The sequence below is a fragment of the Cognatundibacterium curvum genome (assembly GCF_014284235.1).
Taxonomy (GTDB): domain Bacteria; phylum Pseudomonadota; class Gammaproteobacteria; order Burkholderiales; family Burkholderiaceae_D; genus Undibacterium; species Undibacterium curvum.
Genome location: NZ_JACOGD010000008.1, coordinates 173,015 through 271,801 on the forward strand (window position 1 = coordinate 173,015; position 98,787 = coordinate 271,801).

At 51.8% G+C, this 98,787-nt stretch carries 80 protein-coding genes, 1 tRNA gene and 1 riboswitch (1 of these 82 running past the window's edge); of the genes, 41 read left to right on the forward strand and 40 right to left on the reverse strand.

What is annotated here, in order from left to right; translation table 11 throughout:
• Positions 1–1,842 carry the 5' portion of an NHL domain-containing protein gene (locus H8K43_RS19210; RefSeq protein WP_186904696.1) on the reverse strand. 519 nt of this gene lie to the left of the window's left edge, so the window shows 1,842 of its 2,361 coding nt (coding positions 1–1,842); its start codon is at positions 1,840–1,842; its stop codon lies beyond the left edge, outside the window.
• A 285-nt stretch (positions 1,843–2,127) separates the two neighbouring features.
• On the opposite strand from H8K43_RS19210, the gene H8K43_RS15665 reads away from it, so the two are divergent.
• On the forward strand, positions 2,128–3,351 hold the full coding sequence (locus tag H8K43_RS15665) for a GGDEF domain-containing protein (protein WP_186904697.1): 1,224 nt from the start codon (positions 2,128–2,130) through the stop codon (positions 3,349–3,351).
• A gap of 129 nt (positions 3,352–3,480) precedes the next feature.
• Here H8K43_RS15665 and H8K43_RS15670 read toward each other — a convergent pair whose 3' ends face one another.
• Positions 3,481–3,612, reverse strand: coding sequence for a DUF3149 domain-containing protein (locus H8K43_RS15670; protein WP_222611070.1), 132 nt, complete (start codon positions 3,610–3,612; stop codon positions 3,481–3,483).
• A gap of 511 nt (positions 3,613–4,123) precedes the next feature.
• Between H8K43_RS15670 and H8K43_RS15675 the strand changes: the two genes are divergently transcribed.
• On the forward strand, positions 4,124–5,275 hold the full coding sequence (locus H8K43_RS15675) for a GNAT family N-acetyltransferase (protein WP_186904699.1): 1,152 nt from the start codon (positions 4,124–4,126) through the stop codon (positions 5,273–5,275).
• Here the strand turns inward: H8K43_RS15675 and H8K43_RS15680 are convergent.
• From H8K43_RS15680 to H8K43_RS15745, 14 genes are all read right to left on the reverse strand, one after another.
• On the reverse strand, positions 5,249–6,109 hold the full coding sequence (locus H8K43_RS15680; RefSeq protein WP_186904700.1) for a methionyl-tRNA formyltransferase: 861 nt from the start codon (positions 6,107–6,109) through the stop codon (positions 5,249–5,251). The genes H8K43_RS15675 and H8K43_RS15680 overlap by 27 nt on opposite strands.
• Before the next feature lie 40 nt (positions 6,110–6,149).
• Complete coding sequence (gene pssA, locus H8K43_RS15685) at positions 6,150–7,508, reverse strand: CDP-diacylglycerol--serine O-phosphatidyltransferase (RefSeq protein WP_186904701.1); 1,359 nt, start codon at positions 7,506–7,508, stop codon at positions 6,150–6,152.
• 93 nt (positions 7,509–7,601) lie between these two features.
• Entirely contained in the window at positions 7,602–8,207 is a 606-nt protein-coding gene (locus H8K43_RS15690) for a class I SAM-dependent methyltransferase (RefSeq protein ID WP_186904702.1), read from the reverse strand.
• Between the two features lie 26 nt (positions 8,208–8,233).
• Positions 8,234–9,799 (reverse strand): ubiquinone biosynthesis regulatory protein kinase UbiB, encoded by a 1,566-nt coding sequence (gene ubiB / locus H8K43_RS15695; RefSeq protein WP_186904703.1) that lies wholly within the window; start codon positions 9,797–9,799, stop codon positions 8,234–8,236.
• Positions 9,796–10,368, reverse strand: coding sequence for a ubiquinone biosynthesis accessory factor UbiJ (locus tag H8K43_RS15700; protein WP_186904704.1), 573 nt, complete (start codon positions 10,366–10,368; stop codon positions 9,796–9,798). Before H8K43_RS15700 ends, ubiB begins: the two co-directional genes overlap by 4 nt.
• 242 nt (positions 10,369–10,610) lie before the next feature.
• Positions 10,611–11,540, reverse strand: coding sequence for a Tim44 domain-containing protein (locus tag H8K43_RS15705; protein WP_186904705.1), 930 nt, complete (start codon positions 11,538–11,540; stop codon positions 10,611–10,613).
• A 20-nt stretch (positions 11,541–11,560) separates the two neighbouring features.
• Positions 11,561–12,295: a bifunctional demethylmenaquinone methyltransferase/2-methoxy-6-polyprenyl-1,4-benzoquinol methylase UbiE gene (gene ubiE, locus H8K43_RS15710; protein ID WP_186880416.1), complete on the reverse strand. Its 735-nt coding sequence runs from the start codon at positions 12,293–12,295 to the stop codon at positions 11,561–11,563.
• Positions 12,296–12,414: 119 nt separating this feature from the next.
• Positions 12,415–13,008 (reverse strand): TonB family protein, encoded by a 594-nt coding sequence (locus H8K43_RS15715; RefSeq protein WP_186904706.1) that lies wholly within the window; start codon positions 13,006–13,008, stop codon positions 12,415–12,417.
• Complete coding sequence (locus tag H8K43_RS15720; protein ID WP_186904707.1) at positions 12,992–13,408, reverse strand: gamma-butyrobetaine hydroxylase family protein; 417 nt, start codon at positions 13,406–13,408, stop codon at positions 12,992–12,994. Before H8K43_RS15720 ends, H8K43_RS15715 begins: the two co-directional genes overlap by 17 nt.
• A gap of 5 nt (positions 13,409–13,413) precedes the next feature.
• Positions 13,414–13,866, reverse strand: coding sequence for an HIT family protein (locus H8K43_RS15725; protein ID WP_186904774.1), 453 nt, complete (start codon positions 13,864–13,866; stop codon positions 13,414–13,416).
• Positions 13,866–17,843: a DUF3683 domain-containing protein gene (locus H8K43_RS15730; protein WP_186904708.1), complete on the reverse strand. Its 3,978-nt coding sequence runs from the start codon at positions 17,841–17,843 to the stop codon at positions 13,866–13,868. The genes H8K43_RS15725 and H8K43_RS15730 overlap by 1 nt, the downstream gene beginning before the upstream one ends.
• 393 nt (positions 17,844–18,236) lie before the next feature.
• Positions 18,237–18,677 (reverse strand): BLUF domain-containing protein, encoded by a 441-nt coding sequence (locus tag H8K43_RS15735; RefSeq protein WP_186904709.1) that lies wholly within the window; start codon positions 18,675–18,677, stop codon positions 18,237–18,239.
• A gap of 698 nt (positions 18,678–19,375) precedes the next feature.
• The gene (locus H8K43_RS15740) at positions 19,376–20,668 is read right to left on the reverse strand and encodes a haloacid dehalogenase-like hydrolase (RefSeq protein WP_186904710.1); all 1,293 of its coding nucleotides are present in this window, start codon (positions 20,666–20,668) and stop codon (positions 19,376–19,378) included.
• Between the two features lie 178 nt (positions 20,669–20,846).
• Positions 20,847–21,335, reverse strand: a complete 489-nt coding sequence (locus H8K43_RS15745) for a YqaA family protein (RefSeq protein ID WP_186904711.1) — start codon at positions 21,333–21,335, stop codon at positions 20,847–20,849.
• A 165-nt stretch (positions 21,336–21,500) separates the two neighbouring features.
• Here H8K43_RS15745 and ilvA point away from each other — a divergent pair, with 165 nt between their 5' ends.
• The 7 genes from ilvA to rapZ all read left to right on the forward strand — a co-directional run bounded on the left by ilvA (position 21,501) and on the right by rapZ (position 30,027).
• Positions 21,501–23,036, forward strand: coding sequence for a threonine ammonia-lyase, biosynthetic (gene ilvA / locus H8K43_RS15750; protein ID WP_186904712.1), 1,536 nt, complete (start codon positions 21,501–21,503; stop codon positions 23,034–23,036).
• A 48-nt stretch (positions 23,037–23,084) separates the two neighbouring features.
• Positions 23,085–23,933, forward strand: a complete 849-nt coding sequence (gene queF / locus H8K43_RS15755; RefSeq protein WP_186904713.1) for an NADPH-dependent 7-cyano-7-deazaguanine reductase QueF — start codon at positions 23,085–23,087, stop codon at positions 23,931–23,933.
• 53 nt (positions 23,934–23,986) lie between these two features.
• Positions 23,987–24,565, forward strand: coding sequence for a hypothetical protein (locus H8K43_RS15760; RefSeq protein WP_222611063.1), 579 nt, complete (start codon positions 23,987–23,989; stop codon positions 24,563–24,565).
• Positions 24,566–24,808: 243 nt separating this feature from the next.
• Entirely contained in the window at positions 24,809–27,517 is a 2,709-nt protein-coding gene (locus H8K43_RS15765) for a sensor domain-containing phosphodiesterase (protein WP_186904714.1), read from the forward strand.
• Between the two features lie 191 nt (positions 27,518–27,708).
• The gene (locus tag H8K43_RS15770; protein WP_186904715.1) at positions 27,709–28,182 is read left to right on the forward strand and encodes a PTS sugar transporter subunit IIA; all 474 of its coding nucleotides are present in this window, start codon (positions 27,709–27,711) and stop codon (positions 28,180–28,182) included.
• 37 nt (positions 28,183–28,219) lie between these two features.
• Positions 28,220–29,161 (forward strand): HPr(Ser) kinase/phosphatase, encoded by a 942-nt coding sequence (hprK, locus tag H8K43_RS15775; protein ID WP_162020671.1) that lies wholly within the window; start codon positions 28,220–28,222, stop codon positions 29,159–29,161.
• A 2-nt stretch (positions 29,162–29,163) separates the two neighbouring features.
• On the forward strand, positions 29,164–30,027 hold the full coding sequence (gene rapZ, locus H8K43_RS15780; RefSeq protein ID WP_186904716.1) for an RNase adapter RapZ: 864 nt from the start codon (positions 29,164–29,166) through the stop codon (positions 30,025–30,027).
• A gap of 106 nt (positions 30,028–30,133) precedes the next feature.
• On the opposite strand, the gene H8K43_RS15785 is transcribed toward rapZ, so the two are convergent.
• The 6 genes from H8K43_RS15785 to mutM all read right to left on the reverse strand — a co-directional run bounded on the left by H8K43_RS15785 (position 30,134) and on the right by mutM (position 37,768).
• Complete coding sequence (locus H8K43_RS15785; protein ID WP_186904717.1) at positions 30,134–31,297, reverse strand: ABC transporter permease; 1,164 nt, start codon at positions 31,295–31,297, stop codon at positions 30,134–30,136.
• Positions 31,294–32,127: an ABC transporter ATP-binding protein gene (locus tag H8K43_RS15790; RefSeq protein WP_186904718.1), complete on the reverse strand. Its 834-nt coding sequence runs from the start codon at positions 32,125–32,127 to the stop codon at positions 31,294–31,296. The genes H8K43_RS15785 and H8K43_RS15790 overlap by 4 nt, the downstream gene beginning before the upstream one ends.
• Positions 32,124–33,557: an alpha/beta fold hydrolase gene (locus H8K43_RS15795; RefSeq protein WP_186904719.1), complete on the reverse strand. Its 1,434-nt coding sequence runs from the start codon at positions 33,555–33,557 to the stop codon at positions 32,124–32,126. Before H8K43_RS15795 ends, H8K43_RS15790 begins: the two co-directional genes overlap by 4 nt.
• A 151-nt stretch (positions 33,558–33,708) precedes the next feature.
• Complete coding sequence (gene mutY, locus H8K43_RS15800) at positions 33,709–34,878, reverse strand: A/G-specific adenine glycosylase (protein WP_186904720.1); 1,170 nt, start codon at positions 34,876–34,878, stop codon at positions 33,709–33,711.
• A gap of 8 nt (positions 34,879–34,886) precedes the next feature.
• The gene (locus tag H8K43_RS15805; protein ID WP_186904721.1) at positions 34,887–36,824 is read right to left on the reverse strand and encodes a dynamin family protein; all 1,938 of its coding nucleotides are present in this window, start codon (positions 36,822–36,824) and stop codon (positions 34,887–34,889) included.
• A gap of 122 nt (positions 36,825–36,946) precedes the next feature.
• Positions 36,947–37,768: a bifunctional DNA-formamidopyrimidine glycosylase/DNA-(apurinic or apyrimidinic site) lyase gene (gene mutM, locus H8K43_RS15810; RefSeq protein ID WP_186904722.1), complete on the reverse strand. Its 822-nt coding sequence runs from the start codon at positions 37,766–37,768 to the stop codon at positions 36,947–36,949.
• Positions 37,769–38,041: 273 nt separating this feature from the next.
• Here mutM and H8K43_RS15815 point away from each other — a divergent pair, with 273 nt between their 5' ends.
• The 7 genes from H8K43_RS15815 (at position 38,042) to ggt (ending at position 45,318) form a co-directional block, all read left to right on the forward strand.
• Positions 38,042–39,889 (forward strand): tetratricopeptide repeat protein, encoded by a 1,848-nt coding sequence (locus tag H8K43_RS15815; RefSeq protein WP_186904723.1) that lies wholly within the window; start codon positions 38,042–38,044, stop codon positions 39,887–39,889.
• A 95-nt stretch (positions 39,890–39,984) separates the two neighbouring features.
• A complete protein-coding gene (gene lolB / locus H8K43_RS15820; protein ID WP_186904724.1) occupies positions 39,985–40,584 on the forward strand; it encodes a lipoprotein insertase outer membrane protein LolB in 600 nt (199 codons plus the stop codon).
• A complete protein-coding gene (gene ispE, locus H8K43_RS15825) occupies positions 40,581–41,432 on the forward strand; it encodes a 4-(cytidine 5'-diphospho)-2-C-methyl-D-erythritol kinase (protein ID WP_186904725.1) in 852 nt (283 codons plus the stop codon). The genes lolB and ispE overlap by 4 nt, the downstream gene beginning before the upstream one ends.
• A gap of 68 nt (positions 41,433–41,500) precedes the next feature.
• Positions 41,501–41,577: transfer RNA gene (locus tag H8K43_RS15830), tRNA-Gln, on the forward strand.
• Between the two features lie 127 nt (positions 41,578–41,704).
• Positions 41,705–42,667, forward strand: a complete 963-nt coding sequence (locus tag H8K43_RS15835) for a ribose-phosphate pyrophosphokinase (protein ID WP_162020661.1) — start codon at positions 41,705–41,707, stop codon at positions 42,665–42,667.
• Between the two features lie 122 nt (positions 42,668–42,789).
• Complete coding sequence (locus tag H8K43_RS15840; RefSeq protein ID WP_186904726.1) at positions 42,790–43,377, forward strand: 50S ribosomal protein L25/general stress protein Ctc; 588 nt, start codon at positions 42,790–42,792, stop codon at positions 43,375–43,377.
• Positions 43,378–43,569: 192 nt separating this feature from the next.
• Positions 43,570–45,318, forward strand: a complete 1,749-nt coding sequence (ggt, locus tag H8K43_RS15845) for a gamma-glutamyltransferase (RefSeq protein WP_186904727.1) — start codon at positions 43,570–43,572, stop codon at positions 45,316–45,318.
• Between the two features lie 53 nt (positions 45,319–45,371).
• Here ggt and H8K43_RS15850 read toward each other — a convergent pair whose 3' ends face one another.
• Together H8K43_RS15850 and H8K43_RS15855 are read right to left on the reverse strand one after the other, a co-directional pair.
• Complete coding sequence (locus tag H8K43_RS15850; RefSeq protein WP_186904728.1) at positions 45,372–47,927, reverse strand: TonB-dependent receptor; 2,556 nt, start codon at positions 47,925–47,927, stop codon at positions 45,372–45,374.
• 541 nt (positions 47,928–48,468) lie between these two features.
• Positions 48,469–49,047: a 5-formyltetrahydrofolate cyclo-ligase gene (locus H8K43_RS15855; RefSeq protein ID WP_186904729.1), complete on the reverse strand. Its 579-nt coding sequence runs from the start codon at positions 49,045–49,047 to the stop codon at positions 48,469–48,471.
• A 32-nt stretch (positions 49,048–49,079) separates the two neighbouring features.
• Between H8K43_RS15855 and H8K43_RS15860 the strand changes: the two genes are divergently transcribed.
• The 4 genes from H8K43_RS15860 (at position 49,080) to H8K43_RS15875 (ending at position 53,937) form a co-directional block, all read left to right on the forward strand.
• The gene (locus tag H8K43_RS15860; protein WP_186904730.1) at positions 49,080–51,065 is read left to right on the forward strand and encodes a lytic transglycosylase domain-containing protein; all 1,986 of its coding nucleotides are present in this window, start codon (positions 49,080–49,082) and stop codon (positions 51,063–51,065) included.
• Positions 51,052–51,771, forward strand: a complete 720-nt coding sequence (locus H8K43_RS15865) for a glutathione S-transferase family protein (protein ID WP_186904776.1) — start codon at positions 51,052–51,054, stop codon at positions 51,769–51,771. Before H8K43_RS15860 ends, H8K43_RS15865 begins: the two co-directional genes overlap by 14 nt.
• Entirely contained in the window at positions 51,771–53,024 is a 1,254-nt protein-coding gene (locus H8K43_RS15870) for a multifunctional CCA addition/repair protein (RefSeq protein WP_186904731.1), read from the forward strand. Before H8K43_RS15865 ends, H8K43_RS15870 begins: the two co-directional genes overlap by 1 nt.
• 247 nt (positions 53,025–53,271) lie before the next feature.
• A complete protein-coding gene (locus tag H8K43_RS15875) occupies positions 53,272–53,937 on the forward strand; it encodes a GNAT family N-acetyltransferase (RefSeq protein ID WP_186904732.1) in 666 nt (221 codons plus the stop codon).
• A 15-nt stretch (positions 53,938–53,952) separates the two neighbouring features.
• Here the strand turns inward: H8K43_RS15875 and lhpI are convergent, their stop codons facing one another.
• Together lhpI and H8K43_RS15885 are read right to left on the reverse strand one after the other, a co-directional pair.
• A complete protein-coding gene (gene lhpI, locus H8K43_RS15880; RefSeq protein WP_186904733.1) occupies positions 53,953–54,912 on the reverse strand; it encodes a bifunctional Delta(1)-pyrroline-2-carboxylate/Delta(1)-piperideine-2-carboxylate reductase in 960 nt (319 codons plus the stop codon).
• A gap of 53 nt (positions 54,913–54,965) precedes the next feature.
• Positions 54,966–55,463: an Lrp/AsnC family transcriptional regulator gene (locus tag H8K43_RS15885; RefSeq protein ID WP_162020653.1), complete on the reverse strand. Its 498-nt coding sequence runs from the start codon at positions 55,461–55,463 to the stop codon at positions 54,966–54,968.
• Between the two features lie 240 nt (positions 55,464–55,703).
• On the opposite strand from H8K43_RS15885, the gene hppD reads away from it, so the two are divergent.
• A complete protein-coding gene (gene hppD, locus H8K43_RS15890) occupies positions 55,704–56,819 on the forward strand; it encodes a 4-hydroxyphenylpyruvate dioxygenase (protein ID WP_186904734.1) in 1,116 nt (371 codons plus the stop codon).
• A 203-nt stretch (positions 56,820–57,022) separates the two neighbouring features.
• Positions 57,023–57,913, forward strand: coding sequence for a phenylalanine 4-monooxygenase (phhA, locus tag H8K43_RS15895; protein ID WP_186904735.1), 891 nt, complete (start codon positions 57,023–57,025; stop codon positions 57,911–57,913).
• 86 nt (positions 57,914–57,999) lie between these two features.
• On the opposite strand, the gene H8K43_RS15900 is transcribed toward phhA, so the two are convergent.
• Positions 58,000–58,842 (reverse strand): DUF2087 domain-containing protein, encoded by an 843-nt coding sequence (locus H8K43_RS15900; protein WP_186904736.1) that lies wholly within the window; start codon positions 58,840–58,842, stop codon positions 58,000–58,002.
• Between the two features lie 272 nt (positions 58,843–59,114).
• The gene (locus H8K43_RS15905) at positions 59,115–59,957 is read right to left on the reverse strand and encodes a hypothetical protein (protein WP_186904737.1); all 843 of its coding nucleotides are present in this window, start codon (positions 59,955–59,957) and stop codon (positions 59,115–59,117) included.
• Positions 59,958–60,217: 260 nt separating this feature from the next.
• Here H8K43_RS15905 and H8K43_RS15910 point away from each other — a divergent pair, with 260 nt between their 5' ends.
• The gene (locus tag H8K43_RS15910) at positions 60,218–62,413 is read left to right on the forward strand and encodes an AAA family ATPase (protein WP_186904738.1); all 2,196 of its coding nucleotides are present in this window, start codon (positions 60,218–60,220) and stop codon (positions 62,411–62,413) included.
• Positions 62,413–63,294 (forward strand): hypothetical protein, encoded by an 882-nt coding sequence (locus H8K43_RS15915; RefSeq protein WP_186904739.1) that lies wholly within the window; start codon positions 62,413–62,415, stop codon positions 63,292–63,294. The genes H8K43_RS15910 and H8K43_RS15915 overlap by 1 nt, the downstream gene beginning before the upstream one ends.
• A gap of 135 nt (positions 63,295–63,429) precedes the next feature.
• Here the strand turns inward: H8K43_RS15915 and H8K43_RS15920 are convergent, their stop codons facing one another.
• Complete coding sequence (locus H8K43_RS15920) at positions 63,430–64,296, reverse strand: LpxL/LpxP family acyltransferase (protein WP_186904740.1); 867 nt, start codon at positions 64,294–64,296, stop codon at positions 63,430–63,432.
• Positions 64,293–65,150 (reverse strand): lysophospholipid acyltransferase family protein, encoded by an 858-nt coding sequence (locus tag H8K43_RS15925; protein WP_186904741.1) that lies wholly within the window; start codon positions 65,148–65,150, stop codon positions 64,293–64,295. The genes H8K43_RS15920 and H8K43_RS15925 overlap by 4 nt, the downstream gene beginning before the upstream one ends.
• Before the next feature lie 221 nt (positions 65,151–65,371).
• Between H8K43_RS15925 and metK the strand changes: the two genes are divergently transcribed.
• The 4 genes from metK (at position 65,372) to H8K43_RS15945 (ending at position 71,657) form a co-directional block, all read left to right on the forward strand.
• Entirely contained in the window at positions 65,372–66,553 is a 1,182-nt protein-coding gene (metK, locus tag H8K43_RS15930; protein WP_162020637.1) for a methionine adenosyltransferase, read from the forward strand.
• Positions 66,554–66,598: 45 nt separating this feature from the next.
• Entirely contained in the window at positions 66,599–67,522 is a 924-nt protein-coding gene (locus H8K43_RS15935; RefSeq protein ID WP_230404018.1) for a M14 family murein peptide amidase A, read from the forward strand.
• 619 nt (positions 67,523–68,141) lie between these two features.
• Entirely contained in the window at positions 68,142–69,983 is a 1,842-nt protein-coding gene (locus H8K43_RS15940; protein WP_230404021.1) for a M4 family metallopeptidase, read from the forward strand.
• 99 nt (positions 69,984–70,082) lie between these two features.
• Positions 70,083–71,657 (forward strand): M28 family metallopeptidase, encoded by a 1,575-nt coding sequence (locus H8K43_RS15945; RefSeq protein WP_186904742.1) that lies wholly within the window; start codon positions 70,083–70,085, stop codon positions 71,655–71,657.
• Positions 71,658–71,789: 132 nt separating this feature from the next.
• Here H8K43_RS15945 and H8K43_RS15950 read toward each other — a convergent pair whose 3' ends face one another.
• Entirely contained in the window at positions 71,790–72,530 is a 741-nt protein-coding gene (locus tag H8K43_RS15950; RefSeq protein WP_186904743.1) for a DUF481 domain-containing protein, read from the reverse strand.
• A 374-nt stretch (positions 72,531–72,904) separates the two neighbouring features.
• On the opposite strand from H8K43_RS15950, the gene H8K43_RS15955 reads away from it, so the two are divergent.
• From H8K43_RS15955 to H8K43_RS15970, 4 genes are all read left to right on the forward strand, one after another.
• Positions 72,905–75,016, forward strand: coding sequence for a prolyl oligopeptidase family serine peptidase (locus H8K43_RS15955; RefSeq protein ID WP_186904744.1), 2,112 nt, complete (start codon positions 72,905–72,907; stop codon positions 75,014–75,016).
• A gap of 229 nt (positions 75,017–75,245) precedes the next feature.
• On the forward strand, positions 75,246–76,997 hold the full coding sequence (locus H8K43_RS15960; RefSeq protein WP_186904745.1) for an ABC transporter ATP-binding protein: 1,752 nt from the start codon (positions 75,246–75,248) through the stop codon (positions 76,995–76,997).
• Positions 76,987–78,753: an ABC transporter ATP-binding protein gene (locus H8K43_RS15965; protein ID WP_230404030.1), complete on the forward strand. Its 1,767-nt coding sequence runs from the start codon at positions 76,987–76,989 to the stop codon at positions 78,751–78,753. Before H8K43_RS15960 ends, H8K43_RS15965 begins: the two co-directional genes overlap by 11 nt.
• A 6-nt stretch (positions 78,754–78,759) precedes the next feature.
• Positions 78,760–81,027, forward strand: coding sequence for a penicillin-binding protein 1A (locus H8K43_RS15970; RefSeq protein ID WP_186904746.1), 2,268 nt, complete (start codon positions 78,760–78,762; stop codon positions 81,025–81,027).
• Between the two features lie 186 nt (positions 81,028–81,213).
• Here H8K43_RS15970 and metC read toward each other — a convergent pair whose 3' ends face one another.
• Positions 81,214–82,428 carry a cystathionine beta-lyase gene (gene metC / locus H8K43_RS15975; RefSeq protein WP_186904747.1) on the reverse strand — a complete coding sequence of 405 codons (1,215 nt, stop codon included), beginning with the start codon at positions 82,426–82,428 and terminating at the stop codon, positions 81,214–81,216.
• 147 nt (positions 82,429–82,575) lie between these two features.
• Between metC and H8K43_RS15980 the strand changes: the two genes are divergently transcribed.
• Positions 82,576–83,058, forward strand: a complete 483-nt coding sequence (locus tag H8K43_RS15980; RefSeq protein ID WP_186904748.1) for an Lrp/AsnC family transcriptional regulator — start codon at positions 82,576–82,578, stop codon at positions 83,056–83,058.
• An 11-nt stretch (positions 83,059–83,069) separates the two neighbouring features.
• Here H8K43_RS15980 and H8K43_RS15985 read toward each other — a convergent pair whose 3' ends face one another.
• From H8K43_RS15985 to H8K43_RS16020, 8 genes are all read right to left on the reverse strand, one after another.
• Positions 83,070–83,855 carry an oxygen-binding di-iron domain-containing protein gene (locus H8K43_RS15985; protein WP_186904749.1) on the reverse strand — a complete coding sequence of 262 codons (786 nt, stop codon included), beginning with the start codon at positions 83,853–83,855 and terminating at the stop codon, positions 83,070–83,072.
• A 171-nt stretch (positions 83,856–84,026) separates the two neighbouring features.
• Entirely contained in the window at positions 84,027–85,187 is a 1,161-nt protein-coding gene (locus tag H8K43_RS15990) for a porin (protein ID WP_186904750.1), read from the reverse strand.
• A 35-nt stretch (positions 85,188–85,222) separates the two neighbouring features.
• Positions 85,223–85,633 carry a type 2 periplasmic-binding domain-containing protein gene (locus H8K43_RS15995; RefSeq protein WP_186904751.1) on the reverse strand — a complete coding sequence of 137 codons (411 nt, stop codon included), beginning with the start codon at positions 85,631–85,633 and terminating at the stop codon, positions 85,223–85,225.
• A gap of 283 nt (positions 85,634–85,916) precedes the next feature.
• On the reverse strand, positions 85,917–86,744 hold the full coding sequence (metF, locus tag H8K43_RS16000; protein WP_186904752.1) for a methylenetetrahydrofolate reductase [NAD(P)H]: 828 nt from the start codon (positions 86,742–86,744) through the stop codon (positions 85,917–85,919).
• Positions 86,741–87,085: a phage holin family protein gene (locus H8K43_RS16005; RefSeq protein WP_162020622.1), complete on the reverse strand. Its 345-nt coding sequence runs from the start codon at positions 87,083–87,085 to the stop codon at positions 86,741–86,743. The genes metF and H8K43_RS16005 overlap by 4 nt, the downstream gene beginning before the upstream one ends.
• A 61-nt stretch (positions 87,086–87,146) precedes the next feature.
• A complete protein-coding gene (gene ahcY, locus H8K43_RS16010; protein WP_186904753.1) occupies positions 87,147–88,556 on the reverse strand; it encodes an adenosylhomocysteinase in 1,410 nt (469 codons plus the stop codon).
• A gap of 39 nt (positions 88,557–88,595) precedes the next feature.
• Positions 88,596–88,740, reverse strand: a riboswitch (S-adenosyl-L-homocysteine riboswitch).
• Positions 88,741–88,944: 204 nt separating this feature from the next.
• Positions 88,945–89,487: an adenine phosphoribosyltransferase gene (locus H8K43_RS16015; RefSeq protein WP_162020620.1), complete on the reverse strand. Its 543-nt coding sequence runs from the start codon at positions 89,485–89,487 to the stop codon at positions 88,945–88,947.
• A 34-nt stretch (positions 89,488–89,521) separates the two neighbouring features.
• Positions 89,522–91,504, reverse strand: a complete 1,983-nt coding sequence (locus H8K43_RS16020; protein WP_186904754.1) for a monovalent cation:proton antiporter family protein — start codon at positions 91,502–91,504, stop codon at positions 89,522–89,524.
• Positions 91,505–91,802: 298 nt separating this feature from the next.
• Here H8K43_RS16020 and H8K43_RS16025 point away from each other — a divergent pair, with 298 nt between their 5' ends.
• From H8K43_RS16025 to H8K43_RS16060, 8 genes are all read left to right on the forward strand, one after another.
• A complete protein-coding gene (locus H8K43_RS16025) occupies positions 91,803–92,765 on the forward strand; it encodes a KpsF/GutQ family sugar-phosphate isomerase (protein ID WP_222611065.1) in 963 nt (320 codons plus the stop codon).
• Positions 92,765–93,289: a KdsC family phosphatase gene (locus tag H8K43_RS16030; RefSeq protein ID WP_186904756.1), complete on the forward strand. Its 525-nt coding sequence runs from the start codon at positions 92,765–92,767 to the stop codon at positions 93,287–93,289. Before H8K43_RS16025 ends, H8K43_RS16030 begins: the two co-directional genes overlap by 1 nt.
• Positions 93,286–93,945: an LPS export ABC transporter periplasmic protein LptC gene (gene lptC / locus H8K43_RS16035; RefSeq protein WP_186904757.1), complete on the forward strand. Its 660-nt coding sequence runs from the start codon at positions 93,286–93,288 to the stop codon at positions 93,943–93,945. The genes H8K43_RS16030 and lptC overlap by 4 nt, the downstream gene beginning before the upstream one ends.
• Before the next feature lie 4 nt (positions 93,946–93,949).
• Positions 93,950–94,522 carry a lipopolysaccharide transport periplasmic protein LptA gene (gene lptA, locus H8K43_RS16040; RefSeq protein ID WP_186904758.1) on the forward strand — a complete coding sequence of 191 codons (573 nt, stop codon included), beginning with the start codon at positions 93,950–93,952 and terminating at the stop codon, positions 94,520–94,522.
• Position 94,523: 1 nt separating this feature from the next.
• Complete coding sequence (gene lptB / locus H8K43_RS16045; RefSeq protein WP_186904759.1) at positions 94,524–95,276, forward strand: LPS export ABC transporter ATP-binding protein; 753 nt, start codon at positions 94,524–94,526, stop codon at positions 95,274–95,276.
• An 11-nt stretch (positions 95,277–95,287) separates the two neighbouring features.
• Complete coding sequence (locus H8K43_RS16050; protein ID WP_186904760.1) at positions 95,288–96,760, forward strand: RNA polymerase factor sigma-54; 1,473 nt, start codon at positions 95,288–95,290, stop codon at positions 96,758–96,760.
• 120 nt (positions 96,761–96,880) lie between these two features.
• Positions 96,881–97,225 (forward strand): ribosome hibernation-promoting factor, HPF/YfiA family, encoded by a 345-nt coding sequence (gene hpf / locus H8K43_RS16055; protein ID WP_162020613.1) that lies wholly within the window; start codon positions 96,881–96,883, stop codon positions 97,223–97,225.
• Between the two features lie 135 nt (positions 97,226–97,360).
• Complete coding sequence (locus tag H8K43_RS16060) at positions 97,361–98,464, forward strand: enoyl-CoA hydratase/isomerase family protein (RefSeq protein WP_186904761.1); 1,104 nt, start codon at positions 97,361–97,363, stop codon at positions 98,462–98,464.
• Positions 98,465–98,787: the final 323 nt, after the last annotated feature.

Here is a 98,787-nt window from a genome sequence, read left to right on the forward strand (position 1 = left end):
ATCCGGTCCAATTTTTCGAATCGCATCCTGTTGGCCGACATAAATGCTGCCACTCTTATCCTGAATAACACTCGACGGAAAAGTAAAACTAGCGACAGTAGTGCTGCCATTTTCATTACCTTGCAGAGTCGGCACACCCGCCAGCGTAGTCACTTTTTGATTGGCATCTACTTTACGAATCAGATTATTCGAACTATCAGCGACAAGCACCGAGCCCTCGGCATTCACATAGAGACCTTTGGGTTGATTGAATTTTGCACTTCCCCCCATACCATCCGCAAACGCACCGACAACATTACCACCTGCGACGACCTGAACATTTCCGTTCTTGTCCAATTTATAGATGGCATTAAAATAAGAATCGGACATGAAGATATTACCCGTTGCATCTAATGCCAAACCGTATAAGTAAGAAAATCTGGCCTCCGTCGCTAAGCCAGATCTAAACCCGCTATATGGACTCCCGGAGAAGGTTGTCACAACTCCCGCTGCAGTAATTTTTCTGACTGTCGCATTATAGAATTCAGTCAGATACAAATTATTTTCAGCATCAACCGCTAAACCATTCACATCACTAAACTTTGCAATTGAAAGCGATCCATCCTGGTAGCTGGTCATACTTTCAGCCGATATCAAAGGTATGGATATCAACACAGATAAGTTCATCGCTGCATCAATGGAAAACACTTTGTTTTCCGATGCGCTGGCGATATAGATACGTCCCTTACTATCTACAGTCAAGTCGGTATAGTCCAAGCCCGACATGCCCTTTCCACGCAATTTAAGTAAGGGCTGCACCTGTACATTATTGTCAGTTATCTGCAATTTCACCAAACCACCAAAAACGCTTTCCAAACCATAGATGTCGCCATTACGGCCATCCATAGCCATTGCTACGATATTGAACTGAGTTTTCATGTTCAACAGTTCAACAGCGCCATTTTTGATTCTGTACGTTGATATTGGTGGTACGTAGAAATTGATATAACTATCATCCAAAACCGCATCGGAAAATATAACGCTGCCATCCTTAGTAACGACCAGGCTAGCGATGCGGTTAAAACGCTCGTTACTATTTGGCTTATTGGGCCCAGCTATCGTTGAGACCACTCCATCTGGCGTTATTTTCTTGATGGTGGTATCACTTTCGTCAATCGCATATAAGGTCTCATCCGCCGTAATCACAAGATGGCCTAGACTACCAAAACGCGCATCGCTTCCGGTACCGTCCTTAGGTGTTCCAGCGAAGATGGAGCCAGCCAAGGTGGAGACTGAGCCATCTGGACTTATTTTGCGGATGACCGATCCATCGTTGACAACATACAGATTACCTTTGGAACTCACTACTGCACTGCCTGGACGATATTGCTTCGAAATACTTACCGGACCATCCACCATGCGCCCGTAGTCACCCGCCAACAGGGCAACACCGGCTGCGCGTTGTACCGTCAGGCTCACAGATTTACTGATCTGACCAGCGCTGGCAGTAATAGTCACTGGCGTATCAGCCAGTACGGTACCGGCCAGCGGCGGTATGTATTTCACCTGCGTGCCGCTGGTGCTATCCAGACTGCCGATACCAGCAGGTGAGATACTCCAGGTCACTGCGCTTGTGCTACCTGTAATCTGGGCACTCAACTGCACGCTGCCATCACCCGCTGCGACCGTGCTCACGCTGGAACTGACTGTGACGCTTGGCGTTTGCGTACCGCCATTCGTATTACCATCTGATCCACTGGCACTGCTCCCGCCGCCCCCGCCGCCACATGCACTCAAGCTAAGCGACAATGCAAACATCGCGGCCAGCGTCCAATTCTTCTTCTGTAAATGCTGCTTCCCCACAACTACACCTTTGTTTTTATTGAAAGAGTAAAAAAGTATAACTGATTAGCTTTTTAATCATGTTGAGTCATACATCAAATAACTGAAAAACAACTGCCTGAAACATGCATACAGTTGAGGAGATGATTCAGATTTTGACGTCAAGCGGAGCTTTAGCTTAAATTACATTTGTGCGCGCATTGACTACTTCGGTCATCACAATCCGCAACTACACTTTGTTTTTTGGAATTTCCATGCTGCATTTTTTGATATGATGCGTGCATTCAAATTTCACCTTGCACAGACATGTCCCCGGAACTCGTACACACCATGGTGCTAATGGCCACTGCAATGGCTGCGGGTAATGGTCTGGTCTTGTTTTCGGCTTACCGTAGCTTTCCTAAAGATGTACAGGGACTAGGTTACTGGTGTTTGGGTGCTGCAGTTTCCGTATTGATCGGCCCCAGCTATGGCTTGGTCTATGTATTACCGCAGGCATGGGCGCTGATCATTGCCAACTGCATGGTGTTCGTCAGCACCATCGCAATTGTGGCTGGCACGACGCGCTTTTTCAGGCGCGCTATCAACTGGCCAGTCTTACTGAGTTTTTCCGGATCAGCTTACCTGCTTTTGCTCTGGTTTTTGCTGGTGCATGACAATTTTCCGCTAAGGGTGGTGATTGCCGCTTTTTTCCTGTGTACCATGTATGTGGCGCAGGTATTTTTGATACTGCGGCATGGCGACCGCCATTTTTCTTCATACTTTCTGGTCGCGCTGCTACTCATACAGACGCTGGCAATTCTGAATAATGCCTGCCACATATACCAACAGCAAGAAACGCCGTTTGATATTTTCCATGGCGGATTCGCCCATCAATTCTACTTGTACAGCAATACCTTCATGTCCCTGTTAATAGGCGTCGGTATTATGCTCATGAGTACCCATGAATTGCAGAAATGCCTGGTGCAGCGTGCATTAACGGATCCGTTAACCGAGGCGTTAAACCGGCGCGGCTTTGATATCGCCTATCAACAAAAAAATGCAGCCGCAGCCTCGCTTCAAATGCGGCTGAGTGCGCTGGTGATAGACATAGACCACTTTAAAGCGATCAATGACCAGTATGGTCACGGTATGGGTGACCTGGTATTGGTAGATATCGTCAGAACGATACGTGATCATCTGAAGCCAGATGATGTGCTGGCACGCTTCGGCGGGGAAGAGTTTGTTGTGTTGTCTGCAGTCAGTTCTATTGATACTGCGGTGGCACTGGCAAATGCAATTCAGCGCCAATTAGCACAACAAACAGCACAGCAAACCCAGCCCGACCTGCCCGCCTATACGATCAGCATAGGGATCGCTCTGCAGAAGGATGACGGCCATGCTGAAGCCTTAATCCACGCGGCTGACCGTGCCTTGTATCAGGCGAAAAAGAAGGGCAGAAACAGGGTATGTGTCGAAGGACAAAAGGAATTCGATCCCGTGCTGAGCGATGATGCAAAGTACCAGCAAGCTGCACACAACCCGCTGTAAAAGCGGAGGTGACAGAAACTGAAGATCGCCGGCAAATGCAACTTGCTGTCTGAGGCCAAGGTAATGTACTCAAAAAAACAGGAGGCGATTGCGCCCCCTGCCTGGATATTACCCGCAATATCGCTCTGCTTACTTGTTAGCCCGCATTTCTTCCTGGACGTGCCTCTTAAACATATTGAAGAAAAACACCCCCATGAACAGCACAAAAAGTATCACGCCCAGGCTCATCAGACCATAATCAGTAGAAAACAAATCTAACATCAGTTTCATCGCTCACCTCGGTAAATAGTGGAGTAAACAATCCTGGCAATCTGGGCCTGTCAAATCACCTTTTCGCAAAGACGGGAATAAAGCTTGCATGCCGGATCACTGTGAGTATGCGGTGTCAGCCCTGACTAGCCTTGATGCTGCTCAACGCAGCTGAGTAAATTGAGTATTTCTCTGTGCACTATATTGCATCAACCCGGCATTGGTCTGACAGCGACAGTCGGTTCACAGACAGCGCCTTCACCTTTATGCCTACACTACATACCAGTCAGACTTCAGTTTGGAAAATCTATCCTCACTACCTGGTTTTACACCCTGTTCAGCGTGCCTGCTCATGCAATAGCGAACAGACCAGTTCAGAACTTTACTCAATTAATTACGCTGAAATTAGTTGCCTGAAACAAAAAACCATGGCATAAGCTAAGTCCTTGTAACGCAGTGTAGCAAGTAAGTTTCCAAATAAACATACATCAAATCCGTTGTTTGCTTGAATGAATCCGTCCGCATGAGCCATTTACAGAAAAAGATAATCCGATCCGAAGCTGACTTCGATGCGCTGGCAGATGCCTGGCGCAAACTGGAGGCTCAGGTGGCAGATTTGCTACCGTTTCAGACCTATGACTGGAACCGGGTCTGGTGGACTCATTTCGCTCAGAGGTCCGGCTGGCGTAAAGATGAATTGCTGATTTGCGCGCTGTTTTCCGGCCAGGATCTGGTCGCCGTGCTGCCACTTACCAATATCCATATCGGCACCCATTATTTTTATCTCTACCGTTATGTGCGTCCCTTTGGCGCAGATCCAAATCTGACCGAACTGCGCCTGCCGCTAAGCCTGCCGCAATATCGCGAACGGGTGTTGCGGTGTTGGGAAGAAATTTCCAGTGAAGAGCTATTCGGACTGACGGAATTTCAATTGGTACAGGACGCAGAGTCAGCACAACACTTCCTGCAAAATAATCATGCATTACATCCGCTGAGCAGCCGCCCCATCCCTAACTTTATCCTGCATCTGGGGACGGACTGGGATAGTTTTAAATCTCAGTTAAAGCGCAATATCAAGGAATCGCTGCGGCGCTGCTATAACTCGCTGAAACGCGATCAGCTGGAACCGGAATTCTGTGTGCTGCAAGGGCGTGAACAAATCCTGCCGCTGTTACCGCTGTTTTACCAATTGCATGGCATGCGCGCAGCAGCCAGTGACACCATACAGCATCCCGACTATTTCGCCGCGCCGCGTCATCAGGCACTGCTGCAAGGCTTGCTCAACAGTCCGTTTTCGGAACGCTGCCTGTTACTGGCCTTGAAACTGAACGGCAAGATAGTCGCGCTCAGACTGGCCTTTCGCATGGAGCAGCAAGTCTATCTGTATTATTCGGGCTATGATCTGAACTACGGCCAGTACAGTGTGATGACCACCCTGGTCGCGGAGACCATACAATGGGCTATCCGTTGCGGCATCCCGGCCATCAATTTATCTGTCGGCGAGGATGTATCGAAAACCCGTTGGGGACCGGAACAAGTCGATTATCTGGAATTTCATTGCGTGAAGAACAGCCCTTGGCGCCGGCTGGTAGCAGAACAAATCTACAGGCTGAAACAATGGCGTAAAACAAGGCAAAACAAGCTGACACTACAAAGCATGGGCATTGCGGGTTAAACCCTGGTCCGGCAGATAGCGCCAGTCCTGTAAAGCCAGATAGCCATCAGCACAAGCCAGTACCAGCGTATTCCCTGCGTGATGTACCAGGCTGCCAGCGAGCAGATTATGGTCACCGGGCCAGGCACTGGCTTGCAGCACCTGGATTTTTTGTCCCTGAAAACGGGTATAACAGCCGAGCTCGCCAAAAGCGCGTAACTGACGCCGGATATGCGCGACGCTGCTACTGCAATCCAGCGTCTGCTCTTCCATACTGAACATGGGCCAGTATTCGCCCTCATCCTGAATTTGCGCATCACGCCATAACTGGCTGAATCTGGCCACAACCCTGGTCGCCAGCACTTGATTGGCAATCTGTATTTTCAGGTGCAGGGTTTCATGCGTATCGTACTCATCGAGTGCAAACCTTTCAGCGTCCAGCACTGCGCCAGTGTCATAGCCCGCATCGATACGGTGGCAGCTCACCGCCCACGAACGATGTCCGCGCAGGATGGCCTGAATCAGCGGATACGGACCGCGTCCGACCGGCAGCGGCGAAGGATGGAAATTCACGGCATACGGCAGATAAGCCCGCCAGTCGGGAATTTTATAGTTGTAGCTGGCGACGATCAGAACCTCACATCCAGTATCTGCCAGGCTCTGCAAATCGGCAGTCTGTATACGATTCAATTGCAACGGAATACTCTGCAAGGCCGCCAATGCAGTCAGTTGTTGATTACTGCCCGAGACCTCCGTGGCTAACTGGCTAAACACTTTGAGCAAAGTCCAGCCTGCGGCTTGCAGACTTTCCAGTACGCCGATATTTCTGTCACAGCCAACAAATGCAAAACGCATCGCTTACTCCTGTTCAGCGCATATCTGGCAAGGTGCAAGCCTATAACACCCGGTAAGCCAGGCGATCCAGCCTTACCGTACTCAGACGTCCAAGTAATTTACTCACATCCGCCGGATAATCACGGATTTTTTCGAGTTGCTGATAATCGTGAATCTGGCTGGTATGCTGCAAAATGCTGTTCAGTTCCTGTTGCAGCTGTGGCTGCAATTCATGCTGAGGATCGTGGATCAGCAAGGCATTTTCCAAATCCAGCCGGAAGGCGCGTGGATTCAGGTTATTGCCGGTCATCAGCGCATAATCCTCGTCTATCCACATGCCCTTGAGATGATAGCTATTCGTCCCCTCACGCCACAGATGCAGACGCAGGCGCTCTGCCTGGATATCTTTCTGATGCGACTTGGCAAAGCGCCGTAAATTGGCCTCGTACAGATACGGCAATGCGGAAATCACTTTGAAGGGTTCTTCCGGCGGTATATAAAAATCGTTCGCGGTTTTATCACCGACGATCACATCCACTTTCACGCCACGTTTTAAGGCGCGGTTGATTTCACGGGTAATCGCAACTGGAAAATTGAAATACGGGGTACAGATACAAATGCTTTGCTGGCTATTAGCGATCAACTGGCAGATCACGCGGTTTAAGGGATTGTTTTTCCCCACGCCGACTAAGGGCGTCACCGACAATTGCTGCGCATGCCGCTCCAGCCCGGATGGAAAATGATAGCGTGCTTTTTTGAGACTGGCACGAAAGCTGCGGATTTCCGGACGTATCTGTTTAGTCGCAGGATAGCCTGCTTTATCCAGTCTGTGTACAGCTGAAGCGGATAGCAAATGCTGACGGATAAAGTCCACCATGGAATTCGCGAGCACGGCATTCTGTATCAGCAAATAGCGGTCATGCCGATATTTATCAAACTGATGCAGGTAGACATTGTTCAGGCTGGCACCACTGTAGATGACCAGATCATCAATCACAAAGCCCTTGAGATGCAGCACACCAAACAATTCGCTGGTCTGCACCGGGATGCCATAGACCGGCACCTGGGTCGCGCTGTGACTGCTGATGCGCTGATACCAGGCGGCGTTACCGGCACTGACACCCGTCTGTTTTTTTTCACCGATTAAACCACGCTGCGCGCGGTGCCAGTCCACCATCACGGCGATATCCAATGCCGGACGCGCAGCTTTGGCAGCATGTAGCGCCGCCAGTATTTCCGCTCCGGCTTCGTCATTCTGCAGATACAGACTGCACAGGTAAATCCGGTTTTTTGCATGCGCAATCTGCTGCAGCAATTCCTGCTTATAGGCAGCAGCACTCAGCAAAGTCCGGACTTTGCCCGCATCCAGTGCTATCGCTGGCAACTGATCTAAGTTTGAACGTGGTCGTAGAAATCGCATCGGGAAGTGTGGCTGATAAAAACAGAAAGATAGTAGCACTACCTGCGCTGGCTTCCTAGCAAGCGCTGCCCGCTAAGCATCAACAAAACTCACTTATATCCGGCGCCAGACTTGCCAGCGCTCTTTACCACCGAATACCTCCAGTGCATCGAGCGAAGCCTGATCCAGCTCTAACTGAAAATAAGGCGACATCATTTGCATCAGGCTGTCGGCATGCGTCAAAAATGGCGGCCCTTTGGGTGAGTGCAGTGGGTTCTCATCGAGGTAAAAATAACCCGCCAGCGTGGCGCCGGCCGGCAATAGCTCTGCCCAGCGCTGAACGATGCGTGGCCGGAATTCAGGTGGCAATGCGCAAAAAAAAGCACGCTCGTAGATCAATGCCAATGGCTGAGCGGGCGTAAATTCAAAAAAATCTGCCTGCGTCACCAGCTTTGCCCACGGGCCAAGCACTTGCTGCGCACTGTGTACCGCAGCCGCAGAAAAATCAATGGCCTCTACCTGCCAGCCTTGCTGCGCCAGGAATCCTGCTTCATACGCATTGCCGCAGCCGGGTATCAGCACGCTGCCAGCCTCACTTTGCGCGATGAATTGCCGGAATTGCTGAGGCACAGCGCCTTTGTCCCAGGGTGTGAATTGCTGCTCAAAGCGCTCATCCCAGAAGGCTGGCTGGCGCGCATCACGTTGCAGAAAGTTTGACATAGTGGCAGCGTCCCTGACTGAGAGGTTCAGGCCAAAAAGTACCAGTGGTAGAGCAATTGTGCGGCGATCACACCCGCCAGCAAGCCTCCGGCAAAATAAATGATAGTACGCAGCAGGGTATTGGTTGCCCTTTGTTCTGCCAGCAAAGCAGCCAGCATCTGATGATCCTGATTACCCTCTGCCATCCGGCTCAGGGCCTGATGCGCGAGACGTGGCAATTGCGGGAAGATATGGCTGTAGCGTGGCGCCTCGTCTTTGAGTTTATCGAGCAGCCCACGCCAGCCTACCTGTTCACTCATCCAGCGCTCCAGATACGGCTTGGCGGTTTTCCATAAATCCAGATCCGGATCGAGCTGACGTCCTAAGCCTTCAATGTTCAGCAGCGTCTTTTGCAGCAGTACCAGTTGCGGCTGCACTTCCACATTGAAACGGCGCGAAGTCTGGAACAGGCGCAACAGCACCTGACCAAATGAAATATCTTTCAGCGGACGGTCGAAAATAGGTTCACAACAGGCGCGCACCGCGGCTTCCAGCTCATCAACACGGGTCTCTTTCGGCGCCCAGCCAGATTCGATGTGGGCTTGTGCCACACGTTTGTAATCACGCTGGAAAAAAGCCAGGAAATTCTGTGACAGATAATCTTTATCAAAGTCATTGAGGGTGCCAACGATGCCGAAATCCAGCGCGATATAGCGTCCAAAGGTCGCCGGATCGGTCGATACCAGGATATTCCCTGGATGCATATCCGCATGAAAAAAACCATCGCGGAAAATCTGAGTGAAAAAGATGGTCACGCCATCTCTGGACAATTTGCTGAGATCGACACCGGCTTCACGCAAACGCTCAATCTGGGAAATCGGTATGCCCTTCATGCGCTCCATCACGATCACTGATGAAGAACAGTAATCCCAATGCATTTCGGGCACCAGCAATAAATCGGAATCCATGAAATTGCGACGCAGCTGGCTACCGTTTGCCGCCTCGCGCATCAGATCCAGTTCGTCGTGCAGGTATTTATCGAACTCTGCGACTACCTCTCTGGCCTTGAGGCGCTTGCCATCGGCCCACAAGGCCTCCAGCCAGCTGGCGGCGACCTGCATCAAGGCTACATCTTTATCGATGGTGTCTTTCATCCCCGGACGCAGCACTTTGACCGCGACTTCACGGCCGTCTTTGAGGGTAGCGAAATGCACCTGCGCGATAGAGGCAGACGCGACCGGTATGCGTTCAAAACTGCCGAACAAGGTATCCGGATGGGCGCCCAGTGATTTCTGTATCTGTGCTATTGCCAGATCAGGATCGAAGGAAGGAACGCGATCCTGCAGCTTCGCGAGTTCTTCGGCGATATCCGGTGGCATCAGATCACGCCGGGTGGATAAGACCTGGCCGAACTTCACAAAAATAGGACCCAGATCTTCTAAGGCTTTACGCAGGCGTTCGCCACGTGGCGCCGACAAATCACGCCAAAACAAAGCCGTCTTCAGCAGCTTAAGCAAACCTGGCACTTGCAAGCCGCTGAGCGCGATTTCATCTATGCCATAACGCAGCGTGACACGGATAATTTTAAACAGACGGACAAACTTCAAAATCATGAACGCAACCTTTCCAGTCTTTCGATGCGCTTCATGAGACGCTCGACATCGTCACGGGTTTGTTGAACTTGCTGAGCCAGCTGGCGGGTCAGCTGCGGGCGTACCAGTACGGGTTTTTCTTCGGTGAGATATTCCGCAAGGTTGTGCTGCAGTCGCTGATGTGCCTGCTGTACGTTTGCTATCAAGGATTTACTGCCTGCGACCAGATGGACGGCGGGAATGTCGCCGATCACACGGCTCAGATCGGCCTCAGCATCCCAGCGCAGATGTTCACTGAGTCGGGAAATGGTATTCGCCAGATCAGCATCCCCTTCAATTTTCACATAAGAGAAAGCACGTTCGCGGTTTTGCAGTATCAGCGGCACATCGCTGGCCTGTATCCGTATCGTGACATCAGCCAGCGCATCCGGCGCTACTGCTTCCAGATAGCCATCGACCGCTATCCTCAGGCGGATTTGCAGCATTTGGGTATCAATACAGGCGACCTTACCGGCGTGCGGCAATAACTGCTGCAAAGCCCAGTCTTCGCGTGCTAACAAGTGATTAATAAAGGGAGCAACGGAGATCATAACAGTCCCGGTGGCAGGCTTAATATCCGATATAAGCGGATCTACTCTGCCAGGTATCAATAAAAAAACCGCCCGACAAATGACGGGCGGTCTCCAGTTTAACAGTTTCCGGGCAGGCAGGTCCTGGATCTGTATCAGCTAAGCCCAACTTATTGCTATCAACTTATTGCTATCAACTGATTGCGATCAACTGATTGACAGCGCTTAGCTATGACCTGTCTGCACTACTGCTAAGTGACAGATCAGACTTGCTGTATCCCTGCCAGTACCCAGCCGCCCTGACCATTTGCAGGTTTAGACAGATTCCAGACTTCGGCGAAAGGCTCGGTCGGCGCATTCGCCGCTTCTTTGATCATGCCGGTGAACTTCACGCTGGCCATGTAATCATTGCCTACCTGTTCAATACCCAGCAAATCGGCATCGATGCTGACCACGTCGGTCACATTCGCACTGGCACCACGTTCCTGCAATTGCAATTTCAATTCAGCGAACATTTCACCGGTGGTGAATTCACGCAGATCATTGACATCTGCCTTATCCCAGGCCGCTTGCAAGCGGATGAAATAAGACTTGGAGCTACGCAGGAAACCAGGCACATCGAAATCAGCCGGAATCGTCCAGGAACCCGCATTCGGATCAACTGCAGTCTGGGTCTGGGCTGACTGATAAGCCTGATGATCAGGCTGAGACTGAGGCTGAGACTGACTGAAGCTCTGCGCCTGTGGCACACCGGCATACGCTGGCTGACTGAAGGCGTTCGCCGGTGCCGCTTTATTGCCACGGAACAGACGGAACAGGAAGAAAATCAGGAAACCGATGGCCGCGAACGTCAGCAGCGAACCCAGCATACTGGCGACTGCACCACCCAGACCAAAGTGGGACAACACACCGGCCAGTAAGGCGCCACCGATCAGACCGCCAACGATACCTTTCCATGGAGTCGCTGGTTTAGGCGGCACAGCAGGTGCGGGCGCAGCAGCTGGCGCACCTGGCTTAGCCTGATTGGCCGCATTACCCGGATTCGCAGGTGCAGCCGGCGTCGCCTGGCGCGACACATTTTGTGACTGGCGTCCGGAAGACCCACCGCCGCCCAGGCGTTTAGCATCAGCATCCGTCACCGTCATTGCTAAGGTGCTGGCGACCATGACCATGGCGAGTAAAAATTTCTTCATTGCTGTGACTCCTTCACTTCTTAAAGTTTGATACCGGTGTGTAATGCGGCCACACCTGCCGTCAAATTGAAATACTGTACTTTTTCCAGACCGACCGCTTCCATCATGCCTTTCAGCGTTTCCTGATCCGGATGCATACGGATAGATTCCGCCAAATAACGGTAACTGTCTGCATCACCCGCGATTTTCTGTCCCATCCAAGGCAGTATCTTGAATGAATACAGGTCATACGGTTTTTGCAGCACTTCAGGCACCTTAGAGAATTCCAGCACCAGCAATTTACCGCCCGGTTTTAACACCCTGCGCATTTCTGCCAGCGCCTGCTCTTTGTGCGTCATATTACGCAAACCGAAAGCAACCGTGACGCGGTCAAAATAATTATCCTGGAAAGGTAATTTCTCTGCATCGCACAGTAAAGTGGGGGTGATCAGTCCTTTATTCAAGAGGCGGTCGCGTCCTACACGTAACATCGACTCATTAATATCGGTATGCCAGACTTCGCCAGTCTTGCCCGCCTGCTTCACAAATTCTTTGGTCAGGTCACCGGTACCACCGGCGATATCCAACACTTTGAAGCCGGGACGCACGCCGGCCTGGGCGATGGTGAAGATTTTCCAGATGCGGTGCAAGCCACCAGACATCACGTCATTCATGATGTCGTATTTGGCCGCCACAGAATGGAAAACTTCCGCAACCTTATGTACTTTTTGATTTTCTTCGACTGTGGTGTAACCGAAATGGGTGGTATTGCTCATAATTTCTGACTCCTTTGCGATGCCGCATTATAGGGGAAGTGCCCGCAAACGGCATGGATTTTGGTCATCTCAACATGTATCCGGGGCACTGGCCGCAGCCCGAGGCGCTGCACAGCAGCCTACTCTGCGCGCTGAGGTAAGGCGATACTGCGTACCTGGAAACGCCCATCATCGTTGAACAGCCAGGTTTCAGATAGCTCCAGTCTGGCGCCACGAATTAATTTAGCTGGCGGTTTGGCAAACGGTGCAGCCTGACGCAGGCTTTGCATGGCGCGCTGTTCAGCGTAACGATCGCCGTTACCGCGTAACAGTTCCACCCGGTTCAGACTGCCATCGGCATTGATCACATAGCGCAACACGATCACGGCGCGCAGCAAAGGCTGAGGCTGCTCCTGATACACATAAGAAGGGAAACTGGCATAGACGCGCTGTGCCACTTCGCGCTTGTATGCATCTATGCTGGCGGCCTGCGATGGCGCCGGTGGTGGCAGTGATTTCCCTGCTAACTCTGCGGGTGATGCGCTGCCGTTGCCAGTTGCAGCGATAGGACTGGCAGTGCCAGGCACAGAGCCACTGCGACCAGATGGCGCTTCAGTAATGCTGCTGCAAGCGCTCATCAGCAGCAAACCTGCCGCACTGACACTGGCTGTGCGGCCATGGCGCTGCACTTGCCGCTGTCCGGCCTGTAACAGCCGCTTAGTGAGCGCTGCCACAGGAACGTCCTGCACTGATCATGGGCGCATCGCGGCCAGTCTCACCCGGATGCCCTGCTGCCTGCAGCTTTTGCAGATAGTCTTGCCACAGCTGGCTCTGATTTTCGCCTAACCAGTATAAATACTCCCAGGTGAAAATCCCTGAGCTGTGTTCGTCAGAGAATAAGGGGCGCACCGCATAATTCCCAACCGGTTCTATGCCCACCAGACTGACTTCACGCTTACCGGTTTGCAGGGTTTCCTGCCCCACGCCGTGACCACGTACTTCCGCTGAAGGTGAATACACGCGCATCAGCTCAAACGGCAGTACAAAGCTGCGACCATCGTCGAAGCTGATTTCCAGGACGCGCGACTGGGTACGCGCATTGAGTGAAGTAGGTTGTGGTTTAGCTGTACTCATCGTTGTTATATGCTGGATAAGCGCTGTTGTATGGCGCGGATCAATTGTGGCAGGCGTTCACGTCTGGCACTCAGAATTTCTTCTGCTGGGCCGCTGGTCTGTGCTGCGGCCCAGACCGGATTCGGAAAATGAGTGTCATCCAGATAGCGCGGTATCACATGCCAGTGCAAATGCGGCACCATATTACCAAAACTGGCCAGATTGATCTTATGCGGCTGCAGCACTTCACGCTGTGCCGCTTCCACCTGCCACACCACCTGCATGATTTCCTGCCGTTCCGCCTCAGACAAATCGGTCATTTCTTTGACGTGCTGATTCCAGATCACGCGGCAAAAGCCTGGATAATTCACATCATCCACCAAAATCACACGCCAGTTAGCGCTGCTTACAATAAGCTGCGCCTGAGTAGCCGCACATAATTCACAGCCGGGCACGGCTTCATGCTGAACAGACTGCATCACACCAATACCCTTTCAATTCCGCCGTTATTCGCTTTTTCCACATACTCGGGCAACCAGTTCTCACCCAGTATATGTTTCGCCATTTCGACCACGATGTAATCTGCCTCAGTGCCGCTGTCGTCGTTATAGCGCGACAGGCCTTGCATACAGGATGGGCAGGAGGTAAGAATTTTCACATCACCGCTGAAGCCATCCGCGCGCAGCTTATCGGCACCGCGCTGCATTTCACCTTCTTTGCGGAAGCGTATCTGAGTAGATATGTCAGGACGGCTGACTGCCAGCGTGCCAGACTCACCGCAGCAGCGTTCGTTTTTCTCTATCTTCTGCGTACCATTGGCAGCTGGAATCAGCGCGTTCACTGTCTTCAGCGGGTCCTGTAACTTCATCGGCGTATGGCAGGGATCGTGATACATGTAACGGGTGCCGGTCACGCCTTCCAGACGTACATTTTTCTCCATCAGATATTCATGGATATCGATAATGCGGCAACCCGGGAAAATTTTATCAAACTCATAGGTCGCGAGCTGGTCATAGCAAGTACCGCAAGACACCACCACCGTTTTGATATCCAGATAATTGAGCGTATTCGCCATGCGATGAAACAGCACGCGGTTATCCGTCATCATTTTCTCTGCCTTATCAAACTGGCCGTTACCACGTTGCGGATAGCCGCAGCACAGATAGCCAGGTGGCAGCACCGTCTGCACACCGACATTCCACAACATCGCCTGCGTCGCCAGACCTACCTGTGAGAACAGACGTTCCGAGCCACAGCCGGGGAAGTAAAACACGGCTTCGGTATCAGCATTGGTGGTGTGCGGATTACGGATAATCGGCACCACTTTATCATCCTCAATATCAAGCAAAGCGCGCGCAGTTTTCTTAGGCAGATTGCCCGGCATTTTTTTATTGATGAAGTGGATGACCTGCTCTTTGACCGGTGCGCGGCCTACCGTTGCGGGTGGCGCCTTAGTCTGCTTTTTCACCACTTTCTTCAGTAAATCATGACCGAAGCGCTGCGCTTTATAGCCCAGCCCTACCATGACCTGACGGGTCGCATTAATCGTGGCCGGGTCAGTCGCATTCAGGAAGAACATCGCAGCCGAGGTACCCGGATTGAATTTTTTTTGTCCCATTTTGCGCAGCAAATTGCGCATATTCATGGATACATCACCAAAGTCGATATCCACCGGGCAGGGGTTCACGCATTTGTGGCAGACCGTGCAGTGATCGGCCACATCCGAGAATTCATCCCAGTGTTTGATCGAGATGCCACGCCGGGTCTGCTCTTCATACAGGAAGGCTTCGACCAGCAAGGAAGTCGCGAGAATTTTGTTGCGCGGCGAATACAGCAGATTCGCGCGCGGCACATGGGTGGCACACACCGGTTTGCATTTACCGCAGCGCAGGCAATCCTTGACGCTGTTGGCGATCGCACCGATATCGCTTTGCTGCATGATCAGCGATTCATGGCCCATCAGACCGAAAGAAGGCGTATATGCATTGCGTAAATCTGCGGCGAACTCGGGCAGATTCAGCAGCTTGCCTTTATTGAAGCGGCCTTCAGGATCGATTCTTTGTTTGTAGCTGCGGAAGTCAGAGATTTCTTCTTCAGTCAGAAATTCCAGCTTGGTGATACCGATACCGTGCTCGCCTGAAATCACGCCATTGAGCGAACGTGCCAGCACCATGATGCGCGCTACCGCATGATGCGCCACCTGCAGCATCGCATAGTCATCCGAGTTCACCGGCAAATTGGTATGCACATTGCCGTCACCCGCATGCATATGCAAAGCGACAAACACACGGCTGCGCAGCACTTTTTTATGCAACGCGACGCACTCATCGAGTATCAGGCGGAATGCAGCGCCGTTAAAAATCTGACGTAAAGGACTGCGTAATTCGTTTTTCCAGGACACGCGTATGGTTCTGTCCTGCACCAGCGAAAACACAGTCGCATCAGGCTGGCGTTGCAGCCTCTCTTCAACATTAGCGGCCAGTTTTTCCAGGCCCAGTTGCAGTAATTCGGACTGCGCTTCACGCAAAGGCTTATCCAGTTGCTGTAATAAATAAGACCAGCGCGCCTGGGTCGCATCGAGTAATGCCTGGGTTTGCAATACCCGGTCTTCCAGCAATTCAGCCGCCGGAATATCGTCACCATCGGCATCCTCACTCTTACCCAGCGGCAGATTGCCTTTGCTGAAAAACGCTTTCAGCTCAGCTAGCATGGCGAGCTTATTTTGTATCGATAATTCGATATTGATACGTTCTATACCATCGGTGTATTCGCCCATACGATTGAGCGGTATCACCACGTCTTCATTAATTTTGAAGGCATTGGTATGCTTGGAAATAGCGGCTGTTTTGGCGCGGTCCAGCCAGAATTTTTTACGCGCTTCCGGGCTCACCGCGACAAAGCCTTCGCCCACGCGGGTGTTCGCGATGCGTATCACTTCCGAGGCGGCGCGTGCCACCGCATCTTCATCATCACCGACGATATCGCCGAACAAGGCCATTTTCGGCAACACGCCACGTTTCGATTTGGTGGTGTAGCCGACTGCTTTCAGATAACGCTCGTCCAGATGCTCCAGACCGGCCAGTATCGCGCCACCCTGCTTGCTTTCGCCATCCAGATAATCTTTGATCTCGACGATGCTAGGGATGGCATCCCTGGCCTGGCCAAAAAATTCCAGACAAACGGTACGTGCGAATTTCGGCATTTTGTGCAAAATCCAGCGTGCTGAAGTGATCAGCCCATCACATCCTTCTTTTTGCACACCCGGCAAGCCAGCCAGGAATTTATCAGTCACGTCCTTACCCAAGCCCTCTTTGCGGAATACCCGGCCCTTGATTTCCAGCTGCTCGGTCTTGAAAGGCTGCTTATCGCCGGGATGGGTCCACTCCAGACGGAATTTCGCCAGCTCCACATCGTGGATTTTGCCCAGATTATGTTCCAGACGCGTGACTTCCAGCCAGTCGCCATTCGGATCAACCATTTTCCAGGAAGCCAGGTTATCCAGCGCGGTGCCCCACAATACGGCTTTCTTACCGCCTGCATTCATCGCCACATTGCCGCCTATGCAGGATGCCTCGGCCGATGTCGGGTCGACTGCAAATACGAAGCCAGCTTTTTCTGCCGCATCCGACACCCGTTTCGTCACCACTCCGGCGCCGGAATAGATGGTTGCATAGTCGCGATCCACACCCGGCAAGCGCGTCATTTCTACCGCTCCCAGGGTTTCCAGTTTTTCCGTGTTAATCACGGCCGACAAAGGCGTGAGCGGAATCGCACCACCGGTATAGCCGGTGCCACCGCCGCGTGGAATGATGGTCAGCCCAAGTTCTATACAAGTCTTGACCAGACCTGCCATCTCGTCTTCGGTATCCGGCGTCAGTACCACGAACGGATATTCGACGCGCCAGTCAGTCGCATCCGTCACATGGGAAACGCGGCTCAGGCCATCAAATTTGATATTGTCTTTGGCGGTATAGCGCGCCAGCAGACGGCTGGCTTTTTTACGCAAATCATAGGTATCACGGAATTCACGCGCAAAATCGGCCACCGCTTTGCGCGCAGCCAGTACCAGCGTTTCCACGCTATTGCTACGCTCGGCATCGTCATCATTCTGGGTATTCAGACGGCGTTTTTCGACTTCCGCCAAACGGTGATTCAGCGCATCAATCAGTGCCTGACGCCGTCCCGGATTATCCAGCATATCGTCCTGCAGATACGGGTTACGGCGCACGACCCAAATATCGCCCAGCACCTCATACAACATGCGCGCAGAACGCCCGGTCTGGCGCTTACCGCGCAACTGATCCAGCAAAGACCATGCATCTTCGCCGAGTAAGCGGATCACAATTTCACGGTCTGAAAAGGAGGTGTAGTTATAAGGGATTTCCCGGACACGGGTAGGTAAAGCGCCCTGCGGCGTCTCGGCATGCAGGGTGGGTATCTGGACTGGAGCGTTCATGTGCGGCGGCTTAGACGATGGCAGACAGCGCAGGCAGGCTGCCGGCAAACCAGCGCCAGCGTACCAACTTGCTTCTGTCTGAGGTTTCTTAAAGGCTTATTCTAACTTATTGCGATGCACCATGCGGCAACAGCCTTGAAGTTTGTACGGCTATGGCCCCATTTTGTGGCATTTGACCAAAGTTTATTCAGCAAAGTACCGCTATTTTGCTCAAAATAATGAAAATTTACCTATCACGCCTAATTCCAAGATGAAATAAACCGTTCAGCTTATGTGCCTTAGGCCAGGATTAAGCAAAACCCGGAAGCAGACGGCCCCCTCTTTCATCCATCTTGTCTCATCGCCACCGCATGCGACCCAATCAACGGCCCGTCAACGGTAACAATGAAAAAATCAAGCGACACAGCGCTTGGAATTTTGCCAGAAGTGCAGTAACAACTTTAAACCAGGCGACACATGAGATGCCCCCTTGAGATTGCTGCGTTCATGGTTCCAGTGCGCCTGGGCAATCGCTTGCAGCTCTGAGGCCGAGCCCTCCGCGAATCCCATCGACCAGGACGAGAAGTGACGCAGGAGTATGGGTTCGCTCACTAACTCACAAATATTTCGATGAGAGAGAGAACGACGAATACGCTCATAGACGAGATCAACTGCGTCTTTAGAACCCTCAAGGTATTGAAAAAAACTACCGTCATTATGCAACAGCACCCCGGTAACATCGCACTTACGATTGAAGGCTCTGGCATCTACAAGTAAAGCATCAATCGCCTCTGGAGTACTTAATCGTTCTGTTGCAGTACTGATGTAGGCTAAGGCATAAAGTTTTTTTGGCATTGTTTTATATAAGCGCGAACGTCGATGGATTCAGGAAGCTCCGCAAACCGCAACATGTCGGGCAAATCAAATGCAACCGGATGGGAGACTGCCACATAGGTTTTCTCAACTACGCAAACACACTAGCCGGACGATGTTCCGGCGAGCTTCACTCTTTACCGTACAATTTGCACTGCCTGAGTCGCTATGATGTTGCCTGCTGGCGAAACGGACATCGTTTGCAGCGTTGCCTCCTAATGCACCAAAGGGTTCTTAGCCTTACCTGCACCAATTTGCGTCAGTTCTGACATAACAACGCAAGACTATGTGTCGGCAAAGCGCCGGAGGATGCAAGCAATCACGCAAATGTTAACAGGCCCTGGTTGATGCAAAGAATTATATGTATATGACTTGCCAAAATACCAGTAAATTTATAAACAGATATGCACTTTCAGCGATTCAATTGAATTTCACGGCCAGTCATGCGCCAGTTGCATCAGACAAACCGTAACAGGAAAACGAAGCAGAATACTGATTGAATGAATGCGTAAGGAAAAGAAGATTTTTGGAATGCATCAGTATAGATTTTGCGTAAAAATACTTAATCACGCATATACACATTCGCGCCTCTGAGACGTGAATCAAAAAAAACCCTCAGCTACCGCAGTGCGCTGAGGGTTTTCTGCAAACCAGCGCCTATGCGCTGACAGCCCGTTAAATTAGCCCAACAAAGCTGCTGCAGTCTTACCTAACTTCAGGGTCGTTTCTACAGGCAACCAGTTACCTGTCGATTCCTGGCGGCCTTGCAGCAGGAAGCGTGGATGCGCTTCTTTCAGTGCGTCGGCGGCGGCTTTGGACAATTCGCCGATTTTGCCTTTTTTCAGGCGGTTGACGATCAGGCCGACTTCGGTTTCCGGGAAGTCGCGCAGCATGTCGTAGTCGCCATCGCTGTCACCCGCAACAAATACCGGGCCATAGCCTTTTTTGGCGACCAGTTCTTGTTTGATCACGATAGTTTTTCCCGGACCCCAGTTCAGTGTCCAGTTTTTGCGATAGGCGTTTTTGTAAACTTCGCCGTCTTGTTCCAGACGCAGGCCGAGTACGTTTTCACGCTTGACGTGGTAACCGTATTTAGGATTGGTGGCGAACTCTGCGACCACATCTTCCAGCGAAGCGGTGCTCACATACACATCGATACCATGATTGCGGAAAGTATCCATCAGTGTCGCCACTTCGGTGCACAGACGTATGCCCTGAGAATGCGAAGCAGTGATCACACCGGCCTTACCAGGCAGAGAAGCCGGGCTGGTGAATTTGGCTTTAACCAGACTCATACCCAGATTGGCGTCATGCGAGGCTTCTGCCAGTTTGCGTACTTCGCTGACGCTCATGTTAGCGAAGAAGTAAATCACCCATGGATAGCCGACATTGACGCCGTGGGTATCATTCACTGCTTCGTACAGGAAGTAGAGCTTGGCGCGGAAGTCGAGGAACTGTTCAGTAGTTGAGATGTCTTCCAGCGTACGGCTGCCGGCCAGACCTTTGTAATTCGCGTGCAGGAAGGCGTAATCGCTGTCGAGATCGGCGCAAATGCTTTCCAGATCGACGACTTTACCGGCCGCATTTTTGAAGTCAGGCGCAAAATTGCCAGCCGGGACATTCTGACGCACTATCGCAGAGAATTCTGCCGGGCTCAGTTTAAAGGCGAGCTGGTTGATCTGGTACAGCAGCAAGGCTTCTTCGCAGTCATTCATGATACTGGTGTTATCCCAGTCAAACACAGCGTAAGGCTTGCGCTTAGGATTATAGGTCTTGCTGGTGATGCCATGCTTAGCGATCAAAGCAGCGATCAGTTCACGATTGCGTGGCGCCCATTTCGCACTGTCCAGGATAACGGCCGGTACGGCCGCGGCTACCGGACGCGCCAGCGCTGGAGCTGCCAGTGTGGCACCAGCTGCCGTTGCCATCAATCCCTGAATAAAGCCACGACGTGGTTTGTCTGTGTGTTGCATCGTTATGATCCTTTAATAGATAGTGAAACGAAATACTGACCAGCGCATCCACGCTGACCGACTATATGAGTAACCCGCGAGTATGTCAGCGATTCATGACACCGTTACGACAAAAACATACCCAGCAGAAACAAATGGCAAAATACTACCTGAATCCTGGCGTAAGGTCAGCCTGATTTCAGGAAAACAATTCCACCAGACGGCGCCAAAATCCATCTGGCACTTTCAATAATAAAAACGTAATCGTCACGTAGCGCAGAAACTTACCGATTGCCATGTACAACAAGCTGCTCCAAAACGGCAGCCTGAGCCAGCCTGCCAGGGTGCAAATCGGATCACCAATAATGGGTAACCAGGCCAGCAGCATGGCTTTCGGGCCGAACCTTTCCAGCCAGCCAAACCAGAAACTGCTGCGCTCTTTGTGAAAAGCCTTTTCTGCCGCGTAGCCCATCGCATAATCGACCGCTCCACCCAGCGTATTACCGACGGTAGCGACCGCGATCACCAGCCAGAATAGTTCGGGATTGGCTTTGATGACGGCAAACACGGCAGGCTCTGAGCCCATGGGCAGCAATGTTGCCGAAATAAAACTAACAATAAAGACTGACAGCAAGCCCACCTCGGGCACTGCCAGAACCTCAAAAATCCAGTGTATCAGTGCATCCATTCGGCTTCCATTCAGCTTTCATTCTGTTTCAATTCAGGTTCAATTCAGCGATATTACATTCAGCCTGCGGGTCTCAAAAGCGCATCCATTATAATAGGCGCTCAACTACCGCTATTATCAACCCAACTGAGCCTGTTACTGAGCTCAGATTCAACCTGAACGCATATGAGCACTGATTATCTGAAAAAGATCCTGACTGCACGCGTCTATGACGTGGCTTTTGAAACACCGCTGGAATTCGCACCCAGCCTGTCAGCCCGGATGGATAATCGAATTATGTTCAAACGCGAAGACATGCAAAGTGTGTTCAGCTTCAAAATTCGCGGCGCGTATAACAAGATCGCCCATTTGAATGCTGCCCAGCTCAAGCGCGGTGTGATCTGTGCTTCCGCTGGCAATCATGCACAGGGCGTGGCACTGAGCGCCAAACGACGCGGCTGCAAAGCAGTGATCGTGATGCCGACCACCACTCCGCCAGTAAAAATCGACGCGGTGCGTGCGCATGGTGGCGAACTGGTGGAAATCGTGCTGCATGGCGACTCGTATTCCGATGCCTACACCCATGCGCTGGAGCTGGAAAAAAAACGTAAGCTGACCTTTGTCCATCCTTTCGATGATCCGGATGTGATCGCCGGTCAGGGTACGGTGGGTATGGAAATCCTGCGCCAGCACGCTGGTCCTATTCATGCGATTTTTGTTGCAATTGGTGGCGGTGGCCTGATTGCGGGCGTATCCGCCTATGTCAAAGCAATCCGCCCTGACATTAAGATCATCGGTGTGCAAACCACAGATTCTGATGGCATGGCACGCAGTCTGGCCGCAGGAAAACGGGTGACGCTGAACGATGTCGGCCTGTTCTCGGATGGTACTGCAGTGAAGCTGGTGGGTGAAGAAACCTTCCGCCTCGCAAAAATGTATGTGGATGAAGTCATCACGGTTGATACCGATGCGGTCTGCGCTGCAATTAAAGACGTATTCCAGGATACGCGCAGCATATTGGAACCCGCCGGTGCACTGGCGGTGGCTGGCTGTAAAGCCTACATCGAGCGCGCCAAAGCTCAGAAAAAACCGCTGAAAAACGAAACTCTGGTGACAATAGCCTGCGGTGCGAATATGAATTTTGACCGGCTGCGCTTTGTGGCTGAACGCGCCGAAGTCGGTGAAGCACGTGAAGCCGTATTTGCCGTGACCATACCCGAAGAGCGCGGCAGTTTCCGTCGTTTCTGCGAACTGGTCGGTGCACGTAATGTCACTGAATTCAACTATCGCATCAGCGATGATAAAGCCGCGCATATTTTTGTCGGCATCCAGGTCAATGACAAGCTGGAGTCCAGCAAGATTGCCAAAAATTTTGAGAAACATGGTTTCCCAACTTTGGATTTAACGCATGATGAACTCGCCAAGCTGCATATCCGCCATCTGGTCGGTGGTAAGAGTGGTCTGGCGCAGGATGAGCTGCTGTATCGCTTTGAATTCCCTGAGCGTCCCGGAGCATTGATGCGCTTCTTAAACAGCATGGCACCGAACTGGAATATCAGCCTGTTCCACTATCGTAATCACGGCGCCGACTATGGCCGTACGCTGGTCGGCTTGCAGGTACCGAAAAAAGAAATGAAGGACTTCCGCTCCTTCCTGTCCACGCTGGGCTATCGCTACTGGGATGAGAGTCAGAATCCAGTATACAAATTATTTTTAGGCTGAGTTCTTCAACAATTTTAAGAACTGTAAGCGCTTTAGAACTTTAAAACCATGACACAAGACCACACACTGAATTCACCGGAACAATCCCAGCTGGGCAAAGTCGCCACCTACAAGGCAGAATATGATGCATCCCTGCTGTTCCCGATTCCGCGTAGTGCCAAACGCGAGGAAATCGGTGTCAGCGGCACCCTGCCCTTCTTTGGCGTGGATATCTGGAATGGCTATGAACTGTCCTGGCTCAATCAACGTGGTAAGCCACAAGTTGCGATTGCACGTTTCCATGTACCGGCAGACTCCCCTAACATCATAGAATCGAAATCCTTCAAGCTGTATCTGAATTCTTTCAACCAGACCAAGGTAGTGGATAGCGACACGCTGATCCAGACTTTACAACGCGATCTGAGCGCAGCAGCTGGCGCCCATGTTTCCGTCAGCCTGACGCTGCCGGAACAGTTTTCCCAATTGCAGATGCAGGAACTCAGCGGCACTTTACTCGACCGGCTGGATATCGAAGTGGATAGCTATCATCCGGCACCGGAATTATTGCGCGCTAACCGCGATGAAGCGATAGTCGAAGAAACCCTGGTTTCGCATCTGCTTAAGTCTAACTGCCTGGTCACCGGTCAGCCCGACTGGGGCAGTGTACAGATCCATTACGTCGGTCCGCAGATCGATCAGGAAAGCCTGTTACGTTACCTGATAGGCTTCCGCAATCACAATGAGTTTCACGAACAATGCGTGGAGCGCATCTTTGTCGATATTCTGCGTCAGTGTCAGCCGCAGAAACTGGCCGTGTATGCACGTTACACACGACGTGGCGGACTGGATATCAATCCATGGCGCAGCAATTTCTCCACTGCTCAGGCACCGGGCAATGCACGCAATGCGCGGCAATAAATACTCAGCAAACACTTTCAATTAATCCTTTAACTATTTACTCAACTGGACCCATGAAGTCTTATTTCACAAAAACTTTGCTACGCGTAGGCTTATGCCTTGCCGCTGCATTACCCCTGGCCGCTATGGCTCAGGAAAAAACCGACACCAGCTGGTGGGAAAAATATAAAAACAAGGCCGTTGGCTTGTATGACAATGGCCAGTTGTCTTTAATGCTGTCGGGCTATGCTCACCATGGACGCAACACCTATACCGCAGAACGTATCGCTGAATTGAATGAACGTGCCTGGGGACTGGGTTTCAGCAAAGTCATGCGTGATGAAAAGGATAATGAAGAATCCATCTACGGCATGGTGATTTCAGATTCCCACTTTAAGCCTCAGCCTATGGTCGGCTACGCCTATCAATGGACCAAACCCTTGTCAGAAAAACTGGAAGTCGGCGTAGGCGCGACTGGTTTGCTGATCAGCCGTACTGACTACTTTGGTGGCTTCCCCTTCCCGGCCGTATTGCCGGTTGCCTCAGTCGGTACCCGCCACAGCAAGCTGATGGCGGCCTATGTACCACGTTTTTCTAAAAATAAAGGCAATGGTGACGTTTTATTGCTATTCGTACGTATCGATCTAAACTAAACGATTGACGGACGCCATCCGTATTTGCGATGATCATTGCCTTGCGTCAATTTGATGGCATAAGACAATGATCGGGCATGCGTGTTTACTCGTTTTTGCCATGCATACGGACACATAGCAGTCAGAATATCTGTAAGCAATGTAAGCGATGTAACAGACTGACACTAATTTGCATTTCCACACAGGTACTAAGAAGCATATTATGCGAGTCGCTAACTCCGATCAGGATGCAGCTGACTTTTTTTGTTGAACTTGTTGCTGCCTTGTTTTTACGTTGTCGTGATACCGTCCAAACCTAATTTTGAGCCTGCGCCAGCTGTGCTCACCGTCAGCTCAGAATGGCATAGCAGCATGCTGGACATGCAGCCGGATGCGATCTTTGTTTTGCTCGATCAGAAAATCGCGTATGCCAATCAGGCAGGGCTGGAGCTGCTGAAAGCCAATAGCACTGAGCAGATCATGGGAATGCGGCCGGAAGATTTTTTGACAGGCAAGTATCACCTTGCGGTACGTCAGTTATTTGAGCTTGGCAAGAATGAACGCATTCCCGGCCCGCAGTATTATCAATGTGTAGCACTGGATGGGCAGACTGCAGACGTAGAGGTTTACAGCAAAGGCCTGCTGATCGGTGAACAGAGCGCTATTTTACTCAGCGCACGGCAATACAAAAGTCCTTCCCCGGCGCAGCAAACCATTGAACAATTAATCAACGAAGTCAAACATCAGAGCAGCCGGGTGCATGAAGCGCTGCACCACGAAAAAGAAATCCTGGAAATGATCGCACTGGATAAGCCTTTGGCCGATATCCTGGAAGATGTGTGCGATCGCATGGAGCGCTTGCTGGACAACGGCGCCTTATGCGCGATCAGTCTTTACGATGCGGAACAGCAAGTGCTGAATCTGGGCGCCGCCCCTTCGCTGCCGGAAGCGTTTGTAAAACGGATATTGCAGCTGAAAGTACAGGAAAACAATGGCTGTAGCGCAGCAACGATACTGAAAAACCGTATTACTATCGTACAGGATATACAGCACAGTCCGGTCTGGGGTGGAATGAAACAACTGGCTGCCGAAAATGGCTTATGTGCGAGCTGGTCTACCCCAATTTCTACGGCGTTCAGCTCCCTGTTGGGTACGGTCGATGTGTACTACCGTCATCCACACACGCCGGATGATGATGAGCAGGCCATGATTATGGATGCCTGCGATCTGATTGCACTGGCTATTGATAAAAAAAATATGGAGCAAAGTCTGGAAGAAAGCGAGGAGCGTTACCGTTCTGTCGTGACCAACCTGACTGAAGGCATCATGGTGATAGGACCCGGTGGTCAGATCCTGACTTCCAATCCTTCCGCACTGCGCATCCTCAAAATTGCAGATATCAACTCGGTAGGGCGTCGCCACCGCTATTTCAAACGTATTTTTACAGAAAATGGCGATACCTTAAAACTGGGAGAAGATCCCGCCTCCCAGGTCTTCCGCAATGGACGTGCCATACTGGATCTGTCGATAGGCATGGAATTGCAGGATGGCTCTGTGGTCTGGCTGCTGGTCAATTGCTTACCGATTTCCGGCAAAAACAGTCAATATGCCTCGGCCGTACTGATTTCATTTACCGATACCACAGAAGTAAGGGAAACCCAGCGTCAACTTAATCTGATGGCCAGTTTTGATGCCCTGACTGGCCTGCCGAACCGGCATCAGCTGAATCAGCGCCTGGATAAAGCGATCAGCGAGGCCAAGCAGCAGCGACAACATGTCGCCTTATTGTTTCTGGATCTGGACCGTTTTAAAAATGTAAATGACACTGCAGGACACGCAGCTGGCGACAGCCTGTTACGCAATGTCGCCGGGCGCCTGCATTCCTGCATACGTGAAACCGATATGCTGGCGCGCTTAGGTGGCGACGAGTTCGTGATCATTGCGGAACAAGTCAGGGATGCAGTCTATTTACGTGAACTGGGTGAACGGGTACTGGTGTGCATGCGCGAGCCATTCATCATAGACGGCAACGAATATCATCTGGGCACCTCGATAGGCATCAGCGTCTTTCCGCATGATGGCCAGGATGCTGCGACGCTGATGCGTTGCGCTGATTCTGCGATGTATCATGCCAAAGAATGTGGCCGCAATAATTACCAGTTCTTTACCACCGAACTCAATGTGCGGGCCCAGCATCGCTACTCGCTGGAAACCAATCTGCGCCGCGCGCTGGCAGAGCAGGAGTTCCGCGTGTATTACCAGCCCAAGCTATGCCTGAGCAATTCCAGCATCGTTGGGGCCGAAGCATTGCTGCGCTGGCAGATGCCGGGACTGGGCTTGATTTCTCCGGCCGAGTTTATCCCTATTGCGGAAGAAATCGGCCTGATCCTGCCGCTTGGGCGTTGGGTACTGGAACAGGCTTGCCAGCAAACACAGCACTGGCGTGAGCAGCATCACGCGGATCTGGTCATCAGTGTCAATATTTCGCCTAAACAGTTTCAGGATACTGGCTTATGTAAGTTCATACAGCGCACTTTGCAGCAAACCGGCTTACCCGCGCATGCACTGCAACTGGAAATTACCGAAGGGCTGCTGATGGCAGACCTCGATACTTTGCTGCCTATGTTTGAGAGTCTGCGTCAGCTTGGTGTCAGTATTTCATTAGATGATTTCGGTACCGGATTTTCTTCGCTGTCTTATTTGCAGCGTTTTCCAATTGATAACCTGAAGATAGACCGCTCTTTTATTCATGATATCCCGCATAACCCGGATTCCGTCGCGCTGGCACGTGCGATTATCGCGATGGGACAGGCCTTGCAAATGAGCGTCACTGCCGAAGGTGTGGAAAACCGTGAGCAGGTGCAATTCCTGGCCGGATCTGGCTGTCAGGAAATGCAAGGCTATTACTTCAGCCCTCCAGTACCTGCGGCCGAATTTGAAACTCTGTTTGAGCGCAGCTGGCACAATGACTAAGCTCCGGACGCAGGTAAAACTGCCTCAGCGACCTTATGGCTCCTGCTCATACAATTCGTCATGGCTGTGTCGTCTGGACTTGCCGGAACAATTTTGCCAAAGTCCAGACTTAAGTTAATTACACTGAGCATTCAATTCCAGCCTATAATTTGCATGTCTAGCTCCTATCGCAGCTGTACTTTCTTCGCACCATGACAAATATTGCAAAAATTCTGCCCCTTTCCAATGTGCTGCTGGATCTGGAAATTTCCAGCAAAAAAAGAGCATTTGAACAGGCAGGCTTGTTATTTGAAAATAACTGCAGCATCGCCCGTTCCACCGTATCGGATAATCTGTTCGCGCGGGAGCGTCTGGGCTCTACCGGACTCGGGCATGGTGTGGCGGTTCCCCATGGTCGTATCAAGGGCTTGAAAGCGCCGATTGCCGCGTTTGTACGCCTGAAAGATCCGATTCCGTTCGAATCGCCGGATGGACAGCCGGTCAGCCTGCTGATTTTTTTACTGATGCCTGACAATGTACAGCAACAGCATCTGGCCATACTCTCTGAAATCGCTGAAATGCTGTCCAATGAAGCATTCCGTGATGAGTTACAGACTGAGGCCAATGCCAGTGTCGTCTACGATAAAATTCTGGCCTGGCGCCCGAATTTACCTCCTGCTGTTTAACGCCTGATCGTCTTCGCAGATTGTTGATTTTCCCGCCATGCCAATATTTACAGAATTAACGATACAAAAAATCTACGATGACAACCGCGATATCATGCAGCTGGGCTGGTTTGCCGGCTTTGCCGGAGCGGATAAACAAATCACTGGCGATGCCGCTTCTTCGGCCGATCAGGTCGGCCACTTAAACCTGATTCATCCTGGCCGTATTCAGGTACTCGGGCATCAGGAACTTGCTTACTACAACCGCCTGTCGAATGCCTCGCGCGCTAATCTGATCCGTGAACTGGTGGCCGGTGGCCCGCCTGCACTGATCGTAGCGCAGGGTCTGGATTCCCCACCGGCGTTTCTGACTACCTGCGACGATAACAATATTCCCTTATTTTCCACGCCCTATCCATCAGCACAGGTCATCGATTATCTGCGTGTTTATTTGTCGAAAAAACTCGCGCAACGCATCACCATGCACGGCGTGTTTATGGATGTGCTGGGCGTAGGTGTACTGATTACCGGTGAGTCCGGCTTAGGAAAAAGCGAACTGGGGCTGGAACTGATTTCACGCAGTCATGGCCTGGTAGCAGATGATGCGGTGGAATTTTCACGCATTGCGCCGAATATGATAGAAGGCCGCTGTCCGGAATTACTGCAGAATTTGCTGGAAGTACGTGGCCTGGGCTTACTCGATATAAAAACCATATTTGGCGAGACGGCGGTCAGGCGCAAAATGCGTTTGAAGCTGATCGTGCATCTGGTCAGACGCAGCACGTTGGAAGAAAATTATGAACGCCTGCCTATCGATTCACATACCGAAGAAGTGCTGGGTCTGCCGATACGCAAAGTCGTGATTCCAGTAGCGGCTGGCCGCAATATTGCGGTTTTGCTGGAAGCGGCGGTACGCAACACTATCCTGCAGCTGCGCGGCATCAATACACTGGAGGACTTTATGGAACGCCAGCGTCGCGCCATGGAAGCGGGAGACTGAACATGGATGTGATATTGATTTCAGGTATTTCCGGTTCAGGAAAATCGGTGACGCTAAATGTACTGGAAGACGCAGGTTATTTTTGTGTTGATAATCTGCCGCCCTCCTTACTGCCCGAACTGATCGCGACACTGGAGCGTGAGTCGCAAATGAAAACTGCCATTGCGATGGATTCACGCAGTGCACATTTACTGACCACAGTGCCGGCCACCATAGAGAAACTGCGCCAGGCTGGTCATACCGTCAGGATTTTATTTCTGACTGCCAGCACTGAATCGCTGGTCGCACGCTTCTCAGAAACCCGCCGCAGCCATCCTTTATCGCATCGCATGGGTATTGATGCACACGCGTCTATTCATCTGACCTTAACCGAATGCATAGAAGAGGAAAGAGAAATACTGGCATCTATCCAGGCCAGCGCGCATGTGATCGACACGACCGATCTGAGCGCCAATCAGCTACGTAAATGGGTGAGAGAATTTATCCAGATTGAGCACGTACCGCTGACCCTGATGTTTGAGTCATTTGCATTCAAACGCGGGGTGCCGCTGGATGCGGATCTGGTGTTTGATGTACGCATGATACCAAATCCACACTATGATCTGGCGCTGCGACCGCTGACCGGACGCGATGAACCGGTAATAGAATTTCTGGACAACCAGCCCATGGCACAGGAGATGTATCAGGATATCCTGGAATTTCTGCGCAAATGGATACCGGCATTTAAGGCCGATAATCGCAGCTATCTGACGGTAGCGATAGGATGTACCGGTGGCCAGCACCGCTCTGTTTATATGGTGGAAAAACTGACTCAGCAATTCCTCACGACAGAGCAAGTTTTGATACGCCACCGCCGCCTGCATTAAGCGCAGCGCACTGAAAATGATAAAAAAAACCGGGAATTTTTCCCGGTTTTTTTTATTTCAACTTCCTTGTTCAGGCTCAGACCTCCTAAGACCCGCTCAGATCAGATCAGGCCATTACCACTTTTCGCATTTTTTGTGCGATATACAGCAAGGCGGTCAGCGTGATTCCGCTACAGACAATCAGTGCTGCACCGGCGGCCGGGAAATTCAGCGCTTCGCCTTTGAGTACCTGATTCATCATCTGGTTCTGCGCCAATACCGGCACCCATTGAAACCAGGCTGGTTCACGTCCCGGAAACAGGATAGGTGCGAGTGACACAAATGGGATAAACATGGTGACGATCTGATTCCTGACCTGTGCCTCTTTGTAGCTCTTGCAATCCAGCGCAATCGCGATCTGTAAAGCTGCGACGCTGGCTGCCAAAGGCAATAAGATGAACAGGAAACCGAAGGCGTCTTTCAAATTGAATTGGAAAGCTGCCCGCAGAGTCTCATTCTTAATCAGCCACTGGGTGGGGAAGAAGCTGAAGATCGTCAGCACCACCACACCCATACCGACCAGCGCCACCGCGCCCCATTTACCGACGGCCAGTTGCCAGCCACTTACAGGATTCATCATCAAAGGTTCCAGCGAACCACGCTCACGCTCACCGGCTGTGGTGTCGATCGCAGCGTACATACATCCCACCACGATCGCCATCAATACCATCATTGGCAGCATTTCCGTCAGCGTAGTTTTACGCTCCTCCGGTTTTTGCAGATGGCGCTCACGGATGTCTATCGTCTGTAACAGGTCGGGAGATATACCTCGCATGGTCAGGTTCATCACCATGCTCTCCTGCACAAAGGCATCGAGCAGGCGGCGCAAAGGCCGCAGGCCGAATTCAGCCTGACGATTCGAGGTATCGTAGGCCAGCTCCAGCCGGACTGGCTCAGCGCTCAGCAGCTTGCTTTCAAAGTCTGCCGGGATCAGTAATACCGGCTGGGTCAGTTCCTTATTGCGGGACTTGGCTTCGTAATCGGCTGCTGCTGCCTGAATCTGATAACCCTGACGCTGTATGAAGTTCTCGAGTTGCGGCGCATGCTCCATGCCGACCGCGATCACGATACGCTTTTCTTCCTGAGTTTCAACCTGGGACAGTATGGCTGAAAAGATCACCAGCATGATGGGTACACCCAGCAAAGAGCTGATCAGCGCAGTCATCAGGGTACGACGATCACGCAAGGCATCGCGCAATTCTTTTTTCAGAATTTCTATGGTCGCCATCATGCTGGCACTCCTTTCACAGCGTCGGCATCATTTAAAAATGCGAGTTTCACGAAGGCGTCTTCAAAGTCCGGTTTACCCGCTAAATCCAGTAATTGCGGTACCGTGCCACGCGCCACATTCCGGCCTTGCGCCACGATCACCACATCATCGCAAAGGCGTTCCACTTCCTGCATGATATGCGTGGAAAAGATGATGCATTTGGCGCCGCCTTCTGCTGAGCGTAACCAGCGTAAAAACTCACGCAGCGCCCGTGTAGCGACGACATCGAGTCCATTGGTCGGTTCATCCAGAATAATGTTTTTAGGGTCGTGGACCAAAGCACGTGCCAGTGCAGTTTTCATTTTCTCGCCCTGACTGAAACCATCGGTACGGCGGTCCAGTAGTTTTTCCATTTCCAGCCAATGCGCGAGTTGGGAAATTCTGGCGTCTACCGCATCTGCCTGCAGACCATGCAGCAAGCCGTAATAGCGTATGTTTTCACGTGCAGTCAATCGTGGATACAGACCACGTGCATCCGATAACACGCCCATTTGTGACTGGGTGGATTGTGCGCCCGGCTGCACTGCGACACCATCAACCTGTATCGAACCTGAGTCCGGTTTCAATAAGGCGGCAATCATTCTCAGGGTAGTAGTTTTACCCGCACCATTCGCGCCCAGTAAGCCGGTAATCGCACCATCGGCCGCACTGAAACTGACGCCGTTGACTGCCCTCACCAGCTCAGGCTGCTTTTTCATCAAACCCAGCGAACGGGCTATGCCTTGCACAGTCAGCACTTCTGCTTTGCCTACACGTACGAATTCTTTATGCAGATTGTCGACGATAATCATGGCTGAGCTCCCTTCTTTTCCTGTACCGGCATCCATGCCAGCGGCCTGGGTATCTGACGTACACAGCTGCTGTCGGTCGCCAGGGCTTCTTTATCTTCCTTGGCACTGAAAAAGCGAACCACCACATCACGCACGCAAGAGTGAGCGAGCAGTCCGTGACCGGCATTATCAACCGTGATATGCCGCGCGTTGGCGCCCAGTGCCTGCGCAACTGCGGCACCGTTGCGTATCGGCGTGACCGGATCGATACCACCGCTCAGCAGCATGACGGGCGCGGCAGTCACCGGTATCTGATAAAACGCCTCAGGCACTTTGCCACGCGGCCAGTTTTTACAGGCTTTTTCATACATGCCATTCATCGTTTTTTCAAACTCGTTACGTGCAGCTGGCAAAGGCTTGGTCATGGCTTCACTACACCAGACCGAGTAATGCATACCGTAATTGATTGCGGCCGGGCCGGGCAGATTGGTCGAGCCACTCAGGCCAACCAAAGGCTGAAAATTCCCTTGATCCGCCTGCGATATCGCGTAGGGCAAACCCGCGGTCAAGGCTGGTGTATAGAGGGTACGGTGCACCATACCCAAGACCTGATCACGACGCAGATCCAGCTTCATCATGGCGGCAGTACGCGGGTGTGTCAGTGTCACTTGCTTAGGCAAACTGTTCAGCAAATGCTGCCAGCGCTGTGCCAGTTGCGGATAAGCCTGATTGCAGCGCTCCTGCTTGGCACAATCGGCAAACAACCCATCCAGTGCAGCCTGCGCGTCGGCGCTTTGTATGCCCATATCGGGCGGTACCACACCATCCAGCACCAGTCGTCTGACAGAACCGGGGAACTGACGCAGGTATTCGAGACCGACACGGGTGCCATATGACGCGCCAACCAGATTAATTTTGTCATAGCCCTGCGCCAGTCTGACTGCGTCCAGATCCTGCACCGCGATACTGGTGGTGTACATCCCCAGTTCGCCATGCGGCAAACTTTGCAGGCGCTTCAGACAAGCCTCGGTACGGCGTTCTGTCTGTACCTCATCCAGCACCTCATCGCGTGCTTCCAGCTCAGGACAACTGAGCGAAGCGCTGCGGCCAGTGCCACGCTGATCAACAAACACCAGGTCGCGCCGCTTATTCAGACGCCCCAACACAGCCTGGCCAAAACCCGCGACCTGTATCGCGCTCTGACCAGGTCCACCGGCCAGCAAAAACACCGCATCCGGTAATTTGTTTTTATCCTGGGATGGCAGCACCACATAATGTACGTCGATTTTTTTACCGGCAGGCTGATCCGGATTGAGCGGGCGTGACACCACACCGCATTGGACTTCCTGTGGAAAATCAGGCACGCGACAAGCACTGGTCGCGGCCTGCGCACCGCCTGCGGCCAGTAAGGCAGTCAGGCTCAGTAGCTGAGAAAAAACATGACGGGGCAAGGCAGTCTCCTGAGTTGATTTACTTTAGGGACGCCTAGTGTATCGCTAACAATTAAAAAAGTGGCAGCATGTGACGAAACAGGGTTTTGCAGCGATTAAATACTGCAACACGATGCTGAACTAAGCAGCGTTATGTACTCCTGCACAGCATTCAACTTGCAGTGCTCTGTACATTCCTTGCAAGGCTCAGCAATAAGCTTTTCACCGGTGCCGGCAAAGCAGCATCCTGCACTTGATTTAATGGCAGCCATTGGTATTTGTCTTCGGCCACGACCAACCGGGAGCTTGCGGCGGCAGGCTGCAACTCCATCAGCAGCGGATGTATCCATAAGCGGAAATGGGTGAACACATGCTCCATCACCGGTAATAAGCGGCCTGTTCCAGCCTGACCAAATGGCCGTATCACCGTGTTGAAAGCATCAGTGGGCAGTTGTGGCAGATCGGGGCTGCGGCTGGGTTCACATGCCTGCATGCCATCCAGTTCAGGCAGTGATAACAAGCCACCCCAGATGCCGATATCGGCACGACGTTCGACTAATACCGCATCCTGATGCATCAGCACCAGCATCACCGCCTGTTTCTGTTTTGTCGCTGCCTTAGGTTTTTTGAAGGGCAGCAGCTCGGTCAGTCCCTCTGCCTTGGCCACACAACGCTTTTGCAAAGGGCACAGCAGACAAGTCGGACTGCTACGGGTACAAACGGTCGCGCCCAGATCCATCAGGCCCTGGGTATAGGCTTCAATGCCGCTGTCCGGCAATAAGGCATCGGCCAGTCGCCACATATTATCCTCAACTGGTTTACTGCCGGGATAACCATGTATGCCAAACGCACGCGCCAACACCCGCTTGACATTGCCATCCAAAATGGCTGCCTTGGTACCATAAGAAAAAGCGGTGATCGCTGCTGCAGTGGATCTTCCGATTCCAGGTAAATCCTGTAGCAAGACAGGATCAGCGGGAAACTCCCCGCCATACTCAGCCACCACGCGTTTGGCACACTGATGCAAATTGCGCGCACGGGTGTAATAACCGAGTCCGGCCCAATGCGCCATCACCTGTTCTGAGGGTGCCTGCGCCAATGCATGGACGTCAGGGAAGCTGCTTAAAAATTTCTGATAATAAGGAATGACTGCGCTGACCTGGGTTTGCTGCAGCATGATTTCCGACAGCCAGACGCGGTAAGCCGCACGGCTTTGCTGCCAGGGTAAGCCATGGCGGCCGTGCTGCTTTTGCCATTCAATCACAGCGGATGAAAAGCCGGCGTCTGGTGCATATTCAGAAAAAAAATTGGCGGCCGCAGCCGCCGGTGTCACATGGGTCATGGATAAATTCAGGCGGCTACTTTTAATTTGGATAAATTGGCGGCCAGCGCTTCTTTGAGTTCGGTTTCCAGATCGGTCAGCGCTTTTTTCTGTGTATCGACCTCAGCCTGCATGGTTTCAAAGGAAGTGATTTTATCTTCCAGACTATCGGTCGCGACATGGATACGCTGTATCGATTGCATGCGGTTTTTGAGCTGAGATTTATGCTCGCGAATCTGCGCTTCCAACGGTGCCATCACCACTTTTTGCCAGGCTTCGACATCTTTATTTGCCTGTAAAAAGTTTTGTTTGACGCGCGCTGCCACTGAATCAAAGAACTTATGAATCAGCTTGACACGTGTTTTACTCATCATCTTGGTATAGCTAAACTGTTTTTGACACACTACTTCAATAGCGTCTAACTCATTGATGTATTTATCGAGTGAAAAAGGCATAGGCGCAGACAAAGCCAGGCCATGCTCAGTCGAGAATTTACGATACATCACCGCCATCATCTCAGAAATCTCATCGGTCTTTTTGTTAGAGGAAATGAGATTCAGTCTGACCTGCGCAAAGAACTGGCGTATCGAATCACGCAAACCGGTTGTCAAATGACTGGCTTCCATCGCTTCGCGGGTTTTACGGATTTCCTCACGCAGGATATCCATGCCCAGGCTGGTGAATACTTCGGTCGACAGTTTGGTAAATACCGCACGGGTACCCTGCATACGGATCAGGCTCGCATCGAATTCTTTTTTCTCGGCATCGACGCGCTTCATCATGTGCTCGATCACATTCATGTTCTTACCGCGTAAGCTTTTCAGCTCCAGCATTTGTTCAACCACGCTGCGGCTACGTGAAGTAATCACGGCTTGTTGTGCATGTGTGATTTCGGTAATTTCTGCGATCAGTTGCGAACGGATGATGTCTTGCTTGGCCGGGATCAGCTCTTTCGATAAGGCATATTCCAGGCTGGGCAAACGGCTGCGAGCCAGCAAAGGCGCATCCTTATTGATTTTGGCAACCAGACCTTTTTGTGCTGAGACCGGGAATATCTGTTTCTCTTCTAATGCCAGCGTCTGTGCGACGGTGCTGACCTGACGCGCGATCTGCTGCTCAGTTTCTTCCGTCGTACGCAATTCATCCCACATGCTGTCGATTTTATTGAGCACCACCATACGGCCCATACCAGAGCCTATATGATTGCGCCAGACATCAATATCACTCTTGGTCACACCGGTATCGGCAGCCAGAATGAACAGGACGGCATGCGCATTCGGGATCAGGTTCAGGGTCAGTTCAGGCTCGGTACCAATTGCATTCAGGCCTGGCGTGTCAACAATGATCAGACCTTCTTTGAGCAGGGGATGCGGGAAATTGACGATGGCATGACGCCATTGAGAGATTTCAACCAGACCGTTTTCATCGACTTCCAGCGCTGCATCGGGATCATCTTCATCAAACAGGCCATATTGTTTGGCCATCTCAACGCTGACCTTTTTGGTCAGGCTGACTTGTTTAAAAGCTTCCAGCATGCCATCGCCTGAACTGATATTCAGCGGCAGCACTTTCCATACATGGTTCTGCCCCTTGTATTCGCTGGTTGACTGCGCTTCGGCACGGGTTTCAATCGGCAGCAGACGTATGCAAGGCGGAATCGTATCGTCGTACAGCAATTCAGTCGGACACATGGTGGTACGTCCAGCCGATGAAGGCAGGATGCGCTGACCATAATCAGCAAAGAAGATAGCGTTAATTAATTCAGACTTGCCACGGGAAAACTCAGCAACAAAAGCAATTGATAACTTATCGTCAACAAGGCGCTCCTGCAAACGGGCCAGACGCTGATCAGTTGCCGCATCAGCCATGTCTGATCCACTAATCCAGCCGCGATACTGTTCCAGCGCCCGGGCGACACCCTTGCGCCATTCGCTATATTCTTGGAATTTTTGAACCAGATTGCTCATGTTCCCCTCAGTAAATTTTTTATTCGTTCAAGTATATATGTAAGCGCCGCAAAAAAAACGCAAAACACGGCATTACCAACAAGCATTGCCCGAAAGGACAGGCATTTTGACGGTTTTTTGACTTATTTCTGACAATGCGCACAATAAAAAGTGCTGCGCTGTCCCTGCCGGATTTGCTGCACTGGCCGTTCACACAAACGGCAAGGCTGGCCCGCACGGTCATACACAAAATAAGACTGTTGAAAATATCCGCTTTGCCCGTCTACCCCGACAAAATCTTTCAAGGTGCTGCCACCCTGAGTAATGGCTCTTTCCAAAGTTTCCTTAATAGCATGAGCCAACAACTGGTAGCGCTGCAGACTGATGCGCTGCGCTGCGGTTTGTGGCCGTATACGGGCTTTGAACAGGCTCTCAGACGCGTAGATGTTACCAACCCCGACAACAATGTCACCCGCTAATAGCACCTGTTTAATCGCCGCACTGCGCTTTCTGCTTTGCTGGTACAGAAACTGTCCGTTGAAGTCAGCCTGCAAGGGCTCCACGCCCAGGCCACGTAACAGCACATGCTGCTCCAGCGGTCCCTCGGTATTGTCATGCCATAGTACCGCTCCAAAGCGGCGCGGATCAGTCATACGTAAAGCCTGGGCACCGACCACAATATCCAGATGATCATGCTTGGCAGCAGGCTGCTCTGCGGGCAGGATGCGCAAATGGCCAGACATACCCAGATGTATCAACAGACTGCCATGCTCAAAGTGCAAGAGTAAATATTTCCCACGTCTGCCAGTGCTCAGTATCCGGCGTCCGCTAAGCAGACCGGGCAATTGCTCAGGGAATGACCAGCGCAAACCTGCCCTGCGCATCACGACGCCGGTGACGATTTGTCCATGCAGGTGTGGATCAAGTCCCTGACGGGTCACTTCAACTTCTGGCAATTCAGGCATAGCGGGAACTTTTCTGGGCAGATAAATCTAAAAAGCTGGATGCGCCATTGTGCCACTTCAGTTTGTGACCGGGATGCATGTTTACCGTCATCATGGTGTAAGCAATCAAGGCAGACAAACGCATTTACAATTTGACACAGAGCAATAATTTGAGGATAAAGACCAGTCACGCAGATCGTAAGACTGGCATCGTATTGTATAAAATCCTAAGAAACCCACGCTTTGATCACTTCAGCGTAAAATCGCTCATCCTTTTCTCTATTCGGATCCGACTTGAAAACTCTGAACAATGTTGTTTCGACCGCTATTGTAGCTGCTCTCAGGCCGGCTGCTTACCTGGCATGTGCCGCGGCACTGACCGCCTGCGCCGGATTAGGAACACAGACGGCACTACAGCCTGAGGATGCGCATCATGCGCGTGACGCTGCCCATGCAGCACTGTCCGCCGAAAAAGAAGTGGGTGCCACACCAGCGACGCCAGTACCGGCACAAGATAAGCTGCCCGAACTCAGCCTGAGCCCCGAATTACTGTACAAAGTGATGATGGCGGAAATCGCCTATCAGCGCGGCAGCTGGCAAGCCGCCTATGTCACCCTGATGTCGACGGCACAGGAAACGCGTGACCCGCGCTTTGCCAGCCGCTCGGCCGAAATCGCACTGAGCGCTAAGCAACCGAGCGAAGCCTTGTCGGCCATCCGGCTGTGGCGCGAACTGGCACCGGAATCAAATGAAGCCATGCAGTATTACCTGGGCTTCATGCTGATGAATAATAATCTGAGCGAGATCCGTCAGGTCTACACAGACAGACTGAAAGCCGCCAGTCCTGAGCAATATCAGGTCATCATGCTACAGGCGCAACGCTTGCTGTCACGTGCGCGCGACAAACAGGCCGCCATGAGCATGCTGGAAGAACTGCTGGCACCGTATCAGAATTTTCCGGAAGCGCATCTGGCACTGGCGCAAGGCGCGATGGTAGCTGGTAACAAAGCACGCGCACTGTCCGAGGCACAACAGGTGCTCAGCAAAAAATCCGATTCCCAAATCGCCGCCCTGACCATAGCGCAGGCTTCCACGCAGGCCGATGCGGTTAAATTCCTGAATAGCTTTTTGAAAAAAAATCCGCAGGCACGCGATGTGAGACTGGCGCTGGCCAGCTTGCTGATTGATCTGAAAGACTACGACAAGGCCTATGGTGAATTCGAATACCTGTTGCGTGATAAACCAGATGACGCCAATACCCTCTACACACTGGGCGTGTTGTCTATGGAGCGTAACCAGCCGGAGCAGGCTGAAAACTATCTGAAGCAATATCTGAAGCTGGCTGAAGATAAACCGGAAGATCGCGATCTGAGCCCCGCGCTGCTGAACCTGTCACGTATCGCCATCGAGAAAAAGGATTACCAACAAGCGCTGGACTGGCTATCGCAAATTGAATCCTATGATGGTAAAAATCCGGTCTGGTTCAATGTACAAATCCGGCGCGCTCACCTGTTAGCACGCACCGGCAATGCCGACGCCGCAATGCAATTACTCAAAACCACGTCTGCAGCAAATGAAGCAGAACAGGTGCAATTGATACAAACCGAAGCGCAGTTACTGCGTGACCGCGGTTCCGTGCTGGAAGCCGGTCAGCTACTCAGAGAAGGCAGTAAAAAATTCCCGGACAATGCCGACCTGCTGTACGACTATGCAATGCTGCTGGAATCCCAGCAAAGTCTGGAAGAAATGGAAACCAGTCTGCGTAAAGTGATCGCGCTGGCACCTGAGAATCAGCATGCCTACAATGCGCTCGGTTACTCATTTGCAGACCGTAATATCAAGCTCGATGAAGCGCTGACTCTGGTGCAAAAGGCGAATCAATTGGCACCGGACGATCCCTATATTCTGGACAGCCTGGGCTGGGTTTACTTCCGCCTCGGTAAAATCAACGAGGCAGAAAAAGCCCTACGCCGTGCCTATGAAATCCGTAACGATGCCGATATCGCGGCGCATTTAGGCGAACTGTTGTGGAGCAAAGGCGATCAGGAGGCCGCAAAAAAAATCTGGCGTGAAGCGCACCGTAAGGATGCGGGCAACACGACATTAAAAGGCACGCTGCAGCGCTTTCAGTTTAAGCCCTGAAGCGGAATGAGGAACTGGCACAGGCACTACCGTTACAGGTAAGCCTGTGCTGGCATCACTCTGCCCTGCTCTCTGACCATTCAGGTTTTCCCCTTATGCATTTAATCAAACCCATGCTGTTGAGCATGCTGCTACTCACCAGCGCCTGCTCCGTCATACCAGTCAATCCGTCCTCCGGCAGCATGCTCACGACTCAAGCTGCGAGCAGCTATCAGCAGCAAATCAGCCTGAGCGGCAAACTGTTTATACGCTATGAACAGAATGGCAAGGCACAGCAATTACCCGGCAACTTTGACTGGAAGCAGAACGCGCAAAATCTGGTCATCGATCTCTACAATCCCTTGGGACAAACTATCGCCAGAATTACCCAGACTGCGCAATCAGCGATGCTGGAGCAACAGGACAAGCTACCGCTACAAGCCGACAATCTGGAACAGCTGCTGCAAGACAGCCTGCACTTCCCGCTGCCGGTATCCGGTTTGCGCTACTGGCTGCAAGGGCAGATACGCCAGGCTGATGGACAGCTGAACGCCTTAAGCGCGAATGATCAGGTGGTAGAAACCGATGGCTGGAAAATCCGTTACGCCAGCTGGCATCAGCCGGGTTCACCCAAGCGCATAGAATTATCCCGTTACACCGCCGAGGCTGGCCAGGTCAGCCTGCAGATTATTTTAGAAGCCCCTACCTCACCATGAAGTCTTTACATCAATGTCCGGCACCGGCCAAACTGAATTTATTTCTGCACGTAACAGGTCGCCGCGATGATGGCTATCACCTGCTGCAAACCGCATTCCAATTGATAGATCGCTGTGATTTGCTCGATTTCGATGTACGTCAGGATGGGCAAATTCTGCGCACCAATGATGTGCCGGGTGTACCGGCGGACAGCGATCTGATCGTACGCGCCGCCCGCCTGCTGCAACAGAAAACCGGCACCACGCTGGGCGCTGACCTGACTCTGCATAAAATCCTGCCTATGGGCGGCGGTGTCGGTGGCGGCTCCTCCGATGCGGCAACGACACTGATGGCTTTAAATCATTTATGGCAAACCGGACTAAGCCGCACTGAGCTGATGGCACTGGGTTTGCAGCTGGGTGCCGATGTGCCATTTTTCATCTTCGGCGAAAATGCATTTGCCGAGGGTGTAGGCGAGGAATTACAGGCAATCAGCACGCCAGAACGCTGGTTTGTGGTGATAGAACCGGGCGTACACGTACCGACTCCGGCAATTTTTTCGTCCAGGGAGTTGACAAGAGACAGTAAGGCCGTCAGAATAGCGGACTTTTCCAGCAATGCAGAAAATTACTGGAGAAATGATCTGCAAACAGTTGCCTGCGCAATGTTTCCGCAAGTCGATGAAGCCATACAGTGGCTCTCGAAGTTCGGAAATGCGAAGATGACAGGATCAGGAGCTTGTGTTTTTTGTGCTTTTGCTGATGAATCAGCAGCAGACAAAGTGATAATGCAAATGCCCGGTCGCTGGAAATCATGGAAGGCAAAAGCGCTGAATCAACATCCTTTAGTTGATTTGCTGCAGAGATAAAAATTTGGTCTGTTGCGAGTTTTACGCTAGAATAGCGAAAGATTCTGACAACAGATAAACGGTTGTGTAGGGGAATCGCCAAGCTGGTTAAGGCACCGGATTTTGATTCCGGCATGCGAAGGTTCGAATCCTTCTTCCCCTGCCATTAAATTAAAGCCGCCGCATACAATGTGCGGCGGCTTTTTCAGTTTATACCTCTGATTATTTTCTAAAGCTTCACCAATTAGACAAATAATCTGGCCCTCAAAAAAATTCAGCCGATAGGTCCCGCCATGGCAAACGCGCGCGCACACGATAACATGATGGTCTTCACTGGTAACGCCAATCCTGCATTGGCTGCCGGCGTTGCAAAACAATTGGGTATTCCGCTTGGTAAAGCAGATGTCTCCAAATTCTCTGATGGTGAAGTTGCTGTCGAAATCAATGAAAACGTGCGCGGTAAAGATGTTTTCGTTCTGCAATCCACTTGTGCGCCAACCAATGACAACCTGATGGAAATCATGTTGATGGTCGACGCGCTCAAACGTGCATCCGCTGGCCGTATCACTGCAGCGATCCCGTATTTCGGTTATGCACGCCAGGATCGCCGTCCACGTTCCGCACGTGTGGCTATTTCTGCCAAAGTTGTTGCCAACATGCTGGAAGAAGCCGGTGTAGACCGCGTCCTGATTATGGATCTGCATGCAGATCAGATTCAGGGCTTCTTTGATATCCCGGTTGATAATATTTACGCATCCCCGATTTTGCTGGGTGATCTGGTTTCTAAAAACTATGATGACCTGCTGGTGGTATCACCTGACGTCGGTGGTGTGGTTCGTGCACGTGCGCTGGCAAAACGCCTGGGCTGCGATCTGGCGATTATCGACAAGCGCCGTCCTAAAGCCAATGTGTCCGAAGTCATGAACATCATCGGTGAAGTTGAAGGCCGTAACTGCGTGATCATGGATGACATGGTTGATACCGCAGGCACACTGACTAAAGCAGCAGAAGTACTGAAAGAACGCGGCGCGAAAAAAGTGCTGGCTTACTGTACTCACCCTGTATTGTCCGGCCCGGCGATTCAGCGTATTTCCCAGTCCCCGCTCGATGAGCTGGTCGTGACTGACACCATTCCACTGTCAGACGCAGCACGCGCCTGCAGTAAAATCCGTCAACTGTCCTGTGACAGCCTGCTGGCAGAAACCTTCCGCCGTATTACTAAAGGCGAATCGGTCATCTCCCTATTCACAGACTAACAGACTAATCGACGTAAGCGTTTCCGGCGCTGCCATATTTTCGTGGTGGCGCTTTTTACTGTATCCCTGGTCGCGGGGATACAAAACCGCAAGTTAGCTCTTGCATTTTTTGGAGTAACACCATGAAAGTTATCGCATTTGCACGCAAAGAACAGGGGACCGGAGCGAGCCGCCGCCTGCGCAATGCTGGCCAAACACCTGGCATCATCTACGGCGGCACAGAAGCCCCAGTAGCAATCAGCCTGGATCACAATGCGCTGTACCACGCATTGAAAAAAGAAGTATTCCACTCTTCCATTCTGGATCTGGAAGTTGACGGTAAAGTAGAAAAAGTTCTGTTGCGCGACTTCCAGGTTCACGCATACAAACAATTGGTATTGCACGCAGACTTCCAACGCGTTGACCCTAACCAAAAGATCCACGTTAAAGTGCCTCTGCACTTCATTAACGCTGACGTATCTCCAGCAGTAAAACTGTCCGCAGCAGTCATCAGCCACGTAGCGGTTGAGCTGGACGTTTCCTGCCTGCCAGCTGATCTGCCAGAATTCGTTGAAGTTGACCTGTCCAAACTGGAAGCTGGTCAATCCGTACACGTTTCCCAACTGGTTCTGCCAGCTGGCGTAACAGCAGTTGTACACGGCGACGACGCAACTGTAGCTATCGCTACCGTACCAGCAGGTGCTGTTTCTGCTGACGCTGAAGCAAAATAATTCTGCGAATTGATTTCGTCAGAATGATCTGAAAAAACCAGCCTGCGGGCTGGTTTTTTTACGTCTGCAGTTTTTCGCTTACACTACTGGTTTCGTTTTACGCAAAATCCTGTCCGCGCAGGCATTAGTACCGTCCTGCTGGCGTGCTGGTTTTGCCTAAGCTATCACACCTGACCTGCCTGGAGTAGACCATTGCTGAACCGTTCTCCCTTATTGCCAGCATTCTGTGCAACGCTGCTGGCCCTGACTGCACTGAGTAATGCACAGTTCGCGCAGGCGCAGATTGCAGCCAACATCAAATACGACACCAGCTATCCCATCATCAGTCCGGTAGAGGGAAAAAAAGGCCTGGTCGCGAGTGAGCATCAACTGGCTTCGCAGGCGGGTATCGATATCCTCAAACGCGGTGGTAATGCGGTTGATGCGGCGATTGCAACCGGCTTTGCGCTGGCCGTGGTATTGCCGAATGCCGGGAATATCGGTGGTGGCGGCTTCATGATGATACATCACGCGAAAAGCGGCAAAGATGTGGCGATTGATTTCCGTGAACTGGCGCCGCAACTGGCCAGCCGCGATATGTATCTGGATGCCAATGGCAATGTGATACGTGGTAAATCCCTGTACAGCCATCAGGCCGTCGGTGTGCCCGGCACCGTGGCGGGATTCGAGATGGCACTGCGTGACTATGGCAGCCTGCCGCTCAAAGACTTGCTGGCACCGGCGATCCGTTATGCCGAACAAGGCTTTGTGGTCAGCCCGCATCTGGCCGCGATGCTGGAAGCGAGTAAAGAACAACTGGCCGCCTTCCCTGCCGCTAAAGCGATTTTCTTTCAGGATGGTCGTCCGCTGCGCGCCGGCGAGCGCCTGATACAAAAAGATCTGGCGAATTCCTTGCGTCAGATTGCAGCACAGGGTGCGAAAGCATTTTATGAAGGTGAGATTGCGAAGAAAATCGTAGCCGAAATGCGTCAGCATCAGGGACTGATTTCTGAAGCAGATCTGAAATCTTACCGTGCCGTGCAGCGCCAGCCGGTGCGCGGTCAGTATCGCGGTTTTGACATCGTCTCCATGCCGCCACCAAGTTCAGGCGGCGTACACATTATCCAGATGCTCAATATGCTGGAGCGTTTCCCCTTGCGCGAGCAAGGCCATAACAGCGCCCAGACGCTGCATCAGCTCAGTGAAGTCATGAAGCTTGCCTATGCCGACCGCTCAGAATTCCTGGGTGACCCGGATCACGTCAAGGTGCCGGTCACTGGTCTGACCTCACGCCGCTATGCGGATGTATTAGCGCAGAAAATCAAGCAGGACAAAGCCACGCCCTCGGCCGAGATCAAGCCAGGCCAGCCGCAGGCCTATGAAAGCGATCAGACCACGCATTACAGCGTGGCGGATCAATACGGTAATGTGGTAGCAACTACTTACACGCTGAATCTGAATTTTGGCAGCTGCATCGTGGCCGCCGGTACCGGCATCCTGTTGAATAACGAGATGGATGATTTTTCGATTAAAGCCGGGGTGCCGAATGCATTTGGCTTAGTCGGCGGTGATGCCAACGCGGTGCAGGCATGGAAGCGTCCACTGAGTTCGATGACACCGACTATCGTACTAAAAGACAGCAAACCCTATTTGGTGACAGGCAGCCCGGGCGGCAGCCGGATTATCACCACCACTTTGCAGACTATCCTGAATGTGATCGACTTTGGCATGAACCCGGCGGAAGCCGCCGTCGCTCCACGCATCCATCAACAATGGATGCCGGATCAGCTGCGCTTCGAAAAAGGTATCAGCTTCGACACCCTGCGTCTGCTGGAACAAAAAGGGCAGCAATTAAAAGCCGGTGCCACCATGGGCAAAACCCAGACTATCCTGATCAAATCCGATGGGATCAGTGGTTATTCAGATCCGCGCAATCCTGATGGAGCGGCCATCGCATACTAAAAAAACGCAGGGCAGCATCACACCGCCCTGCGTTTTTTATACCTGGTGCGTGATCAGAACTGATGCTGCACTTTGAGCGATACAAAGCGGCCACGCGGATCAGCCTGGGTGATATCGAAGAAGCTGGTCGATGAATCCCAGGATGGACGACGATTCGTCAGATTCTGTACCAGCAAACTCAGCGTGGTTGCCGGGCTCAGCTTGTAAGAAGTCGTCAGATCCAGGCTGCTGAATGCAGACACCGTTTCATTGCTGGCAGATTTTTGCTCATAGCCACCGACATAATTCCAGATCAGGGTATTTGACCACGCACCCTTAGTCCAGTTGACGGAGCTGACGCCGCGCCACTTAGGAATGGAACCAAAGTAGTTAGTGCCCGCTCCCTCTGTCAGTTCAGCCCCGGCAGATAAAGGCTCGGCAAAGCGCAGCACATAGCTGAGCTGTCCATTCAGGCTCAGCTGACCCCAGTCACTGCTCTGGAAGCGTTGGCGTATATCGAGATCCAGTCCGGATACTTCGCGATTTCCCTGATTGCGGTATTGACGATACAGCGTTGTGATACGGCCTTGCTCATCGCGGGTCACTTTTTCCGGACGTGTTTTTTCCGACGCCAGGATAGTATCGGCAGACTCAGTACCGATCACGCCTTTCTGGGTGATGCGGTAGTAATCAATGCCCAGGCTGGTATTGGCGGAAGGCGCGATCACGATACCAAAGTTCAGATTATTGGAACGCTCAGGCTGCAAAGCCGCATTGGCGATCGTGATATTGGTCACACCACGTGGCTGATTCGGCGTCAGCGGGTCGCGCGGATCGGTCACACTGCCATAGCTGACCGAGGTGCTCTTGGTAATTTCCGGGAAAGACGGCGCACGGAAACCACGCGAGGCAGTACCACGTAACAGCAACCAGTCAGCCGCCTGATAACGCAGGCTGGCCTTAGGTGAAAACGCATTGCCGAAATCGGAATAATGATCATAGCGACCAGCCAGATTCAGATTCAGATCTTTGACCAGCGGCACGCTGAGTTCACCAAACAGGGCAGACACGTCACGCTGACCATTGATGATATTGATCGCGGGACGCAATTCGGTGCCGCTCAATACTGCGGTGGAAGTCTGGGAATCCATCGCTTCCCTGCGCCATTGCGCACCACCGGCAAAACCCACTTTACCGGCTGGCAGCGTCCACAACTCGGACGAGGCACTCAGATCCACAGTAGTCAGTTCAGATTGTGCAGGACGGCGGGTAGACAGACGCAGACGGTTTCTGAGTTCTTCAGAATTTTTCGACTGATCGGCAAAGTTATAGCTGCCGTCAGCCAGCACTTGCTGGAACACATAACGGTTCACGAAATTGGCGACCGTTTCCACCATCACACTGCTGGATTTCCCGGCGGATAAATCCCAGTCCCAGCCTGCGGTATAGCCTTTTATCCCGGCCAGTGCACGGTAAAACGTGACGCGATCAGTTTTCAGACGCGGTCCCAGATCGAATAAAGTGGCACTGAAAGCCAGCGGTGTGGAGCCCGGATTATTCGGATGACCGACCGGCAGCACGACCGGGATCGTGGTCAGAGATTGATTTGCATTATTCCAGACACGCAGATTACTCGATACGCTGAGTGGTGCGCTGAAAGTCTGGTCGGCGCGCGAATAGCTGTGCAGCCATTCTGCATAAGCCTGGGTATCCGGATTGATTTGGTAAGTGCCGGACAAGGCGGTATGCACACGCTCTATGCCTGGAATCAGGGTACGGTAAGGCGCAGGATTATAAGCCAGCACCTGCCCCGTTTTACCCGGGGTCAGCGCGGAGTAAGGCAGCAACTGCAAAGGTCCCTGCACACCGCCCAAAGTACGGGTAGGGTCAGAGCCGAAGTAATTGGTCGCGACCCAGCCCAGACTGCCATTTTGCTGATCGCGGAAATCCGCATCGCGTAACCAGCTCACATCACTCTGCTGCAATTTGCTGCGCTTTTGCGCATCCACCGACAGCGAAATACTGTAGCCATCTTTGTTCAGTTGCCCCCAGCCTGTTTGCAGCAAGGCGCTTTGCTCAGACTGGCCGGTGCCGGTAGCAGACTGACCGCCCTGCACCGTCAGCTCGGTTCCGGTGAATTCACGGTAGAGGATAATATTCACCACACCGGCCACCGCATCAGAACCATAGACAGAAGACGCGCCGTCTTTCAGCACTTCTATACGTTGTACCGCAGCCATAGGCAGACTGTTCAGATCAACGAATACATCCTGAATATTTTGTGCAGTTGCATAGCTGCTCACGCGTTTGCCATTGACCAGGATCAGGGTATTTTTCTGACCGATGCCGCGTAAGGATAAGCCGGAAGTACCCGCTGAAAAACTGCCGGTATATTGTTCGTTATAGCTGTTACCGCTATTCGCTGAAATCGAGCGCAACACATCAGCGACGCTGGTTTTACCGCTGTCTCGGATATCTTTGGCGCTGATCACCTGCACCGCTGCAGCACCTTCTTTTTGCGTCACACGCAGATTGGAACCGGTAATCACCACACGCTCCGCCTCTTGAGCAAAACTGTGAGAAGGGTAAATGGCGGCCAGCGCCAGCACCAGACGTAAGGGTCGTATCATAATTTCCTCTGTAATAGGACTTTCACAAAAACGCCCCAGCTGCGTTATGGCTCCTTGTCGTACCAGGCGTACTGCCTGCGTCGCCATGGTGTAGCCAGGGTTGCAGGCAACATGTTGCCTGCTGGCGAAGCGGACATCGCTTACCAGCGATGTTTCCCATAGCACCAAAGGAGTTTTAGCCTTGCTGGGACAATTTTGCGTCAGTCCTCTTTAAATATAAGCGTTTGCGATCACAAACGATGAAGCTCACCACACCAGCCTGATGGGTCAGGTGATGAAAAAAAAATCGATGGGGGTAACACAGAAGCTGAGCGACAGAGCGGCTCAGCGTGGGGGCACAATCACATGCACTGCGCCATGCACAGTGAGTAGAGTGTGTTCAGAACGGGGATGCAACAAAAGCGGAATACAACTAAGTAAGACATGAAACACTTTACATAATCAACAATGCGCCCAGTGTAATCAGCACGCTTCAGATTGAGAACGAATTAAAAGTGAGTTGCATATATGAAATAATACATAAAGACAGCGTAACAGAGCCTCAACGCGCGACCAGCATTTCATGCATGGGCAAGTCAAAGTGGTCAGGCTCGAACTCACAGGCCGCGACCGGATACGCAATACCCAGTGCAAGTGCGGCTGGCAACTGCGCCAGTGTTCTGTCATAAAAGCCACCGCCATAGCCTAACCGGTAAGCAGCATTAAAGCCTACGCAGGGAATCAGGATCACGGCAGGCTCCAGCAAATGGGTGCGCTGGGCAGGCAAAGGAATGCCGTAACTGTCAGCCTCCATCGCATCACCCGGCTGCCAGGCCAGAAAACGCAGCGGCGCCTGCGCTTGCACCACCCAGGGTAAGGCCAGCTGTATGCCCAGCGCATGCAGTTCTGCATACACCGCGCGCAAATCCGGCTCGGCGCGAATAGGCCAATACAGCGCCAGACTGGCTGGTCGCAGCGTCTGCATTTTGTCCAGCAGTTGTTGTTGCAGGCTGTGATCCCAGGCTGCGCGCTGCGCGGCAGGCACGGCACTACGCTGCGCTAATAAGTGGCGGCGCAGGCTCAGTCTTGAGTTGGAAAGAAACTGTTCTGGCGCATGCGCGCCCTTGTCTGGCTGTGTCATACTGTCAGCAATCATGCTCAAAAGATAAACGAATGATGTCTTTCAAAAGAAAATTAGCCGGGCTAAGCCTGACGATCTTAGCAGGTTTATTGTGCCAGCTGGCACATGCGGCGAATACGCCAAAAAAAACCCTGGTCACTGATGATGACCGCTTCATGGCGCTGCGCGATGCCGCCTTTCATGATGATGCCAGCGGCGCCGATCAGCATGCCGCACTGCTCAGCAATTACGATATTCCCTCTTACGTTGATTACTACCGTCTGCGCTCACGTCTGAGCAAAACCAGCAATGCTGAATTCCGTGAATTCCTGAGTAAGTACGAAGGCAGTGCGATTGCCGACCGGCTGCGCAATGACTGGCTGCTGGTATTGGGTCGACGTGGCGAATGGGAACTGTTCGATCAGCAGTATCCGCAATTTGTGGTGGCGGATGATAACCAGCTGCGCTGCTATGCACAGCTGTCACGCGCCAGCCGCCAGCAAAAAGTAGCAGCGGAAGCCAAGGCCTTGCTGAACTCGCCCAAAGACTATGGCGAAGGCTGCTACAGCCTGGTCAATGCGCTGGCCGCGAATGGCCAGTTCAGCCAGTCCGATCTGTGGGATCAGTTAAGAATGGCCGGTGAATATGGCGCTATGCCTTTAGCTCAACGCCTGGGAAAATTACTGGAACTGCCGGAAAAGAAAATCAGCGAAGCGCTGGAAAAACCCGCTGCACTGCTCAAAAAAGGCCCCGATGGAACCAAAGCCGGTAAAGAGTTATTCATCATCGCACTCGGACGCGCAGCTAAATCCGATCCCGAAGATGCGGCTGAAAAATTATCACGCTACAGTGCCAAACTGAATGAGACAGAACGCGCCAACGGCTGGGCACAAATTGCTTTGCAATCGGCATTAAAACTGGAACCCGAAGCACTCGGTTATTGGGTGCGCGCAGAAGCAGCCCGCTTTAGCCAGGAAGCCTATCAATGGCGGGTGCGCACTGCGCTGCGTGAAGGTGACTGGAAGCTGGTGAAGAATGCGATTCTGGCGATGCCCGCCAACCTGCGCAATGAACCAACCTGGATCTACTGGCTGGGCCGTGCGCTGAAAGCAGAAGGCAAGCACGACGAAGCGCGCCAGCTGTTTAATGGTATCGCCGATCAGATACATTTTTACGGTCAGTTAGCGAGCGAAGAAAATGGCCGCAAAATCGGTATCCCGCCTGGCAATAAACCTGTCAGCGCCGAGGAAGTCGCGCCGATGGAAAAAAATCCTAACCTGCAAAGAGCGCTGCGCTTTTATGCGATGAACTTGCGTCCGGAAGGCACGCGTGAATGGAACTGGGAATTGCGCAAAATGAATGAGCGCCAGACCCTGGCCGCGGCTGAACTGGCGCGTAAAAACAATCTGCTGGATCGCATGGTGAATACCTCAGACCGTACCCGTGGCGAGCTCGATTTCAGCCAGCGCTATCCGACGCCATTCAATGACAGCATGTACAAAATGACGCAGGCGCTCGGGCTGGACATGGCCTGGGTGTATGGACTGATACGTCAGGAATCGCGCTTTGTGATGCAGGCCAAATCGCATGTCGGTGCCTCTGGTCTGATGCAGGTGATGCCATCCACCGCACGCTATGTGGCGAAGAAAATAGGACTGGGTAATTTCGTGCCTGAGCAGGTCAATGATATAGAGACCAATATCGCGCTCGGCACCAATTATCTGAACATGGTACTGACCGATCTGGGTGGGTCGCAGGCACTGGCCTCAGCCGCTTACAACGCTGGCCCTGGCCGTCCGCGTGCCTGGCGCGCCAAGCTCAGCCACCCGGTCGAAGGTGCGATTTTTGCTGAGACCATTCCGTTCAATGAAACCCGTGGCTATGTTAAAAACGTCTTATCGAATGCGACCTATTACGCTGCGCTGTTCGAGAAAAAACCGCAGTCGCTGAAAGCCCGTCTTGGCGTGGTGGTGCCAAAAGGCATGTCCGCCAGTGATGCCGAATTACCTGATGAAAGCCAACGCAATGCAAGAGACTGAAATCCACCCTGCCCTCGCAGCCATCATGCACGATCAGCGTTCGCCGCTGACACTGGTGATAGGGAATAAAAATTATTCTTCCTGGTCTATGCGTCCCTGGCTGGTATTGAAAGCCTTTGGCATTCCTTTTGAAGAAATCCGTATTTTGCTCGGGCGCCCGGATACCACGGCACTGATCAGTGAATACTCGCTGGCTGGCAAAGTACCGGTCTTGATCAGCAAAGACATCACCGTATGGGATTCACTGTCTATCTGTGAATTCCTTGCTGACCAGTACAGCAGCCTGCCTCTGTGGCCGCAGGATGTGGCAGCGCGTGCGCATGCACGCAGCATTTGTGCGGAAATGCATTCCGGTTTTTCTGCGCTGCGTTTCGATATGCCGATGAATATCCGTGCCGCGCTGCCCGGTAAAGGCCGCACCATGGGTGCCCAGGCTGATATAGGACGTATCTGTGAAATCTGGGAAGACTGTCTGGCGCGCTATGGTGCGCATGGCTATTTATTCGGCGGCTTTTCGATTGCCGATGCCTATTTCGCGCCGGTCGTGATGCGCTTCCGTACCTATGAAGTGTCGTTGGCCCCAGCCTTGCAAGCCTATGTAGAACGCGTGATTCAGCATCCGGCTGTGGCGCAGTGGATACGTGAAGCGGAAGCCGAGTCTGAAGTCTTTCCTGCCCATGATGCACGTTTAGAGAAGTCGCCCTGATGAAGATTTATGAAGTGGGTGGCGCAGTGCGCGACCGATTACTGGGGCTGGCGGTGCAAGACCATGATTATGTGGTGGTAGGCAGCACGCCGGAACAAATGCTGGCTGCCGGTTTTCAGCCGGTAGGCAAGGATTTTCCGGTGTTTTTGCATCCGAAAACTCATGAAGAATATGCGCTGGCCCGCACTGAAAGAAAAACTGCAGCAGGCTATAAAGGCTTTGTATTTCATACCGATGCCGAAGTCACGCTGGAACAGGATCTGATACGGCGCGATCTGACGGTGAATGCGATGGCGCGCGACAGCGATGGTCACATCATCGATCCGTTTGGCGGCCAGCAGGATTTACAGGCTGGCGTGTTCCGCCATGTATCGGCAGCTTTTGCCGAAGACCCGGTACGCATACTGCGGGTAGCACGTTTTGCGGCGCGCTTTTCACGGCCACCACAGGTATTTCAGGTGGCAGCAGAAACGAATGCGCTGATGCGCACTATGGTGGACGCGGGTGAAGTGGATGCGCTGGTACCGGAACGGGTGTGGCAGGAAATTGCACGCGGCCTCATGGAAGCTGTCCCTTCGCGCATGTTTGCGGTGTTACGCGAGTGCGGTGCCTTGCAACGCCTGCTGCCAGAACTCGATGCACTGTGGGGCGTGCCGCAACCGCCACAGCATCATCCCGAAATCGATACCGGTGTGCATGTGATGCTGGTGGTCGATTACGCCGCACAGCAAGGCTATACACTGCCGGTCAGACTGGCGGCTTTACTGCATGATCTGGGCAAAGGCTCGACCGATCCTGCATTATGGCCACGTCACCACGGCCACGAAGCGCGCAGTGTGGAACTGGTACAGGCGATTTGTCAGCGCCTGCGGGTTCCGGGCGATTGCCGCGATCTGGCTGTGATGACCGCGCGCGACCATGGCAATGTGGGCAGAGCGTTGGAAATGCGCAGCGCCAGTCTGGTGGATCTGCTGATGCGCAATGATGCTTTCCGCAAGCCTGAACGTTTTCTGGAATTTCTGCTGGCCGCAGAATGCGACCATTTTGGCCGCACTGGCTTTGAACAAGTGCCCTTCCCGCAAACCGACTTTCTGCGCGCAGTGCTGCACGCAGCGCGCCAGGTCAATGCCGGTGCCATCGCCGCACAATGCGCTGACAATCCGGCACGGATACCGGAAGCGGTACGCACTGCGCGCATCGCCGCTGTGCGTGCCTTGCGTGCTGCGCTTGCTGAATCTGCTGAAACAAAATAAGCGAAACCAAAGTCCGCATGAAATAAGGCGTACAGCCGTTTTTCGAGCCAGCAGCCGCAGCGGATATAGGTCTTCTGTTTTTCCACTTGCCTGCAGACGCGCTGCTGGTGACAGCACACTTGCTACACGCAGAAAAAACAGCCAGCTGTGCAGCGAGTCCAGCTATCATGCGGAATAGCTGGAGTTCAGCCAGTTATTGCTCTACAATTGATTGTGCACTGCACCATTCATGCAGTAAGGAGTTGTTATGCAGCCCTCCGACCTCTATCCCGATCCCTCATCCGGCCAGCCGGAGTCTAAGTCGCGTCCCATCATTCATGTTAAGGAATTATCGGAACGCGACCGTCACCGCATCTTGCGCCATTTCCTGGCACTGGAGGAAAGCGACCGCCTGCTGCGCTTCGGTACTTATCTGCCGGATGCGATGATAGAAAAATATGTCGATGGCATTAAATTTGAACAAGACAAAGTATTCGGCGTGATGAGCCACAGCTTCCGCCTGATCGGCGTCGGTCATCTGGCATTTGCACCGCGTACAGAAAAAGATGAAGCCACTGACAAAGCCAGGGTCGCGGAATTCGGCGTATCGGTGTCACAAAATGCGCGTGGCAAAGGCGTCGGCGCCAGACTGTTTGAACGTGGCGCCATCCATTGCCGCAATGCCGATGTCGATACCCTGTACATGCATTGCCTGTCTTCGAATGCGACCATGATCCATATCGCTAAAAAAGCCGGCATGGAAATTCACCGCGAATATGGTGAAGCGGATGCCTATCTGAAGCTGCTGCCAGCCAGTCCAGCCAGCGTCTTGATGGAAGCGATGCAGGAACAGGTGGCAGCGCTCGATTACAGTTTCAAGGCCAATGCGCGCGCTGCGGCCAAGTGGCTGCGCCATTTACCGGGCTGGAAATAAAACGCGGTGCGTGCTTTAGCCAGCGCCATTCACGGTTTTCAATACCAGACTGGCGCAGAGTAAATCCGCCAGCGCGGTGCCAACGGATTTGAACACAGTAATTTCTTCTGCATTGTTCCGTCTGCCCTCCCCGCGGCATAATTGCGCTAACTCGGCAGAGATCGCCGATGCCTGAAACTGGCCTTCTGCAATCGGGATTAATAACTCTCCGGCTTCCCTGAGTACGTTTTCCCGCGAATCGACACAAACCCGCGCACGGGTAATCAGGGCGGTATCACATTCGCGCCGGTCAGGGCTATGATTGCCGAGCATATCCACATGACAGCCTGGCGCGATGCGCGCGCCCTCCAGCAAGGGCGTAGCGGAACCAGTGGCCGCTACGATGATGTCGGCCTCTGCCGTTACCTGCTGCAGCTCACTGACTGCCTGCACTTGCAATTCAGGATAGGCGCTGCCTGATTCAGCATAAAACTGATCGACCACCGCCTGCGCCTTAGCGATATCCCTTCCCCACACCGATATGCGGCCCAGCGCATGCTGGCTCAGATGCGCGCGCAGCAAAGGCAAGGCAAGCCGACCGGTACCCAGCAATAGCAAATGCTGTGCATCAGGCCGGGCCAAATAGCGTGCCGCCAGCGCCGATACCGCAGCGGTACGCCAGTAAGTCACACTGGTGCCATCAACCATCGCCAGCGGCATACCATCTGCTCGCCGGAACAACAGGATTTTGGCAAACACCGTGGGCAGCTGATTTTCTGCATTATCCGGAAAATAGGTGAAGGCCTTCATCCCTATCAGCTCCTCATTCCAGGCTGGCAGCAATGCAAAGCCCTCGTGGCTGTCCGTATGCTCTGCCAGGCGATAGACCTGACGCGGCGGCATGCTGAAATCCTGACTGAATCCCTGCTCTAATGCATCGATCAAACGCGGAAAATCCAAAGCCTGCCCGACTTGTGCTGCATCGATAATCTGCATAGCTGCTCTCTCTGCTCTGTGTTGAGTGATAAGGAATAAAGGTAACTGGGGCCTTATCCTGCCACCGGCAAGGCCGTGGTTTCTTTAATCTGTTGCAGCGCGAAGCTGGATTTCACATCCAGCACGGCCGGATGGCGCAACAGGGTCTCCATCATAAAGCGGGAAAAGTGATCCATGTCTTCGACATGCACACGTAGCAGATAATCCATTTCACCGGTCATCGCATAACAGGCGACCACTTCCGGCCATTGCGCAACCGATGCCGAAAAATCCTCACGCGGCGAACGCGAAGCGCCCTTACCCGGCTGATCACTATGTTTTTCCAGCCTCACGTTCACATAGGCGAGCAGGCCGAGACCAATTTTAGCCGGTTCCAGCAAAGCCACGTATTTGCGTATCACACCACTGTCTTCCAGCCGCTTGATACGGCGCAGGCAAGGGGATGGCGATAAGTTAATCCGCTCTGCCACTTCCTGATTAGTCAGACGACCATCTGCCTGCAGTATCGCCAGAATTTTCCTGTCGATTTTATCCAGCACTAACTCTGTCATGATTTACCAAGGATTAATTGATATGAGCAATATTATTGCGCAATTTCAGCCAGCTTTGGACAAATTTGGAATTTTATGGCGCGTTTTGCGGACTATACTGTGAGTTTGATCTGCATCAAAAAGCATCCGGAAACGGACATTGATACAGCCATAAAGACTGATGCAAGCCTGCAATTATCTGGCAGACTGGACGCAGGCAACATCGGTTCTACATTCGATGATTTGACACAGGAGACAAGCATGACATTCCAGACTTGGGACAACCCGATGGGGACCGATGGGTTTGAATTCGTAGAGTACGCCGCACCGGATCCAAAAGCTATGGGCGAGCTGTTTATCAGCATGGGCTTTACCGCTATCGCTAAACACCGCACCAAGGATGTGACGCTGTATCGTCAAGGCGATGTGAACTTTATCATCAATGCAGAACCTGACTCTTTTGCACAAAAATTCGCACGCAAACACGGGCCTTGCGTATGTGCCTTCGCGTTCCGCGTGAAAGACGCGAATGCCGCTTACAAACGTGCACTCGATCTGGGCGCATGGGGCTTTGATAACAAAACCGGTCCTATGGAATTGAATATTCCTGCGATTAAAGGTATCGGTGATTCCCTGATTTATTTCGTTGACCGCTGGCATGGTAAAGATGGCGCTGAGCCTGGTTCTATCGGTAACATCAGCATTTATGATGCGGACTTCGTCGCTATTCCTGGCGTAGCACCAAATCCAGTCGGCAATGGCCTGACCTATATCGACCATCTGACCCACAATGTGTACCGTGGCCGCATGAAGGAATGGGCAGACTTCTATGAAAGCCTGTTCAACTTCCGCGAAATCCGTTACTTCGATATCGCCGGTAAGCATACAGGTCTGAAGTCCAAAGCGATGACTTCCCCTTGCGGAAAAATCCGTATTCCTATCAATGAATCGTCCGATGACAAGTCCCAGATCGCAGAATATCTGGACCTGTATCACGGCGAAGGCGTGCAGCATATCGCGATGGGTACCGACAATGTGTACAAAACCGTGGCCGACATGAAGGCAGCTGGTGTTTCTTTCCAGGATACGATAGAAACCTATTACGACCTGGTCGACCGCCGCCTGCCTGGCCATGGCGAAAACCTGGAAGAATTGCGCAAACTGCGCATCCTGATCGACGGTAAGAGCACAGAAACTTCACGTGAATTGCTGCTCCAGATTTTCACGACCACCGTGATCGGCCCTATCTTCTTTGAAATCATCCAACGCAAAGGCGATCAGGGCTTTGGCGAAGGCAACTTCCGCGCTCTGTTTGAATCCATAGAACTGGATCAGATACGCCGCGGTGTACTGAAAGATGAGAAAGCAAGCGTATAAGCTTGCTGTATTAATGTGAGACTCCAACAAAAGGCCGACACTTTGTATGTCGGCCTTTTGTCTAAAAAAGATCAACAGGACTGACGCAAAACCGCCCCGGCGACGTTATAGCTCCCGCTTGTGAACCTTGTACTATGCGTACTGCCTGCGTCGCTATGCCTTGCTGGGACAATTTTGCGTAAGTCCTAATCAAAATATTGGATATGAATACAACTACCACCGTCAGCAATGCGGATTTTCTCGCCACCGTTGCTGAAAAATCAGATGGTGCCGCGCTGCGCGGCGACTATAGCAAGGCGGATGCGCACTATGTAGTCAGCCAGGATTGGGCTGCCTATACCGAAGAAGAACATGCACTGTGGCGACGTCTGTATCAGCGTCAGATGGCCTTGCTGCCAGGACGTGCGTGTGATGAATTCATCGAGGCACTACAGGCGATGAATGCGGCCGATGGCATCCCGGAATTTGAAAAAACCTCGCAACAATTATTTGCTGCGACTGGCTGGACCATCGTTGCAGTTCCGGGTCTGATTCCTGAACTGACTTTCTTTGAACATCTGGCCAATCGTCGCTTCCCGGTCACAGTCTGGCTGCGCACACCGGAAGAATTCAACTACATCGTGGAACCCGATGTATTCCACGATTTCTTCGGGCATGTGCCCATGCTGTTTAATCCTGTGTTTGCGGATTTCATTCAGCTGTACGGCAAAGGCGGCCTCAAGGCGATGAAGCTGGGCGGACTCGATCAGCTGGCGCGCCTGTACTGGTACACCGTGGAATTTGGCCTGATCAATACGCCGCAAGGTTTACGCATTTACGGCGCGGGCATCCTGTCTTCCGGCGGCGAAGTCGAATACTGCCTGACACCGGGCACCAGTTCGCGTCACATCCATCTGGAGATAGAACGCTGCCTGAACACCTTGTACAAAATAGACAGCTATCAGGAAACCTATTTTGTGATCGACAGTTTCCAGGAATTGTTTGATGGTACCGCGCCTGACTTTACGCCTTACTACGATAAGCTCAGATCAGGTAATCCATTACCAGCCAATACCCTGTTGCCGCATGAAGTGGAATTACTGCCTGCGCAGTAATCCACCAGCCCGTTAAGACGGCTGCGATCAACGTGATCGCAGCCGTTCCCTGCGCTGCCTCTGTTGGCTCAGCTGGATCAGCTGGATCAGCTTTCCTTGTTGGCAGCCGCCACACACCAATACACTGCATTCTCACGCTGCATCAAACCGTGCATGATCATTTCTCTTCGCAGCGTCGCGCAATCTTCGTGAAACTGTAGCAGGAATTGATTCAGCTCGGCTTCCGGATAATGCCTGTGCTGATCCAGCTGCGCGAGCAGCCAGTGCAAAATCACCAGCCGTTTTTTTCTTTGTTCAGGTATTTTCAGTAAGCGGCCATCACGTACAAAGCTCGCCATGACACGCGCCGTTTCCTGCGCGTTACTATGCAAATCCAGATTCGCCTGCTGCACATTCCAGTGCTGATGCAGACGTTCGGTTCTGGTATGGCGCAAACGCTGCAGCACCAGTTTTTGCCAGGCTGGCGTCGCATAGGCCTGTACCAGATCGCGCTGTATGCCATCCCACACACCGGCATCCGCAGTGAGTCCCAGCGCTTGCAGATACTCGCTTCTGACCAGCATAAACTGCTTACGATAGGGCAGCAGGAACAGACTCGCATCCTGCTCAGCGCACTGACGCGCTTCTGCATACTCACTGAACCACAGATTGGTCAGGCCTGCGACTTCAGTACCATGCCATAAAGTCGCCATATCGCTGCCGGGCGCCGCTTTACCGGATAAGACCTGCAAGGCATGCTCCCAATGTTGAAAGCCCAGCTCAGCCGCGCACAGGTTCAGACTATGGCGTAGCTGCCAGCACTCGGGCAAAGTCCAGTGCTGCTGACGGCTGAGCACCAGCGCATGTTTGCACGCAGGTGCATGCCCTTGCTGCAACAGCTTCAGCAACAAACGCGCGCGCGTTTTCATTTCCTGTATCAGTGGATTCATAGCGACACCCCGCTGCAACCAGACACAGGCCGTGCATGCACAGAACAGGAAACCGGACAGGGGTAAAACTGAAATACAACTAAAGACAACATGATCGCTCCAATTCGTTATCTGACGACCCGCTACGTCAAACGAATAATCGCTGATCACATCTGATGATGGCCAAACCGGCTGGCCGGTAAGGATGCGATAACACAGGGTGAGAGCCTCTTTTGCGGGCAGGCGCCCCTCAGCACCTGAGCCGCGATTGTAAAGTCAGGCTGAAGTCGCTGTCAATCAGACTGTTGGTGCTGTTGCGCGAAATCGCCGATCAGCTCCAGCCCAAGAGTTTTACCCAGCACATCAAGCGCTGCCTGATCGGCCGGATAAGGATAGGCTGTGATGCCTTTGACGCCATATTTGATCAGCATATGCTGGTTAGGGAAATAGACTTTTGGGGAGGGACGGCCGACTTTAAAATGGAAATTTTTAAATGTTTTTCTTCTCTTCTTAAGAAAGCTTGTCAGCTCATCTTCGCTGGAAAAAGTATATACCTGCTTATCTTCATCCAACTGCAATTCGAATGTTAGCGGCGTCGTTGAAATCGTCAATACCGCAGACAGGTGTATCAAAGCCGGATCAAAGCCCGTCGAGCGATAAAATGACTTCTCGTCGCTTGCCAGCGTCTCCATATCTGTTTCGAATTGGTCTTTCTTTTTACGCTTAGACTGTTGCTGATTTTCCGCAACCCCGGATGCACCGCCATGAAAACCCAGCACCGCACCCAGCATTAATTTTTTCTCTGCCGCAGCGACAAACAGATAATTGGCGCAGCTGGAAAAACAATAATCCTGCACCTGTAAGGCGACCTGATGACGGCGCATTGCATTGGCCACATCCAGCGCATCTTTGACACTACCACCCTCAGAACTAATCACAATCAGCGTAGCACCGCTATCCAGCTGCGCGATCAAAGCCTGTGCGGATTCCGGGCCAATTTCACCTTTAAAAGTGACCGTATTCTGTTCACGGCGCAGCTCAAATTCCGGCTCTGCATTGGCAGCTGCTGCCGCTCCGGAGAGCAGTGCAGCGCAGACAAAAGACACTGCATTCACATATTCAATTACGTGGGTCAATTAGATCAACTTCAATTTAGAGACAACTATTTTTTATACATGCGGTTTGAATATTTCACTAGAAAGTCTAGTTTTTTCATTGAGGCTAAACTGTATTTTTTCAACACAAATTAGTCCCATACTATTTTGCACTGAATTATTCATATCTCGAGGGTACACTTAAAAATAATTATCTTTTTCGACAGAAATTATATCTATTTGTTACACTCACGTAGTGAAAAAAGTTACCCCCTCGTCGCGTATGACAAAGGAACCTAATTATGAATGACCAGAACCATCCTGAACAGGATTCCATCGAGGCGAGGGCAACAGCCAACCAACGCCGAGTCAGCCTTCGCAATCTATTTTTAGACCCAAACAACTTTCGAATCATCCATGAGCCGGATCAAAAGCAAGTATCGGACAATGAAGTAAAAAACCGCGATGTTATGCACCGAACGTTGAGACTCGTATGTGGAGATAAAAATCAGGGTATTCAGGATCTAATCGATAGTTTTAAAACAAACGGCTATCTACGTGTTGATCAGATCCTTGTGAGGGAGTTAGAGGGAGGCAATGGATATGTTGTCGTTGAGGGCAACCGTCGCATCGCTGCTCTCAAGCACTTACAAAATGAATATGAATCCAAGGGTATCGACTTAGGAAAACTTAACCCAGAAATATTTAGTCAGGTTCCCGTTGTACTTTATGTTGACGCTGACGAAGTTCATCACCTCACACTGATGGCACTTAAACATATTAGTGGTAATAAAAAATGGGGTGAGTGGAATCAGGCTCAACTTTTAGAGCAACTACATATGATTCACGGCCTTGATGAGGAGGAAATTTGCAAACGAATCGGCATTAGTAAGGTTGAACTGCGGCGTAGCCTAAGAGCACTCGCTTTAGTAACCGAGTATAAAAAATCTGACTATGGAGATCAATTCAATGAATCGATATTCCCAATTTTTCGTCATGCGGTTCGTAGTGCTGCGCTTAAAAATTGGCTAGATTGGGAAGATAAAAGCAGACAAATCAACAATAGTATAAATCGTGACTTCTTCTTTTCGCTGCTCTCTCGGGAACCGATGGATGAACAAGACGATGACGGTTCCGTGGGCTTCGGTGGTCAATTTAAAGAGCCTGTAATCACACGCCGAGACGACATTGATATATTTGCTAAAGTGATTGCTGATCAAAGAGCCCTAGAATATCTAAAAAAGAGCAGGGATCTAAATGGCGCTTACAGGAGTAGTGATATTGTTTTCAGTGAACGGCAAGAAGCTGCAGTTCGCTCAGTCACTGCCGAAGTGGATACTCTAGCTCAGTTGGCGATTAGTCCTCAGAACGTACCGGGACTAGAAAGTGTTCGTGGGAAGCTACAATCAATTATTGAACGTGCCCGTACTTCTGGTCTCGTTGGTGTTGAACAAAAAGCGGTTTTCCGAGATCGTGTCGATGCTCATTTCAGCGAAATTCACGTTCAACGCTATCGAGGGTTAGCTGGCCTTGAGATGAAAAAACTTTCCAGAATTAATATTATCGCTGGAATTAACAACTCTGGTAAGACTTCGCTACTAGAAGCTATATATCTACTTGCACGCCAGAACGATCTTGACGGCTTGATAGAGGTTATGAGACGGCGAGGTAAAGTCGCGACAGACCAACTAGATCCAGAATGGATGTTGGAGCAACTCGGCGATGACTCGTTGAGTATCGACGGTATGTTTGATCAACTTCCTGCAGCAGTCAATATCGAACATCGAATAGAAGAGGACTCCTCTATTGATCGTACTAGATATCTTGGATCCATTGATATTAATTCAAATTTTGGCACAACTACCCTCCACTCGATAAACCGAATTTATAAGGGACAGGATAGAGAAACCCACGCTGACAGTCTGCGATTGTTGTGCCCGGTTATATTCAGTAGTCCATTCTTTTTCAACGAACCTCATCGTTACACAAGTTTTTATCATAAAAGCGTTCAATCGAAAGCACTGCCTGACATTTTCAAATTTTTACAGGAAAACCTAGTGCCAACACTTGAAGATATCCGCCTAACAGATGAGCGACAACGATTTGTTGTAATCGACCGAAGGTTCAGCTCAGGAGTCGATCTCTCGTGCTATGGAGAGGGGCTGCAGAGAATGTTCTTACTCTCATTGCTGTTTGCATCAGCCCAACATGGGATCATGCTCATTGATGAGTTTGAGAATGCACTTCACTACCATTTGATAGAACCTTTCTCGCGCTTTATATATGATCTTGCAAAAAAATTTAATGTACAAGTATTTCTCACTAGTCATAGTAAGGAATGCATCGATACATTCATCAACGCGATCCCTGAATCTGACGATCTCTCATGCCACGCAATTGTGAACACTAACGACGGTATCAGAACACGTGATTTCTCAGGATCTGCGTTTAAAAAATTACTAGAAGCAGGTGATGTAGATTTGCGGGGGGCTCAATAATGACTAGCTGGTCTAACGTACACCTAATGTTTTGTGAGGGTGCGCATGATGCAGCAGCCATAAAATTGCTGCTAAGAAAATCTCTTGGTTTCAGCCAAGAATCATTGAAAGTCTCGGATTTCCCCTATCCAGTTTCCAACGTAATTAAACAGAGTTTTAAAACACGAGCATCTGAAGACTTGCGTCTAGATTTGGCTAAAAAATTTTTCCTTCCTGATTTCGTAGTTTCCAGAGACAGTGTACTAGTTATGATTTTCAACTATGGTGGTTCGAATCGATCCCAACATATGACCCCATTTTTGGAGAATGTATTTACATTACTCAATGCGCCTGAATTTTCAACTTCTGCCAATTCTAATGTTGAAGTGAGGTTTTCTTACACAGTCTTCGCAGACGCTGATGACATTGGAATTGTTCGGGCGCGAGAAAGAATTAGCTCAGAATTTGGTCAAATCAATAGCAGCCCTTGGCTTACTAGAACATGGACTGCAATTGAAAATACAAAAGCAGTTATGCAGCCGAGTGTTTTTGGCCCAGTCGCAGCCTATATCTGGAGTAAGTGGGCTGAGGACAACGGAACGCTTGAAGACTGTCTATTGGAATGCTTTGTAGGACGCGACAGATTTGATACTACGCTAGAGTTTATTGATTCTCGATTTAACTGGACTCCAGGTGAGGATGCTACATCCGATGAAATATGCGCAACCGCCTCAAAAAGACTTAAGGCTGCATTCTGTGTTGAAGGTCAATACAAAAAACCTGGCGGTAGTCTTAGCGTAATTTTGGATCAGGGAGAATTACTAAACCTCGACTCTTTTGGTAGGTCCAATGCAATTCAAGATTGCTTGAGATTTTTGAATACATGGCTTGTAGTGACTTAGAGTTAGCGCCAACTCATCAATTATTTGATTGGATGTAAATTCCAGCGCTCACTACGCTCTTTTTAATCTCAAATCAATGAGGCAAAACCATATAGCCATGAAATAACCTTTAATAAACAGATACTACAGCCGTGCTCAATACACGCCAGGCTCACCCTCAGGACGGGTCTTGAAACGTTTGTGTGCCCAGAAGTATTCGGAGGGGGCTTTCAATACTTCCTGTTCGATGAACGCATTCATTTCGCGGGTGGCGGATGCCAGATCACCGGATGGATAATTTTCCCAAGGGCGATGGAAAGTGACTTTCCAGCCCTGATAATCAGGCAGCATAGTGGCGATCACAGGCACAACTTTGGCGTTAGTGGACGCAGCTAAACGCGGCAGTGCAGTCAGGGTTGCGGCGGGGATACCGAAGAAGGGGATGAAGTCAGCATTCTTCACGCCGAAATCCATATCCGGCAACATAAAGTAAGGCAGGCCTTCATTGCTCATAGCACGGATAATCGGCTTGACGCCTTCAGCGCGCGAAAACAGCTTGACCGGACGGAAGCGCGAGCGGCCTTTGCGCAAAGCCTGATCAAATACTTTATTGCGCTGCTCGGTATAAATCGAACACAGTGAAGACTCCAGCATCACAGCGACACCAGCCACATCCAGACACACAAAATGCGGGCACATGAGTATGGTCGGGCCGGACTGTATCACGTCCAGCGGCACTGCTGGCTCAACCTGAATCAGGCGCTTCAGACGGGCTTCAGAAGCCCACCACAAAATGCCGCGTTCGAACACGCTGCGTGCATACATTTGAAAATGCTGCTTCGCGATCTGATGACGTTCCTGCTCGCTTAAGTGCGGCAGACATAAGCGTAAATTGGTCAGCGCGATATGGCGCCGTTTGCGCAGCAATCCAAACAGTAAACTGCCGACAGCTTCCCCTAATCTTCCTAAAACCGGCAGCGGCAACCAGTGCAACAACCACATCAGCACCAGCACGGCTCTCATGCAGACTCCTGTTTATCTGCATCCGGTGCGGCCACGCCATCGGGCTGTTTGTAGCGGTTGTAACTCCAGAAGTACTGCGCCGGCGAACGTGCAATCAGTTTTTCCATGGCGCGGTTAATCGCTGCTGCCTGCGCTGCGGTATCGCCATCCAGATTTTCTTCAAACGGGACAAAACGCACGATATAGCCTTTACCGGCTGGCAGCCGTTCGGCATAGGTCAGGATAATCGGCGCGCCATTCATGCTGTGCAGTTTGGCTGACAGGGTCATGGTGTAAGCCGGCTTACCGAAAAAGCGTGCCCACACGCCCTCTCCTTCCTGTGGCACCTGATCCGGCAGCAGGCCTATCGCTTCGCCTTTTTTGAGCGCTTTGGCCATGATGCGCACGCCGGACAAATTGGCCGGAGCGAGTAGCAGATTGTCACGTGCCCGCGCATCCTCGATCAGCGGCTTCAGCGCTGCTTTACGCGGTGGCCGGTACATCACGGTCAGACGGGTACGCTCTGCAATCATTTGCGCCACGATTTCAAAACAGCCCAGATGCGGCGTTAAAAAAATCACGCCTTTTTTTGCATCCAGCGCCTGCTGCACCAGTTCCCAGTTTTCCAGCGTGGCGGTTTTCAGCACCCGCTCAGGACGCGCGCACCAGATAAAAGGTAGTTCAGCGATGTTCTTACCGGCTTCGCGCACCGCATGCCAGCGTTGATCAGAAAAACCGGCCCGCTGCAGGTTTTCCTGCAGGCGGCGGCGATAAGAACCAGACAGTAAATACACCAGACAGCCAAGCAAGGCGCCGCCTGCATGCAGTATAGGTAAAGGGAAACGGGAGAGAAATCGGAATAAATGGACAAGCATGACGCCGCGCAAGAATCAATGAAAAATGGAGGGGTATTCGACATAGATGCGCCGAAAGGCGTAAAATATCATACATTGGCTGGCTGATGGACGATCCTCAGCAAGCTGACCGCCGAGTTAACAGACAACTTGCGAGGCGGTATACAAGTTCCGCTAAAGCGTCGCAGGTTCTATTTTCGACTGCGGCACATTTTTTCGGTCAATTTTTATAGGAGCCTGCGATGGCGAATGACTTCCTTTTTACCTCTGAATCCGTGTCCGAAGGACATCCGGACAAGGTTGCAGATCAGATTTCCGATGCGATTCTGGATGCAATCCTCGAACAAGACCCTTACTCCCGCGTTGCAGCTGAAACCCTGACCAATACCGGTCTGGTGGTGCTGGCCGGTGAGATCACGACGCAAGCCAATGTGGATTACATCCAGGTGGCACGCGATACCATCAAGCGCATAGGCTACGACAATACAGAATACGGTATTGATCACAAAGGCTGCGCGGTGCTGGTCGCGTATGACAAACAATCAAATGACATCGCGCAGGGCGTGGATCGCGCCAGCGATGACTACCTGAACATCGGCGCCGGTGATCAGGGTCTGATGTTTGGTTACGCTTGCGATGAAACACCGGAGCTGATGCCAGCGCCGATTTACTATGCACACCGTCTGGTTGAGCGTCAGGCACAATTGCGTAAAGATGGCCGCCTGCCTTTCCTGCGTCCGGATGCGAAATCCCAGGTCACCATGCGCTATGTCGATGGCAAGCCACACAGCATAGATACCGTCGTGCTGTCAACACAGCATAGCCCGGACCAAAGCGAAACATCCACCAAGATGAAGCAATCCTTCATCGATGCGGTGATCGAGGAAATCATTAAACCTGTGCTGCCTAAAGAATGGCTGCAGGATACCAAGTACCTGATTAATCCTACCGGTCGCTTTGTGATCGGCGGTCCGCAAGGCGATTGCGGTCTGACTGGCCGTAAAATCATCGTCGATACTTACGGCGGTGCCTGCCCGCATGGCGGCGGCGCATTCTCCGGTAAAGATCCGACGAAAGTGGATCGTTCCGCTGCGTATGCTGCACGTTATGTGGCAAAGAATATCGTGGCAGCGGGTCTGGCGCGTCAATGCCAGATTCAGGTGGCGTATGCGATTGGCGTGGCACGTCCTATGAATGTCACGGTCTATACCGAAGGTACCGGCGTGATCCCGGATGATCAGATCGCAGCATTGGTCAATGAACATTTTGACCTGCGCCCGAAAGGCATTATCCAGATGCTGGATCTGTTACGTCCGATTTACTCCAAGACTGCGGCCTACGGCCATTTTGGCCGCGAAGAGCCGGAATTCAGCTGGGAACGTACCGACAAAGCCGCTATCCTGCGCGCCGCAGCCGGTCTGTAATTACGTCATGAAGGAGCCCGCGTCACAATGCTTGTGCAGTATCGTTTGAACACAGTATCGCTGACGCGCTCCGCTTTTTGCTCATGCCTGCTGGCTGCTACAGCCATGCAGGCGGCTCTGACCACTACGCATACCTATGCGGCGACGCCAGCAGCAAATGCCACCCCAACCAAAACAGCCAAACCGGTCACTGACTGGTGCCCGGCTTTAACTGCCAGACTTCCCAAAGTATCCGTCGCTGACTGCCGCAATGCGCAGCTCAAACCAACCGGTGTGAATTCGCTCAATGGTTTTCCGGTATTGTTCCGTGATATGCCAGCCGATGCGCGACACCCTGGCGCGATACGTGTGCTGTTATTGGGCGGGATACATGGCGATGAACAAACCGCATCATCTATCGTCTTCAAATGGATGGAGCTGTTACAGCGTCCCGGTGCAGCGGAATTTAACTGGCGCGTCGCACCTGTCGTCAATCCGGATGGTTTGCTGGCGGCTAAGCCTAAACGCGTCAATGCGCGTGGCATTGATCTGAACCGCAACTTCCCGACCCCGGACTGGGAAAAAGAAGCGCCTGCTTACTGGGCCCGTGTGACGCGTAAAGATCCACGCCGTTTCCCGGGTAAAAAACCGGTCTCTGAACCGGAAAGCCGCTGGGTCTATGACACCATAGAACGCTACAAACCCGATGTGATTATTTCGGTGCACGCACCTTTCGGCGTACTCGATTTTGATGGCCCGACTGATCCGCCTACCCGCTTTGGCAGGCTGGTGTATAACCGCGTCGGCATTTACCCTGGCTCACTCGGAAATTACAGCGGCATACACAAAGATATTCCTGTAGTGACCATAGAGCTGCCACATGCTCTGACCATGCCATCAGATGCAGAAGTTCAGCGTATCTGGACCGATATGCAAAAATGGATACGCCAGCATATCGCTGCGCCACTCAAAACTGCTGGCAAATCCTGAAGCCAGTTCTGCCCTTTTTTTGGGCAAAGTCAGATCAAAATTGCACGAAATACTGTCAGACTTACTTTTTGCAACTCTTTTTACATGGCAAGAAATTTTCAAAAATCCCGTGTACTTTGGAACTTTCTTTGCTTCCCCCTCTCAAAGCCTCAGATTTGTTTATTAACCCGCCCTGAAAATACTCTTAATTTCAGAAAAATCTCCGATAGTCAAGCCGTTTTTTTTGGTGCACTGCCACTTTTATAGGCATTCCAGTTAAAACAGCTTTGATTTTTATCAATATAGAATTCACCTTTACGTAGTTTCCACAATCAAACAATGAAGCAAGTTTGCTCAAAGTCGATTGCAAAGAAATTTTCTTTTGAAAATATATTTTTACACTTTTCCTCTAGAAACAATAAACAACAAACCCTGTTCTCGTTTTTTCCATTGTCTGATTTACTAATACTCAGCTAAACAGGCATAGCACCGAAGTCAACACTGTGTAAGCAGCGTATTGCTGAGAGCCGGACACCTGCCTGAGGTCTGCTCTGTTTCGGTCTGATTGAAGAAGTTCAACTCTGGCTGTACCGGTACGCTGGTCAGCTGACAGCAAAAATAAACAATCATTGGAGAAAAAATGTCACGAGCTTTGAAAATGAAACAGGTCTTCCGTCCAACCGCGATTGCCCTGATGCTGGCATGCGCATGGGATGCGCAGGCAGCAGAAAGAATCAATCTGAATCAAGCAGGTGCTGAGCAGGCGGTTGCTGCTTCCCTGGCAAAAACTGGCGCTGCACGCGCCCACGAAGTGCTGGGTCTGGCCAGCGATGAACTGCAGGCAGTGCGCAGCCACACTTATGCGAATGGCAAAGTCGTGACCCGTCATCAGCAACTGTATAAAGGCATCCCGGTCTGGGGTGAAGCAGTGGTTGAGCACAGCGGCTCCAGCCAGCCATCTCTGGCCGGTGGCTTCGTGCGTGGTCTGGACAAAGATCTGCCTAGCACAAAAACAACCTATTCCGCTGCTCAGGCACTGAATCTGGCTAAAACCCAGGCACGTACCCAGCAAACAGAAAACGAACAGTCCAAACTGTTCGTCAAACTCGATGGCAATAACACTGGCCGTCTGGTGTATGCCGTGTCCTTCGTAGATACACGCGATCCAGCCAAGCCTAGCCGTCCACATTTCATCATCGATGCCAACACTGGTAAAGTGCTGGAACAATGGGAAGGTATTACCCACGCGCTGTCCGGCACAGGTCCTGGCGGTAATGCAAAAACCGGTCAGTATGAATACGGCACAACTGCAGGTTATGGCTTCCTCGACGTCGTTGTGAGCGGTTCCACCTGTAAGCTGAGCAGCACCAATGTCGACACGTACAACATGAACGGTGCGACTTCCGGCTCAGGTACCCTGCATTCTTTCACATGCCCACGCAATACCGTGAAAGCCATCAACGGTGCTTACTCGCCGATGAATGATGCGCATTACTTCGGTAATCAGGTATTCAACATGTACCAGGCATATGTCGGTGTACGTCCGATCAGTCAGAAACTGGTCATGAAAGTGCATTACGGCAGCAACTACGAAAATGCATTCTGGGATGGCTCTGCAATGAGCTACGGTGATGGCGCAACCACTTTCTATCCATTAGTCTCGCTGGACGTCACCAGCCATGAAGTATCGCACGGCTTCACTGAACAAAATTCCGGTCTGGTGTATTCCGGCATGTCCGGCGGCATGAATGAGGCTTTCTCTGACATGGCGGGTGAAGCAGCGAAATTCTATGTCAAGGGCACAAACGACTTCAAAGTCGGTACCGACATTTTCAAAGCTTCAGGTGCGCTGCGTTATATGTACAACCCACCACTGGATGGCCGTTCGATTGATAATGCCTCCAAATATACCAGCAGCTTAGACGTGCATTATTCCAGCGGCGTGTACAACAAGGCTTTCTATCTGCTGGCAACAACGGCAGGCTGGGATACCAAAAAAGCATTCCAGGTCATGGCCGATGCGAACCGCCTGTACTGGACTTCCGGCAGCACCTTCAATGATGGTGCCTGTGGCGTAGAAAAAGCAGCGGCTAACCGTGGCTATGTAGTCGCTGATGTCACCAACGCATTCAAAGGCGTAGGTGTAAGCTGCTCTACAACACCAGTTCCAGCAACCGCTTTGACTAAAGGTGTACCGGTATCCGGCATCAGCCTGGCAAGTGGCGCCAGCAAACTGTTCAGCATCGTCGTTCCTAGTGGCGCGAAAAACCTGAGCATCAAGCTGTCTGGCGGCACAGGTGATGGTGATATCTACGTAAAAGCCGGTTCTGCACCGACTACCACGTCTTACACCTACAAATCGGATGGCTCCACCAATGCAGAAACCGTTTCAGTCGCAACACCTACTGCAACGACTTACTACATCCTGGTGAATGGCTACGCCACAGTCAGCGGTGCTTCTCTGGTCGCGACTTACCAGTAATTCCTGACTCAAGTCACACTTACAATTTTCCCGCTCCCACCGGAGCGGGATTTTTTTCGCCCGTGTTTCAGCTACGCTCACTTTTCTATGGAGTTGATCATGCAAAAACGAATTTCTTCCCTGTTGATATCCAGTCTGTTTGCCCTGCTCAGTAATCAGGCTTACGCCGCCGAAGATAAAGTCTGGATTTCTATCGGCGACAAGGCTTTACAGCAATTACAAAAACTGGCGCCAGCCACCGTGATTCAACAATCCAGCATGGTGCTGGCCGCGCCCGCCAATAGCCTGAATAAGCAAGCTGCGCAGGAAGAGCAAGTCCATCTGGTACAAGTCAGTCAGGATCAGATGCTGCGTTTGTCCGATGCCATACATCATGAACTGAAACGCTGCGGCGGCTTCATGTTCCACCGCGATCTGAACAGCGCAAAAACCAGCCTCAGCAAACTCTCAGCTCAAAGTAAAGCTGGACTGGCGGCACTCGCCGCACCCTCGTATACCATCGATAATCAGTCCGTCGTGACACCAATGCTGACGCAAATGCAGGCTACCAATATCGGTCAGACTATCGTCGATTTTTCCGCCTTTGCCAACCGCTACTACACCACCAATAATGGTGTGAATGCCTCCAACTGGCTCAAGCAGAAATGGACTAGTATAGCCAGCGGCCGTAGCGATATCACGGTCGAACAATTCACCCACGCAGGCTGGGCGCAGAAATCGGTCATTCTGACCATTAAAGGCAGCGACAACAGTGCTGAAGTCGTGGTTCTGGGCGCACATCTGGACTCCATCAATACCAAGGGGACCACAGAAACCACCAAGGCTCCGGGCGCGGATGATGATGCATCCGGCATCGCCAGCCTGACCGAAATCCTGCGTGTGATGGTGGCCAATAATTACAAGCCACGCCGCACGATTAAACTCATGGGCTATTCGGCTGAAGAAGTCGGTTTGCGCGGTTCGCAGGATATCGCCAAGAGCTACAAAGCAGCCAATACCAATGTGGTTGGTGTGATGCAGCTGGATATGACGAATTACAAGGGCTCACCGCAAGACATCTATCTGTACACCGACTATACCAATGCAGCACAAAATCAGTTTGTCGCCAATCTGATCACCACCTATCAGCCCAGCCTGACCATAGGCTACGATAAGTGCGGCTATGGCTGCTCGGATCACGCCTCATGGAATGCGCAAGGCTATGCGGCATCCATGCCTTTCGAAACCGCATTCAATCAGGATAACCCTTACATTCACACTGAAAACGATACCTTCGCCAACAGTGGCGGACAGGCGAATCACTCACTGAAATTTGCACGTCTGGGTTTGTCGTTTGCCGTGGAACTGGGTAGCGATGGACCAGCCACACCGGGCAAACCACCCGTCACGGACAGCTACAGCGGCAGCCTGACGCAAAATCAGACTAAGAGCTTTGGTCCCTTCAAAACCGCCTCAGGCAGCGTGACAGTAGCGACCACAGGTACTGGCGATGTGGATTTGTATGCACGTAAATCCAGCGTGCCAACCACTACGACCTATGACTGCAAATCCGATGGTTCAACTGCGACGGAAAGCTGCAGCCTGAACCAGAGCGCTAACGGTGATGTCTATGTTTTACTCAAGGGTTATACCGCTTCCAGCTATAGCCTGAAAGTCACTTATACACCGCAATAAGCGTATCTGGCTGTACGTTCAATGCAGTGTCATGCGCTGCCTGAATAAAGAAAAAAAGCAGACCGGATTCAGCCCCGGTCTGCTTTTTTTTCACAGTAAACGCCGTCGTGAATACAGGCAAACTGGACGCTGTCAGTACTTGTATCCGAAGCCCACGGTCAGCAGACTGGATGTGGTTTTAAATCCTGCTCCGGGTTTGCTGTTGTAGTTGATGTTCGCCCCCACATTCAGCGTCCAGGCATTGGCAACCACGGTAGCCAGTGACATGTCCAGTGTGCTGCGCAGGCCCATATCAGACTGCCCCGGATAAATCACCAGTTTTTGTTTAAACGCCGAGGTGGCGCTCAATTGATGGCTGTATTCTTCACCCAATAATAATTCGGCACCGTTCACACTGGATGGTGCCGGAGCCACAACAGCGGTAAAACGTTTACCGGAATAGCCAATACCGGCGAATACATCCAATGCGGTTTCTTTGCTGCGGATCACGTGATAACCGGCACCCGCATTCAATGCATAGCGGGAATTGATATTTTGCGGCTTATTGGTTTCCAGTTCCGCGCCACCAAATGCAAACGCATCCGGCGAGAGATTGTAATCATAGCGTCCACCGGCACGCAATAATTGCGCAGTGCGGGTTTTGACATCGTTCACAGTACTGCTGCCATAGTTAGCCAGACTGTACAGAGATACTTTATCTTGCAACGTCGCCTTGCTGCCATCTGCATTGAAATTCAAATTTTGCGTCGTCGAATTATTATTAGCAAAAGAACCGCCAGCAGAGAGCGCACCATGCCACTGTCCATCGGTAACGGTTTGCGCCTGCACTGCACCAGCAGCTAAAACGCTGATCATGAATACGGACTTAAGCATGTACTTACCAGAAAATTGCATCGTATGACCTCATCAATAAAATTACACGGCCGACTCAAAGTGCGACCCCGGGAAAATAGCCAGGCCGGATTATAAAGAGAGGAAACAAGTCAAAATGATAAATACCGTCAAAATGCATGACTGCTAATGTAAAGCAATGTTAAGCAAAAAATTCAATAACTGTCGGAAATTTGAACTATTCATCCCGCGCTGCGGTCGAAAAAGCGGCTTGTCTGCTTGAAACTTTCGTGGCAGGCTGGCAGCTCAGGCGATGCAATCAAGCGATACGTGATATCCGGTTTTCCGGATTCAGCAATCCGCCTTCGCCCATGTTCTATACGATGATCACAACACTACAACGAGACTGAGGACACATGAAACCACAACGTCAATTTCTGGCGGCGCTGACATTGCTGGCGGCAGCCAGCGTCAGCTATGCGCAAACGCAAGATCCACATCAATGGCTGGAAGATGTCAGCGGCGATAAGGCGCTGAACTGGGTCAAGGCCCGCAATGCAGAAACCCGCAGCAAACTCGACAAGGATGCGGGCTTTATCAAATTGCGCGACGATCTGGGTGTGATCCTGAATTCCAAAGACCGGATTCCTGGCATCTATAAAATGGGCGATGCGGTCTATAACTTCTGGACCGATGCCGAACATCCGCGCGGCTTGTGGCGTAAAACCACACTGGACGAATACCGTAAGCCGCAACCCGCCTGGGAAGTGGTGCTGGATGTGGATGCACTGGCTAAACAGGAAAATGAAAACTGGGTCTACAAACGCGCTAATTGCCGCGAACCGGAATACGATCGCTGCCTGATCGAGTTATCGCGTGGCGGTGCCGATGCAGTCACACTGCGTGAGTTTGATCTGAAATCTAAAAGCTTCGTCAAAGGCGGCTTTAGCCTGCCAGAAGCCAAGATGAATGTAGATTGGCGCGACAAGGATACGCTGTATGTCGCGACCGATTTCGGCAAAGGCTCGCTGACTGACTCCGGTTACGCACGCATCGTCAAAGAATGGAAGCGTGGCACGCCGCTGAGCAAGGCACACACCTTGTTGGAAGCACAGAAAACCGATATGAGCGTGGCGGCACAAAGCAGCGAGCACGGTGGTGTGCGGCATGAACTGGTACACCGACAAATCACTTTCTACACCTCCGAACAATTCCTGCGCAATGGCGACAAACTGACGCGTCTGGATGTGCCGGCCCAGTCCGATGTGTCCTTCTTCAGTACGCAAATCATCGTCACCCCAAGAGAAAACTGGACCACGGGTGCTCAGACTTTTGCCGCTGGCAGTGTGCTGGCGATGGATTTCGACGCCTTCATGAAAGGTGAGCGTCAATTCACTGCGCTGTTCACACCAAGCAGCAGCACCTCATTCACAGGCATGGCAGCGACGCGCAATACTTTGCTGCTGCAATCCCTGAACGATGTGAAAAGCAAGCTGGTGGAATGGAGCTTCAAAGACGGCAGCTGGACACAACGCGAAGTCAGCCTGCCTACCCTGGGCAGCGTAGGCGTGATGGCCTGGGACCCGGATCACAGCGATGAATACCTGCTCAGCTATTCCGATTATCTGACCCCGAGCGTCTACCTGATGGCGAAAGCTGGCAGCGATGAGCGTGAAAAACTGAAGTCTGCGCCAGCCTTCTTTGATGCGAGTCCGTATGAAACAGTCCAGCAGTTTGCCACCTCCAAAGACGGTACCAAAGTGCCTTACTTTATGGTGAAACGCAAAGACCTGAAACTGGATAGCAACAACCCTACTCTGCTGTATGGCTACGGCGGTTTCCAGGTATCGCTGACGCCTTCTTATTCCGGTGCTTTAGGTAAGAACTGGCTGGAAAAAGGCGGCGTGTATGTGGTCGCCAATATCCGTGGTGGCGGTGAATATGGCCCGAGCTGGCACCAGGCTGCACTCAAAGGCAATCGCCAGCGTGCCTATGATGATTTTGCAGCGGTCGCCGAACATCTGATCAGCAGTAAGATCACCAGCCCGCAACATCTGGGTGCGATGGGTGGCAGCAATGGCGGCCTGCTGGCCGGTGTGGCGCTGACCCAGCGTCCTGACTTGTTCAATGCGGTCGTGAGCCAGGTACCTTTGCTCGACATGAAGCGTTTCAGCCACTTGCTGGCAGGGGCTTCCTGGATGGGTGAATACGGCAATCCGGATGTGGCCGAGGAATGGGCATTTATTCAGCGTTACTCACCTTATCAAAATGTGAAGGCAGAAGTGAAGTATCCGAATGTATTGTTCATTACCTCCACCCGGGACGACCGCGTCCATCCTGGTCATGCACGGAAAATGGCGGCCAAGATGCGGGCACAGGGTCATAAAAACGTCTGGTACTATGAGAATATCGAAGGTGGTCATGGCGGTGCGGCCAATAATGCGCAGCGTGCAGACATGAGTGCGATCACCTATAGCTTCTTATGGAATATGCTGAAATGGGAGAATGCAGAGTACCGCATCCACTGACCACTGTTCCGCTTGTTAGCTGATTAACCCGTTTAACCCGTTGATCAGCACAATCCGTTATCCTGTCAGGGGTAACGGATTTTTTATTTAGACTTAAGCAAAACCATCGCAGCAGTCTGAGCATCTGTTGATGCAGCGCGCTACGCTACTTCCAGCTCGCTTCTCATCTTCTGTTGGCGACATAACAGTCACAGGATGGCCGCCTGATAATCGCTTTTCAATTCATCGCATGACACTGAATCAACTCTTATTTCAATTTATACGCCGTCACTGGCGCCAATACTGGCTGGCGGCAGCCATGCTGGGATCGGTAGCGCTGCTGTCGGTCTTGATACCGCGCCGTGTCGGTGTCGTGATAGACGGCTTGGTCAGTCATCAGTTGCAGGGCAAGGCACTGCTGCTCGAGCTCAGCTATCTGCTACTGATGGGGCTGGCAATTTACTTCTTACGGGTAGGCTGGCGCATGCAGCTATTCACTGCTTCCTATCAACTGGGTGCGGAATTACGTACCAGACTGTATCAGCGTCTGAGTCTGCAAGGACAGGACTTTTTTCAGAAGCAGCGTACCGGCGATCTGATGGCCTTAGGTACCAATGATGCCGATGCGATTGAGCTGGCGGCCGGTGAAGCGGCACTGGCAGGCTTTGATGGCAGCCTGACCTTCGCACTGGTGATAGGCATGATGCTGATCGGCGTGGACTGGCGACTGGCGCTCGCAGCACTGCTGCCCTTCCCCTTGATGGCGCTGGCCTTCCGCCGTATCACGCATCATATTCACGAGGCATCGCGTGATGCCTTGCAGCGTTTCAGCCATTTGAATGATCAGGTACAGGAAACCCTGGCCGGTGTGCGCACCGTACGTGCACTCGGGCTGGAACAGCGCAGTGCGCAGCAATTTGCGCTGCTGGCAGAACAGGCGGCACAAGCCAGCCTGACCGCACAGCGCTGGGAAGCGGCGTATGAACCGGCAGTGGGACTGGCCCTGACTTCGGCTGGTGCGCTGACGCTGGGTGTCGGTGGCTATCTGGTGTGGCATGGTGAAATGACGATAGGCTCGCTGACCAGTTTCAGCATGTATCTGGGCCAGCTGATCTGGCCTATGTTTGCTGCTGGCTGGGTGCTGGCTTTACTGGAGCGCGGTAAAGCAGCCTGGGCCAGGCTGGAGCCGGTATTGAATATGGAAATCGCAGTCACAGATCGTGGCCAGCTGAGCACTACACCACAAGGCAGCATACGCGTGCAGCAACTCAGCTACCGCTATCCGGGTCAGACACTTGCTGCGCTGGACCATATCAGTCTGCACATAGCACCAGGTCAGACGATAGGTATCGTCGGCCCAACCGGGGCGGGCAAGTCCACCCTGATCCGCTTATTACAGCGTCAGATAGAAAGCAGCCAAGGTCAGATAGTGTGGGGTGATCAGAACATCGCTGACTACCGCTTGCACACGCTGCGGTCAGCGATTAACTGGGTGGCGCAGGAGCCATTCCTGTTTTCTGCCTCGATCGCCGACAATATCGCGCTGTCCAGACCGGATGCCACGCGTGAGCAAATCATGCATGCAGCGACACTGGCATCGGTACACGAAGATATCATGCGCTTCCCGCAAGGCTATGACACACCGGTCGGCGAGCGTGGTGTCACCTTGTCCGGCGGCCAGCGCCAGCGCGTGGCAATTGCGCGCGCACTGCTGACTGACAGCCCCCTGCTGTTACTCGACGATGCGCTGTCGGCAGTAGATACCGATACTGAAACCCGTATCCTGCAGCATCTGGCCACGCTCAGAAAAACCCATCACCAGCGCGCAGCGGTGATCGTCAGTCATCGTCTCAGCGCAGTGGCCGATGCCGACCACATCATCGTGCTCAAAAATGGGCAAATTCTGGAACAAGGCACACATGCTGAATTACTCGCACAGCCGCATTGGTATGCCTCGCAGTGGCGCTACCAGCAACTGGAGGCCAGCCTGAATGCAATCTGAACGACACAGTCCTATGGCACCTAATTCTGAAAAAAAACTCGCGGTACAACTATTGGTCAATGCCGCCCAGCCGGAACGGCGTCAGGTAATAGCTGGCGTATTCTTCCTGCTCGCTGCGGCTGGGCTGGAAGCCTTAGGCCCCTTACTGGGCAAGGCCTTTATCGATCATTATCTGCTACCGCGCCAGATGGAATGGGGCATGATCGCCTTATTGCTGACGGCTTATCTGCTGACTGGCTGGGGCGCGACCTGGTTACGCTATCTGCAACTGACACGGCTGGCAGGTGTCGCGATGCGCTCGGTACGGCGCTTACGTGAACAGGTCTATCAGCATGTGCTGCGTCTGCCTATGGCCTTCTTCGATAAAGCGATGACGGGACAGCTGGTCAGCCGTGTGACCAACGATACCGAGGCGGTCAAGAATCTGTATGTACAGGTGTTATTCGTAATGCTGGACAGCTCTATCGTGGTGCTTGGTGCGCTGCTGGCCATGGCCTGGCTGGAATGGCGTCTGATGCTGATCGTATTGATGTTAATTCCTGCAGTGGTGCTGATCGTCTGGTTTTATCAGCGCTGGAGCGCGCCCGCCGTCACACGCGCACGGCAACTGCGTAGTGAAATCAATGCCCAGGTCGCGGAAAGCATACAGGGCATGGCAGCGCTGCAGGCCAGCAATGCAGAACAGCGTTTCGGTGAGCGCTTCGGGAACACCAATCAATTGCATTATCAAGCCAGGCTGGATGAGTTACGGGCCAATGCCTGGCTGTTAAGACCTGCGCTCGATCTGATGAATACCCTGTTGTTGGTGATTGTGATTTACAGTTTCAGCCAGCGCAGTTTTTCCGGCATAGAGATAGGTATCTTGTATGCGTTTGTCAGTTATATCGCGCGTGTGGTGGAGCCGCTGATACAAATTACTTTGCAGTTCGGGCAGATACAGCAAGCCGTTGTGTCCGCTGCACGCGTCAATACGCTATTGACTGAAACACTGACCGCCGATCACAGTTGCCAGGCACAGATGCATAGCGGCCAGGTCGATATCGCTGGGCTGCAATTTGGCTATGATGCGGCCCCTCCGGTACTGCATGACATCCATCTGCACATTCCATCCGGTCAGTTTTTCGGCATCGTCGGTCACACTGGCAGCGGCAAATCCAGCCTGATGAGTCTGCTGTTGCGCTTTTATAGCGCGCAGTCTGGCAGCATACGCATGGATGGTCAGGACATCGCCGGATTTTCCGAAGCCGACTTCCGTGCTGCGGTCGGGCTCGTACCGCAGGAACCCTTTCTGCTGGCGGCCAGCGCACGCGAGAATATCGCTATGGGCCGTGACATTCCCGAAGCAGAACTGATTGCTGCCGCCAAAGCCGCGCATGTACATGACTTTATCCTGCAGCTGGAACAGGGTTACGATACCCAGTTAGGCGAAGGTGGCGCACGCTTATCGACCGGTCAGAAACAACTGATTGCGATTGCGCGCGCCCTGGCTGGCAAGCCACGCATCCTGTTCCTGGACGAGGCAACCTCGCATATAGACAGCGAAACTGAGCAAATCGTCCAGGTAGCACTCAATGCACTCAGAGGTAGCGTTACCATCATCGCCATCGCGCATCGCTTGTCCACCATCCGTGATGCCGATAATATCGTGGTCCTGAATCATGGCCGTATCAGCGAGCAAGGCAGCCATGCCGCATTAATGCAGATAGAACAAGGTATCTACCAGAAGCTGTATCTGCTGCAAACTTTAGAGGAATAAACCAAGATGAAATGGATCGCTGCCGTACTGGCATTGCTGGGCGTGGTCGCAGGGGCAGTGCTGGCCTATGTGTTTCTGGTACTAGCCCCGAATCTGCCGGCGCTCGATGCGGTGACGGATTACCGCCCTAAGATACCGCTGCGTATCTATACCGCCGACAATGCACTGATCGGTGAATTCGGCGAAGAACACCGGGAATTTGTGCCGATTAAAGATATTCCCGAAAAACTGAAAACCGCACTGCTGTCGACTGAAGATGCGCGCTTTTACGATCACAGCGGTATCGACTTTATCGGTGCCGGTCGCGCGGTGCTGGCGGATTTGCGCGGTGGTTTTCATCAGGGCGCCTCCACCATTACCATGCAGGTTGCCAGAAATTTTTTCCTGTCTCAGGAAAAAACCGTGAACCGCAAACTGAAGGAATTATTACTCACTACCCGCATTGAAGCCGCACTCAGCAAAGACCAGATTCTGGAACTGTATATGAACCAGATTTATCTGGGTCAGCGCACCCACGGCTTTGCCGGTGCAGCACGTACTTACTTTAATAAATCTCTGAATGATCTGAGCCTGGCAGAGGCTGCCATGTTGGTCGGGATACCGAAAAATCCGGTACGGCATAATCCGGTCAGCAATTTTCAGAAAGCCAAACAAAGACAGGAAGTGGTGCTTAAACTCATGCTCAACCGCGGTGTGATTACCGAAGCACAGTACGACCAGGCTTTGCATGAAAAAATCACTGTGACCGGCAAACAGATTTATGAAACCCATGCTGACTATGTCGCTGAAATGGTCAGACAGAGTATCGTCGAGGAATACAAGGAGCAGGCCTACACCACCGGTATCAAGGTCTACACCACACTGCTGAAAGCGGATCAGGAAGCGGCTTATGACGCGGTACGTAATAATGTCATGGCCTATGATCAGCGCCATGGCTACCGTGGTCCGGAAGCCTTTATCCAGTTACCCGCCGATGAAGATGAACGCGATGATGCAATCGATGAAGCTTTGCGCAAACATCCTTCCAGCGATAAATTACTGGCAGCGGTTGTGACTGAAGTTAGCACCAAAGTCGTCAAGGCTGAGTTGGCCAATGGCGACACCATAGTGATTGATGGCGATGGCTTGAAGTTTGCTGCGGCCGGATTGCAGGCGAAGGCTAAGTCTGACCTGAAGATCACACCAGGTGCGCTGATACGCGTGCTGCAGGATCAGAAAAAACGCTGGAGCATCACTCAGTTGCCGGAAGTCGAAGGCTCGTATGTGGCGCTGAATGCGGAAACTGGCGCTTACCGGGCGCTGGTGGGTGGCTTTGATTTCAACCGCAAAAAATTTAATCATGTCACCAGTGGCTGGCGTCAGCCCGGCTCCAGTATGAAGCCCTTTGTGTATTCGGCCGCACTGGAAAAAGGTTTTTCTCCGTCCACGCTGATCAATGACGTACAGTTGTCCGCCACCTCAGAAGAAGCGCTGCGCTGGGACCCGCGCAATGATGATGGCAAATACGATGGCCCTGTCACGATGCGCACGGCATTGGCGAAATCAAAGAATGTGGTTTCTGTGCGCATCCTCAAAGCGGTTGGCGTCAGCAATGCTCAGAACTGGATCAGCCATTTCGGTTTCAGCAAAGATAAACATCCGGATAATCTGACACTGGCCTTAGGCACAGGTTCAGTCACACCAGTACAGCTGGCAGCAGCCTATGCGGTGTTCGCGAATGGCGGCTATCAGATACAGCCAAATCTGATCACCAAAATCACCGATAGCAAAGGCAATGTATTGAAATCCTATCCGGCGCCAGCCATAGCGCAGGATGCTGACCGCGTGATCGATAGCCGTAACGCCTTTATCATGGATGCCATGCTACGCGAGGTCACGCGCAGTGGTACCGCCGCTGCCGCCAGTATCAGACTGGGGCGACATGATCTGGCCGGAAAAACCGGCACCACCAGCGATGCGGTCGACGGCTGGTTTGCCGGTTATGCCGGAAATGTCGTGGCCGTGGCATGGATGGGTTATGACACGCCTAAATCGCTGGGTGGACGAGAATTCGGTGCGACCCTGGCCTTACCGATCTGGATAGACAGTATGCGTGCTGCGCTGGCTGGGAAAGCGGAAGTTCAGCGTGCTGTACCGGAAGGTCTCAGCAATGCCGAAGGCGACTGGATGTATGCTGAATTTCTGAATGGTGGTGGTGTGCGTACGCTGGACATGAATGAAGCCGCTCCGGCCACACCGGCTACGACGAATAGTCAGGCTGGCACAGCGCAATAAGATAGAGCTGCAATCTACAATCCTCAACAAACATCAACAATCATCAACAATTTTTAGCAAAAAAAAACCCACAGCACGCTGTGGGTAAATATCCTGACCTTTGGAGGAGAAGCAGTAGGACGATCGCATTGTAGCGAAACGGCATGACAGGACAATGACATGCCGGCTGCTTCTTCATGTCAGAATTCAGGCTGCACAAGCAAGCGTATTTTTTTCGTCTTGTGTACGTAAGGCAGCAAAACCTGAGTCCAGATCACTCAGCAGATCTTCAACCGCTTCCAGTCCTACATGCAGACGCAGCATAGGCGCAGCCCATTTCTCTGCATTGATAGTGCGGTAGGATTGCGGATTGGTTGGCAGGATCAGACTTTCATATCCACCCCAGCTAAAACCAATACCAAACAACTGTGTACGGTCGATTAAGGCAGCGACTTGCTGCTGCGTGATATCAGCACGGAATACAGCGCCCATCAGACCACAAGCATACTCAGCACGGAAATCACGTTTCCACAATTCATGGCCAGCCGCACCAGGCATAGGTGGATAGAGAACTTCCGCCACCTCCGGCTGCTCGCTCAGCCAGCGCGCCACGATCTGAGCACTCTCGCGGTGCACCGCCAGACGGGCTGCCATAGTACGCAAGCCACGCAAAGCCAGCGCTGCATCATCACCACCAACTGACATACCCAGCTGTTTGTAGGTAGCTCTTACACGTGCATGCAAAGCTTCGTTAGTCAGAATGGCACCCATCAAGGCATCTGAGTGACCAACGATGTATTTAGTCGCGGCATGGATAGAGACATCAATGCCCAAATCGAATGAAGACCAGCCTATAGGCGTAGCCCAGGTTGAGTCAGACACCACCACAGCGCCTGCTGCATGCGCGACAGCTGCAATCGCTGGAATATCCTGCACTTCGAAAGTCAGCGAGCCAGGAGACTCGACAAATACTACCTTGGTTTCCGGACGCATCAGGCTTGCGATGCCAGCACCAATCAGCGGATCGTAGTAAGTGGTGCTCACGCCTATTTGTTTAAGCAAGCCATCACAGAATTGGCGGGTAGGATCATAAGCAGTATCGACCATCAGCAAATGGTCACCAGGGCCCAGCAGCGCCAGCAAAGTCGTGGTGATCGCCGATAAGCCTGAGGAAGTCAGCATGCAACCCGCAGCGCCTTCAGCTGCACACAGAGCTTGCTCCAGAGCCATCGTGGTCTCGGTCGCGTGACGGCCATAGCAACTGCGGGTGCCATACGCATCCTGCAAGGACGCACAGTCAGGAAACAGCATGGTCGACGCACGCACCAGCGGTGGATTGACCGGGCCATGATGGCTTTTTCCCTTGCGGCCGGCATGGGTCAGGCGGGTGGCAGTGTGCAGGCTGGTATCGTGCGGATTCATACGGGCTCCTCGGTTTAAATCATTTTCTGCAGCACATGACGTGCTGTCACAGAGGTTCACATCCTACCTATCCTGTCAGGAAATTTTTTACCAATTTTCCATGTATTTCATGCTAAATTAAGAAAAATTTTCTACTATTTTATAAATATGGATAAAAAAGACCTAGAAATTCTGCATTTATTACAAAAAGATGCATCTATCGGCATAGCAGAACTGGCCCAGGCCGTGCATTTGTCTGTCACGCCCTGCTGGCGGCGGGTGCAAAAAATGCAGGAGGATGGCGTGATCCGTCAGCATGTAGTGCTGTGTGATCCGGTGCGCCTGAATCTGGGCCTGACCGTGATGGTGACGCTGAAAGCAGCGCGCCACAATGAACAATGGATGCAGCAATTTATCAGCGGTGTGAAAGACATACCGGAAATCGTGGAAATCCTGCGTATGAGTGGCGATATCGACTATCTGTTAAAAGTCCATGTGCCGGATATGGCGGGCTTTGACCAAGTCTACAAAAAACTGGTGCGGGTAGTTGACCTGCAGGATGTGAGTTCCAGCTTTGTGATGGAAGTGATTAAGAGTACCACTGCCCTGCCGCTCGATTATGTGAACATCAAGGCGGCACGGCAGACTTAAGATACGGATGCTTAACCGCGGAAGCGGTAGTGTTCCTGAGTGAACAAATCTATCCCGCACTGCAGATTTTCTATCCAGTCGAGGAAGGCATGGATAGCTTCTTTGCCCTGGAAGTAACGGCCGTGCTGAGGCACCAGCATGTCCACATCCATACCACGCACCATATTTGCCCAATAACGGCAGACCTTATTCGAGACCATGTAGCGCTTGTGGAAACCGCTCATGCTATGCAATTCCTGATAAAACTCTTCTTTGCTGGTGATGGGACGTTCTATATCTTTTGCATCCACCATGGAGGCACCCATATCGCCGGAAAACAGGATTTTCGACTTGCTGTCGTAAAACTGGAAATTGCCTTCCGCATGCAAAAAGTGCGCAGGCACTGCGTGTATCACGGTGTCACGCAGATGCACCGGCATGCCTTCATCGGGAATGCCGATGATACGGCCTTCTGCCCGGTTCAGATTACAGAAATGCGGCACAAAGCGCGACCATAGTTTAGACACATATAAATTACATTCTGTGCTGAATAACCACTTGTCGAGCGCACCGATAATGTCAGGGTCCTGATGCGAAGCAAACAGATACTTTAACTGCTGCTTGGGCAGGTATTTATGCATCGCCAGTACCAGCGAGTTATACGTCAGGTGACCGGAAGGATCGATCATCGCACCTTCACCGTCGGACACGATCAGAAACTGATTGGCCTGCACAGCATGATCTGCTGCATCGTCCTTGATCAGATCATTAAACATGATACAGACATGTTTTCCGTCGTTGTAAAGTTCGATAGCCAATTTTTCTCCCCGCTGCGCTGTCATCCAAAATCGGACATTTGATTGTAACCATTACTACACAGGCAACGTTGACTTACATCAAAACGATGCTTAAGGAGAAATGAATCAAACAGAAAAAAAGACCACCGCAGCGGCAGCTGAGGTGGCCTCAAGAGGAGCATATTTACTTTGTCAGAACGTGCCTTGCAGTGACAAAGACAAGAGCTTGGAATCACCAAAGAAAGGATAAGGATAATGCGACTTGTCTTTAGAAATATCGTATTGCAGTTTCAGCGCCATGTTTTTACGGAAGTCCCAGCGCAAAGACAGATAATGCGACTGACGTCCTTCTGTCGGCTCGGTCACCGTCGTGTATTGCGAGTAGGTATACATCGGTGTCCAGGCACCGAAGTTATAGCCAACACCAAACAAGGCGTATTTATAGATATTGTTAATACCTTTAGACGCATCCTTTTGTTCAAAGCGGTCAAACTCCGATTTGAGCAACCAGTTTTTGTAATCCATATTGATGGATAAGCCCATAATCCGGGTCGGCTGATCTTTCAGCAGGAAAGTAGTGCCAGCGACCGGGTCATTTTGTGACACGGTTTCTTCATGCCGCATCATCATCGCACGTACATCGAAAATCCCATTGTTGACACTGACTGAAGCACCGAGAATTTTTTTCCATGCATCATTGGTCGGCGTGGTGTAATACAGCCGCGTGTAGTAGGGATTGTTATCCGAAGTAAAGCTGCCGGTCCAGGCGCTTGCTGTCATCGCCCAGTCAGATTCGCCCAGCTGACGGCGGTAACTGACATTGCCACCATCGTAGGCATAAATCGGCCAGCCATACACATCCGGTGCCGGGCGCGACCAGGGATAAGCGTAACCGATGTACAAATAGTCGCTGTAGTAATACAAAGGAATACGGAAGCGCCCAGCCTGGAAGGTCCAGTCAGATTCTGCACTCGGTTGCCAGCTCAGATATGCCCAGTCTACCGTTGGGCGTGAACCTTTATTCGGATTCTGTGCGCGCATCACCACTTGCGCGGTGGCTGACAGGGTAGGCGAAAATTCTTTTTTCAATTGCAGACCCAGCAGCGATTCCTGATCCAGTTGCCAGCCCTTGGATTTTTCATATACGCCAGTGTATTCCCAATTCTGTATCGAACATGGACATTGATACTGCTGGTAAGTCCAGGGTGTGGAGCTGCCGAGTGCAGAACCACTGAGTACCTTACCTGCAGTCAGATTATAAAAACCGCTCAGCTTGAGCGAACCGCTTTCATCCAGATCAATCGCTGAAGCCAGACCTGGAAGCAAGAGCATGGCACATACTAACTTCTTCATCGCTATTCTCCTTATCTTGATGTCAGCCCGGCAGATCACGGTACGATCGCGACAACTTTAACGCTGTCGTCTACCGCGGATTTTTCTATGTAACCCATCGCATTTGGGGTTTCACTGACATACTTCTTCACCTCAGCACTGGATTTGAATTCTTTCGGTGCTTTGGCTTTCCCTGTGAAAAGCAGTTTGGACCAAATGGCCTGTACCTGCGCCGGATCTTTATCCAGCACTTTTTTATAAAACTCTGCACGCATCGGTGAGTTTTCTGCGAGCTCCACCGGTGCAAATAAATTAGAGCCGCCCAGATAAAATTGTGCGACCTGATTCAGGAACATTTTGGTGGCGGGATTTTCTTTATTAACGATGATGACCATCTCAGCATGGGCGGGCATGCTCAGGCATCCCACCACGATTACAAAAAGCAAACTCAGGTATCGGCACTTCATGACTCATCCTCCGGTAAAAACTGCAACAGCAGAACAGGACTGACAATGAGGCTATTTCAGGGAAAATACTGGTGGGGAAACAGATTACAGGTGATACAAGGACTGATTTTATGGACTGATAACAAGTAGTCAGCGCAAAAAACGTATTGTTAAACTCAGTCTAGTCATGCTTTTCAGAAATTTCCAATTTGTTTGTGCTGAGCGTCGATTTTCCACAACGAAATAAAAAAGCAGCAGCGGAACCTGGGTTCCGCTGCTGCTTTTGGTACGACGATAAAGGAAATTAAATCAGGTTTTTCCAGATCGCAGTGGTAGGCGCAGCCTGATTCAAAGAGTAAAAATGCAAACCAGGTGCGCCGCCTGCCAACAGACGCTCACACATACTGCTGACCACATCCAGACCAAAGGCCTTGATCGATGCGCTGTCATCGCCATAACTATTGAGCTTCAGGCGTATCCAGCGCGGAATCTCAGCGCCACACATTTCTGAGAAGCGCTGTAACTGACTGCTATTGGTAATCGGCATAATACCGGCCAGCACAGGCACATCCACACCCAGTTTGCGCGCCTCTTCCACAAAACGGAAGTAAGCATCTGCATTATAAAAATACTGGGTAATTGCAGAATTCGCACCCGCCTTCACTTTGCGTACAAAGTTTTGCAGATCATCCTGCGGCGAACGCGCCTGCGGATGCATTTCCGGATAGGCGGCTACCTCGATATGAAACCAGTCACCGGTTTCAGCGCGGATAAACTCAACCAGTTCATTCGCATAGCGGAACTCGCCGCCCATGCCGTAACCACTGGGCAAATCACCGCGCAATGCGACCAGACGACGGATGTCATGCGCCTGATATTGCTGCAGAATCTGACGTATCGATTCGCGGCTGCCGCCGACGCAGGATAAATGCGGAGCCGCTTCAAAACCCTCGCGCCGGATATCGACCACAGTATCGAGCGTACCTTGCTGGGTAGTGCCACCGGCACCGAAAGTCACGGAAAAATATTTAGGCTGCAGCTCAGCCAGCTTAGTACGGGTAACGCGTAGTTTCTCCACCCCTTCAGCGGTCTTAGGCGGAAAAAATTCTATGCTGAAGTTATGTTGATTCATGATTTTTGCAAAATTAAAGTCGACAAAGTCCAGGAGATCACGCTGTATAGCAAGGCGCCACCCACGGCAGACCAGAAGCCAGCCACATGAAAGCCATCCACCATACTCGCCACACCCCAGAACAGCAGGCCATTAATCACAAAAATGAATAAGCCCATGCTGATGACGGTGACCGGCAAAGTCAGCAGCAAGAGCACCGGACGCAATACGGTATTGGCAAAGCCCAGCACCAGCGCGACTAACAGCGCGGTACCAAGGCTATCAATCGTCACCGAATGCATCAGATAAGGAATCGCCAGTAATGCAAGCGCATTCACCAGCCAGATAGCGAGCAGACGCATAGCATCTCCTGTAAAAAAAATCCCCGGTCTGCGCTGACAGAGCCGGGGAAAGGTTCAAATCTTAATAACGGTAGTGTTCCGGCTTGTAAGGACCTTCTTTTTTCACGCCGATGTAGGCAGCCTGTTCATCCGTCAGCACGCTCAATTGTGCATTAAGTTTTTTCAATTGCAGACGCGCGACTTTCTCATCCAGATGCTTAGGCAGGGTGTACACGCCTACTGGATATTGCGCATTGTTGAGGAACAGTTCGATCTGGGCGATAGTCTGATTCGCGAACGAAGAGCTCATCACATAAGATGGGTGACCAGTACCGCAACCCAGATTCACCAGACGGCCTTCAGCCAGCAGAATGATGCGTTTACCATCAGGGAAGATCACATGATCCACTTGTGGCTTGATGTTTTCCCACGTGTATTGCTTGAGCGAGGCGACATCGATTTCATTATCAAAGTGACCGATATTGCAGACGATGGCCTGATCCTTCATCTTCTGCATGTGGGCATGTGAAATCACATGGTAGTTACCGGTAGTGGTCACGAAGATGTCGCCATGTTCCGCTGCATAATCCATCGTCACCACGCGGTAGCCTTCCATCGCTGCCTGCAAGGCGCAGATAGGATCGATTTCTGTGACCCATACCTGGGCAGACAAAGCACGCATCGCTTGTGCAGAGCCCTTGCCGACATCACCGTAACCAGCGATCACAGCGACTTTACCCGCAATCATCACGTCAGTGGCGCGTTTGATGCCGTCAACCAGCGATTCGCGGCAGCCATACAGGTTATCAAATTTAGACTTGGTGACGGAGTCATTGACGTTAATTGCCGGGAAAGCCAGCTTGCCTTCTTTATGCATCTGATACAGACGATGCACACCGGTCGTGGTTTCTTCGGTTACGCCTTTGATCTCAGCCAGGCGCTTGGAGTACCAGGTCGCATCAGTTTTCAGATGGGATTTAATCGCATTGAACAGACAGACTTCTTCTTCGGAGCCTGGATTATCGAGTACCGAAATATCTTTTTCTGCACGGGTGCCGAGGTGCAGCAACAAAGTCGCATCGCCACCGTCATCCAGGATCATGTTGGAATAACCACCATCGGTCCATTCAAAAATGCGGTGCGTGAATTCCCAGTATTCATCCAGGTTTTCGCCTTTGAATGCGAATACCGGCGTACCGCCGGCTGCGATGGCCGCAGCAGCGTGATCCTGAGTCGAGTAAATATTGCAGGAAGCCCAGCGTACCTGTGCGCCCAGTGCATTGAGTGTCTCGATCAGAACTGCAGTCTGTATCGTCATATGCAGCGAACCGGTGATACGTGCGCCTTTGAGCGGCTGGCTGGCAGCGAATTCCTCACGGATCGCCATCAGGCCAGGCATTTCTGTTTCAGCGATCTGAATTTCTTTGCGGCCCCAGTCAGCCAGGCTGATGTCGGCGACGAGGTAGTCTTGAGTTGCTGTTTGAGTAGTCATGATGGCGGCGTTCTCACGCCCTCCTTTCTTAAGAAAAAAGTAACGTGAGCGCAGTTGTGGTCAGCAAGGCCGGAAATTTGTTCATTTTTGCATCATCAGAAACAAGAAAGTCAAACTACCGGCTTACGCCTATGATTCCAAGCCTGGCGGAAAAGAGATTTCCGTCGCAACGCTCCTTGGAAGCTGGGAAGTATAGCGCAGCTCAGGGTTTTCTGCATAGCAAGCTGAACTGCGCGCAGTATTTACGCTAAGCCGCCCCAGCCGGGGTTTTGCTTCTGGCCGTACAAATCAGGTGCATACCGCAGCAATACCGCTGTAATACCGCTGTAAAGCAAAAACGGATGCCAGTCGGGCATCCGTTTTTGTCAAAGCTGGCAAAAGTGCAGTTTTAATGGCCGTCGAAATTGCAAATTGTATACAAAGGCATGCCGCTGTCTTTGATGATCTTAGAGCCGCCTAATTCCGGCAAATCGACGATGACCGCACCTTCAACCACGGTGGCACCCAGACGCTCCAGCAGTTTTTTACCGGCCATCATGGTACCGCCAGTCGCGATCAGGTCATCGATCAGCACCACGCGGTCGCCTTTTTTGCAGGCATCCGCATGCAACTCTACGGTCGCACTGCCATATTCGAGTACATATTCTTCGGATACGGTATGGAAAGGCAGCTTACCTTTTTTACGGATAGGCACAAAACCCAGATTCAGTTCATAAGCCAGCACCGAACCGATAATGAAACCGCGCGCGTCCAGCCCAGCGATCACATCAATTTTTTCATCCATATAGCGGTGTACGAACATATCGATCAGCACACGAAACACCTTGGGGTTTTGCAGCAAAGGGGTGATATCGCGGAACATCACGCCTTCTTGTGGCCAGTTTGGCACGGTGCGGATATGTTCTTTAATGTACTCGGATGGATTTAACATCGCCAGATGTCCTTCAATTTTTAAAAATAACCCGCTATTTTAACAGCCTCAGCTCCGCTCTTGCGACTGCTTCTGAGGTTCCGCGTACCACGATCACATCACCGCTCTGTAAAACCAGCGTATCGTCCGCTTCCTGCCTGGCCTTGCCGCGCCGTATGGTATGGATATCCACCTCCAGCTCGGCCAGCGCCAGCTCGGCAATGCGCTTGCCAACCGCGCTGGCACGTTCGCTTAAGGTGACTGAGTGTAAGCGGATTTGCATGGCATCCGGGCTATCCGCCACATCACTGGCACCATGGAAGAAGCCACGCAGCGATTCATAACGCTCATCGCGCGCAGCCTGCACCCGGTGCACCACGCGCCGCAAAGGCACACCCAGCAAGACCAGTGCATGCGAAGCCAGCATCAGGCTTCCCTCCATCAGCTCAGGCACCACCTCGGTGGCACCGGCGTCGCGCAGCTTTTCCAGATCGACATCATCATGGCTGCGCACAATCACTGGTAAGCCCGGCTGCAGCTCGTGCACAAAGTGCAAAATCTTCAGCGCTGATGCCGTGCTGGTATAAGTAATGACCAAAGCGGCAGCGCGGTGTATGCCAGCCGCGACCAGGCTTTCCTTACGTGCGGCATCACCATAAGACACGTTGGCACCGGCCGTCTGTGCTTCACGTACGCGGTCCGGGTCCAGATCCAAGGCGTGATAATCGATTTTTTCTTCACTCAGCAAACGCGCCAGATTCTGGCCGCTACGACCGAAACCCGCGATGATCACATGTTTGCGGGTCGACATCGTGCGCGCAGCGATTTGCGTCAGGGCCAGCGACTGCATCATCCATTCATTGGCAGAAAACTTCATCACGATTGCATCCGACTTGGCCAGGATGAAGGGCGAGACCAACATAGACAGCACCATCGAGGCCAGAATCAGCTGCAGCAGTTGCGGGTCTATCAGGTTCAGCGCACCGGCCTGATTCAATAAAACAAAGCCGAACTCACCTGCCTGCGCCAAGGCCAAGCCGGTACGCAGGGCGACACTGGTGGATGAGCCAAACAGACGTGCCAATCCAGCAATCAACACCAGCTTCAGCAGCAAGGGGCCGATAAACAGGAACAGCACCATCCACACATTCTGCGCCACCAGCTTCAGATTCAGCAGCATGCCTATGGTGATAAAGAACAGACCCAGCAACACGTCACGGAAGGGCTTAATATCCTCTTCCACCTGATGCCGGTATTCAGTTTCAGAAATCAGCATGCCTGCGACGAAAGCGCCGAGCGCCATCGACAAACCGGCTTTCTCGGTCAGCCAGGCCGCACCCAGCGTGATCAGGAGCAGGTTCAGCATGAATAATTCCTGCGAGCGTCGCTTCACCACCAGCTTAAACCAGCCACGCATCAGGCTCTGCCCGACCACCAGCAGCAAGACCAGCACCAGCACGGCCTTGCCACCGGCCCACAGCAGGGTAGTGACTATATTGTCTGAGTGGGTAGCAAGCGCCGGTACCAGGATCAGCAGCGGTACCACGGCCAGATCCTGAAATAACAGGATGCTGATAATCTGACGGCCATGCAGGCTTTCCAGCTCCAGGCGTTCCGTGAGCATTTTCGACACAATCGCTGTGGATGACATGGCAAGCGCGCCACCCAATGCGAATGCGGCTTCCCAGCCTATCTGAAAGAACTTGGGCAAGCAGTAGCTGGCCAGCCAGCCACTGCAGAGGCTGGCCAGGATAGTCACCAATACCTGCGCCATCCCAAGTCCAAATACCTGCTTGCGCATGGCCATCAGCTTGGGCAGGGAGAATTCCAGCCCGATTGAAAACATCAGAAACACGACGCCGAATTCCGCCATTTCATGAGTCACTGCGCCATCTTCAGCAAAACCCAGGCCAAATGGGCCAATGACCACACCGACCACCAGATAACCCAGTATCGGCGGCAATTGCAGCATGCGGAAAGCGACCACCCCCAGAACGGCGGCGGCCAGTAAAGATAAGGTGGTGTCGAGAGCATTCATAAAGACATTATTGCCGAAAATGCTGGCAAACCGGTGTTTCCATTGAATAAATTGCTCGATTTCAAGAAAGTCTGTCGCTGGATAGGCTGAGTATGCTCACGCGCGCCTGATACACTCCTGTGAATCGGCGACCACCCGGATGCCATACAGATTCCGGTAAAGCAAATTATGTTACATCTGGCAGAGTTTTTGCTTACAGGATTTCGTTTATACTTCGTGCATGAATCAATTCACTGCTCCCTTAACCTCTGACGACACGTCAAAGTCTGGCTGCACCAGTGCAGCGCAGCGGGCGGTCATGCTGGCCGCAACTACCCTGCAAATTGAAGCCGATGCACTCCATCATCTGCGGCAGCGCCTGCAGGCAGAAGATGCCGCTGCTTTTGCGCAGGCGGTCGACATGTTGCTGTCCTGCAACGGCCGTGTGGTCGTTTCCGGCATCGGAAAATCCGGTCATATTGGTCGCAAAATCGCAGCGACTTTCGCCTCTACCGGTACGCCATCTTTTTTTGTCCATCCAGCCGAAGCAGCCCATGGCGATCTGGGGATGATCACTCCGCAGGATGTGTTTATTGCCATTTCTTATTCCGGCGAAGCGGCCGAGCTGATGTCCATCGTCCCCATCATCAAGCGTCTGGGTGTGAAACTGATCGCGATGACCGGTAAGCCGCAATCCAGTCTGGCGCAAATCGCTGATGCGCACCTGAACCTGCATGTCGAAAAAGAAGCCTGCCCGCTGAATCTGGCACCAACTGCCAGTACCACCGTCACACTGGCGCTGGGCGATGCACTGGCGGTTGCGGTACTTGATGCGCGCGGCTTTCGCGAGGAAGACTTTGCGCGCTCGCATCCAGGGGGCGCCCTGGGGCGCCGCCTGCTGACCCATGTCAGAGACGTCATGCGTACCGGGGACGCAATTCCCAGCGTGACGCCGGATACAAAACTGACCAGCGCCCTGCTTGAAATCACCAAAAAAGGTATGGCGATGACGGCGGTGGTGAATGCAGAAAATCAGATCGTCGGTGTGTTCACGGACGGTGACTTACGCCGCATGATGGAGACCGTACAGGATTTCACACAAATTTCAATTGCCGATGTGATGCATTCGAATCCACGCCGCATACGTCCGGAACAACTCGCGGTCGAAGCTGTAGAGATTATGGAAACCTACCGCATTAACCAGTTACTGGTAGCGGATGCAAACGGCCGTCTGGTCGGTGCGCTGCATATCCACGATTTAACCCGTGCCAAGGTGATCTGATGAGCGACTATTTACTTAAAGCGGCGCAGGTCAGGCTGATGATATTTGATGTGGACGGTATCCTGACCGATGGCAGTCTGCATTTTGGTCCTGAAGGCGAAGCTTTAAAAACCTTCAATGTACTTGATGGCCAGGGCATACGGCTGCTGCAGGATGCGGGCATCGCGACGGCCATTATCAGTGCCAGACAATCGGCTATCGTGTCAAAACGTGCTGCTGATCTCGGTATCACCCATGTGCGTCAGGGCATACATGATAAGCAGTCTGCCTTCCTGAGTTTAATCGCAGAATTAGACATCCCTGCAGCAGCCTGCGGTTTCATCGGCGATGACGTGATTGACTTACCGGTGTTGAACCGGGTCGGATTTTCTGTCAGCGTACCAAATGGTCACGCCGAAGTCCGGCAGCGTGTGGATTTCGTGACGACTGTGGGCGGCGGCAAAGGTGCAGTGCGCGAAATCTGCGACATTATCCTGCGCGCCCAGGATAAGTATGATCAGGCTTTGGCACGCTATCTGTCATGAAACGCCAAGTCACTATCGATCAGGCGCGCAGCTGGATGGGAGTGGCGGCACTGGGCGTCGTGGTGCTGGCCGGTATCTGGATCCATCAGGTCATACACCGTCAGGGTGATGAAGCTGCAGGTCGTCTGCAAAATCGTAAAGAACCTGACTATTATGTGGAAAAATTTAATTTCATTAAATTATCCAATAACGGTCAGGCCAATTATCACGTTCAGGGCGATAAGCTGATCCACTTGCCGCAGACTGATCAGTATGAAATCACCAATCCACTGATACATAGTTTTGACGAACGCAGACAACCGGTCACGATACAGGCCAAACGCGCGGTGGTAGAACAAAAATCTACCAATCCACTGTTAAACCGCAGCTATGATCAAGTCCATTTTTATGAGAATGTGATCGTAGCGCAGACCTCGGCTGATCCCAAGAATTTTTTCCAGTTAAGCTCTGAATACCTGCTGATGCTGCCAGATTCAGACATTGTTAAGACGGATCAGGCAGTCCGTATGCAGACTTACAAAGTAGATGCCACTGCGATAGGAATTGAAGCGAACAACCTGACTCAACAAGTCAGCTTTCTCAGCAAAGTCCATATGCGTGTCAAGCGGCGCCCAGACCTGGCAACACCGCCCTCACAACCAGATATCAGGAAATAAATATATGCACCTTTCTTTACGACACCTAGTCACTGTAGCCAGTCTGCTGATGTCCTGCACGCTGTCGCCATTCGCCCATGCAGAAAAAGCAGATGCATTGAAAGATGCGGTGATTGAAGCAGGTAAAAGCTTCTACGATTTGAAAAAAAATCTGAATGTGCTGTCACTCGGCGTCACCATCACTCGTGGCACGCTGTTGATTCAGGCAGATAATGCGACCATACAGGAAGAAAAAGACGGTACACAGATCGTCACCCTGCTCGGAAAAAATCATGGTCTGATTACCTTCCGTCAAAAAATGGATGGCCCGAATGAGCGCTGGTTAGAAGGCGAAGCGGAAAAAGCTGTCTACAATGAAAAAACTGAAATCGTCGTTTTCACGACCCGTGCCAAGGTCCGCAATATTGAAGCTAACAAAGTAATGCAGGAACAATTCGGCGAATATTTATCCTATGACAGCCGTAATGAAGTGCTGACCGGAACCAATAGCGTCAGCGGTGAACACGATACAGCCAAGCCACGGACTCAACTTATCCTGCGCAGCAAATCGGCGTCCGGTACAACACAGGCTCAATAAAATGCTGGCTAAAGATAACACTTTGCAAGTCAAAGGGCTGAAAAAAAGCTATGGCGCGCGCCAGGTAGTCAGAGATGTATCGCTGATGGTGAAAAGCGGTGAAGTGGTGGGCTTGCTAGGGCCGAATGGTGCCGGCAAGACGACTTCGTTTTATATGATCGTTGGCCTGGTGCCGTCTGACAGCGGCGAGATAGGCATTAACGGTGTCGATGTTTCCGCATTACCGATTCATCAGCGTGCGGTGCTTGGCCTGTCCTATCTGCCGCAAGAGGCTTCTGTATTTCGCAAGCTGACGGTAGAAGAAAACATACGTGCCGTGCTGGAATTAAAAAAAGACAAGCGCGGCAAATTCCTGAGCAAGGACGAAATCAGTCAACGCCTGAATCAGTTATTAGCGGATCTGCAAATAGAACATATACGTGAAAACCCAGCCTTATCTCTGTCTGGCGGCGAGCGCCGCCGGGTGGAAATTGCGCGTGCACTTGCGACCGATCCCTTGTTTGTGCTGCTCGATGAGCCATTTGCCGGCGTTGATCCGATTGCGGTGATTGAGATACAACGCATCGTACGCTTCCTCAAAGGACGTGGAATCGGCGTCCTGATTACAGATCATAATGTACGTGAAACCCTGGGGATCTGCGATCATGCCTACATTATCAATCAGGGGGCAGTCCTGGCCAGCGGCAAGCCAGATGATATTATCCAAAACGAATCTGTGCGCCGGGTTTATCTCGGAGAACACTTCCGCATGTAACCGGGCGCATCATGAAACAAAGTCTGCAACTTCGTACTTCGCAACACCTTGCCCTGACGCCGCAACTGCAGCAGTCTATCCGTCTGCTGCAACTTTCCACGCTTGAGTTGCATCAGGAACTGGAATCCCTGCTGATCGAGAATCCTTTATTAGAGCGCGTAGATGATCCTCTGGATCATGCCATCCGCCTGCTGGCCGACGGCGCAATAACACAGAATACCCCGGATGCTACGGCAGACAAAGATAGCAATGCCCAGAACGAACAGCCTGTGGCCGACAGTCCGGCAGAAGCCGACTTTGCCGCCAGCGAGAGTGTGAGCGCGGAAGACTGGAGCTTTGACGAAGTTCCATCCGGATCGCGCCAGGCAGACGACGATGATGGCCGGCCTCAGCTGGAAGCGGCCAGCATCAGTCTGCGTGAACATTTGCTGGAACAGATGCGCGTCAATCTGCGCGGTGCTCGTGACCTCGCCTTGTGTGAGCTGATTATCGATGCGCTCGATGATAATGGTTATCTGACTGAGAGTCTGGACGAGATCCACTCCAGCCTGCCGTTGGAATTGCGTGTGGAACCGGAAGAGTTGCAGTTTGCCTTAAATATGGTGCAGAGCTTTGACCCCCCCGGCATTGCAGCACGTAATCTGTCTGAATGCCTGGCATTACAGATACGCCGTCTCCCCAAAATTCCTGTCGTGACGCGCAGACTGGCGCTGGCGATTATTGAGCAGCAATTAAACTTATTCGCGCAGCGTGATTTCACGAAGTTAAAAAAAATCTTTGCCTGTGACGATGAGGATTTGCGGGAAGCGCAGGCTGTGATACGCCTGTGCGATCCACGTCCCGGGTCCGCCTTTGCGCAGCAGGCTGCAGACTATGTGGTACCCGATGTGATTGTGCGTAAATGTGGTCAGCAATGGCAGGTATTACTGAATCAGGATGTGATGCCTAAACTGCGTGTCAGCAGCATGTATGCACAAATGGCAAAAGATAATAAAAATGAATGCAGCCTTGGCACCCAGCTGCAGGAAGCACGCTGGCTGATCAAAAATATGCGGCAGCGCTTCGATACTATTTTGCGCGTTGCACAAGCAATTGTAGAAAGACAAAAGAATTTTTTCACACACGGTGCTGTCGCCATGCGCCCCCTTGTTTTGCGCGAAATAGCTGATACACTAGGTTTACACGAAAGTACGATTTCTCGTGTAACGACCCAAAAATACATGCTGACCCCGCATGGGATGTTTGAGTTGAAGTACTTTTTCGGCAGCCACGTTGCGACGGAAACCGGGGGGGAAGCATCGTCCACCGCAATACGCGCTCTCATCAAGCAGCTAATAGGAGCAGAAGACCAGAAGAGCCCACTCTCTGACAGTAAAATCGCAGACATGCTGGGCGAACAGGGTATGGTCATTGCGCGACGCACCGTTGCCAAATACCGTGAAGCCTTGAAAATCCCACCAGTCAGTTTGCGTAAAACTTTGTAACTCAGTTCTTGTAATCACGGCTTTAATTGCTATATATGATTTAGCTCAGTACCAATCAGATGAGATGAGCGCATCATCATAGCGAGTATTTAGCAAGTAACGTCACCATAGGAGCACAGTATGAATCTCACCATCAGTGGACATCACGTCGAAGTCACTCCTGCAATCCGTGAATATGTACAAACTAAGCTGGAACGCGTCCGGCGTCACTTCGATCAGGTCATTGATATTGCCGTCATCCTGACGGTCGATAAGCTCCGCGAGAAAGAGAAACGCCATAAGGCTGATATCAATCTGCATATCAGCGGAAAAGATATTCATGTTGAAAGTCTGGCGCACGATCTGTATGCCGCAATTGATGCACTGATAGACAAACTGGACCGTCAGGTGATCAAACACAAAGACAAGATCCAGGATCATCACCACGAAGCGATCAAACACATGCCTGACCCAGCGTCGGCATAACACATCTCCCTCAGGGGATCACTCAAAAGGACGCGGCTTGCGTCCTTTTTTGTTGGCATAAAATGTAAGCAAAGTTTGATCTGCAGGCAGATCACAGCATAAAATTGCTGACCTTAATGAATTTTCTGATTCTCTATGAGCGACTATCTTCTCACTTCAGTACTCAACCAAATAGCTTACATCACGCTGGACAGGCCAAAGGCGCTGAATTCACTCTCGCTTGATATGGTACGTGGCATTACCGCGGCGCTGATGGCATGGCGCGATGATCCCGAAATACGCGCAGTGGTATTGCAAAGCAGTAGTGAAAAGGCCTTATGTGCAGGCGGTGATATCCGCTTCTTTTATGATGTAGGCACGGCCAGCCCGCGAGGCGACAGCGCATTACTGGAAGACTTCTTCACAGAAGAATACGCTCTCAATCATCTGATTCATTTCTATCCTAAGCCATATATCGCATTGATGAATGGTGTGGTCATGGGCGGTGGCATGGGCATCGCCCAGGCAGGTCCGCAATCCTGTGTCAGGATAGTGACGGAACGGACCAAGATGGCGATGCCGGAAGTGAATATCGGTCTGTTCCCTGATGTAGGCGGCGGTTATTTTCTGTCCCGTACGCCAGGCCAATGCGGCAGTTATCTGGGTTTAAGCGGTGAAGTGATCGGTGCTGCCGACGCCTTATATGCAGGCCTTGCTGACGTATTTATTCCTTCGACCGAGTTACCCGCATTGATGCAGCTGTTACATACCAGCGATGCCACTGACCTGCGCGCACGGATTCATCAGTTTGCAGCAGCTTACCGCGACCAGGCTGATCCTGCAGGTTCGCAACTGGCACAACAACGTAGCCTGATTGATTCGGTCTTCAGTGCGGACTCCGTCGCCGACATTATGCAAGCACTGCGCGAAGAAGGCAGCGATTTTGCACAAAAGACGGCGAACACTATGGCCAGGCGTTCACCACTGATGATGTGCGTCACATTAGAACAACTCCGACGCAGTGCCACTATGACAGTGTCTGACTGCCTGCGTATGGAGCGCGATATGGTCAGACATTGCTTCAAACATGGCGAAGTGATTGAAGGCGTACGCGCCTTGGTGGTCGATAAGGACAATACACCAGCCTGGTCACCAGCCAGTCTGGAAGAAGTCAGCCGTAGCCAGGTTCTCAGTTTCTTTGCACAGGTGTGGCCAGACTATGCGCATCCTTTAAGAGAGCTTCAGGAACTCGCATTCTAAGAATGCTTGGCTATTCGTTTGAATAAGTCTGAACTAACTGAGTAAAGCCTAGAAACAACAAAGGGAGAACGCGCAAGCGTTCTCCCTTTGTTTTTATTTTCTGATTTTTGATTTTTGATTTTTGATTTTTGGTTTATGTTTTTCGCTCTTCGGCTGCTAGCAGCTTGCAAAGCGCAGAACCACAAAGCCTAAAGCACACCTAAAAGCAAAACCCCCCGTTACTACTGTAACGAGGGGTTTTTAAAGGGAGCCTGACGATAACCTACTTTCACACTGGTTGCAGCACTATCATTGGCGCAGAGTCGTTTCACGGTCCTGTTCGG

Excerpts from the sequence above, each read along its gene's own strand:
- H8K43_RS15665 (WP_186904697.1), top strand. The coding sequence starts at position 2,128 with ATGTCCCCGGAACTCGTACACACCATGGTGCTAATGGCCACTGCAATG.
- H8K43_RS15670 (WP_222611070.1), bottom strand. The coding sequence starts at position 3,612 with ATGTTAGATTTGTTTTCTACTGATTATGGTCTGATGAGCCTGGGCGTG.
- H8K43_RS15675 (WP_186904699.1), top strand. The coding sequence starts at position 4,124 with ATGAGCCATTTACAGAAAAAGATAATCCGATCCGAAGCTGACTTCGAT.
- H8K43_RS15680 (WP_186904700.1), bottom strand. The coding sequence starts at position 6,109 with ATGCGTTTTGCATTTGTTGGCTGTGACAGAAATATCGGCGTACTGGAA.
- pssA (WP_186904701.1), bottom strand. The coding sequence starts at position 7,508 with ATGCGATTTCTACGACCACGTTCAAACTTAGATCAGTTGCCAGCGATA.
- H8K43_RS15690 (WP_186904702.1), bottom strand. The coding sequence starts at position 8,207 with ATGTCAAACTTTCTGCAACGTGATGCGCGCCAGCCAGCCTTCTGGGAT.
- ubiB (WP_186904703.1), bottom strand. The coding sequence starts at position 9,799 with ATGATTTTGAAGTTTGTCCGTCTGTTTAAAATTATCCGTGTCACGCTG.
- H8K43_RS15700 (WP_186904704.1), bottom strand. The coding sequence starts at position 10,368 with ATGATCTCCGTTGCTCCCTTTATTAATCACTTGTTAGCACGCGAAGAC.
- H8K43_RS15705 (WP_186904705.1), bottom strand. The coding sequence starts at position 11,540 with ATGAAGAAATTTTTACTCGCCATGGTCATGGTCGCCAGCACCTTAGCA.
- ubiE (WP_186880416.1), bottom strand. The coding sequence starts at position 12,295 with ATGAGCAATACCACCCATTTCGGTTACACCACAGTCGAAGAAAATCAA.
- H8K43_RS15720 (WP_186904707.1), bottom strand. The coding sequence starts at position 13,408 with ATGAGTACAGCTAAACCACAACCTACTTCACTCAATGCGCGTACCCAG.
- H8K43_RS15725 (WP_186904774.1), bottom strand. The coding sequence starts at position 13,866 with ATGCAGTCTGTTCAGCATGAAGCCGTGCCCGGCTGTGAATTATGTGCG.
- H8K43_RS15730 (WP_186904708.1), bottom strand. The coding sequence starts at position 17,843 with ATGAACGCTCCAGTCCAGATACCCACCCTGCATGCCGAGACGCCGCAG.
- H8K43_RS15735 (WP_186904709.1), bottom strand. The coding sequence starts at position 18,677 with ATGCCAAAAAAACTTTATGCCTTAGCCTACATCAGTACTGCAACAGAA.
- H8K43_RS15740 (WP_186904710.1), bottom strand. The coding sequence starts at position 20,668 with ATGCAACACACAGACAAACCACGTCGTGGCTTTATTCAGGGATTGATG.
- H8K43_RS15745 (WP_186904711.1), bottom strand. The coding sequence starts at position 21,335 with ATGGATGCACTGATACACTGGATTTTTGAGGTTCTGGCAGTGCCCGAG.
- ilvA (WP_186904712.1), top strand. The coding sequence starts at position 21,501 with ATGAGCACTGATTATCTGAAAAAGATCCTGACTGCACGCGTCTATGAC.
- queF (WP_186904713.1), top strand. The coding sequence starts at position 23,085 with ATGACACAAGACCACACACTGAATTCACCGGAACAATCCCAGCTGGGC.
- H8K43_RS15760 (WP_222611063.1), top strand. The coding sequence starts at position 23,987 with ATGAAGTCTTATTTCACAAAAACTTTGCTACGCGTAGGCTTATGCCTT.
- H8K43_RS15770 (WP_186904715.1), top strand. The coding sequence starts at position 27,709 with ATGACAAATATTGCAAAAATTCTGCCCCTTTCCAATGTGCTGCTGGAT.
- hprK (WP_162020671.1), top strand. The coding sequence starts at position 28,220 with ATGCCAATATTTACAGAATTAACGATACAAAAAATCTACGATGACAAC.
- rapZ (WP_186904716.1), top strand. The coding sequence starts at position 29,164 with ATGGATGTGATATTGATTTCAGGTATTTCCGGTTCAGGAAAATCGGTG.
- H8K43_RS15785 (WP_186904717.1), bottom strand. The coding sequence starts at position 31,297 with ATGATGGCGACCATAGAAATTCTGAAAAAAGAATTGCGCGATGCCTTG.
- H8K43_RS15790 (WP_186904718.1), bottom strand. The coding sequence starts at position 32,127 with ATGATTATCGTCGACAATCTGCATAAAGAATTCGTACGTGTAGGCAAA.
- mutY (WP_186904720.1), bottom strand. The coding sequence starts at position 34,878 with ATGACCCATGTGACACCGGCGGCTGCGGCCGCCAATTTTTTTTCTGAA.
- H8K43_RS15805 (WP_186904721.1), bottom strand. The coding sequence starts at position 36,824 with ATGAGCAATCTGGTTCAAAAATTCCAAGAATATAGCGAATGGCGCAAG.
- mutM (WP_186904722.1), bottom strand. The coding sequence starts at position 37,768 with ATGCCTGAATTGCCAGAAGTTGAAGTGACCCGTCAGGGACTTGATCCA.
- lolB (WP_186904724.1), top strand. The coding sequence starts at position 39,985 with ATGCATTTAATCAAACCCATGCTGTTGAGCATGCTGCTACTCACCAGC.
- ispE (WP_186904725.1), top strand. The coding sequence starts at position 40,581 with ATGAAGTCTTTACATCAATGTCCGGCACCGGCCAAACTGAATTTATTT.
- H8K43_RS15835 (WP_162020661.1), top strand. The coding sequence starts at position 41,705 with ATGGCAAACGCGCGCGCACACGATAACATGATGGTCTTCACTGGTAAC.
- H8K43_RS15840 (WP_186904726.1), top strand. The coding sequence starts at position 42,790 with ATGAAAGTTATCGCATTTGCACGCAAAGAACAGGGGACCGGAGCGAGC.
- H8K43_RS15850 (WP_186904728.1), bottom strand. The coding sequence starts at position 47,927 with ATGATACGACCCTTACGTCTGGTGCTGGCGCTGGCCGCCATTTACCCT.
- H8K43_RS15855 (WP_186904729.1), bottom strand. The coding sequence starts at position 49,047 with ATGACACAGCCAGACAAGGGCGCGCATGCGCCAGAACAGTTTCTTTCC.
- H8K43_RS15860 (WP_186904730.1), top strand. The coding sequence starts at position 49,080 with ATGATGTCTTTCAAAAGAAAATTAGCCGGGCTAAGCCTGACGATCTTA.
- H8K43_RS15865 (WP_186904776.1), top strand. The coding sequence starts at position 51,052 with ATGCAAGAGACTGAAATCCACCCTGCCCTCGCAGCCATCATGCACGAT.
- H8K43_RS15870 (WP_186904731.1), top strand. The coding sequence starts at position 51,771 with ATGAAGATTTATGAAGTGGGTGGCGCAGTGCGCGACCGATTACTGGGG.
- H8K43_RS15875 (WP_186904732.1), top strand. The coding sequence starts at position 53,272 with ATGCAGCCCTCCGACCTCTATCCCGATCCCTCATCCGGCCAGCCGGAG.
- lhpI (WP_186904733.1), bottom strand. The coding sequence starts at position 54,912 with ATGCAGATTATCGATGCAGCACAAGTCGGGCAGGCTTTGGATTTTCCG.
- H8K43_RS15885 (WP_162020653.1), bottom strand. The coding sequence starts at position 55,463 with ATGACAGAGTTAGTGCTGGATAAAATCGACAGGAAAATTCTGGCGATA.
- hppD (WP_186904734.1), top strand. The coding sequence starts at position 55,704 with ATGACATTCCAGACTTGGGACAACCCGATGGGGACCGATGGGTTTGAA.
- phhA (WP_186904735.1), top strand. The coding sequence starts at position 57,023 with ATGAATACAACTACCACCGTCAGCAATGCGGATTTTCTCGCCACCGTT.
- H8K43_RS15900 (WP_186904736.1), bottom strand. The coding sequence starts at position 58,842 with ATGAATCCACTGATACAGGAAATGAAAACGCGCGCGCGTTTGTTGCTG.
- H8K43_RS15910 (WP_186904738.1), top strand. The coding sequence starts at position 60,218 with ATGAATGACCAGAACCATCCTGAACAGGATTCCATCGAGGCGAGGGCA.
- H8K43_RS15915 (WP_186904739.1), top strand. The coding sequence starts at position 62,413 with ATGACTAGCTGGTCTAACGTACACCTAATGTTTTGTGAGGGTGCGCAT.
- H8K43_RS15920 (WP_186904740.1), bottom strand. The coding sequence starts at position 64,296 with ATGAGAGCCGTGCTGGTGCTGATGTGGTTGTTGCACTGGTTGCCGCTG.
- H8K43_RS15925 (WP_186904741.1), bottom strand. The coding sequence starts at position 65,150 with ATGCTTGTCCATTTATTCCGATTTCTCTCCCGTTTCCCTTTACCTATA.
- metK (WP_162020637.1), top strand. The coding sequence starts at position 65,372 with ATGGCGAATGACTTCCTTTTTACCTCTGAATCCGTGTCCGAAGGACAT.
- H8K43_RS15940 (WP_230404021.1), top strand. The coding sequence starts at position 68,142 with ATGTCACGAGCTTTGAAAATGAAACAGGTCTTCCGTCCAACCGCGATT.
- H8K43_RS15945 (WP_186904742.1), top strand. The coding sequence starts at position 70,083 with ATGCAAAAACGAATTTCTTCCCTGTTGATATCCAGTCTGTTTGCCCTG.
- H8K43_RS15950 (WP_186904743.1), bottom strand. The coding sequence starts at position 72,530 with ATGCTTAAGTCCGTATTCATGATCAGCGTTTTAGCTGCTGGTGCAGTG.
- H8K43_RS15955 (WP_186904744.1), top strand. The coding sequence starts at position 72,905 with ATGAAACCACAACGTCAATTTCTGGCGGCGCTGACATTGCTGGCGGCA.
- H8K43_RS15960 (WP_186904745.1), top strand. The coding sequence starts at position 75,246 with ATGACACTGAATCAACTCTTATTTCAATTTATACGCCGTCACTGGCGC.
- H8K43_RS15965 (WP_230404030.1), top strand. The coding sequence starts at position 76,987 with ATGCAATCTGAACGACACAGTCCTATGGCACCTAATTCTGAAAAAAAA.
- H8K43_RS15970 (WP_186904746.1), top strand. The coding sequence starts at position 78,760 with ATGAAATGGATCGCTGCCGTACTGGCATTGCTGGGCGTGGTCGCAGGG.
- metC (WP_186904747.1), bottom strand. The coding sequence starts at position 82,428 with ATGAATCCGCACGATACCAGCCTGCACACTGCCACCCGCCTGACCCAT.
- H8K43_RS15980 (WP_186904748.1), top strand. The coding sequence starts at position 82,576 with ATGGATAAAAAAGACCTAGAAATTCTGCATTTATTACAAAAAGATGCA.
- H8K43_RS15990 (WP_186904750.1), bottom strand. The coding sequence starts at position 85,187 with ATGAAGAAGTTAGTATGTGCCATGCTCTTGCTTCCAGGTCTGGCTTCA.
- H8K43_RS15995 (WP_186904751.1), bottom strand. The coding sequence starts at position 85,633 with ATGAAGTGCCGATACCTGAGTTTGCTTTTTGTAATCGTGGTGGGATGC.
- metF (WP_186904752.1), bottom strand. The coding sequence starts at position 86,744 with ATGAATCAACATAACTTCAGCATAGAATTTTTTCCGCCTAAGACCGCT.
- H8K43_RS16005 (WP_162020622.1), bottom strand. The coding sequence starts at position 87,085 with ATGCGTCTGCTCGCTATCTGGCTGGTGAATGCGCTTGCATTACTGGCG.
- ahcY (WP_186904753.1), bottom strand. The coding sequence starts at position 88,556 with ATGACTACTCAAACAGCAACTCAAGACTACCTCGTCGCCGACATCAGC.
- H8K43_RS16015 (WP_162020620.1), bottom strand. The coding sequence starts at position 89,487 with ATGTTAAATCCATCCGAGTACATTAAAGAACATATCCGCACCGTGCCA.
- H8K43_RS16020 (WP_186904754.1), bottom strand. The coding sequence starts at position 91,504 with ATGAATGCTCTCGACACCACCTTATCTTTACTGGCCGCCGCCGTTCTG.
- H8K43_RS16025 (WP_222611065.1), top strand. The coding sequence starts at position 91,803 with ATGCTGGCCGCAACTACCCTGCAAATTGAAGCCGATGCACTCCATCAT.
- H8K43_RS16030 (WP_186904756.1), top strand. The coding sequence starts at position 92,765 with ATGAGCGACTATTTACTTAAAGCGGCGCAGGTCAGGCTGATGATATTT.
- lptC (WP_186904757.1), top strand. The coding sequence starts at position 93,286 with ATGAAACGCCAAGTCACTATCGATCAGGCGCGCAGCTGGATGGGAGTG.
- lptA (WP_186904758.1), top strand. The coding sequence starts at position 93,950 with ATGCACCTTTCTTTACGACACCTAGTCACTGTAGCCAGTCTGCTGATG.
- lptB (WP_186904759.1), top strand. The coding sequence starts at position 94,524 with ATGCTGGCTAAAGATAACACTTTGCAAGTCAAAGGGCTGAAAAAAAGC.
- H8K43_RS16050 (WP_186904760.1), top strand. The coding sequence starts at position 95,288 with ATGAAACAAAGTCTGCAACTTCGTACTTCGCAACACCTTGCCCTGACG.
- hpf (WP_162020613.1), top strand. The coding sequence starts at position 96,881 with ATGAATCTCACCATCAGTGGACATCACGTCGAAGTCACTCCTGCAATC.
- H8K43_RS16060 (WP_186904761.1), top strand. The coding sequence starts at position 97,361 with ATGAGCGACTATCTTCTCACTTCAGTACTCAACCAAATAGCTTACATC.